An 85,060-nucleotide genomic window follows, 5' to 3' on the forward strand; every position below is an offset into this window, starting at 1 on the left:
GAAAATCACCACGCACACCGCGAATAGAACTCCGCCGATCAAACACCCGTAATAAAGCTCAAGCAACTCAGATTCCTCCTTAACCACTTCATCATTCGCGGCTTGAACACCCAAACAACTAACTATACGAACCAAGTTTAGAAAAGTTTCACAAAAAAGCATCCGGCCGCAATCAATCGGCAGGATGCTAGTAGATGAGTTTATTTTTTTCCTGTTTCAAAGGATGGTGTCAAAAACGCCTGGCCCAGTTCGATTTGCTCTTGTTTGGTCAATTTCCCACTTCGTGCTTTGCGGTCAAGCCATTCAAGACGCTTTTTCAACGAGCGTTCAGTCATCGAATCAGCACCTCCTGCACCTATTGTGTGCAACTTCGGCGAGACTAGGCGTGACGCTTTTTGGCTGGCCGACCATCGACTAAAGAGAAGCCACTCCATCCATACTTACGTCAGGGGGGTGTTCTCTTATGTCTATCGCACACATCATGATCAAAAAAGCATCGCCAGACGAATACCGCAGTGTCTCCACTTCGCTCAACGCCCTATTTGGCGTCGAGCGCGCCTTGGCCGACCCCGGCAACCACATCATCACCGTGGAGTTCGAAGACCATCTGGTCAACGTCAACCAACTGCGCAAAACGGTGCAGGCATCCGGCATTCAAGTGCTGTCCGACTGGAAAGAGCCCTTCTGATTTCCAAAACCCCGTGGCGATCGATCGCCACGGGGTTTTTGTTTCACTGCTAGAAGTTTTTCTTCCCAAAATACTCGGTCCAGCGCTCCGACACCTTTTGATCGATGTCCGGGCGGGTGACCACTTCATCGGGATAACCTGGCTTCATGCGCGCATCGATCACCAGCGGCAGTTTGTAGCCGATGTGATGGCGATGCAGTTCAGACTCGGCATAGATGTCATGAGCCGGATCGAAACGTGTAAACGTCGTCCATAGGAACGACGACTGCGACTTGGCCACCGATGCATCGTCCACCAAAAAGACCACCGGCCACTCGCGCAGCTTGTCGGCAGCCAAGTCCACCAGACGTGGTGCCAACTCCGGATCTTCCTCAAAAGACGCCCCCTCGACGACGAGACAGCCTTTGCAATATGCCTCAATCCTTCGAATCCCTGGCAGATCAGACCCTTGATACGTGTCAGGCAAGGAACGAATCGGATCGCCTCCCCCGAGCATGATCGCCTTCGAACCGTGGTTCAGGCGACGCCCCGTGTAGTCCAACGTATCCATCGACGTATTGCCCATCACATAGAGATCCTGCGCCGGATCAAATCGCTCCAGCACCTGTTCAAACAGCGCCGTAAAGTTCTCCAGTTGAACCGGCTTGTCGGTCAAGATCAAGAACTTGGTCAAGGTCAGCTGGCCTTCGCCCAAGATACGGAACGCATTGACCAGTGACTCGCGCTTGTAGCTTTCGCGCACGACCGCCGCAGCCAGCGCATGGAAACCTGTCTCCGCATAGGTCCACAGATCGCGCACACCAGGCATCGCCAGCGGAAAGGCAGGCGACAGCAGACGCTGTAAAAATTCACCTAAATAATAGTCTTCCTGAACCGGCTTGCCGACGACGGTCGCCGGATAGATCGCATCTTTGCGGTGATAGACGCGGTCAACATTGAGCACCGGGAACTCATGCTCCAGAGAATAGTACCCGTAATGGTCACCAAACGGACCTTCCACGCGACGCTCATGCGGCGGCACATGGCCGACAATCGCAAATTCCGCTTCGGCGATCAGTGGATATTTTCCGCCGTGCGGATCTTTTGCAACGGGTAGTTTTTCTCCCATGATCAGCGAGGTCAGCAACAGCTCTGGCAACATTTCCGGCACGGGTGCGATCGCAGAGGCGATCAAAGCGGGCGGTCCGCCGAGGAATACGGTGACAGGGAAATTTTGGTTCAACTTCTCCGCCTCATGATAGTGGAAGCCGCCGCCTTTATGAATCTGCCAATGCATCCCAGTGGTTTGATCATCATAGATCTGCACGCGGTACATCCCCAAGTTGTGATCGTTCTTCGACGGATGCTCGGTGTACACGAGCGGCAACGTCACAAAGGGACCTCCATCCTCATGCCAAGACGTCAGCACCGGCAGTTCCGATAGCTTAGCAGGTGAATCGACCCGATCTAAGATCGGGGCTTGTCCGGCACTGACCGTCTTCGTGCCGGTCTTCGCCACGTCGAGCAGAAGATTGCGCTCCCCCCAGATCTTGCCGAGCGTCGGCGGTACCAATTTATGAGTCAAACTGACGATATCTTTCATCAACTGCTCCGGTCGCGGGCCAAACGCCAAATCGACGCGGCGCGACGTCCCGAACATGTTGGAGAATACCGGGTAGCTACTGCCTTTTACATTGGTGAACAGCAGGGCCGGTCCCCCGTCTTGAATGACGCGGCGATGAATCTCCGCCAGTTCCAGATAGGGATCGACCTCGGCCGTAATTTCAACGATGTCACGCTCTTGGCGCAATGTATGGATAAAACTTCGTAAGTTTCGATGCAAAACAAATCTCTCCTTCCATCCCCTATTGTACCATAACGCCCAAATTTCCAAGAACTATTCCTTTCAACCCACATCAAATAGATTACGAAGGGATATTTATTGAAATTCATTATAAAATATCATTTTATTTGTCATTTTTTCAATTATTCGTTCGATTCGCGAAGGAGTTTTCTGTTTTTTGTTGAACTACGTTCTACTAGAGGTAAATTTTCCACATAAAAAAAGGGGGATTACAATGAAGAAAAAGGCAATCGGCATCGGCCTTTCGTCCGTGTTGGTCACAGGTTCATTGTTTGCTACCGTCCCGGTACAAGCTGCTGCCGTACCGGTACAGGTTGATGCAAACGTTGCGACTGAGCATCAAAACACGCCGGCAGACCTGAACATCATCAACACCGACCGCTACATCGATTATTTGGTGAAGCGCGGCATCATCAACAAAAATCTCAGCCAAGATGCAAAAGAAGCGGCGATGAAAGATTACATCAACGGCAAAGGCAAGAAGCCGAACGTATCGATCGCCCAAAGCAATTCCTACAAAGATCGTGCTCAAGCGGTCAACAAGGCTGCAAAAGGCAACAAAAAAGGAAAGAAAGTCGAACCGGCCAAAGCCCAACCGTGGACAGGCGAAGTTCGCGAAGACAAGCTGCTCGTTCTGCTTGTTGAGTTCGCTGACTACGAACACAACAACATCACCTCAGGTGAAACCGATATGTACTACTCGGATTACACCACCGAACATTATCAAAAAATGATGTTCTCCCCGAACGGCTATACCGGTCCGAACGGTGAAAATTTTGTTTCGATGGCTCAATACTATCAGCAACAATCCGGCGGCTCCTATACGGTTGACGGCGATGTGATCGGCTGGCTGAAACTGCCGCACACTGCAAGCTACTATGGTGGCAACGTTGGCGGCACCGGTGGCAACGACAAAAATCCGCGACAATTGGTCCGCGACGCGCTGGCAGCAGCTGCTGCAGCTGGCATCAATCTGTCAGATTATGACCAAGAGGACATCTATGACCTCAACGGCGACGGCAACTACCGTGAGCCGGACGGCATCGTTGACCATCTCGCGATCATCCATGCCGGCGTAGGTGAAGAAGCTGGCGGGGGTAGCCTCGGAGGCGATGCGATCTGGTCTCACCGTTGGGATCTGTCCTCTCCGTACGCAGTGCCGGGCAGCTCGACTACCGTTCCGTACTGGGGCGGTCAAATGACCGGCTTCGACTACATCATCATGCCGGAAGACGGCGCAACTGGCGTCTTTGCGCATGAGTACGGTCATGACCTCGGTCTACCGGATGAATATGACACGCAATACTCTGGCAATGGTGAACCGATTGAATACTGGTCGCTCATGTCGGCAGGTTCTTGGGCAGGTAAGATCGGCGGCACCGAGCCGACCGGCTTCTCCCCGTTTGCGAAGGAATACTTCCAAGAGTCGATCGGTGGCAACTGGCTGCATGGCCAAACCATCTCGCTCTCCGACATCCCGAAAAAGGGCCTGACCTTCACGCTTGACCAAGCGACTACGAAAGGCAAAAACGAAGATGTTGTCCGCATCGACCTGCCGGAAAACGAAGTGGTCGTCAACAAACCTGCTTCCGGCACCTACTCGTACTGGGGCGGCAAAAGCGATCAACACGACAACGTGATGACGCGCTCCGTCGATCTGACCGGCGCTACGTCCGCAACGCTCGACTTCGACACTTGGTACAACATCGAAGAAACGTGGGACTACGCGTTTGCTCAAGTTTCCACCGACAACGGTGCTACCTGGACCTCGCTGTCCACCCCGCATACTTCGTCGGAGCTGGCGAATGGCGCATACCCGACGATCGAAGAGAACCTGCCGGGCTACACCGGAAACTCCGGCGGCTGGATCCATGAAACGATCGACCTGTCTGCTTATGCAGGCCAAGAGATTCTGTTGCAATTCCGCTCCATCACCGACTGGGGTGCTAGCCTCGAAGGATTCTTTGTCGATAACGTAACCGTGTCCAAAGACGGGGCAGTCCTGTTTACTGACGGCGCAGAAGGAACTCCGACCTTCACCTTGGACGGCTTTAGCAAGAATACGGGCATTTCCTTCACCAACCACTACTATCTGGTAGAATGGCGTACTCATGATGGCGTGGACAAAGGTCTGTCCCACATCAAGCGCGGCAACTCGATCATGTCTTACGATCCGGGCATGCTGATCTGGTACGTGAACGAAGCGTATGACAACAACTGGGTTGGCCTCCACCCGGGTTATGGCTTCCTTGGCGTGGTTGACGCCCACCAAAACGTTGTTCGCTGGAACGACGGTGAAGTGGCAGCGAGCCGTTTCCAACTGAAGGATGCCACCTTCTCGCGTGAAAAAGGAACCGACCTCAACATCTCCTACGCAAGCGGCGACTCCATCCGCAGCAAAGCACAATCTGCTGAGAAGAGCTTCGATGACAAAAAATCGTTCTGGACGGCTACGAGCCCGGATTCCGGTCTCAAGCTGAAAAAATACGGTCTGAAGATCGAAGTGGTTGCAGAAGCGAAAGACCGCTCCGCAGCAACCATCAAAATCTCCAAGTAATATCCAAAAGCGCACCCTCTAAAAAAGGGTGCGCTTTTCCTGTGTACAGCTATCGATCTTAAGAAGAATACTTTACCGCATACTTGCGCAGATCGCCTTTGACCGGAGAGTTCGGGTTCGCGCCTTGGTGAGCACGGTTGAACGCTTCGCTCTGTGTCCAAGCGTTGAAAGCGTCCTCCGATTCCCATTTGGTGTAGACGATCAATTCGTCGCCTTCGCTCGGGATCAGAAATTGATATTCGAGGCAGCCCGGCACGTCTTTCATGCGTGCTCCTGCACCAGCAAAGCGTTCTTCAAGGTGCGAGCGGTAATCGGCTGGAACGCTCAAACGGTTCATTGCGATAAACATGTACAACACCCTTTCCTGCGATATGTAGTCTCACCCCTTCATCGTATCACAAGCAGGTACCTCTTGCAGGGCAGGAATTTGCATTGTATCTAGACAATATTTTGAACAAAGGGAGATGATCACATGAAAATCGCCATCCTCGTGTTTGACCGCTTCACCGACCTTGATGTCTTTTTACCTTGGGATTTGCTCAGCCGCGTGTCGCGTTTCCATTTGCTCCCGAATTGGGAGGTCAAACTGGTTGGGACCGCCTCACACCACACTTCCGAAAACGGCCTGACCATCCCGATGTCTGCCAGTCTCTCCTTCCTCAAAACGGCAGACGCCGTCCTGTTCGCCAGCGGTCCCGGCGTGCAGACCTTGCTGACCGACCCAAGTGTACTGACCCAACTGCACAGTCTGCTCGATCCAAAGCGCCAACTGATCGGCTCGATCTGCTCTGGTTCGCTGTTGCTCGCCAAACTCGGTCTCTTGGACGGACTGACCGCGACCACCTATCCGACACGGATGAAGCAACTGGCCGCGATGGGGGTCGAAGTGCTCGATGCACCGCTTGTGATCCACGACCGCATCGCCACCGCCGCCGGGTGCTTGGCCGCCATCGACCTCACCCGCTGGTTGATCCAAACGCTTGCCTCACAGGAAATCGCAACCAAAGTGCTGGCGTCAGTCCGCCCCAACGGGATCTAAACTGATGTCCTGCACATCTGATTCTGCTCTTGCATAGGGTATGTCATGTTGGGCGATCGTCCGCAAGACTTTACGAACGGGAGGGGACCGAACAAGATGTGTGGGATTACCGGATGGATCGACTGGAAAGTCGATCTCACAGAACAGAGTTCGATTCTCAAACAAATGGCAGATTTGCAACATCGCCGCGGCCCAGACGCAGAAGGCATCTGGCTGTCTCCCCACGCTGGGTTAGCCCATCGCCGCTTGGCTGTCGTCGATCCTGAAGGCGGCGTCCAACCGATGACGCGCACATTTGGCGATGCCAGCTATACGATGATCTACAACGGTGAGCTGTACAACACCGAAGACATCCGCAAAGAACTTCTCGCCCGCGGCCACCGTTTCCAAGGCCATTCGGACACCGAGGTGCTACTCCTCTCCTTCATCGAGTGGGGCCCAGCTTGTGTGGAAAAGCTCAACGGGATCTTTGCCTTTGCGATCTGGAGCGACAACGAGCAAAGCTTATTTATCGCCCGCGACCGCCTTGGCGTCAAACCTTTGTTCTTTGCGGAGCGTAGCGGCGGCCTACTCTTCGCTTCCGAGCTGAAGTCCCTGCTCACCCATCCTCTGATCGAACCAGAAGTAGACAGCGAAGGAATCGCTGAAATTTTTGCCATCGGCCCGGCACGCACGCCCGGTCATGGTGTGTTCAAAAATGTGCACGAACTAAAGCCTGGCCACTACCTGCGCTTCGACCGCACGGGAATGGCGATCGCACCTTATTGGAAGTTGGAAAGCAAGCCGCATCTGGACGACTTTAAGACCACGGTGGAAACGGTGCACGAACTGCTTCAAGACGCCGTGTGGCGCCAACTGGTATCTGATGTACCGTTGGTCACGCTACTGTCCGGCGGACTCGATTCCAGCATGATCACGGCGTTTGCCGCCAAGAAATACAAAGAAGATGGCAAAAAGCTGCACACATTTTCCATCGACTATGTGGATAACGACAAGCATTTCCAAGCGAGTGATTTTCAGCCCAACCCAGACGGTCCGTGGATCAAACGCGTCTCAGAATATATCGAATCGGAGCACCACTCCATCGTCATCGACACGCCGCAACTGGTCACCGCTTTACAAGAAGCGGTCCTCTTCCGCGATCTGCCGGGAATGGCCGACATCGACGCCTCGCTCTATCTGTTCTCCAAAGAAATCAAGAAAGATGCGACCGTCGCCCTATCCGGCGAATGCGCCGACGAGATTTTTGGCGGATATCCGTGGTTCTACCGCCAAGAGATGGTCAACGCCGCTACCTTCCCTTGGTCGCGCAACGTCGAAGGCCGTGCTTCGTGGTTAAACGAAGAGTACGCTTCCCAGATCAACATTCAGAGCTACATCGATCAGCGCTACCAACAGGCTTTGGCCGAAGTGCCGAAGCTGAGCGAGGATTCGCCAAGCGAAGCGCGGGCGCGCGAGATGTCCTATCTCAACCTGTTCCGCTGGATGCCTACCCTGCTCGACCGCAAAGACCGCATGACGATGGGCGCTTCCCTCGAAGTGCGCGTCCCGTTTTGTGACCACCGCATCGTCGAGTACATGTGGAATGTGCCTTGGGCGATGAAATTTCATGCTGAGCGCGAAAAGGGACTGCTCCGCTGTGCGCTGGAAGGCGTGCTACCTGAAGATGTGCTCTACCGCAAAAAAAGTCCCTATCCGAAAACGCACAATCCAGCCTATCTCAACGCGGTGCGCAGTTGGTTGTTGGAAATTCTCGAAGACAAGGCGAGCCCGCTGTTGCAAGTGGTCAACAAAGATGTCTTGCTCGAAGTGGCCGCCCGCGCGGACGATCCCAACTTTGTCCGCCCCTTCTTCGGTCAACTCATGGCAGGCCCGCAACTGTTTGCCTACCTCGCCCAAATTGACATCTGGATGCGCCACTACAAGGTTCGTCTGGTTTAGATAGCAAAAGCCCTTGGCCGATCGGCCAAGGGCTTCGATTTATTGTAACGTTAGGCGCGCGGTGCGAACAGCAAGATCGCCACGTCAGCGAGACCTGCCAACACGAACAGAACCAGGCAAATCGCACCGTACGACCTCTTTTCACTAGTGACGATCGCTGGAGGTCACCCGTGCCAGACCCGCCTGCAAATAACGCTCCACATCTTCCACCGCATGATGTACCATCAACCCTTTTCGCACACGCTCCAAATAGTTGGATACAGGTAAAGTCAACGTCTCTTCTTCGATCGGCAGCAGCACATAGGCCTCAATCAATTCGCCGCCCGCCTGCACCTGCATTTTGTGCAGCGCATACTCAGCATCCACTTCTGCAAACAAGGCGAGTTGGCTCTCCTCAATCTCATAGATCACACCGAGCGCCTCATCCCCTTGACTCTGGACCAGCGTCGTCGCACCTCCGTCATAGTCTGGGTTATACGTAAACGTACAGGCATGGTCGGGCAAAACCGCTTTCTGATACGATTTGTACCCGCCCATCTCCTGTTGCATGCGCTCCGGATCGGTACTGACACCATAGGCAAAAAAGTAGGCCATCCCCTGTTTCCTCCAATCTTTTCCTGTGCTGGTTCCATCCTATCACAATTCAAGATACAATAGACAAAAGCCCAGAAGCAAGGGAGGAATGGCAGTGAGAATCGGACGGCTCCTGTTGCTGACAATCGCAGCGATTCTGCTCAGTGGCTGCATCGAAAAAGCCACACCGGACATGGTGCAACCGCTGATCGAACAGAACCTTCCCCAAGGGGTTGGTCTACAGTACGTCAAACTGACTGACAAAAATCTCGAACTCTCCCTCAGCCCAGGCGCACAACAATTGACAGCAGAAAACGAAGGGCGTTTTGTCAAATCTGTCCACGATGCTCTGCTCCGCACCTTTGGCAATGACCAGATCATCAGTGTCACTTATCGCGTTGAGAACAAAACGGCACGCACCATCAACGGTCTGTCTTGCAAACAGGAAACGGGGTGTTGGAACCGCTTCCTCAACCAACCTCTTGGCGAACCACAGATGATCGACCGCAACGGTAAACTGACAACGTTCGATGAGCTGATCGATCGCTCCGACACGATCGTCATCACCAACTACGAAGGCGAAACATATCGCGTCGCTGAAGTGCTCAAAGGGAACGCTTCCCTCGTCAAGAAAATCATTGCGATCCCTGATGACAGCTTCCGTGATTTTGCTGGTCCTGGCCGTTACCTGCTCTTCCTCAACGAGATTGCGCTCGATGCCAAGCCCCAACAAACAAGCTATGCCATCACCGGGGTCTGGTCGGGCAAATTCAAATTGGAAGGCCGTCCCAAAGGATATGGCGATGATCCAGTTCGCAAGCTCGCTGAAGAAATGACCGATCAGCAATTGATCAATACCATCAAAAAAAAGACCTGAACTGACTGAACATATCCCTGTCAAGTAGACAGCGGGTAAAAAGCCACCCTATGAATTAGGCACAGACCTGAGTTCGGTATTCTACTGGGCTCAGGTCATTTAATTTCCGTTGTATTCTTTGCTGGTTGTAAAATCGAATGTAGCTAGCCACAGCGTTCATCACCTCTGCCTTGGTGCGAAACTTGTTGAGATACATGAGTTCCGACTTCAGATGACCAAAGAAGTTCTCTACGCAGGCATTATCCAAGCAGTTTCCTTTTCTGGACATACTCTGCGCTATGTTGTATGTTTGAAGCAACTTGTTATATTGGTGAGATGTGTACTGGAACCCCTGATCACTGTGAAGAAGGGTGTCGGTCACATCTCTTTTTTTATTGGCGAGCTTGACGGTATCAAGAACCAGTTTAAGATCGTTCCGCTCTCCGATGCGGTAGGCGACAATTTCGTTGTTAAACATGTCGTAGATGACCGACAGAAATAGCCTCTGTCCATTGAAAAGCAGGTAGGTGATATCTGTCGCCCATTTTTCATTTGGCCGCGAGGCCTTAAAGTTTCGGTTCAATGAGTTTGGTGCTGTATAATTCTCTGATTTCTTGCCAAACCAGCGTTTCTTCTTCCTTGCAACGCACTGGATACCTAGTTCTTTCATAAGCCGGTACACACGTTTGTGATTGATCTTGAGATTGTGTTTTCGACGTAGCCAAGCACGAACACGATAGTAACCGTAGGTTCCTCGGACTGCTTTATGACATTGCAAAATAAGTTTTTTGAGCTGCCGCTCCTCCTTTTGTTTGGATGTAATCATTTGTCGACGTTGAACCCATTTGTAATACCCACTCCGTGATACTCCTGCGGTTTCACACAACAGTGACGTTGAATAGCTACCAGTAAGATCTTGGATGACTTGGTAGCACTGACGAATCTTCGCTTTACCTCTCACCTCCTTTGCAAAAGCAACAGCTTTTTTAAAAAGTCGTTCTCCGCTCTCAACTTTTGCACTTCTTGTTCGAGCGTAAGCTTTTTCGTTCTCGGACGACCAGTGAACGGTGTTCTCGTCTTTCCTCTGCGCTCCTCTAAGCCCTCCGCCCCAAGCGTTTTGTAGTTTTTGACCCACTTCCTTACCATGCTGTGGTCGGGGATCTGCAGCTCACTTGCGACCGATTTATAACCCATTCCTTTTTCCAAATACATCTTTACCGCAATGAACTTGAATTCTCGTGAATACGTTTTTCGTTTCCGCGCTGTCTTTTCCAAAAGAAAATCCCCCTTGTGTAGTAACAGTAAGGGGGCTTGCTTCCTACTGTCTACACAAAAGGGATTATCTCAGACCACGTTCAGGTCTTTATCTATTTCCGTTCAAGTTCTCGCTCGAGCCCAAGGCTTACAGCGCAATGTATCGCGCCACCATCAAGAAGTGCAGTGTCGCGCCTGCCGAGACCCACAGATGGAAGATCTCATGAAAACCAAATTTGCCTGGCATCCAGTCGAACCACTTGGTCGCATAAATCACCGCCCCGACCGTGTACGCCACGCCGCCTGCAAACATCAGCCACATCGCCCCCGACGGAAGCGTCTCGATCAATTTGACAAACGGCACCACCGCGATCCAACCCAACCCGACATAGAGTAGCGTTGAGAGATAGCGCGGTGCATGGATCAACCACAATTTCACGACCATCCCAGCGATCGCCAGCGCCCAGACGACTGCGAGCATCGTGATCCGCCACGCCCCGTCCAGACCATACGCCAACACCGGTGTATACGTGCCTGCGATCAGCAAGTAGATGGCCATGTGGTCAAACTTCTTCAGCGCCAAGATCTTCTCCGGCGTCGAACGAACTGCATGATAGACTGCACTCGCCAAAAACAGCACGATCAAGCTCAACCCGTAGATGACCATCACCGACACTTTTGCCGCGCTTTCCCGCGACCACACGATCAACAGTACCATCCCGACAATGGCCGCCAAACACGTCACCAAATGCGTCCACGTATTGACTGGCTCTCGAAACCGCAAAAACCACATACCGGCACTCGCTCCTCTATCGACTTTATTTTGTACCTATTTTACTACAAAAACTGACCGACTAGTATAAGAATAAATAAAAAAAAGAACCCGCGCCGGGTTCTTTCATTTCTTATATATGACTCCGAAAAGTAAGCCTGTAAGCCGAGTTCTGTACTCCTGGTGCTGCAAACGGGAGTCACCCTCGCACTGTGGAGTGGCAATCATCTATCTAGGCGTACTGTTGCCAGCACGCTCAAGCAACCAACCCGAGTCCGCGCCGGGCCGACGCATGTGGACTCCTATCCGGTCTTGCTTCGGGTGGGGTTTACCTAGCCAGCATGTCTCCATGCTGCTGGTGCGCTCTTACCGCACCGTTGCATCCTTACCCGCACCCCCATTGGGGGCCGCTGGCGGTTTCTTTCTGTGGCACTATCCTTAGGATCGCTCCCACCGGCCGTTAGCCGGCACCCTCGCCCTATGAAGCTCGGACTTTCCTCCCGTGCGGTCTTTCGACACTGCACCGGCGACTGCCCAGCTTACTTTTCGGTTTTATAAGCAGTTTGAAAAATCGAAACGAGTAGAGATACCCTCCCGACAGAGATCTATTTTACAACACAACCCGATTCTTTTCAAGTACCAGATCATGGGTACAACGTGAATTTTCGTCCGCGCGGCATGCTGCTCTTTTTGATCCGTTTCGACTGGCAAAATCGGCATTCATACAGCACCTGTTTCTGCTCTTTGTCCTCCGACAATTCTGTATACATCACCTTTTGCATGATCCGTCCGCAATCGGGGCATTTTGTGATCGTCAGCAACAAATGTAGGAGATAATAGGCGTATGAAAATGCCAGGATAACAGCAATGAGTGCAATTGCGCTCATGATCAGATGAGCCATGCTCGTTCACCCCCATACTCCACTGTATGGGTTTGTCTCAGAAAAAAGACGTTTTGATCCTACAAAAAAGTGAACGGTTCGGTGTTCGTTTCGGACACCAATACTTCCGCATCGTACCCGTATTCACGCAGTTTTGCTTCTAAAAAGGCGGCGACGCTCGGCAGGCAGACCTTTTCCGTATTATGTCCTGGATCGACCATGCACAACCCATCGGCCAACGCATCCTGGGCATAATGATAGCGAATGTCCCCGGTCACAAATACATCGGCGCCTTTCTTGATCGCCTCCGGGTAAAACTCCTCACCGGAGCCGCCAAGCACCGCGACTCGGCGCACCGGGCGGTCATGCGGACCGACAACTCGCGCGTGCTCAACTCCAAACTGCTGTTTGACAAACTGGGCAAACTGGCCGAGCGTCATCTCTTGCACCAGATCGCCGACACGTCCAATCCCCAGTTCCTGCCCCATGATCTCCAGCGGGTAGATGTCATAGGCGACCTCTTCATAGGGGTGAGCTTGCAACAAAGCCTGTACCACTTTGTCCTGATTGAGGTCGCTTACGATCGTCTCGATGCGCACTTCCTCCACCTTTTCCAACACGCCCTGCTCGCCGATAAACGGAGACGTGCCTTCCTGCGGGACAAAAGTGCCGTGCCCAGGCGTTGAAAATGTGCAGTGGCTGTAATTGCCGATCCAGCCTGCCCCAGCATCCCCCAGCGCTTTGCGAACCTGCTCATGGTGAGACTCCGGCACGAAGACGACCAGTTTTTTCAAACGCGTGTTATGTACGCGGCTCAACACCTCGACTCGTTCCAAGTGCAGACGGCTCGCCAAAATGTCATTGATGCCGCCTTCTGCGATGTCGAGGTTCGTATGCGCCACATAGACGCTGATATTGTGAGTGAGCAGCTTTTGCAGTTTGCGACCATACGGGGTATCGGTTCGCAAGGTCTGCACCGCTTTGAATATCATCGCATGGTGTGCGATGATCAGATCGACACCTTTCGCGATCGCTTCATCGATCACGCCTTCATCGTTGCTGTCGAGCGACAGCATCACTTTTTTCACCGCGCGCTTCGGGTCGCCAACCTGTAGCCCGACCTTGTCCCACGACTCCGCCAACGTCAGCGGTGCCATCTCTTCGAGAACTGCCGTGATCTCGCGAACGGTAGCCGTCTTATGTGCTGACATACGTTCGTACCTCCTCCAGTTGCTCACGCCGCTTTTGCAGCGCATCGCGTCTCTCTTGCCCGCTTTCGCCTTTGGCCTTCTCCACCCCTTTTAACGCCAACGCGACCTTGCCCAGCTCATACTCGACCCGTTCCAAGATCAACGGATGTTTGCGCTGTAAAAGCAGGGGGCCAAACTCTAATTGCAACGGGTTATCGAGCACCATTTCACCACGCTCCGCAACGACAAATTCGTACAGCTTGTCGTCCTCGACCAGCATGTCTTCATCTACGATTTTCCATCCGTGTTGCAAAAGCCAGCGCCGCAACGAGTCGCCATCGCCCTGTGGAGACAGGATCAATCGAGAAACACCTGCCAACTTCTCGACCCCGGCAGCTAAAATGTCGCGGATCGTCCCTCCGCCCATGCCAGACACGGTGATCACGTCCACTTCGCCAGGCTTCAGCACCGCTAGCCCGTCTCCACGGCGCACCGAAATGCGATCGGCCAAGCCGTTCGACCGCACGTTGCGTTCCGCGCCAAGATAGGGTCCTTCATTCAATTCACCAGCCACAGCTTGCACCGCCTGTCCGCGCTGCACGAGATAGATCGGCAAATAGGCATGATCGCTCCCGATGTCTGCCGTCCGTACTCCACTGGGCACAAATGTTGCAATCCGTGCCAAACGTTCCGATATGTTGATCAAATGACATCACCTGTTATATTGAAATGTAATGGAATAAACCTAAAAAGTCGTCCCACCTATTATATCCATCCCTTTCCTGCTGGTGCAACCACAGACGCAGTTCGATCATGAAAAGGCCCCGGATCGGGAGCACCGACCACCTGCACATCTGGTACCAACGGATGCGCGAAAAAAACAACGCATGCACGCGAAAAAAATACCCCCGCCCAAAATGGGCGAGGGTATTTTGCAAGGTTGTTGGTCTTGCTGCGTTCAAGCTATCCGTTCAAATGGATATTTGATTGCTGTGTAACAGTATAGCGGATTTAGCTAAAATTAGCAACCGATGTGACGAGCGATGACGATGCGTTGGATCTCAGAAGTACCTTCCCCGATTTCCATCAGCTTCGCGTCGCGGAACATGCGCTCCACCGGATATTCTTTCATGTAGCCGTAGCCACCATGAATTTGAACCGCTTGGTCACAAGCTTTCATACAGATCTCAGAAGCGAACAGTTTAGCCATCGCCGCTTCTTTGCCGAACGGACGCCCTTGGTCTTTCAGCCAAGCGGCTTTATGCACCGCGTTGCGCGCCAGTTCAATGTGCATCGCCATATCGGCCAGCTTGAATTGGATCGCTTGAAACTTGGAGATCGATTGACCAAACTGTTTGCGCTCTTTTGCGTACTGCAACGCTGCTTCATAGGCAGCTTGTGCAATCCCGACCGACAACGCACCGATCGAGATGCGGCCGCCGTCAAGCGTTTTCATAAATTGAATGAAGCCATCGTTGACAGTGCCCAGCACGTTTTCTTTTGGAACGCGCACGTTATCGAGGATGATCTCTGCCGTGTTCGATCCTTTCAGACCGAGTTTTTCATATGGCGTGGAGGTCGAGAATCCCGGAGTATCGGTCGGCACGATGATCGCGGTGATGCCTTTCGAACCGCGGGAACGGTCGGTCAATGCCGTGACGACGCAGACTTTCGCGAAGGAAACGTTTGTGATAAAGCATTTGGAACCGTTTACCACCCATTCATCGCCTTCGAGGACTGCGGTGGTTTGCGTGCCCGATGCGTCCGAGCCTGCGTTCGGTTCGGTCAATCCGAATGCACCGAGGATTTTCCCTTCTGCGAGCGGAACGAGCCATTTTTGTTTTTGCTCTTCTGTCCCAAATGCGGCAAACGGGTTGCAACCGAGCGATACTGCTGCCGCGTAAGACAGACCGTGCGAACCGCAAGCACGACCGACTTCCTCGACGGCCAGCGCGTAGGCGATGGTGTCAGCCCCTGCACCGCCGTATTCCTCGGAGATCGGCAGTCCCAAGAAGCCGAGCTCGCCCATTTTCATAAAAGTGTCATACGGGAATTCTCCCGTCTTGTCTACATGTTCCGCTTTCGGCTTGATTTCTGCTTCTGCAAAATCACGCACGGTGTTGCGAATCATAATCTGATCTTGCGTTAAGTCAAAGTTCAAGATGATACCCTCCTCTATAGAAACGCAAAAATGAGTGCACATTCATTCATCTGAACTCATTATACACAACCGCTGGTCAGAACGGCAATACTTTTCAAGCTATTGTGACACTTGGCCAACCCACTTTTTGATACCGGGATGAAAGACGATAAACAGCGTGATCAGCACGGCAAGCTTCAAAAACACGATGATCTGATTGAAAAAATCCATCGACAACCCAAACACTAACATCCGCAGATCCGGCCCAAACAATGCGAGCACCCCACAGAAGAGGAAGACAGGTGCCACATACACGCGGAACCGCCCGAGCACAAAGGCGAGGAACATCGCCAAAAACGCCGGAATCATGTAGTAGAAGTGCTGTACACCGTATGGACTTGTGTCGACTTGCGCGACGATTTCTAAGAAATTGGCGTACAACAGGAGCAATCCTAATGCACCAATCCCCGCGACCAACCGCGAACGGAAGGCCGCACCCGCCAGTACCCACAACAGAAAGACGACGGTCATGATGCCGATCACCGCTGTGCGATCATCGAGCAATTGCGAAGTTGAGAGGTAATAAAATCCAACCACTGCCACCATCACAACGGCCACAAACAGCCATGCCGTGCGGGCAAGCGGGCTTTTGCTGCGTTGGCGGAACGCCATGATAAACGGAAAAATGGTGCCGAGCAGCAGGACGGCAATTTGCATTGGCTCTGGAAACAAGGTAAAATTAAGGGCAAAGATCAAGAACAACAGCACGCCAACGATTACCAGCAGTACTTTTCCAAGGACACCACTGTTCAAACTGGTTTTCCAGTTGGACGACTCCTGTTTGTTGTTCACCTGTTTGCTTTTCACCTGTTGGTCGTGTGAAAAGGAGTCACCTTCTGCGTATAGGTTCAGCAAAAAGTCGCAATATTCGGTCGGGATAAGTCTGCTCTCTTTCCACTTCTTAATCTCTTGAATCATCAGTTTTTTCTGGTCCTGATTCATAGCTTATGCCTCCTTGATAGATCGCATAAAAAAGCGATAAATCACATAAAAAAGCACTCACCTGAAAAAAGTGAGTGCTGCGAAGGTTCGAAGGTTGCTAGTTCTACTCAAGGAAGTCCTTGAGACGCTTGGAGCGGCTCGGGTGGCGCAGTTTGCGCAGCGCTTTCGCCTCGATCTGACGAATCCGCTCACGTGTGACGCCAAAGACTTTCCCGACTTCTTCGAGCGTGCGGGTACGGCCATCATCGAGACCGAAGCGCAGGCGGAGCACGTTTTCTTCACGTTCTGTCAGCGTATCGAGCACATCTTCCAACTGCTCTTTGAGCAATTCATAAGCAGCTGCGTCGGCCGGAGCCAGTGCGTCTTGGTCTTCGATAAAGTCACCGAGATGGGAATCGTCCTCTTCACCGATCGGCGTTTCGAGCGAGACCGGCTCTTGCGCGATTTTCAAAATCTCGCGGACTTTGTCCGGGCTCATGTCCATTTCTGCAGCGATCTCTTCCGCGGAAGGTTCGCGCCCCAATTCTTGCAGAAGCTGGCGGGAAATGCGGATCAACTTGTTGATCGTTTCCACCATATGAACAGGAATCCGAATCGTCCTGGCTTGGTCTGCGATCGCACGCGTGATCGCCTGGCGAATCCACCAAGTTGCGTACGTGGAGAACTTGAAACCTTTTTGATGATCAAATTTCTCAACAGCTTTGATCAGACCCATGTTCCCCTCTTGAATCAAATCAAGGAACAGCATCCCTCGGCCAACATAACGCTTAGCGATGGATACAACCAATCGCAAGTTCGCTTCTGCCAGACGGCGCTTCGCCTCTTCATCCCCTTTTTCGATGCGCAGCGCGAGACTGATCTCCTCTTCTGCCGAAAGCAACGGCACGCGACCGATCTCTTTGAGATACATGCGTACCGGATCATTGATCTTGATCCCCGGCGGTACGCTCAGATCTTCAAGGTCAAACTCTTCTTCATCATCGAGATTCTTCGGGCCGTTTTCATCGTCGTCATCGTCATCGTCATCATCATCTGCGAACGACGATTCATCGTCTGTTTCGTTGATCACCTCAACCCCCTGCTCCGAGAGGTGGTCAAAGAATTCATCGATTTGATCCGAATCCTGATCGAACGGAGAAAGTTTGTCCATGATCTCACTGTAGGTGATCACGCCACGCTTCTTCCCTACTTCGGTAAGCATTTGTTTTACTTCTTCAAGAGACATCTGTTGAGTATCTGTGTCTTTCACCTTTTTCACCATCCCGACCCCTCCTTCCCTAAGGAGTAGTTAACAAACGTTTATATATCGGCTTGCGCATTATCCAGAGATTGAATGATTGACTTCACACGATTCATTTCGTCATATGCCGCCTGCATTCCTTCTGTGTCGCCTCGATTTCCATAATCGATCATCTGCCGTTCATAACGTTTCATTTCCAATTGCAAATGATACACCTTGATGCATTGGATATATTCGTGTACCAGTGCATCGACACGATCGGAGCGCCGATCTAAATGGTCCGCTTCCATCATGAGTGCAGTGGACAGCTTTAACAACTCGCGATCCTCTAAGCCGCTGATGAACAGCGACGGGTTCGCTTGGGTGTGTTCTGCATAGTAGGCGTAAAGATGGGCGGCAAGCGCCCCGTGCTCATCCACAGAAAATTCATCAGCCAACGCGTATTGAACTTGTCTTGCTACCCCTTCATCGATTAACATATAAGTAAGGAGTTTCCGCTCTGCGTTGATATGAGCCGGCAACAATTTTCCTGTGCCTGCAAAGCTCACTTCACCCGCATTATTTCTATTAGTATTCCACTTCCTGTCAGGTTTATCCCCCGCAGGAGGGCTTTTCTTCGCGAGCAGAAGTTCCTTCTCCAACGCCTCTTTCGGGTAGCCGAACTCTTCACTCAGTTCACGAAGTAACGTTTCCAGTTCAATAGGTGAGTTGACCTGAACGAGCAGTTTGTGAATCACTTCTTTGATGTAATCTTCCTTGCCTGTTTGTGTGCCAAGGTTGAACTCTTTTCGAAGCGAATGCATGCGAAACGCCGTCATCGAGCTTGAGTTGTCGAGCACGACACGGACGAACGCATCTTTACCATACTTCCTCAGAAAATCATCCGGGTCCAATCCATCAGGGATGGTGGCGACCCTTGCTTTGACTGCTGCACCAGATTCTTTGATGACTTCGGACGATCGAAGGGCTGCTTTCTGACCGGCAGCGTCACCGTCGTACATCATGACGATCTCTTCCACATTGCGTTGCAACAAGCGAACTTGGTCGTTGGTCAAGGCGGTTCCCAAGGCGGCGACCGTATTTGGCATGCCGTGCTGGAATGCCATGATCACATCCATGTAGCCTTCTAACAGGATGACCCGTCCTTCTTGGCGCATCACGGGTCTGGCCCGATGCAAATTGTAGAGATGGCGTCCTTTTGAAAACAACGGCGTCTCCGGAGAGTTGAGGTACTTGGGCTCCCCTTTTTCGAGAATCCGTCCGCCAAATCCAATCACCTGTCCCTGCCCGTCATGGATCGGAAACATCACACGATAGCGGAACTTGTCGTAGTATCTGCCTTTATATTTCTCGCTTTGCGACAATAAACCTGCTTCGACGAGCAAATCTTCGGCAAATCCACGCTTCTTAAGGAACTTAACGAGCACATCCCAATCGTTCGGTGCATAGCCAAGCTGGAACGTCTCGATGATCGTCTTGGTGATCCCGCGCGATTCGAGATACTGAAGCCCCGGCAGCCCTGCATCTGTGTTCATCAGGATGTGGTGATAGTATTTTGCCGCCAAATCATGGGCGCGAAACATCTCCTTGCGCCGCTTGTACTCAGGCGAATCGATGTCTTCCAACTCTTCGACAGGAAGCGCGATGTTAGCCCGCTTGGCCAGTTGCTCCACCGCTTCGAAAAACGTGATCCCTTCCTTATCCATCAGGAAAGAGAAGAGGTTGCCGCTCGCTCCGCAGCCAAAACAATGGTAAAGCTGTTTGTCTTGCGAGACGGAAAAAGACGGCGATTTCTCATTGTGGAAAGGACAGCAACCCATATACCCGCGGCCGCTCTTCTTCAGAGGCACAAATTCACCGACCACATCGACAATGTCGAAGTGCTGACGTACTCGTTCGATGATTTCCTCAGGCAGACGCTTTTTCATACGACATCACCCTCGTCTGTCATTGAGTACGTAAAATATTCGCCAACATTCAACAATCTCCTTCTGTTCGTCTCCTACAAAATCGAGCGCACAGAATCGTGTACCAAGGCAAAGTTATTCTACGAGGTGTTGTGATTTCCTTCTGAAAAAACCTCAATCAGACATGTTTCGACAAAAAATCTTCCTACCTAAGAACGATTTGTCATAAGCCTCCAAAGTACGTCCCTAGTATAGACTCGCTTCTACAAAAATATTCCGCTTTGAACAGCATCTTGGGTGATTTGTCAAGAGAAAAAACGATATTTCTTAAATATGTACGCCTCTTTCGCAAAAAAATCCTTCCAACTTACCCCTCCTCAATACTTTGACACAAAAAATTCACAACATCGAGAAAAACCCCTGAACGAATCGCAGGGGTTTATCCTTGTTTTTCAGCGTTCAACCAGGCGCGAAAAACGGCGACTTCTGGCAGAAGTTCAGGCTCGGTCAATGGCAATGCGCCTGCATAGACACACCCCGACTCCCCGTCAAGAGTCAGCAGTTCGCCCTCCGCGAAGGTGTGGTGACCAATCTGGATCGTTCGCCGTTTTAGGTCGATCGAGATCGCCGCACACCCGACGATGCAAGGTACGCCAAGTGGTCTGGCCGTGACTGCCGCGTGCGAGGTCGAGCCGCCAAAGGCGGTGAGGATACCACTCGCTACTGTCATCGCCTCATAATCGTTCGGGTCGGTCTCGCGCCGGACGAGCAATACCGAATGTCCGGCCCGGCTCTTGGTAAGCGCAGTTTCGCTGTCGAGCGCGATGGCGCCGACCACAGCGCCATGCACGACCGGAATGCCACTCGCCAGCGGAACTGCCACTGCTGTGCGGTCAAGACGAAGATGCAGCAGTTGCTGGAATGCATCGCTCTCGACGCGCTGTAGAGCGATCCGTCTGTCCACCAGACCTGCGCGCACCAGATCGACGGCGATTTTCACAGCCGCTTCGGTCGTGCGTTTGCCATCCCGCGTTTGCAGGAGGAAAAGAATTCCTTGCTGGACAGTAAATTCGATCTCCTGCATATCTTGGTAATGTGCTTCCACGTGAGCTACGGTCGCAACAAGCTCCGCGTACACGTCAGGCATCCGCTCTTCTAACAACTCGATGCCATGCGGAGTAACCATACCCGACACCACATCGTCACCTTGAGCTCCCAGCAGCGTTTCGCCGTATAACGCTGGTGCACCGGTCGATGGATGGCGTGAAAACACCACACCAGATGCCGATCGCGTTCCCAGATTGCCAAACACCATCTCCTGCACATTCGCCGCCGTAAACAATTGATCGGAGATGCCGTGTATGCGTCGATACACCACAGCTCTGCGGTTGTTCCACGAGGCGAACACCGCCGCCACAGCGCGAAGCAACTGCTCTTTCGGATCGTTTGGGATCACATCGGTGGCAATGGTCCGATACATCTGTTGAAAGCGGCGGTAACAGTCTGCTGCAAATTCAGCGTCACTCGTCCGTTCAGCCAATCCTTGCACGACCGCATCATTCAGCCCGAGGTTGAGAATCGTGTCCATCATGCCGGGCATCGATTCGGGGCTGCCGGAGCGAATCGCGAGCAGAAGCGGGTTGGACGGGTCGCCAAACCGTTTGCCCGTCCGACATTCCAACTCGCCAAGCGCGGCGAAGAGATGCTCTTCAATGTCCGACGTCAGTACCTCCCCTGCCTCATAAAAAGCACGGCACGCTTCTGTCGTCAACGTGAAACCGTCTGGCACGCGGCAGCCCAGTCGCATCAGATCTGCCAAGCGAGCCCCTTTGTTGCCGAGCAGACAGGCTTGATCGATGCTGCCTTCTGCAAAGCTTACGATCACGATCTGCGGCTCCCCCGCTTAATCTGATCCAAGATGATGCTCGCCGTCTCCTCGACCGCTTTGTTCGAAACATCGATCATCGGGCAGCCGATCTTTTTCATGATCCGCTCCGCATACTCCAGTTCCAACTTGATCCGTTCAAACGCGGCGTAGTTCGCCTCTTCTCGCAATCCCAGCGCCTTCAAACGCTCCGTGCGGATCAGATTGAGCTCGCCCACCGAGATCGTCAAGCCGATCACTTTATGCGGCGACACCTCAAACAATTCCTCTGGCGGTTCTACCTCCGGCACCAGCGGCACGTTCGCCGCTTTCAGCCGCTTGTGGGCCAAGAACATCGACAGCGGTGTTTTCGATGTACGCGAAACACCGATCAAAATCACATCGGCGCGCAACAGACCGCGCGGGTCCTTGCCATCATCGTACTTGACAGCAAACTCGATCGCTTCCACACGGCGGAAATACTCATCGTCCAGCTGATGCAACAAGCCTGGGCGATTCTTCGGCTCCGCTTGAAAGTTTGACTGAAAGGCGGACACCATCGGCCCCATGATATCGACAGCCGTCACACCATGCTCCTGCGCCTCTCGCACCAGTCCTTCTTTTAATTCCGGAATGACCAGCGTATAGGCGATCAATGCCCCAATCTCCTTGGCCGCCTGCACCGTCTCCCGAATCGGTTCCATATCATCCACGTAGGAAATCCGTCTGATCTCAGCACGGCTCCCGTTAAATTGGCTAGCGGCGGCACGCACCACAAATTCGGCCGTCTCGCCAACAGAGTCAGAGATTACATACACGATCGGCGTCATGCGCATTCCTCCTATACTTCATTGATCTCACCAAGCTCGACAAAGATCTTGGCGATTGTTGTTTTCGTAAACCGGCCGACCACTTCCAATTGCTTGCCCGCATCATCGATCGGCCGCACGACCGGGATTGAGTCGATCGCATAGTCGATCAAGCGCTTTGCCGCTTCATACACGCTGTCCTCTGGTGCCAGCGTCACGATGTTCGGCATCCGCGTCATCGTCAGCGACACTGGCACTTTATGCGTGTCCTGATTGCCGATCGCCACCTTCAGCAAATCCTTGCGTGAGATGACACCCGACAAGATGCCTTGCTCTTTCACCACAAAAATACTGCCCACATCTTCCATAAACATCATAACGATCGCATCGTAGACGGACGCGTCTTCGTTGATTACGACTGGAACAGATTTGTACTGCTTCACTTGTAGTTTGCGGAGCTGTTCTCCAAAAATCTGGCCGGATTTTTTTCCGGCGTAAAAATACCCGACACGCGGTCTAGCTTCTAAGAAACCGGCCATCGTCAAAATCGCCAGATCTGGACGCAGTGTCGCTCTGGTCAGTCCCAGTTTATCTGCGATCTGCTCACCTGTGATCGGCCCTTCTTCGCGCACGATCTCAAGGATTTGTCCTTGGCGTTTGGTCAGATCGATGGTGTCCACCACCTTTTTATCGCTCGAATGAAATGTGACATACAATATCGTGATAATCGTACTATATAGTACATCTTATTATTGTAACATCGGTGTGACAAGTGCTCAAACATCGTCTTTTCCATTATTGCCACATCTCATCTGACCACGGCGAACAAAGGAACAATTTTCATCCCGTGAAACCGCACAATGCCCATTATATTAGCAACTTTGTTAGCAAAGTTGTTTGCGATGACAGCATATGCAAAATGCATGATTGGTGCAAGCGAAATTGTGTACACAAAACGGCCACTGCTCCTTTCGGAGTTGCGGCCGTTTTGCTTTCGTTTCCTAATAAATACCCTATGTAGCAGGTCTGTCATTGTTACCTTCGAAAGAATTAGGGAGTTCAAAATGTGTATAGAGGGTTCACTTTCTGCCAAGGGGGTTCAAGGTTAGATATGCGAATGTACTATTTTGGGTTTTATCTGCACGTAATCCAATATCTTTGTACCATAAGTTCCTCGTCTGGGTCATAGATCTCGTTTTCCAGAATACCGCCGTTTTTGCAAATGGTTTTTGCGGAGGCGATATTCCTCTTGTCGCATACGGCAAGGATTTTATCGATTCCGAGTTCTCTGGCTTTTTCGAGAGCCGCCGCAAATATTGCCGTTGCATATCCTTTCCGGCGCTGGGACGTGCGGACAGCATAACCGATGTGACCACCGAATTGCAAAAGATAGGCGTTCAGTTCATGCTTGATACTCAAAACGCCGATTAGCCTGTTTTCGTCAAAGCACAAATAGTAAGTTTCTTTGACCATGTGTTCAGGCAGATCTTTGCCAGTCAACCTGTTCTGCATCATCGCAAGCCACGACTCGTAATCTTCAAACGCACCAAATCCAATAATATGGTCCTCGTCGTTTTTTATTTCGTCATAAAAATGTATAACGGCTTCTTTGTGTTCTGCTGACGGGAAAACTAAATTCACATTCGTCGCCTCCTTGTACTTTGGTAATAGGGCTCATATCCTCGGTAATGTTTGCACAAAAAGTTTAAATTCGGCCCGACCTGCGCATACCAAAAACAAGATCTGGTTGGCAAAGGGGGCCATTTTCATATGTCTTGGTTGATCTATGGGCTGCTGTCAGCGCTGTTCGCTTCCTTTGTGGCGATCTTGGGGAAGGTGGGGATCAAAGGCATCGACTCCAATGTGGCAACGGCTGTGCGCGCCGTGGTGATGGCTGGTGCGACCTTGCTGTTCATCACCTGCAACGGCACGATCGGGCAGGTGCGGGACATCACTTGGAAGCCAATGATGTTTATCGTGCTCTCCGGGCTCGCTGGCGCCGCCTCTTGGATGTTTTACTTTGGTGCCTTGCAACAGGCGGCCGCTTCCAAAGTGGCACCAATCGACCGCCTGAGCATCGTGTTCACGCTGATTCTCGCCGCCATTTTCTTGAAAGAGAAAGTGACGCTCGGTATCGCGGCAGGCTGTGTCCTTATTGTGGTCGGTTCCATCCTGATCGTCAAGGCGTAGTGTAAGTAGACACACCTTCCTTTCTGCTTCAAGGTCGGCTACAATATTTCTATGATACTGAGCTGATCAGGCACATGAGGAGGAAATGCGCAGTGCATCAAATCTTATTTTATATCGGAGACTACCCGATTCGGGCCTACGGTACGATCGTCGCAATCTCCATCTTGCTTGCGATCGGCATGGCCAGCTATATGGCCAAACAGGAGCGCAAGTATGAAGATCATGTCTCGGGGATGGCGATCTGGGCCATCATCGGATCGCTGATCGGTGCGCGGCTGTGGCAAGTGTTCTTTTTCGAATGGGACATGTATTCACAGAATCTCGGTGAAATTTTTGCGATCTGGAACGGCGGCATGTCGATCCAAGGTGGTCTGGTCGGCGGCTTTATCGGCGGGGGCTTGTACACGTGGCGCAACAAGATCCTCTTCTGGGAATTTGCTGACATTGTCGCACCTGGCATTATTTTGGGACAAGCGATCGGCCGAATCGCCTGTTTCATGAACGGCGATGCGTTCGGCTCGCCGACGGGCAGTGACTTTGGCCTCGTCTATCCGGAAGGCACGTTCGCCTATGCCACCTACGGCTCACAGCCGCTCTGGCCCGCTGAGGTATGGGAAGGCCAATGGGATCTGATCGTGTTAGCGCTGTTGTTCTTGATCAAAATGCGCGGAGTTCCGACCGGTTACCTGTTCTTGTTGTACAACATCCTGTACTCGGTTGGCCGTTTTGCGCTAGAATTCCTGCGCGGTGACTCCGATCGGTTTGCCGGACTGACCGCAGCGCAATGGACAAGCTTGTCAGTCGTAGTGATTGCGCTGTTGTTCATGGTGTATCTGCGCTTCCGCCCAGCCAAAACGAGTGAACCAAGGCCGGTTCAATCCGAACCGACCGCAACCTCATAAAAAGAAAAGTGGCATCCCTTGGGGATGTCACTTTTTCGTTCAATTAGGTATCCGCTTCTTCCACAGAGTCCGAATCCTCCGCAACAGTTTCGGTCCCTTTCACTTGCTGGAGGAGTCCTCGCATCGTGTCGGTCATCTGCTCTGGCTTCAGGTGGGACATCATCGTCTCGATCATCTCTCGTTTCGAATCCGCGTCCAATTTTAAGCCCAAACGCTTGCGCTCCAAGTAGGGCCACCCCCTCTCCTTTCTACTAGCAATATGCGCACGCCCGACTTGCTGACAGGTACAGGGACACAGAACCCAGCAAAAAAGGCAGGTGCCGCCAACTTGCTGCGGTACCTGCCTGTTCCTGCGCTTTGACGATGCTTGTTCTATCTCCCCCGTTTAGGATGGGGCGACAGCGTAATTGTTTTCCTTCGTCTCATGATGCACATTCACAATGCTGGGACAATGTCCCGTATCTGCCTCTGCGACTTGTTTCATCCGCTTGTCGATGACGATCTCATAGCGTGCTGCCACCGCCGCTGCCGTCCCAACCACAGCCAGATACGGGAAGATCAACGCTCCGACAGCACCAACTGCCGCCGGAATCGTCAACACCGTCTTTCCTCCACGGATCACGCGAATCATCGACGCTTGTCCCGTTTTCACGATGTCTTGGATCTTTTCGACCAGATCCTTCCCCATCACTTGAATTCGCTCTTCCAACTGCCCGGCCACGCCGGTGTCGGCCGTTCGATTTTCCAAGTCGATGCAGGCCTGTACCACATTGCCACCGCTTTGTTGCAACACGTCATACGCCTCGCGGTAGGAAATCTGAAACCGTTTGCGCAAAATATCCACTTTTTCCAGCATTGGGTCTGCCATCGTCCTCACTCCTCCACAAACCAGCTTCGATTAAAGATCGTACTTATGGAGTTGTTCTAAAAACGTACGCGATTTGAAGGTCACACCACTATATTCATCGATGTACTGTTTCATCACTTTGCCCAATTGCAGTCGTACATCATTGCCGACCTTGATGTCACCAAGCCGCCTGACATCCATGCCTTGAAACGTCTGCAACAGCTTGAGAGTCACTGGCTTGATCCAGATCGCCCGCTCATCGCTATGATGGCAATCCCCGCACAGAGGGCCGCCATGGATGATGCTGAAGCGCACCGCCTGCATAAGCGGCTTGTAACAGTGTGCACAATGATGCAGTTCAGGCCGAATTCCGGCTAGATCGAGCATTTTCATCTCGCACAGCCGGACGAGAATCTCTGGGTCTTTGCCATCCTCCAGATGGGTCAGCATCGTCAGCACGAGCAGAAAGACGCCTTGCGAAGGTTCTCGCTCCTCGACAAAACGGTCTGCAAGTTCGACTACATAGGACGCATAGGCAGCTTTAAACAAATCCTCGCGAATCGCCCGAAACGACTCATGGAGTTCAGCTTGAATGATCGTGCCCATCCCACGTCCTTCACCGATTGCCACCATGTACATCCCATAGGCGAAGGGCTGAGAGATAGAGTTTAATTGGCTTTGTGGCTTTTTGGCCCCACGCGCCATCGCTCCAAATTTCCCATGCGTATCGGACAGCAAGGTCAGTATTTTGTTACTCTCCCCATAATCGACTGTGCGCAACACAATCGCTTCCACTTTTTTCATAGGACAGCCTCTTTCATCCCGTCAAACAAAAGCTACTCCGTGCGTGCCTCCAACTCATGTTCGAAGTTCTGCTCTGCCACATCACAACCGCAGTCCTGGTTCAAGTTCTGACATGCTTTATAGAGAAGATAGGCATCAATCTCACCTGTACTCTCGAAATATCGCCACGAAAGATCTCTCATGCAGCTCATCCTTTCTTCCAAGAGTGAGGGTGCTGCCAAACATCGTAACCCTATAGTTCGCAATCGACCTTTACCCTATACTATGGAAATGCTGCCAGAGATGATTGGATGAATGACCGCTTATTCCTCGGTAAATCCGAAGTTGCGCAACATATGTTCCCGGTTGCGCCAGTCCGCCTTCACCTTGACCCACAGCTCCAAGTAGACTTTTGAACCGAGCAATTTTTCAATGTCCTGCCGAGCCATCGACCCGACTTTTTTCAGCACGGAGCCTTGCTTGCCGATGATAATCGCTTTTTGCGAATCGCGTTCTGTGTAGATCGCTGCATGGATGTACAACATGTTCCGATCTTCCTTCAACTGCATCTGTTCCACTTCCACCGCGACCGAGTGCGGCACTTCTTCGCGCGTCAGGTGCAACACCTTTTCGCGGATCAACTCCGCGACAATAAAGCGCTCCGGATGGTCGGTCACTTGATCGGGCGGGTAGTAAAACGGTCCTTCAGGCAGCAGGTTCAAGAGCAGATCGCGCAGCCGTTCCACATTGTCCCCTGCGACGGCCGAAATCGGGATGATCTCAGCAAACGGGAACTCATCTTTGTAGCTGGTGATGATCTCCAGCAATTTTTCTTTCTCGATCAGGTCGATCTTGTTGATCACCAAGTAGATCGGCGTGTCTTTGACATTTTTCAAAATTTCGATGATGTACTCGTCCCCGGCCCCTTTGGGCATCGTCGCGTCAACGAGGAACAGGACGGCCTCCACTTCGCGCAGCGTTTGCACGGCCACTTTGACCATGTGTTCACCCAAGCGATGCTTCGGTTTATGTATACCAGGAGTGTCCATGAAGATGATCTGGTTGCCTTCATGCGTGACAACCCCGTGAATTCGGTTGCGCGTTGTCTGCGGCTTATCGGCGGTGATCGCCACTTTTTGACCCACCATGTAGTTCATCAACGTCGATTTCCCTACATTAGGGCGCCCGACGATCGCAACAAATCCAGAGCGTGTCTTTTGCTTGGTCTCTTGTTTACTCACTCCACAAAGTCCTCCTTTTGAAAAGCAAATGGCAGCAATTCGCCTACCGTCGTCTCACGCACCGAATCGTTCAGATTCGACAGGATGACCGGCGTATCGGCTGCACAGAATTCGGCCATCACTTGACGGCACGACCCGCACGGTGATACTGGACCGTCCGTATCGGCCACCACGGCAATCTTTTGAATCTTCGACTTACCTTCTGACACGGCTTTAAAAATGGCCGTGCGCTCTGCACAGCAGCACAACGGAAACGCCGCATTTTCGATGTTGCAGCCGGTCACCACTTCCCCGTCGGCCAGCAAAAGCGCCGCGCCGACCGGAAACTTCGAGTACGGCACATACGCCCGTTCCCGCGCTCCTTTTGCCAATTTCACCAGTTCCAAATGCTCCATATAGCTCACCCCTGCTTTTTAAATCGTGTGTACGCCCGCCAAGAGATCAACAACAACACCAGCATGCCAAGCGGTATGAACGCCACGTAGATTGCCATCTCCCCCGTGTCATTCAAGTCACGAAGTTTTGGCGGGAACAATTTATCAAAGAAGACAAAAAAGCCGACTATCACCGCGTGTACTGCCGTAAGCAGGACGGCTGCTGCCGCCACATCTTTGGCAATTTTGGCGAGCGGATGATAGTCGCTGGTCGTAAGATCGACGACCGCTTCGATCGCCGTGTTAAACAACTCGGCGGCCACGACCGCGATGATGGAGAAAAAGACCAGCACGATCTCAAGCTTGCTCAAGTCGAGTACCAAGCTTAAAATCATGGCCAAAAGCGCAACGACAAAATGGATACGCATGTTGCGCTGGGTCGTCAAGGCATGTGTCATGCCTTCAATCGCATAGGAAAAGCTTCTGATCAGCTTGTTGCTCGAAAACATCCCGGGCTTCACCCCCGCGTGATTCCCGCTGCGAGCATGATCGCATCTTGGCGGGAGAACATCTCCTTTTCCTCGTCTTCTGTACCATGATCATAACCGATCAGGTGCAAAAAGCCGTGCACGGCCAGAAACGCCAGTTCCCGCTCGACGCTGTGCCCGTACTCCTCCGCTTGACGTTTCGCAGTCGGCACGGAGATGATGATGTCGCCCAACATATCGTCCTCTTCCAACTGCTCTGCATCTTCCGGGTCGAAGAAGATCTCCGGCTCTCCAACGCCCTCGTCCATCATCGCAAACGATAACACATCGGTCGGCACATCCTTGCCGCGATAGGTGCGGTTCAGTTCCTGAATGCGCTCATCGTCCACAAGTGAGATCACCACTTCACCTGTGGAAATATTTTCATGGCGCGCCGCATGTTCCAGCGCGTTGTTCAAGAGATCGGACAGAGCAAATTCGAACGATTCTCCATACTCATCAAGGATTTCTACCGTGATCTGAACAGGTTCCATTGCAGTGACTCCTTTATCATGCGACATGTAAGGACAGGCTGAATGAGATTAGTTTGTCTTTGGCAGTTCCGGATATTCAATCCGCGCATGATAGATGCCGTTTAACGTGCGTAAAAAGGCATCGGAAATCTTGTCGAGATCTTTCAGCGTCAGATCGCATTCGTCCAGTTGCCCGTCATTCAAACGGTCTTTGAAAATCTTGTGAATCACCGATTCGATGCGGTTGGGCGTCGGACGGTTCATCGAGCGCACCGCCGCTTCGACAGCGTCACAGAGCATGACGATCGCCGCTTCTTTAAACTGCGGCTTCGGCCCGTCATAGCGGAAATCATCGACGTTGATCGTCCCGCTCTTGTCCTGCTCCAGCGCTTTGTTGTAGAAGAACCAGAGGATCGTCGTGCCGTGGTGCTGTTCGCAGATGTCGCGAATCGGCTTGGGCAGACGGTGCTCCTCCTGCATTTCCAAACCATCGCGCACATGGGAGGTGATGATCAGATGCGACAGGCTCGGTGCTACCTTGTCGTGCGGATTGTCTTTGGATAGCTGATTCTCGATGAAGAACAGCGGCCGCTTCATCTTGCCCACATCATGGTAGTACGCCCCGACCCGGCAAAGCAGCGGGTCAGCCCCGACCACTTCGGCTGCCGCTTCGGCGAGGTTGCCGACGATCAGCGAGTGGTGATAGGTGCCAGGCGCTTCCATCAGCAGTTTTTTCAACAGCGGATGGTTCGGGTTGGACAACTCCAGCAACGAAATCGGCGTGAGGATTCCAAATGAGCTTTCCAAAAACGGCAACACACCGATCGTGACAACGGCGGTGAACAGGCCGGAGATGATCCCGAAGAGCAGCGATTGCAAATATTGGCTGACCTCGGTGCCAGAAGAGCCCAACGCCTGCATGACTGAGATCGTCACCAGATTGATCCCGGCGATGATAAAGCCTGCGCGCATGATCACCATGCGATGCTTGACGCGGGAGACGGCAAATGTGCCGACGAGCCCTGCGATGAACGACACCACCACAAACTGAAACTTCGAATCAAAAGCCGCTCCGGTGAACAGTGCAAACATAAAGGCGAGCATGATGCCAAGCTGGGCATCGAAGAGGATCGTCACCAACATCGTGCCCATCGCCACAGGCGTCAGATAGCCGATGGTGGTAAATCCGAGCGATTCGCCGAGCGACAACACTTTCATCCCCGCCGCCGTCAGCACGATGATGATCGCCAAGCAGAGCAAGAGCAAGTTGTTCTTGCCCACCTTAGACCCCGTCATCTCCAGATAGAAAGCGAGCACCAGCGTCCAGAGCACGATAAATCCGGCAAACCCGAAATACATCAGGTAGTTCGGTTCCTCGTCGGTCAGCTTGAGGTCTTTCAGCTTGGAGTAGATGTCTTCGTCGATCCGCTCGCCTTCCTTCGCGATGATCTCACCCATGTAGATCATCGTCGGTGAGACGTTTTGCATCGCTTCCTGACGCTTTTTAAGCGTCTCATCCTTGTCGTAGATCATGTTCGGACGAATCACCGTCTTGACCAGTTCCTTGACGATCATCCGCTTCTCACGGTCGAGTTCCGAATAGCCGAGTTGGGCATCGAGCTTTTGATCGATCACCGGCATCGTCTCTTCGTAGATCTCTTCGGAGTAAATATTGTCAGCGATGCGTGCCGCTTCTTTGTTCACGCTTTGCAAACTGTCAGCAGGTAGAGCGAGAAAACTTTTGAGCTGCTCGTCTTTGACCATCGCCTGCAGGTTGGCTTTGCGAATCTGCTCCAACTTGTCCGCCTCGGTATAAGCGGGATCGATTTGCACCCGCTTGACCGTTTCGAAAAATTTGTCCAGATTCTCAATCGCCCGTAGCTCCACCGCAGTGTTGCGGTTATACTGACGGGTGATCTTGCTGGCCGCCTCTTCGCGCGCACGTTCGGTCGCCCGCTTGTCAACAGCATCGGTCGCTGCTTTGATCTGCTTTTCTGCGATCGAACCGACATGATAGTCATACCGTTCCGGCAGCATGTTCCCGATAAAAAGAAAATAAAGGAGCACCGTAAGAACGACATAGATCGTCACCCGCAAGGAGCGGCTTTTTTTGGTTTCTGGACTTAGTGTGATCTGTCGAATATTCTTCAGCAGATTGCTCCTCATCATGGCTTCTTCTCCTTACCTTTTCCTTGCCGGGTCAATCGCTCAACTTTGCTCGACGTCGTACGCTTGAATGATCTTTTGCACCAAATGGTGGCGCACAACGTCTTGCTCAGTCAGGAAGATGAACGATATGTCCTCGACTTTTTTCAAAATGCGAACTGCTTCGTTCAAACCGGATAATTTCCCCCGCGGCAGGTCGATTTGGGTCACGTCCCCTGTGACGACCATTTTCGACCCAAAACCAAGCCGCGTCAAGAACATTTTCATTTGTTCCGGCGTGGTGTTCTGCGCTTCATCCATAATCACAAACGAATCTTCAAGCGTTCGTCCGCGCATATAGGCGAGCGGCGCGACTTCGATGATCCCCCGCTCCATATACCTCGCCGTGTTCTCCGGACCCAGCACATCATAGAGCGCATCGTAGAGCGGGCGCAAGTACGGATCGACCTTCTCCTGCAAATCACCGGGCAAAAAGCCGAGGTTCTCACCCGCCTCCACCGCCGGGCGGGTCAGCACCAGCTTTTTCACTTCGCCTTTTTTCAAAGCGGTGACCGCCATGACCACGGCGAGATACGTTTTCCCTGTCCCTGCCGGACCGATGCCAAAGACGATGTCGCGCTTTTTGATCGAGCGGATGTAATCGCGCTGACCGAGCGTTTTGATGCGGATCGATTTGCCCTTGTAGGTGACGGCGATCTCTTCGCTGTACAGTTCCAAAAGCTGTTCGGCCGACGCGGTTCGTGCCAGCTTGATCGCATAGGCGACGTCGCGCTCTTTGATCGCTTGCCCTTTGCGAATCAGCTTGAGCAACACGGAGAACAGGCTTTCCAGTACTTCGATCTCTTCTTGTTCGCCATTCATCGTGATCTCAATGCCGCGCACATGAATCTTGGTTGCAAATTCACTTTCGATTTGCTTGAGATGGGCGTCATGAGGGCCGAACAGCTGTGTCGCCTCATGATTGTCTTGCAAAGCCAGCTTTTTGGTGACAAGTTGGTTGTCCAATCCTCAGTTCCACTCCTTTGGTCCGAGCTTCTATTTCTCCGGCGTAGGTGCCGATGCATATCCTTGCGGTTTTCCGATATTCTCTAAGACTTCACTGAACACTTCTACCTCTAAATTACCATCTTTTATAGTACTCCGCAAAACTTTTTGTGTTGTGAATGTGCCATCTTCACCAATTTTACCCTGAAGATCTATTCTTGCCAGTCGGAGTGCTTCTTTTTCAGCCTGCTCCTGAGTCAAGGTCACCTTTTCTTCATTGACTTCGCGATAGGTGGTGTGCCTGTACTGAATCGGGAAGACAAAGTCACCGATTTTCAGCACCTTGTCCTGCTCGATCTCCTCCGTCTTCTCATAAGGGATTTTTCCATAGCCCCAGATTTGTACCGGATGGCCAAAGAAGGTCAGGAAATGCTTCTCCACCGCTTCGCCCGTATAAGCTTGACGCGTCGTATTCAGCGGTACGGTGAGCTTGGACGTATACCAGACGGCCGCCTTGACTATCCCTGCGGCATGCACGTTCGTCTTGCCATCGATCAACGCTCCGGAGATCAGCACCTGCCCCGGTTTTACGAACGTCTCACGTTTGACGGCCGCCACGCCGCGGTGCGCTTGGATCTGTTTGATCACCCCTTGTTTGGTGGCGACGATGTTTTGTGGCTGGTTGGACGGTTCTTGGACACCTGGCACTCTCTCGACGACTTGGATGGTGATCTTGGTGCCTTGAATTTGAATCCCATTCCAGACGAGCTCCGGTACTTTGTCCAACAATCGATTCTGCAAAATGTCCGTATCGGGCAGTTTGCCGATCAGAATGCCACGGCGAATCCCGATTTCGGACGCCGCCTGTAAAATGCGCTCCTCCTGCACTTCCTTCAGGTCGCCCACCACTTGGACCTCCCAGACAAATGAGGTCAGCGCATAGAGCCCGACAAGAAAAGTGAGGGCGCCTGCGACGAAAAACTTTCGCCGCCACGCCCGCCACGCCAAAAATGGCATTCCCAGTTTGCGTTCAAAATGAATGCGCGTGCGTGTTTTGCTCAACAAACTGCGCAGTTCCTTGACATCTTCTCGGTGCATGCGCAGCCGATAGACGTTTTCACCAACCTGTTTGATCTCCCAAAACAGGATGCCCTGTGCTGTTGCTCTGTTCAAAAGCTCCGGGATGCGTTCGCCCCGCAAGGTTACGACAACATAGCCCCGCCAAAAGTCAAGCAACCACCTTCCGATCATGAGCAGTTCCTCCTGTAACGGCTTATTCTTTGTATTGGATGCCAGAGATGTTTCCTTCGATCACGACTTCGGCTGGAAAGATCGCTTTGATCGTCAGTTCCTTGCCATGCACCTGCAGTTCGCCTTGCGTAAGTGCTAATCGTAGCAAGTCATCTCGAAACTCTTTGACACCGCGATAATTCTCCACATACAGTTGCAGTCCACCGATGAGGGTGATGCGGGGCAGATCGAGGAGCGAGTCTTTTGGCACGTCTAACATTTCGGCGGCCAGTTTTTTTACCCGTTGACGCCACGTGGTGCGCACAGCGCTCACCCTCCTTTGCTATGTACATATGCCGGAAAGCTCCTTCCTAGTACGAAGACAAACAAAAAGAGAGACTCCCCTTTCCCATGAAAAGGGTGTCTCTCCTTTTGTATGCTGCGCGCTCTGTGCGTAGACCGCTCTAGCGCGTTTTGCGACCGGGACGCCACGGCTGCTTGGAACGCGGTTCTCCGAGCAACTCGCTGATGATGAGTGCGTTGTGTAGACTTTTTTTGCTCAACAGCACCGATTTCCCGCCGCTTGATACCGCTCCTGTTTCCGGTTGCTGCTGGCCCGCCAACACAGACGGTGCGCCTGCACCACTCGACCCGCTACTCAGTCGCGGCAAATCTGCCGCAAGCTCTTGTGGCGCTCGCTCGGCCTGATCGATCTGGTCGTGCTTCTCGTCATGCTTCTCGTCATGCTTCTCGTCATGCTTCTCGTCAACGATCGCGTCCATGATTGCACCGACGATTAGCCCTCCGACCCCGTTCGTGCTACGTGCATTGGTTAACGCCTCGATCTGCTGCACGAGGGGCGGTTTCGTTTTTGGCTCCGCTTTCGAATACTTGCGATACACATTCCAGATGATGCCAATTATGATCAATAGGAACCCGAAATTACCGAAGTCCATCTCGCATCACCTACTTTTTGGTGAGGTCTCCGTCCGCGGAGCCGTCTTCCTTGAGCGTAGAGAAAGAACTGCGCATCTCCGTGTCGGCCATCAAATTTTGCAAGTTCAGATAATCGACTGCGCCAAGTTTGCCTGTGCGCAGCGCTTCTGCCATCGCGCGCGGAACTTCCGATTCCGCTTCGACAACTTTGGCGCGCATCTCTTCTACGAATGCTTTCATCTCCTGCTCGCGGGCCACAGCCATCGCTCGGCGCTCCTCCGCTTTCGCTTGTGCGATTCGTTTGTCAGCTTCGGCCTGATCGGTTTGCAGTTCCGCCCCGATGTTCTTGCCGACATCGACGTCTGCGATGTCGATGGAGAGGATTTCAAAAGCGGTTCCCGCATCAAGACCTTTTGACAACACGGTCTGTGAGATCGCATCCGGATTCTCTAACACTTGCTTGTGCGCTTCCGCCGAACCGATGGTGGTGACGATCCCTTCCCCGACACGCGCCAGAATCGTCTCTTCCCCAGCGCCCCCGACCAGGCGATCAATGTTAGCGCGCACCGTGACGCGAGCGCGCACCTTTACTTCGATCCCGTCTTTCGCAACGGCTGCGACGATCGGTGTTTCGATGACGCGCGGGTTGACCGACATCTGTACCGCTTCCAGCACGTCGCGGCCTGCGAGGTCGATCGCCGCTGCCCGTTCAAATGCCAGATTGATGTCGGCCCGCTCCGCTGCGATCAGCGCGTTGACGACGCGGTCAACATTACCGCCCGCCAACAAATGACTCTCTAACTGATTGGTGGTCGGGTTCAGACCCGCTTTGTGCGCTTTGATCAACGGATTGACGATCCACGACGGGCTGACCCGGCGCAGACGCATTCCGATCAGGGTGAAGATCGGCACGCGCACCCCAGACGCCCAAGCTGAGATATACAGCATGACCGGCACGAACGTAAAGATCACAGCCAGCAAGATCACGCCAAGCGCGATCAGCACTAACAGACCGATAAGCGTTGCATCCATCAAAAATCTCCTCCTACTCTTCTTCCTTCATCGGTATTACCTGATTTGCCACATTCGATGCCAATCGGCGCACGACGATCCGCGTCCCCTCGATTAAGACGATCTGCACGTCCGTATCGACTGGTATCCACTCTCCTTCACTGACCACGTCAAAGCGTTGTCCCTGAAAGACGGCGGTGCCAGACGGTCGCAGCGGTGTGACGGTGCGGCCCGCTTGGTACATCATGTGGCGGAAACTGCGGTTTGGCACGTAGCCGCTCGCTTTTTCCTGCCGCTCTGTGTGGATAATCCGCTTCCACATGCCGAGATGCCCGAAATATTTAAAGAGCACCCCGCCCAACACAATCGATAAAATGATGGCAAAAAGCATGGCTTTCAGACCATATGCGGTATCATACGCCGCCAGCACAACCCCTGCACCAAGTGCGATCACACCAAGCGCGCCGACGATACCAAACCCCGTTACAAAAATCTCCGCGATCATCAGCACGAGCCCAGCCAGAAACAGGATGACCGACTCCCACCCGGCAAATCCGGCCGCCATATGGCCCCAGAAATACAAAGCCAAACTTCCAGCACCGATCAAACCGGGGAGCACCTTGCCCGGCACGATGAGTTCCCAAGTCAGCCCCATCAATCCGATCAGCAACAACAGCGGAATCACCAGCGGCTGCGTGACAAACCTCCCGATCTTCTCCGATACCGATGGCTTGTACACGCGCAGCTCAGCCGATTCAAAGCCATAGTGGGCGAGCGCCGACGTTAAATCTGGAAAAATACCATCGGCCAATCGATAGGTCAACGCCTGCTCCGCCGAAAGGGACACCAATTCGCCTTGTTGTTTCAGCCCTTCGATCTCCAGATTGCGGTCAACCATGCCGGCGACGATCTTCGTATCGCGTCCGGTGTGCTCAGCAGCAGCGACCATCTCCGCCCGCCAGAAGGCGACCACTTTCGGGTCGGGCAGTTCGCCATCGCTCTGCCGCACTTCGGCGGCGCCGATCGTCGCACCGGGCGCCATCGCGAGGTGTGGCGCATTTAACGCGATGTAGGAGCCAGCGGAGATCGCCTTGCTCTGCACATAAGCGATCACCGGGACTTGCGAGGTGCGGATCAACTCGCCAATCTCCATCGCCGCATCCACGCGGCCTCCCAGCGTGTCGATGTCGAGCACGATCGCCTGCGCCCGCTCTTCTGCGGCCAGCGCAAAGGCTCGGCGCAACGAGGTCGTCAAGCCCGTTTCAATCTCATTTACTACCGGTATCACAAATACACTGCCGTCCGTGGCGGCCTGTACCTGTGGGCCGCTCAGTCCAGCAAAGGGCGCCACAAGCAATAGACAGATGATGAAACCAAGGAAAAGTCGCTTCATCTTGGCGCCTCCTTTCCTTTGTCAGAAATCCCATCTATATGTACGGATCAACGATCCAAAAGTTGCATACACCTTGAAAACACAAAAAGCCATATGTCGAAATCGACACATGGCTCCTTTGTACGAATCATTATTGGAGTTCTGCTTGCACCACTTGGTTCACGAGCTTGCCATCGGCACGCCCCTTCACCTTGGGCATCAGCGCGGACATCAGTTTCCCCATGTCCTTCTTTCCAGCAGCGCCGGTCTCCGCGATGACTTCCTTGACGATAGCACGGACCTCATCTTCGGACAATTGCGCCGGAAGATAATCCATCAGGACTACAATCTCCTGCTTAACATCATCAATCAAATCCTGGCGGCCTGCAGATTCAAATGCTTGGAGGGAATCACGACGTTGTTTGAGTTCGCGATTCAATACGGCAATCACTTCATCGTCTGAAAGCGTTATTTTACTATCGATCTCAGCGTTCTTGATCGCCGTCCGAACCATGCGAATAACCGACAAGCGGACTTTGTCTTTATCCTTCATCGCTTGTTTCATATCATTGCTTAAACGTTCGGTTAGACTCATGGTAAAACTGCCTCCTTAGTATTTCTTCTTCTTGCGAGCAGCCTCGGATTTTTTCTTACGGGCGACGCTGGGTTTTTCGTAATGTTTGCGCTTCTTGACTTCCGCGAGGATACCATCCTTAGCGGTAGCACGCTTAAATCTACGAAGTGCGCTATCCAAAGATTCATTCTTGCGAACCTTGACTTCTGACACCTTGATTTCCCTCCCTCCGCCAAGCAACTACATATACCGAATGCATCATTCGGTAGACCAGAGAGCAGACAATAGTCCGTCAAAAGACATTATAGTATAGTGGCAAAAACAATGTCAACTGACGTGCAGGCTCAATGCCCAACAATTATAGTGCATACACCTATAAAAGTAAACATTTCCCCGTTATACTACATCATATTTAACATTTTGCACCCGCGTAAAAGCGCGGTTTGCAAGGCTATTTGCGGCTTCGCACCTCAAAAACAGCGAATTTGAGATAATTATTTTCATCCATCCCATGAATTTTCGGATGGTCACGTCCTGCCGTGCGGAATTCTACCAGGCGAAGAATTTTTTTCGCATCGATCGCCGCCTCAGCGATCGTTTCCAAAAAGAGGTCGGGATGCATATGGTACGAGCACGACGCGGTGATCAAAAAGCCTCGCTCTTTAACCAGCTTCATGCCGCGCAGGTTGATCTCCTTATAGCCGCGCATCGCGCCTTCGATCGCATGCTTCGATTTGGCAAAGGCTGGCGGGTCCAAAATGACCGTGTCCCATTTTCGACCTTCCCGCTCCCACTCGCGCAACTGTTCAAACGCATCGGCCACGACAAATTCAAAATCGGCATCATCTTCCATCCCATTGATCTCCACATTGCGAATCGCCGTGTCGATCGCATGCTCAGAGATGTCCAGACAGGTGATCTGTTTGGCACCGAACGCAGCAGCATGCACAGTAAACGAGCCGGTGTGCGAGAAGCACTCCAACACGGACGCACCCGGTTGGCCGTCCACGCCCGTTTTGACATAGTCTTTGATCGCCGCTCGATTTTCCTGCTGGTCAAAAAAGTAGCCAGTCTTTTGTCCGCCCACCACATCGACGATCATCTTCAGGCCGTTTTCCTGAATCACGATCGTCTCATCAAGTTCCCCGTGCAACAGTCCGGTCGTCTGCTCCAAGCCCTCCAATTCGCGCACACCGACATCGCTGCGCTCATAGATCGCCTTGGGCTGGACAACTTCCAGCAGGGCGCTGATGATCTCTTGTTTGCGAACTTCCATGCCGAGCGCCAAGATCTGCACGACGAGCGTGTCGCCAAATTTATCGACGACTAAGCCCGGCAGAAAATCGGCTTCTCCATAGACCAAGCGGCAACCGCCCGTGTCATGCAACATGCGCTTGCGGTAGTCCCACGCCTCTTGAATGCGGCGGACAAAGTACGCTTGATCAATCTTTTCTTCCTGATTGTAGGTCATCACGCGCACTTGAATCATCGAGCGCGGATTGAAATACCCTTTGGCTAAAAACATGCCGTTTGCGGCATGTACGGTGACGATGTCACCTGGGTTCGGATCGCCTTCGATGCGGGCGATCTCCCCTTTGAACACCCAAGGATGCCCGGCTTCCAAGCGCTTTTTGCGCTTTTTGTTCAGATAAACGCTAGCCATGGTGACAGTTCTCCTTTTAAATCATACAAGTCTGTGGACGAGTCTGCATAAGCATGTGGTAGAGAGTCTGTGTCTTGGAGGTAAATCACATGATATGGAAATCGCTCTTGCTCTTGTTGCTCGGCTTGTCCGGTTTTTTAGCTGGAATGTGGATCATGCGCACCGGTATGGAGCGCATGGCGATCGATCGCCTGCCACAGATCATCAGCCGCTTTGTGAAAACCCCGACGCGAGGTCTCGTCACCGGGACGGTGCTGACCGCGCTGATCCACTCCAGCGCAGGGGTCAGCATCATCTCGATCGGGCTGGTCTCAGCTGGCGTGATGACATTTGCCGACTCGTTGGGCGTGATTCTCGGCACCAACATCGGCACGACATTCACCACGCAGATGCTCTCCTTCAATTTGGACGCGTTGATCATTCCCTCTGTGATCGTCGGTGCGGTGTTATCGCTAGTCTTGCGAGGGAAATACAAGTACATCGGACTAGCAGTGCTCGGGTTTGCCGCGATCTTTCTGGCGCTGGAACTGATCGAACGGGCTTTGGAGCCGCTCAGTCATACCGCTTGGTTTAAAGACATCTTGGCCGAGTCTTCCCACCACCCGCTGCTCGGCGTGCTGGCCGGATGTGTGCTGACGGCGATCATCACCTCTTCGACAGCGACGACGATGTTGACTATCGTTTTGGCTGGACAAGGGTTGATCGGTCTGGAAGGCGCGATTGCGATCATCCTGGGCAACAACATCGGAACCTGTGTCACCTCGGTGATCGCCGCGTTCGGTCAGCCGCTCAACGCCAAGCGCGTGGCACTTGCTCACGTCATCTTAAACGTGTTTGGGGTGTTGGTGTTCCTGCCCTTTCTCTCCGGCTTGGCCGAGCTCTGTCGGATGCTGGCCGACAATATTTCCGTACAAGTGGCCACTTCGCACCTTTTGTTCAACGTGATCTCTTCGCTCGCCGTCTGGCCGTTCACCAAATGGTACGCCGACTTGGTCATCTGGCTGATGCCAGATCGAACCTCACCCACATGATGATTAGTAGCTCGATGTGGACGAGCGGCCTTCCGCGATGGAAACACCTGCCGAACAGCCAATGCGGTTGGCACCTGCCTGCATCACGTTGACCGCATCTTCGAGCGAGCGCACGCCGCCAGAAGCTTTGACCCCGATGCTCGGGCCGACCGCCGCACGCATCAGGCGCACGTCTTCCGGAGTCGCGCCGCCAGTGGAAAACCCGGTCGATGTTTTGACAAAATCGGCTCCAGCTGCGACAGACAGCAGAGAAGCGATCGCTTTCTCATGGTCGGTGAGCAGTGCCGTTTCGATGATCACTTTGGTCAGCGCACGGTCGCCGACCGCCTCAACAACCGCTTTGATGTCTTCGTAGACCGCTTGCAGTTCGCCCGCCTTGAGCAAGCCGACCGGGATGACCGTGTCAACTTCATGCGCGCCTTTTTCAACGGCATCATGCGCTTCGAAAGCTTTGGTCTCCTTGGTGCTAGCTCCAAGCGGAAAACCGATGACCGTGCAGACTTTCACCTGACTGCCTGCGAGATTTTTCGCAGCGCGCGAAACGTAGACAGGATTGACACAGACAGAAAAGAAATTGTGCGTTTTCGCTTCCGCACAGAGCGTGTCGATCGCCTCGGGCGATGCGTCCGCCTTGAGCAGAGTATGGTCGATGATCGCAGTCGCCTCTGCTTCCGGTACTGGGGTGTACGATCCTTCTTCAATATGTACAGAACCAATTGCAGCTTCTACCGCCGCTCTTGCCTGGCTGATGATCTCGTTCATTGTTTTTCCTCCTCTGGCAAACCTAGCCGTAATTATACTTCACATTTTCCCTCACTTCCACTCCGATTCCTAGAAGTTCGGTTGGTACGGGCTGTCAGACGATTGGCTCTGCTTCGTTTGATTCGATTAGTTTCTGACAAGGAGTGCAAAAAAATGTTCATCTCTTGGTCGATGTTCGAAAATTTTCAGCGAGCGGACCTCGTCCTCTTCGGTCAGAAATGTCGATACGCCACCGATTGCTTTGCCCATTACTGGCCCAAACACAAACACCCCCCAACTTGTGTTGAGGGGTGTTCGCTTCATCACCAGATCGCTTAGATCATCTCAAGCTCGATCGCTCCTGCAAATGGTGCAGTCGGAAGTTCTGGTTCCTCTTTTTCGGTGAAGGTCAGACGCTCGACAAATGTGCCTTGCGAAAGCTCCGGCCCCGCCACATCAAGGCGGATGGCGCAGACTTCACCGAGTAATTCATCATCGCCGTCAAACTGGACTTTGATGTAATTGTCCGTGTATCCGATCAGCTTGCCCGTCTCATCGCGCTCCTCCGGAATCACTTCCAGCGTCTGCCCGATGAACTTCGCAGAATATTGCACTTGCAGCGAGTTCGCGAGCTGAATCAGCCGGGTCACCCGCGCTTCTTTCTCCCGCTCCGGCACCTGGTCTTTATACTTTGCAGCCGGAGTAAAGTTGCGCTGCGAGTAAGGGAACACATGCAGATCGGCAAAATGCTGATCTTTGATGAAATGATAGGTGTTCTCAAAATCTTCGACCGCCTCGCCCGGGAAACCGACGATCACGTCAGAGGTGATCGCAAGCTCAGGAAGCGCACGGCGCACCGCTTGCAAACGCTCTGCAAACTGCTCGACCGTATACTTGCGGTTCATGCGATCCAGCACGCGATTCGAGCCGGATTGCAGCGGAATGTGGAGGTGGCGCACCACTTTTTTCGAAGCGGACAGCACCTTGATCATCTTGTCATCCAACTCCGACGCTTCGATCGACGAAATCCGGATGCGACGCAACTCGGGCACCTCGCGCTCCAGATCGACGAGCAGATCTGCCAAGTTATAGTTGTCCAGATCGTCCCCATATCCGCCAGTGTGAATTCCGGTCAGCACGATCTCGTAGTAACCCGCTTCGACCAGTTTCTTCGCTTGACGGATCACATTTTGCGGATCGCGTGAACGAATGAAGCCACGGGAATACGGGATAATACAGAAGGTGCAGAAATTGTTACAACCTTCCTGAATCTTTAGAGACGCCCGTGTGCGGTCATTGAAAGAAGGCACATCGAGCTCTTCAAAGTGGCGTTGTTTGCGAACGGAAGCCACCACTTTAAACGGGTTCTTCTCCGACTGCGCCTGCTCCACATAGTCGATGATCTGCTCGCGACCCTGTGTTCCGATGACCAAGTCCACACCTGGGATTTCCAAAATTTCGTCCGGTGCCACCTGTGCATAACAGCCCGTGACGACCACCGTCGCTTCCGGATTCTTGCGGATGGCGCGACGAATCATCTGACGTGATTTCTTATCCCCCGTGTGCGTGACCGTACAGGTATTGATCACATAGACATCGGCCATGTCGTCAAACTCTACCTGTGCATATCCCTTCTCGCGAAACAGATGCCAGATCGCTTCTGTATCGTACGAGTTTACTTTACAGCCAAGTGTATGAAAAGCTACTGTGCTCATGGCTTACCCTCCCATCTCGCCAACTTGATAGCAGATGCAGGCCGCGGTCACCAGGCCGGCCGTCTCGGTACGCAAGATTCGCGGCCCGAGGGTCACGGGAATTGCTCCCGCAGCCAGTGCCGTTTCAATTTCCGCTTCGGAAATGCCGCCTTCCGGACCGATCACGACACAGATGTGCCCCACATCCGGATGCTCCTGTAACACCTCGCGCAAACCGCGCGCCTTTTCTCCTTCATACGGAACGAGCACAAGGTCAAATCCATCCAAGTTCCCCACAAGCTGTTTCAAGGTCATCCCGATCCCCACAGAGGGAATCAGCGTACGGTGTGCCTGCTCTGCCGCTTCTTTGGCGATCTTCTGCCAGCGCTCACGGCGCTTTTGTTCTTTTTTCTGGTCGTACTGCACGATGCAGCGCGCCATCTCCAAGGGCACGAAGCGGGAGATGCCCACCTCGGTCCCTTTTTGGACAATCAAGTCCATTTTATCACCTTTTGGCAAGCCTTGCGCCAAGGTAATTTTTACGCGGGGTTCGGCCGTGTCTGCCAATTGCTCCATAATCCGGCCCACCACCTGCTCGCCGCCAAGTTCGGTCAATTCGACGAGGTAGGCGTGTCCAACCCCATCGCAGACGATCACTTGCTCGCCCGCTTCCATGCGCAACACGCGAACGATATGCTTCACATCATCGCCTGTGATCGTCACCGCTCCGTTTTGAATCGCTTCTGGCTCCACAAAGTAGCGCTGCACGAATCGTCAGCTCCTCTCTCGTTTGGCCACGAGTGCAACCCAGTCTTCTTCGGTGATGGTATCTATGATTTCAAAGCCGTGCTCCTTCAATGCGGCACTCACCAATTCTGCTTTTTCCTTGATGATACCAGAGGTGATCAGCGTGGCATTTTCTTTCATCACATCGGCCGCGCTCGGGATCAACAGCAAGATGATCTCCGCCAAAATGTTCGCAACCACCACATCGTATTTTTCCTCGACCCCTTGTAGCAGGTCGTTGGCGCGAACGGTCACTTTGTTCGCTTCGCCGTTCAGCTCGATGTTCTCGCCAGCCACCTGCACCGCCACCGGGTCAAGGTCGAGTGCCAGCACGTGCTCAGCCCCGAGCTTGGCACAGGCGATCGAAAGAATACCTGTACCCGCACCGACATCGACCACCGTATCGCCAGGCCGTACCACTCGCTCCAGCGTCCGCATGCACAGCGCTGTCGTCGGGTGCGTGCCCGTGCCAAACGCCATCCCAGGGTCGAGTTCGATGATGATCTCATCGTCGCGCTCAGGCGTATATTGCTCCCAGGTCGGCTTGATCGTCAAACGCTCGGTCACGCGTACCGGGTGGTAGTATTTTTTCCACTCGTCAGCCCATTCTTCCTCATCGGCGATGCGGCAGGTGACGAGAGCAGGGGACGGATCGAGCCCTAGTTCGGACAACCCTTTGACTTCTGCCAAAATCGCATCAAGCATCGTATCTTCCCATGTCTCGACGGAGATATACGCCTTCACGCGCACGCCCGATTCCGGAAAATCGGCCGGGTTCAGACCGTAGATTTCACCATAGCGATCTTCCCACGTGCGGGTCAAGTCGCTGCTGTCCTCGATGACGACGCCGGTCGCGCCGTATTTTTCAAGGATCGCCGAGACAGCTTCGATCACCTCAGACGTGGTGGAGACTTGCACTTCTGCCCACTTCATAAAACGTTCCTCCTCAAGTCAAAATCCACAGGTGATAGGATGCCCCAAAATCCGGAGCATCCTCCTCTCCTGTGGATGAGAATCAGTCGCCTAAAAAGGCAGATTTCAACCGTTCAAACAGCGAGCGTTCCTGCTCATGCGTTTCTTCACCCATCGACGAAGCCAGTTCGCGCAGCAATTCTTTTTGCTTGTCGTTCAGGTTAGTCGGGGTGACGACTACGACGTGCACGTGTTGGTCGCCGCGAATGTTGTTGCGGTTCAAGTGCGGAATCCCTTGGCTGCGCAGACGGAACACTTTGCCCGATTGCGTACCCGCCGGGATTTTCAACTTCACTTTGCCGTCGATCGTCGGCACTTCGATCTCATCGCCAAGTGCCGCCTGCACAAACGTCAGCGGGACTTGGCAGTGCACATCTTCACCGTCGCGCTCAAAGAAATCATGCTCTTTGACCACGAAGACGATGAACAGATCGCCCTGCGGACCGCCTTTGCTGCCCATCTCACCCGCACCTGGAATGCGGATGCGATTGCCCGTATTGACGCCCGACGGGATGTTGATCTTGATCGTGCGACGCTTGCGTACTTTTCCTTCGCCGTGGCAAGTGCCGCAACGTTGTTCGATCTTTTTCCCCGACCCGCTGCACGTGCGGCATGTCGTGCGGTTGACCATCCGACCAAGCGGCGTGGAGACCACCTGCTCCTGTTGCCCTGTGCCGCGGCAAGTGCCGCAGGTCGCAACTTTGGTGCCCGGTTTCGCACCGGAACCTTCACAGGTATCGCACTCTTCCCAACGCGGAATCTCAACTTCTTTATCCGCACCAAATGCAGCCTCTTTAAAGTCGATCTGCATCTGGTACTGGAGGTCTTGACCGCGCTGCGGACCGCCGCGTTGACGACCGCCGCCGCCGAAGAACATGTCGAAAATATCACCGAAGCCATTGCCGCCAAAGCCATCACCGCCACCAAAGCTGTTCGGGTCTTGATGCCCGAACTGGTCGTAACGTGAACGCTTGCTGCTGTCTGACAGCACTTCGTAAGCTTCAGTCACTTCTTTAAACTTGTCGGCCGCAGACGGATCGTCCTTGTTGACGTCCGGGTGATACTGGCGAGCCGCTTTGCGGTATGCTTTTTTGATTTCTTCTGGTGCGGCATCCTTGCCGACGCCAAGCACCTCATAAAAATCTCGTTTACTCACGAGCACTCACTCATTTCTTATCTTCGTCAACGACTTCGTAGTCTGCATCCACTACGTTGTCATCCTGTTTCGCGTCGCCTTGGTCGCCACCTTGTGCTTGCTGCGCTTGTGCCGCTTGCTCGTACAGTTTGACCGACAGCTGTTGAACGACTTGGCTCAACTCTTCGGAAGTTGCTTTGATCGCTTCGATGTCGGAACCTTCGAGCGCCGCTTTCACTTTGTCTTTCGCAGCGTTCGCGTTGTCGATGTCCGCTTGATCCACTTTGCCTTCAAGATCCTTGAGGGTCTTTTCGGTTTGGTAGACGAGGGAGTCCGCATTGTTGCGCACATCTACCTCTTCGCGGCGCTTCTTGTCTTCTTCTGCGTTTGCTTCCGCCTCTTTGACCATGCGCTCGACTTCATCATCGGACAGGCCGGTGTTCGAAGTGATCGTGATCTTTTGGCTCTTGCCAGTGCCGAGGTCTTTTGCGGAGACGTTGACGATCCCGTTTGCGTCGATGTCGAAGGTCACTTCGATTTGCGGAATACCGCGCGGTGCCGGCGGGATGTCGCCCAAGATGAAACGGCCGAGCGTTTTGTTGTCGCGGGCAAACTCGCGCTCACCTTGCAACACATGGATTTCAACCGAGGTCTGGCTGTCTGCAGCCGTCGAGTATACTTGCGACTTGGAAGTCGGGATTGTCGTGTTGCGCTCGATCATGCGAGTTGCGATACCGCCTTGCGTTTCGATACCGAGGGAGAGCGGAGTGACGTCGAGCAACACGACGTCTTTCACTTCACCAGTCAGAACGCCGCCTTGAATCGCAGCGCCGATCGCGACCACTTCGTCCGGGTTGACGCCTTTGGAAGGGTCTTTGCCGATAAACTTTTTCACCGCTTCCACCACGGCCGGAATCCGAGTCGAACCACCGACGAGTACCACTTTGTCGATTTGCGAAGCGGACAGGCCGGAGTCTTTCAGCGCTTGGCGGGCCGGAACCATCGTCGCTTCAACGAGATCGGCTGTCAATTCGTCAAATTTCGCACGGGTCAGGTTGACTTCCAAGTGCTTCGGACCGGATGCATCTGCGGTGATGAACGGCAGGGAAATCGTGGTTTGTGCCACGCCAGACAGGTCTTTCTTCGCTTTTTCCGCTGCGTCTTTCAGACGTTGCTGTGCCATTTTGTCTTTCGAGAGATCGATGCCATTTTCCTTCTTGAAGCCATCGACCAGGAAGTCGATGATCTTTTGGTCAAAGTCATCGCCACCCAAGCTGTTGTTACCGGAAGTTGCTTTTACTTCGAAGACGCCGTCGCCCAGTTCGAGGATGGACACGTCGAACGTACCACCACCCAGGTCGTAGATCAGGATCGTTTGGTCTTCTTCTTTATCCAAACCATATGCAAGTGCAGCTGCGGTCGGTTCGTTGACAATGCGCAACACATCAAGACCTGCGATGCGGCCAGCATCTTTGGTCGCTTGGCGCTGTGCGTCGTTGAAGTATGCCGGAACGGTGACGACCGCTTGGGTTACCGTTTCACCGAGATATGCTTCTGCATCAGCCTTCAGCTTTTGCAGGATCATCGCCGAGATTTCTTGCGGGGTGTACTCTTTGCCTTCCACCACTTCTTTGTGGTTGGTACCCATGTGACGCTTTACAGACATGACGGTATCCGGGTTGGTCACCGCTTGACGTTTTGCCACATCACCGACCATGCGCTCGCCGTTTTTCATCGACAGTACGGACGGGGTGGTGCGGTTGCCTTCAGCGTTCGGGATGACGACGGGCTCGCCGCCCTCCATCACGGATACGCAAGAGTTGGTTGTACCAAGGTCAATACCGATTACTTTACTCATTGTTCAGAAGACCTCCTGTGGGTTGGGTTCGTTTTTGTATAGGAAAAGAAAGTGATACGCGAAGTTACGGTGTTGCCGATTACTGGCTGACTTGCACCATCGACGGGCGCACGACTTTGTCTTTTACTTTATAGCCTTTGCGCAATTCCTGTACGACGGTGTTTGCGGGATGATCGGCAGATTCGACCTGCATGATGCCATCGTGCAGGTTCGGGTCGAACGGTTGGCCGACCGCTTCGATCGCCGCTAGACCTTCTTTCTCCAAGGCGACCATCAATTGACGATAGACCATCTCGACGCCGGTGAGCACCGTTTGCGCGTCGCTCTCTCCGGTCGATTTGAGCGCCATCTCGAAGGTGTCCAGCACGGGGAGCAGCTCCTCGATCAGCTTCACGTTGGCATAGGCAGCAAACTCATCTTTTTCCTGACGGCTTCTGCGGCGGAAATTATCAAAATCTGCTTGCGAACGCAGGTAGCGGGTTTTGTTATCCTCCGCTTCTGCCGACAGCCTCGCCACTTCGGCCAACAGCTCTTCGCGGCTCCGCTGATCGGTCACTGTTTCATTTGCTTCGGCAGAAGTTTCAGTTTCTACCTCTTCTTCCTGCAGGTTCTGGTTCTCTTGCTCCATATCCATCCTCCTTCACGTGGTAAACACGGCACTTACTCTTCGTAAGTCCTTTCCTCCTTCATGCGGATGATCGTGTGAATCCGCATGATTGCGACGGTCACTTCTCCTGCCGCTCTTAGGGCGTGGAGTTTGACCGGCGTCGGATCGAAAACACCTTGCGCGATCATATCGACCACCGTGCCTTCATCGCAGTCGATCGCCAAAGTATCCGAGTCCTGCTCGATTTGTGCCACGCTCGCTTCTTCTACTTTTTCGAGCGGATTGAAACCAGCGTTGAGCACGATTTGCGTCATCGGGCGGCGCAGTGCTTTGGCCACCGCTTCCACGCCAAACCCGGTCATGCCGCGCACCGTCTCGCGCCGCTTTTCCACTTCGCGAGACGCCCACAACTCCAAGGCGCCTCCGCCGGGAACGATACCGCCACGCACCGCCGCTTGCACAGAAGCGGCCGCATCTTTGGCGATCCGCAATCGTTCGCCAACCACTTCTTCGGTCGAAGCGCCGATCAAAATGGTCGCCATCGGCTTGCCAGAGCCACCCACGATGCGGATGTTCTCCATGCGTTCATCTTCATAGATCAGTTCTGCAAAGCCCAAAAACTTATGTAGTTCCTCTGTCCCCTTGGACAGTCCGGTACGTTTGATCGGACGCGCACCCGTATGTTCTGCGATCTTGCGCAAATCTTTCTGCATCACGCGTTGTACGATTAGCACGCCCGCTTCGCCCAGCACCTCTTCGGCGACGGGAGAAACGCCACGGTCGGTAAATACGGCGCTGACGCCAGCGCTTACCAGTCGTACCAAGTTAGCGCGGAACTCTTCTTTATATTGGCGATAGAGCAGGAACCCGGCCTCCGTGCCGAGCGCTTCACTGTCGAGCTCCTCCGCCTCCAACTCATCATCGACGATCAGCACCCTGGCCGCTTCCACCCGCTTGGGCATCTGCGGTGACATGCGCTGCTTGTCGATCACAGCACCTTGAAATACTTGTGACTGCGCCCCTACCACTGCCATCACGGTGTCAGATAGGCGAAAATCTTCGCTGTTCAGCTTTTCATCCCCGATCAGACGTGCCGATTCGGTGACCAGCCTCGCAATATCTTGATGCTCACGACCTGCGACCATCGCGACCTGATAGAGTGCATCCCGGCCTTGTTCTTCCAAACTGCGCGCGCGGCTCTGCATCCGCTCCAAAGCGAATTGCACGCCAACTTGGATGCCTTCGATCACTCGCGTCACCGGAACGCCGCGCTCAACTTGGGCGACGCCCTCTTGCAGCAATGCCGCAGCTAACAAGGTCGCCGTCGTCGTGCCGTCGCCGATCTCTTCTTGCTGGGCCGAAGCCACGTTGATCAGCATCTTGGCGGCGGGGTGGACGACTTCCATCCGATTTAAGATGGTCACACCATCGTTGGTGATGATCACATTGCCTTGTGTATCGACGAGCATCGTATCAAGTCCTTTAGGACCGATCGTGCCTTCCACAGCCGATGCAATGGCCCGAACAGCCGTCGTGTTCGAATAGAGTGCGGATAAACGCTCGTCTTGTTCGCTTGCTTTCGGACTGCCAGAGGTCTGACTCATCGGGACAACTCCTTATTTAAAAGAAGGGAAAGCAACGTGCCTTCCCTATTGATTTACAATCAGAACTAGCAAAAACTGCACGTTTCAAGTATGGTCACGCGCGCTCTATTTATACAGATGGGTGAGCAAGACAGATAGGTTGTTCGCCAACCCCTGCATCACCGCAATCGTGCGCGCATAATCCATTCGCGTCGGGCCCACGACGCCGATCGTACCGACCGGTTTGCCTTCAATCGTGTAAGTGGCGGTGATCAGCGAACAGTTGTGAAATGTCTCATGATCATTTTCCGCACCGATGCGAATCTGTATCCCCGGCTTATGATGAGCCAGATCGATGAGGCGGATCAAGTCATCCGTCTGTTCGAACATGTCGAGCAACGGTTTTAACTTTTCCACCGTGCGAAACTCCGGTTGGTTCAAAATCTTCGTGGTGCCGCCCAGATACACTTTTGACTGTTCAGGATCTTGAACTTCTGTCATCTGATCGAACAGCAACATCGCCGATTCAAACTGTTGCGAGTAACGCTGCAATTCGTTTGCGATCTCCGAATGCAGTCGAGCCTTCAACTCTGGCACCGGAACGCCAACGAGCTTGCGATTGAGCAATTCGATGAAACGGGTGATCGACTCGACTTCGACGCCATCTGGGATCGTGACCATGCGGTTTTCCACATGTCCGTTGTCCATGACGATGATCGCCACCGCTTTGCGATCCAGCAAAGGCACCAGTTGGATCTGTCGAAGCTTGGTGGTCATCACCTTCGGACCGAGCACGATCGCCGTATAATTGGTCAAAGATGACAAAATGGTTGCCGACTGTTGCACGACCTGTTCCATCTGATCGATCTTCTGCAAAATTTCCACGCGCAGATCGTGTGGGTCATAGTCGGGCGCTTCAGATGGTCGGAGCAGATGATCGACATAGAACCGATACCCTTTTTGCGAAGGGATGCGTCCAGCAGACGTATGCGGCTGCTCCAAGTACCCCATTTCCTCCAAGTCTGCCATTTCATTGCGAATTGTAGCAGGAGAAATCGACACATCTGGCCGTTTGGAGATCGTACGGGAGCCAACCGGTTCAGCCGTAAGAATGTAATCATCTACGAGAATTTGTAAAATGATTTTCTGACGATCTGTCAACATGATGGCCAGTCTCCTTTTTGTTAGCACTCAGAGTGACCGAGTGCTAATTTCTATTATGAATGTAGCAAAAACGCGCTTCCGTTGTCAACGGAGACGATGTAATTTTTTGCTGGATCATGTACAGTATAGAGAAACTATGTGGAAGGAGGAGGTGATTGGATGCGGTTCAAGAGAACGCTTTCCTTTTTCGAAGCGCTCAGTATCGCCCTATTCGGAGGCCTGCTGTTTACGCTGCTTCAGGTTCCGCTGCCGTGGATGCTCGGCCCGCTGACGCTGGTGATGATCTGGCAATTGACCACCAAACGCCAGCTGTACTGGCCCAATTTTTTCCGCGATCTCTCTTCGCTTGTGCTCGGCTACTTGCTCGGTGCATCGATCACACAAGAGACGGGACTGCAAATCCTCCATCATCTGCCTTCTATGTTCGTCGTGACCGCCTTGACCGTCTTCTTCTCCTGCACGATCGGCTACTGGGTGGCAAAAGGGGCAGGCATCGGCGTTTATAGCGGCGTCTTTGGCAACGTGCCGGGTGGACTGACCCAGATGGTGCTCGTCTCTGAAGAACTGGATGAGGTAGACGCGACGGTCGTCACCTTCATGCAGATGATCCGCTTGCTCGGCGTTGTGTTCATCGTACCGTTCCTCGCTGTGCATGGGCTGTCTGCAGACCTCGATTCGCCGCTCAACGCCATGATCAGCCAAGATGCACCACTCTTTCTGCCGATTCCGTGGTGGTCCATCTGGCCGCTCTTTTTACTGGTGGCACTGCTCGGCGCGTGGGGAGGTCGGAAGATCGGCCTGCCAGCTGCCGTCCTCACCGGACCTTTGCTCGCCACCGCGCTGCTCGTGCTGCTCGGTTTGCCTGCGCCGCAGTTGCCAAGCGACACAATCCTGATCGCCCAACTGCTGATCGGCGTACATATCGGCTTGCAGATGAAAATCGAAAACCTTGGCAACATCAAAAAGCTCACCCTTTTCACGGTGCTCTCCTCTGTCGTGCTCGTCCTCTTCTCCCTGCTGCTCGGCGCGGTGCTCTCCTCGATCACCGGCATGGGGCTGACGACAGCGTTTCTCGCCACCGCCCCCGGCGGAATTGCCGAGATGGGCATCACCGCGGCGATGGTGCATGCCGACCTCTCTATGGTCACCGCCTATCAACTGTTTCGCATCTTCTTCATCATGTTCGCCGTGCCGCCGTTGCTCAAATGGTGGATCGGCAGAAAAAGCAGACAGGCCGTCTAAACGAAATGTCTGCTTTTTGCTCTGCTAACGATGCTGGACGGTGCACACCTGCCGATAGTTGCAGTACCTACAGCTTCGCGCTTCCAAAGCGGGACGGAAATCACCGATCGGACGCGGTTGGTTGCCCTGCGGATCGACCAGCATCAGGTCCATCTCGGCTGCGCTGTCCACAATCTTTTGCTCAATCGCCTCTACCCCTCGCCCATCTACCGTGTCTTTTTGACACTTCTCCGCCAGCAAATATTCGGTGCGAATCTCGATTTTCTCAAGCGGTACGCCCTGCACCTCATGCAGATAATAGGCATAGAGTTGCAACTGTTCCTCGATGCGTTCATCTTCCAGCCCCGTCTTCCAGTCGATGATCACATACTGCCCGTCTTCATGGCGGTACAATGCATCCAATTTCACATATACCTTATTCCCCTGTACAAAAAACGTGTTCAATCGCTCCGATTCGACCAAGCGGTACTCAGGATTTCGAATCACCTCGTGCAGGCTTGTGCACTGCAAAAAGTGGTCCAGACAGACATCCATCCGCTTTTTGATCTCCCCGACCGCATGTTTTGGGAGTTCGCGTTCTTTTGCGTAGTACATTTCGGCAAACATCTTCCGCCGCTTCGGTGCTTCCCACCACTGCTCGGGGTCGAGCGATTCTTTAAACGCCTGATTGAGCAAATTGCGAATGCGATGGTACAACTCCTCGCGCATGTAGCCGATGCTCTTTTGCTCCCAATGGTTGATGTACATCTCCGCCACACTGTGCAGCGTTTCGCCAAAGTACAGGTAGAGATTGAGCAGGTTTTTCAAGCGATAGACGGTCTGCGCCTCCTGCGGGGCATCGTTTCGCCACCCGTTGTGCGCGCCATAGTAGTGATAATAATATTTGCGTGGACATTCTTGAAAAATTTGATCTCGGGAATGTGACCACGACTTTTCCGGATAGTTGCCAAACGCCATGTTCTTCCCCTCTCCCATACAAAAGAGCACCTGCCAGAATGGTCAAGTGCTCTTCACTTTATCGCTATTCCAAAAACGCCGCATACACCTCATTGGCCAAAAAGACCCCTTGATGCGTCAAGCGCACCCCGGTCTCATCGACCGCCAACAGCCCCAATTTTTCAAATCGGGTGATGGTGTCCCCGAACACATCGAGCATTTCGACACCATGCTGCTTGGCAAAACGCGCAAACGACACGCCTTCCATCAAACGCAGTCCGAGGATCATCGTATCCTCTTGCTGCATTCTGACTTCGATCACTTCCTGCTCGACAACAGGGCGTTGACCTTGAACTGTGGTTTCAATGTACTCTGGCACATTTTTTTGGTTGATATAGCGCACACCGTCCACATAGCCGTGCGCCCCAGAGCCGACCGCCATATACGGTTCATTGCGCCAATAGACCTGATTGTGGCGCGAACGGTGTCCTGGCTTGGCGAAGTTGGAGATCTCATACATCTCATACCCAGCCCGCTGGAACCCGTCGATCACCATCTGGTACATCTGCGTCTCTTCTTCCTCGGGCGGCAGGATCAATTGCCCGCGGTTATGCCACGTGTAGAAGGGCGTGCCCTCCTCCACCTTTAGCGAATAGGACGACACATGCTCTGGCCCCAGTTCGATCAACGCTCGCAGCGTGCGCTCGAGCGCTTCGAGCGTCTGGCCGGGCAGTCCGAACATCAGATCGAGGTTGATCGATTCAAACCCGGCCTTTCGTGCTAACTCCCACGACTGATAAACCGCATCGCGATCGTGCAACCGTCCGAGTTTGACGAGCAGATCGTTTTCAAAACTCTGCACGCCAAAGCTCAAACGGTTCGCACCATGCTCCTTCAGCACATGCAATTTTTCCAAATCGACCGTGCCCGGATTGGCTTCCACCGAAATTTCCACCCCGTCGCTCATCCGAAAGTGGCGATGAAGCATCTTCATCATCCGCTCCGTCTGCCGCGAGTCGAACATCGTCGGTGTCCCACCGCCGAAAAACACCGTCTTCAGCGGGTCGTGCGCATACTCAGCCGCCACCGCTTCCAACTCGCGATCGAGCCCGTCCAGATAGCGTTCCATCACATCGGACGTGGAGACGTAGGAATTAAAATCGCAGTAGTAACATTTCGACGCACAAAACGGAATGTGTACATACAGAGAAGAAACGCGCATCCCATCTACTCCTTACACAAACATCCGCAGAGATTGCACCGGCGACTCGATCTGGAAGCCAAGTCGCGGCTGATTGATGTTGTTGCCGACTTTCAGCAGGTGAGCACGCTCTTGGTAATAGGCGATCACGCGGTCCAACTCTTCCTGATTGACCGCTTGCACCCGATCGAGGATCGCATGTCCGATCACTTCCGGCGGCGCAGTCATCGCCTCGCGCAAGGTGCGCTCACCGTTCTCGTCAACCTGCACCGTCTCTTCCCACGGCATGCGGTGCGCCTGATCGAGATAGCCGATCATCTCCGGGCACAGGCCAGCCTGCTGCGTAAAGCCGATCGCAAACGAGAACAACGTGATATTCGGGTTGTGCGCGATCCGCGGTGAGATCATGTCCACTTCATTTGTCCAAGACGCCACCACAAGCCCCTTGGCGTCCGTTTCCAACGCCTGCGGATTGGCGAGCTGCACGCCGAGCATTTCTGACAGCGCGAACGCGATCGGCGCGGCAGTCATGCTGGTCGGGACGATATAATCAAACTTCGTAAAACCGGGCACTTCCTGCACCATCCGACGGAACGTTTCCAGCACGATCGCCACATTCAAGAATCCGTAGTTGATAAACACGTAACGTCCGTTCAATTCGCTCTGCTTTTCCAAATCCTCATCGGACAGGCGCAACAGCGGTGTGCCGTACTGCACAAAATGCCAATCGCGCACATTGTTTTCCTGCGGCGGGAACGCTTCGTACCGCTCCAGCATCCCTTTGAGAATGTTCAAGGTGACCGGCTCCTGAGCCGCCTTTTGATACTCCTCCTCGATAAAAGGCACGACCGATTTTGTCGTCGCCACATCGCCCAGCATCATGCTGATATAGCCCACATAAAACGCCGTGTTCGGCGACGGTGCCAACTCGTGAGCATGTTTGAAGTGCTCAAGCGCCTCGGCCAGATGGAACTCCTTCATCAAGCAATAGCCGAGTTCAAAGATCGCATTGGCAGCCATCGGCACCAATTCGATCACGCGGGACAGCGGGTTGAGCGCCGGGCCAAACTGCTGATCTCCCATCATCGCATGCGCCGCTTTATAAAACGCTTCCGGATCGCCCGGATTCATCACGCAGTTTTCAAACACTTCGGCCGCCTGATCCAGTTCCAGCATCCGCAAAACGAACGCATAGCGCTGGTAGATCCGAATATCGAACAGATCGGAGCGCATCGCCGAATTCAACACATCCTGCGCTTTGCCATACTGTTCGTCCGCCATCAAATCTTCTATGTAACGCAACATCTCATCAATCTGCTGCTTGCCCAGATCAAGCTTCTCTTGTTCAGACATGGTAGTATCCCCTTTTCCTCACCGATCGGTCAACTGCTATTGTACCATGAAAAAAAGACGCCCCGCAAAGGACGTCTTCGATTTGCTGATAAAAGCCTACTCGCTGCAAAAGCCTAATCGATCTTGAGAACCGCCATGAACGCCTCTTGGGGCACCTCAACGGAGCCGACCTGTTTCATGCGCTTCTTCCCTTCTTTTTGCTTCTCCAAGAGCTTGCGTTTACGCGAGATGTCGCCGCCATAACACTTGGCGAGAACGTTCTTGCGAATCGCTTTGATCGTTTCACGGGCAATCACCTTTTGCCCGATCGCAGCTTGGATCGGCACTTCGAACATCTGACGCGGAATCAGCTCTTTCAGCTTCTCGCACAGCGAGCGACCGCGGCCATACGCTTTATCCCTATGCACGATGATCGACAGCGCGTCGATCGATTCGCCGTTCAACAGTACGTCCATCTTCACCAGTTGGGATTCACGGTAGCCGATCAGTTCATAGTCGAACGAAGCGTAGCCTTTGGTGCTCGACTTCAAGCGGTCGAAGAAGTCATAGACGATCTCGGTCAGCGGAATCTCATACACCAGCGTCACGCGCGTTTGATCGAGATAGGTCATGTCGATAAAGTGCCCGCGCTTCTCTTGGCAGAGTTCCATGACCGTCCCGACAAAGTCTTTCGGCACGATGATCGATGCTTTTACATACGGCTCTTCGATGCGCTCGATGCGACCGACCTCGGGCATCTTCGACGGGTTGTCGATGTCGATCTTCTCCCCATTTGTCGTGTACACATGGTAGACAACGGACGGCGCGGTGGTGATCAGGGTCAAGTCAAACTCGCGCTCCAAGCGCTCTTGAATGACTTCCATGTGCAACAAGCCCAGGAAGCCGCAACGGAAACCGAAGCCAAGCGCTGTCGAGGTTTCCGGCTCATATTTGAGCGCCGCGTCGTTCAATTCCATCTTCTCCAGCGCGTCGCGCAAGTCGTTATAATCGGCCGTATCGACCGGATATAGACCGCAGAACACCATCGGGTTGATCCCGCGATAGCCGGGCAGCGCTTCCTTGGCCGGTTCTTCGACCAGCGTTACCGTATCACCGACGCGCGTGTCGCGCACGTTTTTGATCGAGGCGTGGAAATATCCGACATCGCCGACCATCAGCCGATCCACTGGAGTTGCTTTTGGAGACAGCATCCCGCACTCCACCACTTCGTACTCCGCTCCGGTCGCCATCATCCGCACTTTCATGCCTGCTTTCAGCGAGCCGTTCATGATGCGGATCTGTACGATTACCCCTTTGTACGGGTCAAAATGCGAGTCAAAGATCAACGCTTGCAACGGTTCGTCCGGATCGCCTTGCGGAGCTGGCACTTTGGACACAATCTGCTCCAAAATTTCGCCGATGCCGATGCCCGATTTTGCAGAGGCGAGCACCGCATCGGAAGCGTCCAGCCCGATCACATCTTCGATCTCCTGTTTGACGCGGTCAGGCTCTGCAGAAGGCAGGTCGATCTTGTTGACGACCGGCACGATTTCCAAGTCGTTATCCAACGCTAAGTAGACGTTGGCCAGCGTCTGTGCTTCAATCCCCTGTGCGGCATCGACAACGAGCAGCGCGCCTTCACAAGCGGCCAATGAACGCGACACCTCATAGGTGAAATCGACATGGCCCGGCGTATCGATCAGATGCAGGATGTACTCTTCCCCATTCTGAGCCTTATAGTTCAAGCGGACCGATTGCAACTTGATCGTAATGCCTCGCTCCCGTTCGATGTCCATGTTATCGAGCAATTGGTCTTGCTTCTCACGCGACGTGATCGCTCCGGTATATTCCAAAATACGGTCAGCCAGCGTTGACTTCCCGTGGTCGATATGTGCAATAATCGAGAAATTGCGGATTTTCTCCTGGCGTTTCTTCGCGTCCATCAAGTGCACTCCTTCATTCGTCAAGCATACTGCCCATTATTATACTTTATAATGTCCATGAGTTCCACTCTGTTTACTTATGGTTATCTATTGGCGGATAAGGGCGGTGCAATTACCTGTGTAGCAGTCGGGTACTTGCATCGCATTCGTTACATTGACTTGACATAATAGGCGTCCAATGTTTATCTCCAGGACTCTCCAATTTCAATATTCCTCCATACTCAGGAAGCATTCCATCCAAATGGATCATCGAACCGTAAGTAACGAATTCCTCTGTCTTCCACAGGTTTCCCGTCCTTCCAATAAAGTTGCCAAGTTTCTTGGAAAGCTGACGGTTGACGCCGCATTTCAGATTCTTCACAAACAACCAATCCATACAAGTTCAAAAGCACACTGGCATGTGTGAGCGCCTTTATTTCATGATGATTTAGTTTTGGCTCGATCGATACTCTACTTAGGACGATTGCAATTCCGCACGGTACATAATCTGTGGTTTCCGGATTCCAGAGTGCGTCTTCAAATTCTTCTCTGATTCTCGTGAATTCAAGGGTTAGTAGTTTTCTATCTTGATCTGCAAGAGTCAACGTATGTTTCAGTATTGCTAAATCCACGTTGTCTGATTCGGTAAACTCGATACAATTTACCAAAAAGCAAATATTGGAAAAATCATATGCATATTCATTCACCAAAAACTCACAAGATGCTTCTAACCTCTTTTGTAAAAGTTGCTGTTGTTCCATTTCCCATTGCGTAAAGCGAGAATGTATCATATCTGAACACCTCGTGTTTATTATTTATTTGTATGGAACTACAGATATATTGCCTTTTGTATCCTGTAGAAGACCTCGATTGTCCCTTGCTGCATTGAAATTAGAAGTATACCCACCTGTGCTCATCAAGTATTTCATATTTTGTGATCTGACTGGATATGTCTGAATATCAAATTGCCCTTTGTATCGATTATACTCAATTTCACGGTTTTTCAAGTATTGAGGTGTGAAATGGGCGTGGAAAACCTTCTGATCATTCTTCGATGAAATAATAAAAATTGAATATCCCGCTAAATCGAGCGTCTCATTCCGATAATTCGGGTCCTCTGTTAAAAAACCAGAAAGACCAGCAATGTTATTCCCCAGATGTCTGTTTACTGTAGAGTTCAATGTTGAATTTATATCAATTACATACATAGTATTGCCCGGAAACACACTAGAGCTAAATGCTCGATAGTTGTTTTCATTTGAATAATTTTTGATTCGGTTATGAAGTTCTTGAACAACTTCTTTTGCAATGTGTTTTGCGGCTGAATCTTTAACATGAGTTGCGCCAATGTACTCAGGGAAGGTTGAAGAGTATTCTGTGGTTGAAGTCAATGTGTATTGAGATGTAGATGCAGAGTGTTTATCGTTTACTGCTCCTTGGAAAAGGCTTTGCGCACTAGAGCCAACGTACCAACCTAAAGCTACAGCAAAAATCGAATTAATAACAGTAGAAGTAAATGCAGAAGCTGCAACAGGAGCTAATAGTAACGGCAAGACATCTGGTTCAATTACCCCTTCTGGATTAACACCAGTTCCTGATTCAACAATCGGAACAATCTCAGTTTCCTGCACCGCACTTGGCACATTATTAGCAGAGGCATGAATCGGTTGTGTGGCCAACAGGAAAACCATTAAAAACGAGAGTGCAATCGACCAAAAAGTTTTAAATTTTTTCGTCATTTTCAATCCTCTTCTTTCTGTTTTTTGAATAAAGTTAACTAATTATATTTTTTATTTTACCCAAATGCAACATCATCGTGGTACCCCAAATATGTATTTACGCAGAGAACAATTTCCCTCATAGCACATCATTGATTTCTAATCATGAATCATATTACCTCTCAGATAATTTAGAATGCCCAATAATTCCACACTGTCACTTCACATAAAAAAGACCTCGTCTCCGAGGTCTCACGCACACTTTTCCACTTCCCCCACAGCTAAAAATATGAAACCCAGTTCTCAACATTGATCTTCAAGTTTGCCAATCTACTGCAACACCCATTCCTGAAGTTTCCCGAGCGCCGATTTCGCCCTCGCTTGCATCCAAGTACCGATGTTCATCGACACTTCGTCCACCGTGTCGGCGACCGCACTTTTGCGCCCTTCCAGCGAATGGCTCAATTCATCGGACCACGGCAGCTTCGTACCGGATACATGTTTGCCCAAGATCTTCAGATCGACCTCCCCGTCGGTCGTGCTTTGAACGGCCAGCGCTTTCGGATCATCCGTACCGACGAGCGAGTTGACGCCCTTTTCGGCCGTCGCGATGCCAAACAGCACCATCAGAGCGAGCAACACCAAGAGCACCCCGTACAACGCCGTTTGTTCGATCGCATTTTTCAACACGCGCACCACGCCTCCCTTGGTACATCAGTATCCCCAGCCCAAACATTCGGCTATACCTTACTTTTCCGTCGGTACTCCCTGCACTTTCGCGTTAGACTCCGCATCTTGCAACTCTTTGAGATACGCCGCTGTCACTTTGGCGATCGCCTTCGACGTGCGCTCCACTTCGGCGAGCGTATTGAACGGTCCGCCGATTTCGATCAGCACCATGTTCGGGTTGAGATCTTGGTTGTAGCGCGTATCAAAATTGGCATTGTACGGGCGCGACCAGACTCCGCGCGACAGCCCTGGATACATTTTTTTCATATACCCGTCCAACTTGGTGGCCACTTCCGCATTCTTCGGATAGGAAGGGTTACCACCGCCAATAATCCAGTAAACGGCTGCGTAATCTTCTCCGTTCACCTTGCGCGTCGTCACATCACGCTCGCCCGAATCGCGGTGAATGTCATAAATCAGTTTGAGCTCTTTCTGCTCTTGCAACACTTTCTCCACCGTCGGGCGTGAAAAATCGTACGCTTCCGGGTACGGAAACTGCCAATAGTCAGTTGTGGTCTGCATGCCTGGAGTCCCACCGTTCTCAAGCTCAGCCAACAGCCATTTGCCCGCTTGCTCAATATTTTTTTTGTCATCGTACGCTTGATCGGCCAGCGTCTTCCCGATGTCTGGCAAGAACGACTCCCGATTGTGCGTGTGGTACACATACACCTGCGGCTTGTCACTTTTCACCGGGTCCACTTTTTCGCGCGGCTTCGGGTTTAAGTTCGGTGGCAGTTCGCCAAATTCATGATCGGTCGGCGGCGTATCATACTCGGGATCGGGCGTCAAAAGTTTAAAGTCGGCCACGGCCATCCCCGGAATCTGATACCCGAGCAGTGTCAATGGATTGGACGTGTCAAGATCGGTAAACACGTACAGCAACATGCTGGCGATCCCCTTTGGATACGGGCTCGCTTCTGCCGCCTTCGCCGCCGGAGCGCTTGCCGCATACATCGGAAGCTCCTGTGACAACATCGTCCCCAATGAATGACCGGATATGCTGTGTAGAATCCGCCCGGCGATGCTCTTTTGCCCGCCTCCGGTGATCAACTGTACCGACAAGATTCCGGTGATCACCGCAAAGGCTGCGACGGCCAGCATCATCGTCACAATCGTAGTACGGGCCTTATGCCCCGAAAAATTTAACGTATAGTAGCGAAAGCGTCGCTTGCGCTCCTCATTGTGTTTCACACCCGACCGACCTCCTCTGCGTCGTTCTCATACCTCAACTCTATGAACCCGATTTGCTAGATATGACAACCTTGCTCGACCGGAAAAATAAAAAAAGCCCCACTCGACGATCCGAGCAAGGGCTTTGAAGCGGAATTGACCGCCTCGCCTACCTATCATTCAACGAAACCTCACTTATACATGGACCACAATGCTCCCATAATAAGCTTCAGCCTCCGCACCGACAAAAACATCCAATCTCCAGACACCCTTTTGCGGCAATTTTACGAGCGAAGGCGCGTGAGCAACCGCTCCGTTCAGTTCGCCACCAAGCGGGCCTGCAAACACATCCACTTTCTCACCCGTCTCCTTCTGCACGCCAATCACCTTAAAAGAACCCCGTACCACCTCAGGCTCTTCCCAGAAGTGCCACATCAGTTTTTGCCCTTCCGCTGTGAACGTCGCATCGATAAAAGCGACCTTCCCTTCGATTCCACGCATTCTATAGTCACCCACCATAAACGTGGGACTTTCCATCCAAGCATCGTTGTCAGTCACCGTGGCCTGTGGCTCCTTGAGGCCCAATTCCTCATCGAAGCATCCGCTCAGCACCACAGCAAAAGCGAGTGCCACTACCATTTTTCTCATTTCTTACACCTCCTGCTCTATGTGACGCATCGCAGCAGAAGGCGGTTACACCTAATGGGTAAACAAACTCGCATCCTCCATCGTGATCGCATCATGCAATGCAACATTCAGCCCGTTGGCGAGCACGTTGGCGATGTCCTCAACGAACGTATCGACTTCCTTTGGCGTGACCATCAGATTCTGCCCCAGCGGATGGAGGAGTTCGAAGATCAACTGCTTCTTCTCCGCCTCATCAAATCCGGTCAGCAGCTTGGTCATCCCATTGCCCGGCACATCGCGCTCCAAACGCTCCACCAACAGATCCATCGCATCTGACGTGATCGTCACCGCATCAACCACCGTCGGTACCCCTACGGCGACCACCGGCACCCCGAGCGACTTTTTATTCAAGCCCTTCCGCTTGTTCCCCACCCCGGCCCCTGGTGAGATCCCCACATCGGCTACCTGAATCGTCGTGTTCACCCGTTCGAGGGAGCGCGCAGCCAATGCGTCCACCGCAATCACCAGATCGGGCTTCACCTTCTTCACAATGCCATGCACAATCTCGCTCGTCTCAATCCCTGTAATCCCCAAAACCCCCGGCGCGACCGCCGCTACAGACCGATACCCGCCGTCCTCCACCAATTCTGGCAACTGATCGAACAAATGCCTCGTCACAAACAAATTATCGCAAACCAAAGGTCCTAACGAATCGGGGGTCACCTTCCGATTCCCCAGACCGATCACCAAAACGGTGGCCTCCTCTGGCAGTTGCACAAACATCTTCAACTCCTCAGCAAACAGCTCCGCCACCCGCTTTTGCAAATCAGGGTCCTTGTAGCGCAGACCTGGCACTTCAAAGGTCAAGTAATTGCCGACCATCTTGCCCATGATGTTCGACCCGACCTCATTTTCAATCGTCAGTCGAGTCACCGTAATGCCCTCCAGCTCTTGCGAAGAGGTCTTGACCCCCGGAATGTTCCCACCATGCTGGGCTGAAAAAATCTGATGCGCCTCTAGTGCCAAGTCGGTACTTACGCTGTACGAATTCCAATCGATCTCCGTCTGCTCATCCTTCTGCTCCCGCTTCCCAAACCGAAACTCCTTCGCCATAAATGTCACCCCGATCTTTTCAAATTCGAGTCAACAGCCTTTCTGCTTAGCGTTACAATTCTTCAGCAAAAATATGCGAACGGCCACATAGGTTGCATTCTAGCAGTCCTCATGATAAAATATCACTTGTCCTTTTTGTGGATATTGCACTCGATATGGAGGTGAAATAGATGCCGAACATTAAGTCCGCTGTAAAGCGTGTAAAGACCACCAGCAACCGCACTCTGCGTAACGCTGCTGCGAAGTCTGCTCTCCGTACTTCCATCAAGAAGTTCGAAGCAGCTCTGGCTTCCAACGATACGAACACCGCTTCTTTCTTGAAGCAAGCTCTGCGTTCCTTGGACAAGGCTGTAACTAAAGGTCTGGTTCACAAGAACACTGCTGCTCGTAAGAAGTCCCGCCTGACCAAGAAGTTCAACAAAGCGAACATCGCGTAATGGCGTACCGATAGTGAGGCTTTATCGCTTTGGCGCCAAAGCAGTGAGGCTTCTACTTGAATCAAGAAAACGACCCTTTCATGAGGAAGGGTCGTTTTTTTATTGGTTCGAACGGTTGCGCTCCTGCTGCTCGTTCAACATCTGCATCTGTGCGAGGGCGATCATCTTCTTCACCATCTGCCCGCCGATCGGGCCGCCCACCTTGCCCGCTTCGCGCGCGGTGAGCTCTCCATTATCCCCATCCGTCTGCAAGGCAATCCCTTGACGCTGTGCCGACTCATATTTCGCCTGCTCCGGCGTCATCGTCTGCATCACATCCGCCTTTAGCTGATCCAAGGCATTACGGGCTTCTGGCACCAACAACCGCCTGCGTTTGCGACGTGCCATCAGGCGTCACCTCCACCCGTAGTATCCCCGTTCGCCAAGCTTTAACTCACCTTTTGCGGCATGGAGAGCAAAAACATTTCCAATGCGGTCCGATCATTCAATTGACCTGTCTTGATCTTGTAATCGATCTCTGCCAAGTCTTTCAACAGCTGCTCCAGCACTTTCACCGAAAATCGATTGCCTTGCTCCTTGGCCACTTTCGCCGCATATGGATGCGCTCCGACCTGCTGCGCGATCTGCTGAAGTGAATAGCCGCGCCCGCTTTGCACTTTGACCTGATACATCAGCCGCACTTGACGCGTGATCATAAACAGCAGTTTGATCGGCTCCTCTTTGTTCTTCAACAGATCGTACATCATCCGCATCGCCTTCTCGATCCGCACGCGCACCACTTCATCGATGAACACAAAAATATTTTGTTCCATCGTCCGCGTCGCCACCGCATCTACAGACGCCTCATCGATCGTCCCGCCCGCTCCTGCATACAGCGCGAGTTTTTCAATCTCACTGCGCAACAGCCGCAGATTCGTCCCCACCGACAGGATCAAACGCCCCACACCGTCCGATGTGATCTGCACGCCCTGACGGCGCACCTCCGCTCCGATCCAGTCCCGGCACTCCTGCTCTTTCAACGCTGTAAACTGCACCACACTGGCGCTCTTCTGCGCCGCCTTCGTCAGCTTCTTTCTCTCATCCAGCTTTTCTGTAGGCACCGTCAAAATCAGCGTCGTATAGGGCGCTGGATTGTCCAAATAGCGCTGTAGCACATCCGGATCATGATCCACCCGCGGCGACTTGCCCGACGTAAAAGCTACACAATTCTGGACATGAACCACCTTGTGCTCCGACATAAACGGAATCGTCTCCGCTTCCTGCACAGCGAGCTGAATCGGCGTCTCATCATAATGAATCCTCGTAAAAGAGAAGTCATCCGCCCCGCCTGGCAGTGCCTGTTGCTGAATCTTATCCACCAGATCATCGATCAAAAGCGTCTCGGTCCCGTAGAGCAGATAGACCCCGCGCACGACACCCTTTTGAAGTTCATTCAGCACATCTCGTAAACTGAGCGCGGACATCCCACTCCTCCTCTCACATCTTCCACTAGAAGCATTGTAAGAGAAGAGGACAACGCCCGTCAAACCACGCACCTGCTAGCCAGCAGGCACTGACAACCCCAATTCCTTGAGCATCGCCTGCTTCAGCCCGACCAATTCCTGCTCATCCTGCGCCTCAAAATAGATCCGCACCAACGGCTCCGTCCCCGATGGTCGCACCAGTACCCACGCCCCCGATAGAAAAGTCAGTTTCACGCCATCGATCACGATTTTCTCCTTTACAACCCAAGCCCCCACTTGCGGATGGCTCCATTGCTTCATCACCGCGAGCACAGCCGCCTTCTGTTCCTCCGTCAAATGAACGTCTACGCGCTCATTCACCATCGCCCCATGCTTGGCCACAAGCTCTGCCAGCAATTGCTTAGGCGGGCGACCAGAGCCCGCCACAAGCTGTAGCATCAAGAGTCCGACCAGCAACCCGTCTTTTTCCGGCAAATGCTCGGCGACCGACAGCCCACCGCTCTCTTCACCGCCGATGGCAGCCCCGTTCAAGATTTCCTGCCCGATATATTTAAACCCGACCGGTGTCTCCACCACCGCCACCCCATGTGCAGTTGCGATTCGATCGATCAGATGAGTGGTCGCAACCGTTCGCGCCACCTTTTTGACCCCTGTTTGGCGCGTCAACAGCGCATCGGTCAACAAAGCCAGCACCTCATTGGGCGTCACATACTCCCCACTCGGGTCGATCACTCCGAAGCGATCAGCATCTCCGTCCAGCGCCAGTCCCAGATCAGCCCCTTTATCCTTGGTCAGACGGGCCAGCTCTTGCAACCGTTGCGCCGACGGTTCGGGCAGTTCACCGCCAAACAGCGGATCGGGCGAGTTGCGCAGACAGGCTACTACCTCCACGCCCAACTCCTGCAAAATTTGCTCCAAATACCCAATTCCCGCCCCGTGCATCAGGTCGAGCACCACTTTCAACCCGGCCCCACGGATCATCGCGCCATCCACAACCTGTTTTAACATCTCTCCATACCGAACACGCGGAGAGAGGAGCGACACAGTACCTGCCCGCAACGCCCGTGCGTAAGGCATGACATGCACCTCGAGGCTACCGTTTTCGATCTCCCGCACATAGCGTGTGATCTCGTCGGTGATCTCCGGTGTAGCTGGCCCCGCATACTCCGGAATAAACTTGATCCCGTTATACTCGGGCGGATTGTGACTGGCCGTCACCATCATCGCGCCAGCCAGCCCTTGTGACACGATCATCGCCGCCACCGCAGGCGTCGGAGCAGGAGCGTCACACAACAAGACGGAGATGCCATTTCCAGCCAATACCTCTGCCACCCGCTCCGCAAACAGATGGCCTAAAAATCGCTGATCAAACCCGATGATCATCGGCTTCCCGTTTAACCCTCGATCCTTGATATAACAAGCGACCGCCTGTGTGACAATCGCTACATTGGCAAACGTAAATTCCTTGGCGATGACACCGCGCCACCCGTCCGTGCCAAACGTGATCACAGACATCTGCTCGCCTCCCTCACAGTTCTTTCCTTCCTACTGTCACATGTATAGTGACCCAGATTCGAGCGCATGCGTAAAAAATTACGACAGATGAGCAAACTACAAGAACAGGAAAAAAAGACCCGCTTCCAAAGGAAGAGAGCCTGCAAACAGCCTTTCAAACCGCACGGCTCAACGAACCGCTTGCTTCTTTCGTTTGACATGACCGCTTTTACAACATCATGCACAGATCACCGAAGCGAATGAGGTACTTCACTTTTCCAAGCCTGTCAAAGCAAACCGATCTGCAAACTGTTTACTCCTTTCGTTTGAGCTGGCCGCGCTTTTGCTTTACCATGCGCAGACCACCGAGGCGAAAGAGGTACTTCAGCTTCGATGCCTCCTTCAGCAAGGATGCTGACACGCCGACCGCGTTTACGCCTTGCACACGACCGACGCCAAATTCAGGCCCGATCGATGCCAGCGTCCCCCGATTGACAAAGTGGAACGGCTCCAGCGGACGATTGTGCAAACGATTGATCAGGTTGCGCGCCGCCCATTCCCCCATCTGCGCGGCGGCCTGACCTGTTGGTGGAAGCGGGGCACCGTCCGCCCCGGTAAAAGAAGCGGAGTCCCCGACCACAAACACGTTCGCAAAATCGACCGACTGCAAATACGCATCGACCAGCGCCCGCCCCCGCGAGTCGGTGGTCAGACAGGCTTTTTCAAGCAGTGGATTGGCTCGCACACCTCCTGTCCAAATGATCGTTTTCGCTTCGAGCACATCGCCTGTATGCAGTTCGACCCGCTCGTGTCTGACCTTCGTAATCGCCACTCCGGTCAACAGCTTTACACCCTTTTGGCGCAGAGCAGACTCGGCAGCGGCGCGCAGTTCCACGGGCAGCATCGGCAAGATCGTCGGGGCCGCTTCAAGATTCACCACTTCCACCTTCGCAAACGGCACCCCATATTTTCCGGCCAGCTCTGGCAACCAATCGGCCAGCTCGCCGCACAGCTCAACGCCTGTTAGACCTGCACCGCCGACGATGATGCGCAGGTTGCGCTCATCTTGATCCTGATGGTACGTTGCAAATGCCTGCTCAATCTGACGGTTGATCTGCCGCGCCGTCTGTAGCGAACGCAGCAGCAACGCGTGCTCCTGCATGCCGGGAATCCCAAAAAACTCCGGGGCATTGCCCAAGGCGATCACCAAATAGTCATAGTCGATCGGACCGCTTTGGGTGAGCACTCTGTTTTCGTAAGGGCGCAACTCGATTACCAGATCCTTGCGCACGTGCGAAGTATCACGACGCAAAACATCATGTAGATCTACATAATAGGGCTCAAACGCATGGCGCCCACCCGCAGGTTCATGCAGGAGTGTGGTAAAATAATGATAGTCGTGCTTATTGACCAGCGTAAACGGCTGGCCGGCCTGCTCAAGTTCGATGGCCGTCATCATCCCGCCGTACCCGGCACCTAAGACAAGTATCCTGGTCATTTCCATCTACTCCAATCCGTTTGAAACGCCGACGTCTACTTTTTGTTCACTTACAAAAGTAACAGCGATCAACTTTGTGAAAACTTTCACCTATTATCAAGATACACAATGTTGTCACCAAATGTTCCTTTTTTCACAACCAAAATGGGGGAAACGTTATGAAAATCCGCTTAGGCTTTGTCGCAATGTCTGTCCATCTCAAAAACACCTCACCGTCGCAAACGATGACAGTGACCAACTTCCAAAAATTTATCGACCGTGAAGCTGGCCTTCGCAAACTGACTCGCATTGGAGCGTCCAACCTCCAAAACTCACTGCGCGTGCTGCGCCATGCTCATGCACACGGTCTCCACGTCTATCGCTTCACTTCCAAACTGATCCCTCTGCTCGGCCACGAATTGACAGCCGACTGGGACTTCTTTGGCAAAATGCTGCCCGAATTCGAAGAAGTCGGCACCTATATCAAACAAAAGCAGATGCGGGTCAGCTTCCACCCGGATCATTTCACCTTGATCAATTCCAAGTCGGAAGAGGTGATCGAAAAATCCATCCTCGATCTGGAGCGACACGTGCACATCTTCGAACTGATGGGCCTGGACGAACGAGCCAAACTCGTCATGCACGTCGGAGGTAGCTACAAGGATAAAGCGGAGTCGCTCGCCCGATTTGCCGCCAATTGGCCGCGTCTTCCCGAACGTGTCCAAAAGCGGGTCACACTCGAGAACGATGACAAATCATACACGGCTGCCGAGACGCTCTCCCTCTGTGAGCAGCTCAACATCCCGATGGTGTTGGACATCCACCACCATCGTTGCAATCCCGGACATGAAGAGCTCCGCGACCTCTTGCCACGCATCTTCCGCCTCTGGGACGACACAGGTCTCGTGCCCAAAATTCACGTCTCCTCACCAAAAGATGAGGCCAAACCTCTGCACCATGCTGACTACATCGCACCAGAGGATCTGCTCCCTTTCCTCAAACTCGTCCACGAGGTCTGTCCCACCGACCTCGACATCATGGTCGAAGCCAAACAAAAAGATGACGCTGCCATGCGCCTCGCCGACGACCTGTCCCAGATCCCCGGCATGACCCGCATCGACGGCGGCACCTTTACGTATCAGCCCTAATACGAACAACAAAACAGCCGACGCTTTGATGAGCGTCGGCTGCATTTATTTGTGACTAGCTTGCTGTCCTGTCGATTCCAAACCAGAACAGGGAAACATCCGATTTACAACACGATCAAGCCCTGATTTCCCATTTCGGGACATGATCGACAATGGCTATTCATCTCCACCACCGTGTGAAAACAAGTCCGACACGAATTGGTCTCCAACTGGACGGTCACATGATGAATCCCAAACTTCTCTAGCATCACCTGTTGTGCTTCACGAATCACTTGTTCCCCTTCGGCGATCGTGACCACGTCCACTGCCAGATGCACACTCATGAAATGTTGGGTCGGCGTCAAACTCCAAATGTGCAAATCGGTCACCGCCGACACATTTTTAAGCGCCCGCAGTTCCCTCTCCACCTCTTCAGGTTCCACATGCTCAGGCACAAACTCCAGCAAAATGCGAGCCCCTTCCCAAGCCATCTTCGCAGCACCAGCTATGATCACCACACCGACCAACCCGCCAAGCACCGCATCGACCCAAAACCAACCTGTGAAATACATTACCGCAGCACCGACCAAAATCGCCACCGATGCCAGTGCATCTCCCAAAAAATGCAACCAAGCTGACTTCGCATTCATATTATCTCGCTCTTGCCCGAGCAGCCAAGTCAATACCGTATAGATGACCAACCCGACAAACGTCACTCCAAACACCCAAGCACCTTGTACGGCCACCGGATTGAAAAAAGCCTGTACCGCTTCATAGACGATATAAACGCCTACGCCTAGCAATAGCAGATTGGCCGTAAACGCCGTCACGATCTCCGCTCGATACATCCCAAACGACTGTTTGCGCGTGGCAGGCTTCATCGACTGTTTCAAACCCCACCAAGACAGTGCCAACGTAACCAGATCACCGGCCAGATGCCAACCGTCCGAAATCAACGCGAGTGATCCGGTCATATAGCCGCTGACAATTTTTATCAAGAAAACCACGAAGGTCAAGATCATCCCATAGCGAATCAGTTTTGCCGATTTTGCAGATACATGCATTCGAATTCAACCTCCTCATCTCTCACCATTTCTCAAGAACATATTAGCATGATAATTCGAGAAATACCACAAAAACAAAAGATAATACCCATTTTTTCAACTGAAAATGACTCTCATCGTCATTTTCGACCTCTAATTGAATTTGATAATCTTTATCACTTCAAAAACCAACAAGAGCCCTCGAACAAATTCGAGGACTCCTGTTGGAAGATGGATAAGATTAGTCGCAGCGAACAGACGTTGTTTGCACCGGATAGCAGATCGGAACCAGCAAGAAGAACAGAACAAAGATGATCAAAAATACAACAGCCCAGCGAGTGTAAGCACCAAAAGCACCGTACATTCAACAACACTCCTTTAAATTTTGTCTCCCTTGTACACTCCTAGTTAATGCGCGTCCTCGCCAAATCGTAAAGGCTCTTGTCCTGTCCACAGCAAAATGGGCAGCGCAGATGATCTTGACATCGGGCCAGCAATGTGTTTTTATGGAATTAGATATTTAGACACTTTTCTAAATATCGAAAGGAGAGATGCGAATGACCTTAAACCACGCCTTTAAAGCATTGTCCGACCCGACCCGCCGCCAGATTCTCGATCTGTTGAAAAATCGTGACATGACGGCTGGCGAGATCGCCGACCAGTTCCAGATGACCAAGCCAAGCATCTCGCACCATCTCAATCTGCTCAAACAGGCCGATCTGGTGTGGGATGAACGCCAAGGGCAGCATATCTACTATTCCTTAAATACCACCGTGTTTCAGGACGTGCTCAAATGGGTACTTCAATTCTCTTCTGGAAAGGAATGATCCCCTGATGAAAAAACACATTCTCCCGCTTTTATTTATCGTGATCTCCATCGCCGCCAGCATCTGGGTCTACCCGCAGTTGCCCGATCAAGTTCCGACCCACTGGGGTCCGTCTGGAGAAGTCGATGACTACTCCTCCAAAAGCTCGGCCGTCTGGTTCAGCCCGATCCTGATGATCCTCATCTATGCCTTGCTGGTCTTCATGCCGAGAATCGACCCGAAGCGTGCTAATTACCAGCGCTTCTCCTCCACCTTGACACTCGTCAACACTTTGCTGATGTTGATCTTCCTCGGTATCCAAGGGGCGGTCATCTCGCAATGGCTCGGTTACGACTTCAACATGTCTTTGTTTGCACCGCTTTTAGTCGGTGTGCTGTTTCTCGTACTGGGCAACTACATGCCGCGCTTCCAACAAAACTATGCATTTGGGGTCAGAACTCCGTGGACGCTGGCCAACGAAGAAGTCTGGCGCAAAACGCACCACTTTGCCGGCCGCGCCTTTGTCATCTGCGGTGTCCTGCTTTTGCTCAGCCTGCTTCTCCCCAGCTCCTGGCATTTTCCCGCCCTGCTGATCCTCGTCCTTGGCAGTACGCTTTTGATCATCGCCAGCTCCTACTACTTCTATAAAAACCAAGGCGATGTACATTAATGTACATCGCCTTGCCCTCTTCAGAGCTGCTGAATGCGCTCTTGTCGCCTATATTCGTGCGCTGACTGCAAAGTGACCACCGTCGAGGCCACGATCTCAGGTGCACTTCTACTTACTCTTTTTGTTGTATCCGCGTTCTCCAAATGGCTGAAGTTCCTCCAGCCACATTTCCAACATCTCATCGAGTTCTTGCAGATACTCTTGCTGGGTAGCTTCGTCTCGCGGCTTGATCTGCGCGACCACCTCGAAGACAAAGTTCTCCTGCCCGAGTTGATTATAATCCTGTTGCAACTCGCGATTGTAGTGACCGCCCATTCGCAATTGGAACATCACTGAGTTCTCTTTGCCGGTCAAGTTAGGCGAATTCCCCACAAAAATTTTCCCTGAGACCACATTGCGTATCTGATAGATCCCCATCGGCTTCGGTGTACTTAAATATTCCTGTTTCAATTTCGCTCGGCGTTCGCGAGACATCTGCTCCGCCTTCCTTTCTTTTTGTGATTTCCCATCGATCGAACTCATGATCGCCAAAAAAACCTTGGCCTGCTTTTCCTTCTCCCGCAGCATAAAACGGTGATTCCGTATCGTAGAGGTGCTCCCACCATCCATCGCATCCACAATCTCGTTGTCCGTATACCCATAGTAGATGTAATGCAACAACTTTCGCTGCAGATCGGTCAGCCCTGTCATCTTTTTGCCTTGGCCGAGCAAGAATTCGAACACCGACCCATGCTCCCGCTCCACATGCACCGCGGCAAACTTCGCAGCATCGTACCATTTTCCATCGGACGGATAGACGACACCCGTTTCAAACGTCTCGCCGCACATCAAGCAGACATACTCCCCGTCCTCAGCGCGATGCAGATACCCCTGCTTCATTTCTTCCACAGATGCATCCCAAAACAACTCCGAGAAACCATTCACTAGACATTTCTCCATTTCGTTTGCTGTTTATCAAACATTATCTGAATACGTTTGTTTTGTCAAGAAAAAAGAGACATATGCATCTGCATATGTCTCTTGTGCTTATTCATCAAAATGTCCAGATCGCTCGACCTTCGTTTTCAAGTAGCGCTCATTAAATTCGGAGACATCGCCCCAGAGCGGCCTGCGTTCGGAGACATTCAACCCTGCGTTGAGAAGCGCCTCCAACTTGCGTGGATTGTTCGTCATCAACGTGACAGGTTGTTGACGCAATGCTTTGAGCACGATGATCGCATCCTCGTAGTTGCGCGTATCATCTTTAAAGCCGAGTGCAAAATTGGCATCAACCGTGTCATATCCGTTTTCCTGCAAGATGTACGCCATCGCTTTGCTGAACAGGCCGATCCCGCGCCCTTCATGATTGGCGAGATAGAACAGCGCCCCGCAGCCGTGGTTCACAATTTCTTTCATCGATTGCGTCAACTGATAGCCGCAATCGCAGCGTTTGCTCCCAAAGATGTCACCCGTGTGGCAAATGCTGTGGAAACGGATCAGCGCGTCCTCCGCCGTGTCAAAATCGCCATATACCAGCACGCTCGACTGCTGAAGTTCAGCAAGCTCGGCATCCGATAATTTTTCAATCATCCGTTCTGTATCACAAGCCAGTTCGCCGCAGTTTAACCAACAGTACCACTGAAAGACCACCGTCTCGCCGTCCAAATTGACCGGCAAGCGAATCGGTCCCACCAAGTAGATCATTTCGTCGCTCGACTCTAGGACTTGGATTTTATCTTGAAGAAGGGTAAGCACTTTTGGATCGATCATCTGGAGAACTCCTTTTTGTTTCTAGTTTTTCATCACTGCGATTTCCTATGCTAATACTTCCTATTTGTAACTCGGTTACTTTTATGTAGTATGTTATCTGTTTTTAGGCTGTTGTCAATATGGAATGACAATTGTGGTTCTGAACTCCGTGAGTTGGGAGAGTGAAGAGGGCATATGCGTGTGCATATGCCCTAAGCATGACGCTTCTAGCGTTTTTGTATGCAACAGATTCGTTTTCAGCAAGATCTGGCTAATATACCTTAGTTGGGGTTCGAAGTGCATATATGCACATAGTCCGACTCCACCGCAAACTGGGCTAACACCTTACATTTTTGCGTTTGAAACCAAGCAGTCCGCGATCTACATCCTTTTGAATTTTTTCGGAAGCGAGCGCGAGACTACTTTTTTTCTTGCCCCGCTTGACTTCGACTTGGCCTACTGCCATTGCGGTTTCAACTGCCTTATCGTGGAGCGGTGCATATGAAATTCCGACTGTGTGGATGAAATTATTCATCGCCGACTTCGTTCGATCAGGAGAATCGTGAATCGTTTTTTCCACCTGCTGAAGCATACTGGCCATCTTACTGGCGCTAAATTCACCATCCGGGCGATTCCCCAATAGCCAGCAGTAACAGCTCCAGCCCGCGGACATTCTAAGTTCTTCACCGCTTGCGATCCATTTATCGGCAACAACTTGCGCAAAATCGGTTTCTGCCAAAGTTACTGCAACCACAAAATCGGACAGCATATAAAAATACGCCGCATCGATCCAACGCTCAAAATCCGCCTCCGTCATTGCCATTGGGTCCGCAATGATGCCAGCAAAATACATGGCATCGTAGTTCCCAGTGGCGTAAAGATGTTCGGCCAAAGGTTGATTTTTCTTGATTTTCTTTGCGAGCGGCTTCATTTCGCCTGTCGCCACGCCAAAAAGCGGCTCGTGTGCACCATTGCTTAGATAAGTCTTTTTGATTCGTTCCTTGCCGAGCGCTTCCAGTTCCTGCATCACAATTTCGAAATCCATCGTTCTGCACATCCTTCCTTTGTAAATCATACCCAATGCAAGTCTATTTCAACAACTCGGATCTACGAGACAAATCCGAGTGCCATATTCGCGTCGACCGTATCATACCCGTTTCCGCCCGACCCTCTTAGTAGCCAAAATACACATTTATCCCCAAAGTGCCGTTAGTATAAAACATCTCTCGTAATTATGCGAATAGATATTCGAATACCCTGAAATAAAAGAAGGAATGTACATGTGTACACTCCCTCCACCCTTGATCATACAGGATTTCTTATCATTATTGTACTATTTCTATAAGTGCCAGCTAAGTCCCCAGCCTAACACTTGCTAAACCCACACGCCTCGCATTCATTGCAGCCGCCTTGCCGCACCAGCGTATGCTGGTGGCACTGCGGGCAGTAGTCTTTGCCTACGTTGTAGTCACGCAGAGACTTGCGGTTTTCTTCGTGTCCATCGTGATGACCACAGGCGACCTCTTGGTCGTTCAGCAGTTCATCGAGATGACGCAGCGGGAATGTTTCCGAGTGTTCGATCAAGGACTTGGCAATCGCATCAGGTACTGAGGTGATGCGGCGCTCACCGAAGCCGACCGAACTGGAACCACCGATACCGGAGAACGTTTTGACCAGTTCTCCCTCTTTGTTCGGATTTTGCGAATCTAACAAGTAGAGGCTGATCGCACGGCCAAGCGCCACGTTGGAAGCGTACACATCGGAACCCGCTTTGCCGATGTTGACAAATACTTCACGCGCCAAGCCGTCTTCCGGGTCGTCGTTGATCGTGATGTACGCAGAGCCGAGCGGCGTGTCCTTCTTGTACGTCGCTCCGTACAGCACATCTGGGCGTGCTTTGCGCTTGTAGGACTGATTGGTCAGCAGGTGAATTTCTTCCGGTGTCAGCGCCTGCTGCTCTGCTTCGCCCTGAACCTGCTCTTCTGTCTGCTCCTCTTTCAAAGACAGCACCTGCTCGGAACGGGAACCGTCACGGTAGATAGTGACGCCTTTGCAGCCGAGTTCGTAGGCGAGATCGTACAGTTTCTTCGTATCTTCCACCGAGTAGGAATTCGGCGCATTGCACGTTTTAGAAATCGAAGAGTCGATCCACTTTTGCAGGGCTGCCTGAACACGAACATGATCAACCGGAGAAAGATCCATCGCGGTGACGAAATACTCCGGCAGCTCGGTTACCTCTGGATGTGCTTGATAGAAATCATCGACGATTTTCGCATTTTCCTCAAACATGCCAAGGCGAGAGTTGCGGTAGTAGGACCACGCATAATAAGGTTCACATCCAGTCGAACAGCCGACCATCGTCCCGGTCGTGCCGGTCGGAGCGATCGTCATCGTCGTGACGTTGCGAACGCCATATTTGCGAATCGCATCGGTCACATGCGGCTTCTCTTTGGCCAGTTGTTGCATGTAGCCAGACTGCAAGTACAGGTCAGCATCGAACATCGGGAACGGTCCGTTCTCTTTGGCCAGTTCGACCGACTCCAGATAGGTCCATTCGGCGATCATGCCGAGCAACACATCGATAAATCGGGTCGATTCATCCGAACCATACGTAATTCCGCTAAAGATCAACAGGTCGTGCAGCCCCATGATGCCCAGTCCGACACGGCGCTCGGCCATCTGGTTCTCACGGTTTTCTTCAAACGGGTAGTAGGTCGCATCGATGACAGCATCTTGGAAGCGTAGCCCAGTGCGAATCGCCGTCTCCAACGCTTCCCATTTGATGTGATGAAGCAAAAATTCCGCCTGCTGCTCATCAAAATGTTTCTTCAGCTCATCGCGAATCTGAGCTTCAAGAAGCGGATTGTCAAAAGAGATCTTCTCCTCGGTACCGCGGAAACCCACGGCAAAACGAGAGAGCACCACTGCACCCAAGTTGCAGATGCCGTACGCCGGAAGCCCTTGCTCGCCGCACGGATTGGTGGCGATGATCGGGTTGAAGTAGTTGGAGTTGGACATCTTGTTGTAACGGCCAAGGAAGACAACGCCCGGCTCTGCCGATTTCCATGCCGATACCATCATTTCATCCCACAACTCTTCCGCTTTCATCGCTTCGCTCACGCACAGCTCGCGACCGTACTGTTCCCACTTATGGAAGTCGCCATCGAAATCGAACATTTCCTCAATGTGCGGATAGCCAACATTCCACGCAGCCCCACTAGCTTTGGCTTCCATAAACTCTTCCGAAATCCCAACCGACAAATTGGCTCCGGTGATCACGCCGTCCTGCTGCTTGCAGGCGATGAATTTGCGAATGTCGCCATGACGGTCGTTGAGGATCAGCATCAGCGCGCCGCGACGGGAACCGCCTTGCAGAGTCAATTGGCAACCGACGCTCATGATCTCACCCACGTTGACCGGGCCGAAGCCTTGAGCGAAGACATAGTTGCCTTTATCAAACAGGTTGCCCCACGAGTAAGCCCCGGAGGAGCGGCCATTCACGCCACGCACATAGCTGTAGCGCGGACGCAGGGAGGACAGGATCACCGAGACACGCTTGCCGCGCTCCATCGCCTCCCACATGTCGCCAAGCGTCGTTGCGATCGTACCGCGGCGATCGCCCGGCAATAGCGTCATGCCGATCACATCTTGCACCACCACAACTCCACTTTCCAGAATCTTCTCATAAAGGGATTCAGCCTGAACCGTTTCCCCTTCTTTCACCGGATAGCCGTTCTCGCGCCATTCGGTGAGATTGCCGTTCCAGATCTCATCATATTGCTCGACGCTCGTATCGGGAAACAGGAATGTCCATTCGGCATCCTCTTCGACGGCGCGCAAAAATTCGCGGGAGACACGGACGACTTTGGTTGCATTCTGATAGGGTTCATTCAAAAAATCGAGCAGGTCGGCATGCCAGACGTCGAGCACCAACTGCAAATCGGTTTTGCGCACGTCGCGCACCACAGTCAGCGACCCTTGTGGCGGCACTTGCGAGAGGTTCATGCCCACACCGCCAGAGCGCGCTTGGATCTCCAAGGTCTGGCCGAACGAGTTGGCATAATCACGCGGAGTCGGGCCGACGTTCGGGATGACAAAACAGTTGTACGAGGTGGTCTGCACACCCGTCCCAAGCGACGCGTTGATCCGTCCGCCCGGCACATACTTCCAACCGGATTGCAAGTTGTAGAAGCGCTCTTCCCACGTTTTCGGATCGTTGGTCACTTCCGCAGCCCCGCGGGCGATACGAGCCCACATTTGACGCGGCGATGTTTCCTGTAAAACATCGACCTGATCGATCGGGAGTTCCAATTGGAACCCATCGCGAAGCTCGACTTTGACCTCTTTTTGTGCAGAATCGACTTCAATGACACGCGCCAACTCATGAAATGCGCGCTTCTTGTCGATCACGGCTACAACCAACGAACCAACTGCGAGCGTTTCTTTCTTGGTGTCTTTGAGCAGGTAGCGGTCCGACACGATCCGCTCCCCAGTCGGTGCCAAATAATCCTCGTTCTCAAACGGAAGTATGCTGCCTTGAATCTCTGCTGTCATCGCCGATCCTCCTTGTCATGCTTCAACAGACCCAACACTTCTTGTGCAAAGGTCTCCACATCTTTAAACTGCCGATAGACACTGGCAAATCGCACATAGGCGACGCCGTCTACTGTGCGAAGCTTGTCCATCGCTTTTTCACCGATCGCATCGACCGGAACCTCTTTTTCATATTCCCGGCGTACTTCGCGTTCCACGCTATCTACAAGCGCCTCAATCTCTTCGACCGGGATCGGTCGTTTCTCGCATGCACGAATGATGCCCCGCAAGAGCTTTTCACGCGAGAATTCCTCCCGCCTCCCGTCTTTTTTCACGACCAAAAGCGGTGCCATTTCCACTTTCTCATAAGTCGTGAAACGGCGCTGACACGCAACATTGTCGCATTCACGACGTCGCCTAACCGCTTCGTCTGCCGAGCGGGATTCGATCACTCTTGTACTGTCATGGAAACAGTAAGGACATCTCATAACATGCGACAACTCCTCTCATTGCTTCCGTATGAAACACCATATATAGTGTTTCTCTAGCAAACAAGTGTGATTATACCCACTAGATTTTGAGATGGTCAAGTTATCCAAAGACGGCGAAATAACGCCTCTGAGCGTGTAAATATGGAGGATTCTTGCCAGAAGCGTCGAGGTTCCTGTTCTTCGACCCTAACGGTTCATAGTGAACTTTGACGAAGCGGAGGCCGCGCCAAGTCTCAGTTTCGACAAATGAGAAATGTTTTTCGACAAACGAAATCAGGAAGAAAGACCTAGATGCTAGAAAAACGCTTTTCTTAAAGCAAAAATCCCAGCCAATTAAAGAAAGGTCATGCTTTCGATTACACCCTTGCATAACTGTATTCGCAATAACCTGAAGCGTGATGATGATTTCTACAGATTTCAAGACAGATCGCCCACAAGCGCATTCTTCAAACGTCCCATTTTTGAAGGTGCCTTTTGTTTCTCATCGTTTGGCTCGGTCAACTTCAGACGCAGGTCCGCTTTACAGCCAGCACAGATTTATGAATCGCTTAGTTAGTACAGATTTTTCAATTTAGTCAGTCTACTCTGTTTCTACCGCAGGGTATAGGGATAAATTGGAAGGTTCAAGCGAGGTGAAAGGGATGAGGCAGTATGTTCAGATCGGCTTACTATTGGCCATTTGGATCGTGTGGCTGCTCTACCGATTTGCTACGTTTCAGAAAATGAAAGTGCTGCTCGCCTACAAGGGTACAAAATGCGGATGCTCCGCATGATACGACTGTAAAAATCATAAAAAACCGTCCCTGAGCAGGAACGGTTTTTGCTTTGCATGCGGTTACTCTGCCGCCTTCATCAAATCGGTCAATGAATCGACGATCAATGTCGGCTGTCCAACTGCAGCTGCGAGATGTTCTTTTTTTGAAAAACCGGATAAGACGAGCGCCGTGCGCACACCAGCATTGACACCCGCGAGGATATCCGTTTCTAAATTGTCGCCCACGACGACCGCACGTTCTTTCGAAACACCGAGCAGTTCGATTGCGTAGTCGATCATTCGCGCTTCCGGCTTGCCCATGACGATCGGCTCGGTGCCCGAAGCCGTTTTCACCGCCACCAAAATCGACCCAGCGCCTGGCAACAGACCGATTTCGGTCGGCAGGGCTTTATCCACGTTGGTCGCGAGGAAGGTGGCGCCTGCTTGGATGCAAAGCGAAGCGGTTTTTAACTTGTCGTACGTAAACTGGCGATCGATTCCCTGCACCACATAGTCGGGATTTTCATCACTCAGCACGCAGCCGACAGCGGTAAGCGCATCCTGCAAGCCCTCTTCGCCGATCACATATGCCTTTTGACCAGCGCCTCCATGATCTTTGATATATTGTGCGGCCACCATGCTGGTCGTGAAAACGTGCTCCGGCTCCGCTGGGATGCCGAAGGAACGCAAATGCTCGGCGACCTGTTCTGGACGACGCGAGGAATTGTTGGTGACGTATAAGTATTTGCGCCCGGTCTGCTCCAGCCAGCAAATAAATGCGGGCGCATCTGGGATCACTTCTGTGCCCCGATACAGCGTCCCGTCCAAATCGATCAGAAACGCCTCTGTCTCTTTCAACCAAGACGTATCGCTCACGAAAAATCGACCTCCGGCTCATTTACTGCGGCCCGATGATTGATTGCGCGACCCGCGATGAACAGGTAGTCGGACAGGCGGTTGAGATAGCGCTGGATCTCCGGGTTGACCTGCTCTTCCTTGCTAAGCGACACCGCGATGCGCTCCGCCCGACGAGTGATCGTACGCGCCGTTTGCAGGGCTGCTGCGGCCGTGTGACCGCCCGGCAGGATGAACTTGGTCAAAGGCGGCACCTCTGCGTCAAACGAGTCGATAAACGTCTCCAGACGGGCCGTTTTGTCGCTGCCGACATGGTAGCCTTTTTCCGCAATTTTCTCCACTGGGGTCGCCAAATCGCGGCCAAGGTCGAACAATTCGCGCTGGATGATCAACAGCTGTTCGATCAGGTCATCCGTTTCGAAAGCGGTGCCGCGCAGGTAGGACACGCCAAGGCCGATCATCGAGTTGGCTTCGTCGATCGTCCCGTACGTCTCCACGCGAATCGAATCCTTCGGAATGCGATGTCCGTAGATGAGACTGGTTTCCCCTTTATCGCCGGAGCGAGTATAAATTTTCATCAACTAACACTCTCCTTCCGTCTTCCTTTATCATATACGAAGTTGGAGCCTTTTCGATATAATGGAAAGCAGAAATCGGGATCTTTAAAAGGGGGCTGTTCTTCATGAAAGTAACTCAGCATGTGCACCAACTGCCTGTGACGACGCCAACTTTGTATCCGGCGACCACCACAAATGTCTACGTGGTGACCAACGGGAATTCGGCCGTGTTGATCGACGCAGGCTACGAGCATGAGGTTGCGCATCAAGCGGTCATTGAATATTTGGCAAACATCGGCTCGCCAAACGTGGAAGCGATCTTGCTCACCCATTACCACCGCGACCACTCGCCGGGGACCAAATTTTTCACCGCGCATTTTGACTGCCCCGTCTATGCGCATCCGGCCGAGGTGGCTTTTATTGAACGAGAGATTGCGCCCGTCCGGATCGAACATACCTTGCTCGACGGTGATGTCGTGTCGGTTGGCGGAATGGAACTGCATGTGTTGCATGCACCAGGGCATACGCACGGCTGTCTGAATTTTTGGCTACCCGAGGATAAGGTGCTCTTTACGGCCGACAACATCGTGGGAGAAGGTACTACGTGGATCGGCCCTCCCGATGGCGATCTGCGGGCCTATCTGCATACACTGCAACGATTGAAAAAGTACCCGGCAAGTTGGATTGCACCAGGGCACGGCCAGATGATCGGCAATGTACAGGAAAAGATCGACTTTTTCATCGGCCGCCGTTTGGAGCGAGAAGCACAGATTTTCGAATTGGTGAGTGAACGGGCGCTGACCGTCGATGAGCTAGTGCAAGCGGTCTATCGGGACACGGTGCACCCCAGTGTGATCTGGGTGGCAGAGCGGACGATTCAAGGCCATCTGCTCAAGCTGGTCGGGGACGGACGGGTGTCAAAAACGGAGGGCGCTCGCTACCTCGAGAAGAAATAGCAAAAGGAACCGTTCCCTTATGAGCGGGCATGGTTCCTCCGTCGTTGTTCGATGTTGTTCGATTAGGCCAGTTCCTCCAACGTCGGCTTGCCAACGCCCTCCGTGGAAGACCAGAGGCTCTGCGCCTCTTGAAACCGATCGAGCGTCCGCAACGCCTGCACCGTCGGCGGCACCATCTGGTAGTCGCCCGAACTCCATTTTTCCAAAGCGGTTGCAGCGTCCGTCCATCCTGCAGCTACAATTTCGCCCGTATGAGGAATCGGCTCCATTCCATCTGGCAGCACCATCAGGAAGAAGCGCGTCTCAAACCGCCGCTTCGACACGCGGCGCGGGGTGATGCGATGACCAAAATAACGCAGCAAATCGGTGGCCAACTGTAGGTTGCTTCCGGCAATCACCTCATAAAAGGAGACTTCGCCTTGCAACAACTTCTCGCGTTGCTCCTGAAGCTCCTCTGGGTTCACCAGCCGCCCGCTGGGGTCGCGCGCCAGCAGGATGCCTGCCTCCTCAAATGACTCTCGCAAGGCGGTCATCCAGTAGGCGAGTGGCAACTTGTCCGGATTTTGCTCAGATGCGATGGGAGCGGCATGTGCGGCTAAGCGCGGGTCTTGATCGCTCTCATCCATAGTTCCACCTGGAAACACATAATGTCCCGGCAAAAAACGCATCGTATCCGGTCGCTTGGTCAAGTACGTCTCCAAGCCGCCCTCCTTTTTATCACGTACAAAAATCGTCGTTGCTGCTTGTACAATCATCTCTTGTTCTTGCACGGATTTCTCACGCTCCTTCGATCTCCTCTCATTCTATTACATGGTCCACGATAAGCAAAGTTAAGGAGGACTGCTCCATTGAAGCATCTGCGTGACTATTTGAGCCATTCGAGCATTTTGATCATGGGTCTTATCTTTCTTTATTGTTTGGCATTTGTTGCGCTAAAAGGTGGTTTGGCGGCAGGCTCGGTCTGGTTGCTCCTTGTGCTAGGCGCCGGCATCTTTTTTGTCAGCGAGTATACGACACACCGCTTTTTGTTCCATCGAAAGCCGCCAAAGAACCCCACACTTTTGAAAATGATGCGGAAGCTGCACTATGATCATCACGAGGTGCCCAACGAATTGGATCTGCTGTTTTTGCCCGTTTGGTATAGCATTCCGAATTATTCGTTACTCGGGTTGTTCACCTATTGGCTGACCGGAGATCTGCTGACCGCACATGCTGTGGTGAGCGGGGCGATTGGCGCATTGTTGTACTATGAGTGGGTGCATTTTGTCGCACACCGCCCGATCAAGCCGTTAACAGCATGGGGACGGTGGATGAAGAAAGTACATCTCTGGCATCATTACAAGAACGAGAACTATTGGTTTGGGGTGAGCAATCCTTCGATCGATTATCTGCTCGGTACCTTCCAAAACGAAAAGGGCGTCGAACTAAGCCCGACCGCTCGCAAGTTGCAAGGGTAGTAGGAAAGGAGAACGCAAAAAAGGCAGTAAAAAATCCCTAGCGGCAGATTGGCACGTAACCTGTCAATCTGCCACCAGGGATTTTTCTATTAATGACCTACAGTTGTCGAAACGTGACTGACGTTTTGAGCGAAGATCGCGATGAGGCCGATTGAAACGCCGACGACCAGCAACGGCGCGAGCAGTACGTCCATCAGACCCACTTGCTTCGCGTTGTTGTCTGTCACCGGGTTCGGGTTCCCGATGTTTGCCATGTGAAGCCACCCCCTTGTATCTATAGAAGATTTTATCGGATGGCCATGAAAAGGACAAGGTGTATCCTCATTATTTTCTTGCAACCGCTCATCTAATCGAGGCGCAATTGGATCGGCAATGAACCCGCATCTTCTCGCCCGACCACTTGAAAACCGTTGTTCATCCAGAATTTGTACGCCTCTTTGTTTTTGACCTGAACATGTCCGTTGATTTCTCGCACGCCTTGTTTTCTTGCTTCGGTGACAAAATGCTCAAGTACCTTCTTCCCCAACCCTTTCGCCTGTTTGACAGGCTCGAGGACGAGCGAGCCCCAGTAGATGCTATCCGCACCCGTCTTGTCATAACAGTAGTAGCCAATCGGTTTGCCAGCTTGTTCGACGATCACGACGTGATCGGTTTGGTTGACAAGGTGTAGGACGATCTGTTCGGTCAATGGGGATTTGGTCGATTCTTCGAACACTTTTTTGAGTGTGAGCAATGTGATGCGCGAGATGAAACTGTTGTCATGATCTTCGCGAGGGCGAAAGTGAAGCGTGTGGGCAGAGCGGGGTGCTGATTTTTTGGATCTTGCTACGGGTTGCGGTTGGGAGGCCACTCTTCCTGATGCTTTTTTTGCAGATTTCCTCGTCATATTTTTGCTTTCGCGTTTTTTCATCTGCATCCCTCCACTCTATCCTATGCCCGCTCACCCTCGTGCCGCTTGTGCGAATCGCAGAGGGGAAGTGCCTGTTTTGCAGGCAGTGGACGATGAGGGTGACGTAATGGGGACAAATTCTCTCATATCTAGCCAACCGCTCCAAGATCGTTTTGACCCCCATCTTCAGCAGTCATTGTTTTCTGTAGTTTACACAAAATTGATGACATACCCCCGATTTATCCTAGCAGCCTCTTTGTATCATGTAAGAGCCGACTCTGCTACTTCTATTACTTCTTCTTGAGTGAAAGCACCAATAGTTGTTTCTATCGTATGGTAGAAAACACAAGACACTCCCTAGTGACATCTCAATGCCAACATTGAGGGCCAAGATGAACATCAGATTTTTTGGGACCGACAGTTTGATTAGTTTACTTACCCTCTACCATTGATTCCTTGAGAATCTCGTATACCTTATCAAGTTCTTTCACGAGCTCCCCTTCGGATTTATTCTCTTTGTTTTCTTTAACCTGATGGATGATGTCTCGAGCACGTTTCATTTTGGCTATGCCAAGCTCCATCAAAAAATACTCCCCATTCTGATCAATTGTTCAAAACAAAAAAAGACCTGATCGCGATGATCAGGTCTTTTCATATCTTCTCTGGTGGAATCGAGAGGAATCGAACCTCCGACCCCCACCGTGTCAAGGTGGTGCTCTCCCTCTGAGCTACGATTCCATAAGGGATTGTTCCCTGAAAACTGGATGCGAAAATAATTGTGAGTGTTGGACATACTTAGGATAAGCCCTCGACCGATTAGTACTGGTCAGCTACACGCCTCGCGGCGCTTCCACCTCCAGCCTATCAACCTTGTCTTCTACAAGGGGTCTTACCACGTTGACCGTGTGGGAAGTCTTATCTTGAGGTGGGCTT

87 protein-coding genes, 1 tRNA gene, 1 rRNA gene, 1 other RNA gene and 1 pseudogene (2 of these 91 cut by a window edge) are annotated in these 85,060 nt (G+C 52.5%); 15 read left to right on the plus strand and 76 right to left on the minus strand.

The window, feature by feature from the left end; translation table 11 throughout:
- A protein-coding gene (locus tag CIG75_RS14560) for an NfeD family membrane protein (protein ID WP_094237291.1) crosses the window boundary here: on the minus strand, positions 1-66 show its 5' portion. Its footprint begins 435 nt before the window's first position; 66 of the gene's 501 nt are visible here — the first part of the coding sequence; the start codon lies at positions 64-66; the stop codon falls past the left edge of the window.
- Positions 67-200: 134 nt separating this feature from the next.
- A complete protein-coding gene (locus CIG75_RS21475) occupies positions 201-335 on the minus strand; it encodes a hypothetical protein (protein WP_265415039.1) in 135 nt (44 codons plus the stop codon).
- A gap of 128 nt (positions 336-463) precedes the next feature.
- Here CIG75_RS21475 and CIG75_RS14565 point away from each other — a divergent pair, with 128 nt between their 5' ends.
- Positions 464-688, plus strand: coding sequence for a hypothetical protein (locus tag CIG75_RS14565; protein ID WP_094237292.1), 225 nt, complete (start codon positions 464-466; stop codon positions 686-688).
- A gap of 49 nt (positions 689-737) precedes the next feature.
- On the opposite strand, the gene CIG75_RS14570 is transcribed toward CIG75_RS14565, so the two are convergent.
- Positions 738-2,510 carry a UbiD family decarboxylase gene (locus CIG75_RS14570; RefSeq protein ID WP_094237293.1) on the minus strand — a complete coding sequence of 591 codons (1,773 nt, stop codon included), beginning with the start codon at positions 2,508-2,510 and terminating at the stop codon, positions 738-740.
- A gap of 235 nt (positions 2,511-2,745) precedes the next feature.
- On the opposite strand from CIG75_RS14570, the gene CIG75_RS14575 reads away from it, so the two are divergent.
- Positions 2,746-5,088, plus strand: coding sequence for an immune inhibitor A domain-containing protein (locus tag CIG75_RS14575; protein WP_094237294.1), 2,343 nt, complete (start codon positions 2,746-2,748; stop codon positions 5,086-5,088).
- Positions 5,089-5,146: 58 nt separating this feature from the next.
- On the opposite strand, the gene CIG75_RS14580 is transcribed toward CIG75_RS14575, so the two are convergent.
- Complete coding sequence (locus CIG75_RS14580) at positions 5,147-5,437, minus strand: antibiotic biosynthesis monooxygenase family protein (protein ID WP_094237295.1); 291 nt, start codon at positions 5,435-5,437, stop codon at positions 5,147-5,149.
- 123 nt (positions 5,438-5,560) lie between these two features.
- Between CIG75_RS14580 and CIG75_RS14585 the strand changes: the two genes are divergently transcribed.
- Both CIG75_RS14585 and asnB read left to right on the plus strand, forming a co-directional pair.
- Complete coding sequence (locus CIG75_RS14585; protein ID WP_094237296.1) at positions 5,561-6,127, plus strand: DJ-1/PfpI family protein; 567 nt, start codon at positions 5,561-5,563, stop codon at positions 6,125-6,127.
- Between the two features lie 96 nt (positions 6,128-6,223).
- Positions 6,224-8,068, plus strand: coding sequence for an asparagine synthase (glutamine-hydrolyzing) (asnB, locus tag CIG75_RS14590; protein ID WP_094237297.1), 1,845 nt, complete (start codon positions 6,224-6,226; stop codon positions 8,066-8,068).
- 144 nt (positions 8,069-8,212) lie between these two features.
- On the opposite strand, the gene CIG75_RS14595 is transcribed toward asnB, so the two are convergent.
- A complete protein-coding gene (locus tag CIG75_RS14595) occupies positions 8,213-8,662 on the minus strand; it encodes a gamma-glutamylcyclotransferase family protein (protein WP_094237298.1) in 450 nt (149 codons plus the stop codon).
- Between the two features lie 94 nt (positions 8,663-8,756).
- On the opposite strand from CIG75_RS14595, the gene CIG75_RS14600 reads away from it, so the two are divergent.
- Positions 8,757-9,518: a hypothetical protein gene (locus CIG75_RS14600; protein ID WP_094237299.1), complete on the plus strand. Its 762-nt coding sequence runs from the start codon at positions 8,757-8,759 to the stop codon at positions 9,516-9,518.
- A 55-nt stretch (positions 9,519-9,573) separates the two neighbouring features.
- Here CIG75_RS14600 and CIG75_RS14605 read toward each other — a convergent pair.
- The 15 genes and pseudogenes from CIG75_RS14605 to CIG75_RS14675 all read right to left on the minus strand — a co-directional run.
- A pseudogene (locus CIG75_RS14605) lies at positions 9,574-10,500 on the minus strand (IS3 family transposase); the annotation flags it as partial.
- Entirely contained in the window at positions 10,455-10,709 is a 255-nt protein-coding gene (locus tag CIG75_RS21290; RefSeq protein WP_265415075.1) for a helix-turn-helix domain-containing protein, read from the minus strand. The gene CIG75_RS21290 and the pseudogene CIG75_RS14605, both read right to left, overlap by 46 nt.
- Before the next feature lie 190 nt (positions 10,710-10,899).
- A complete protein-coding gene (trhA, locus tag CIG75_RS14615) occupies positions 10,900-11,544 on the minus strand; it encodes a PAQR family membrane homeostasis protein TrhA (protein ID WP_094237300.1) in 645 nt (214 codons plus the stop codon).
- 124 nt (positions 11,545-11,668) lie between these two features.
- Positions 11,669-12,069, minus strand: an RNA gene (gene rnpB, locus CIG75_RS14620) — RNase P RNA component class A.
- Positions 12,070-12,167: 98 nt separating this feature from the next.
- Positions 12,168-12,425 carry a hypothetical protein gene (locus tag CIG75_RS14625; protein ID WP_094237301.1) on the minus strand — a complete coding sequence of 86 codons (258 nt, stop codon included), beginning with the start codon at positions 12,423-12,425 and terminating at the stop codon, positions 12,168-12,170.
- Positions 12,426-12,484: 59 nt separating this feature from the next.
- Complete coding sequence (locus CIG75_RS14630) at positions 12,485-13,615, minus strand: Nif3-like dinuclear metal center hexameric protein (protein ID WP_094237302.1); 1,131 nt, start codon at positions 13,613-13,615, stop codon at positions 12,485-12,487.
- Complete coding sequence (locus CIG75_RS14635; protein ID WP_094237303.1) at positions 13,602-14,300, minus strand: tRNA (adenine(22)-N(1))-methyltransferase; 699 nt, start codon at positions 14,298-14,300, stop codon at positions 13,602-13,604. The genes CIG75_RS14630 and CIG75_RS14635 overlap by 14 nt, the downstream gene beginning before the upstream one ends.
- A gap of 315 nt (positions 14,301-14,615) precedes the next feature.
- Positions 14,616-15,755: an acyl-CoA dehydrogenase gene (locus CIG75_RS14640; RefSeq protein ID WP_094237304.1), complete on the minus strand. Its 1,140-nt coding sequence runs from the start codon at positions 15,753-15,755 to the stop codon at positions 14,616-14,618.
- A gap of 99 nt (positions 15,756-15,854) precedes the next feature.
- The gene (locus CIG75_RS14645; RefSeq protein WP_094237305.1) at positions 15,855-16,736 is read right to left on the minus strand and encodes a hypothetical protein; all 882 of its coding nucleotides are present in this window, start codon (positions 16,734-16,736) and stop codon (positions 15,855-15,857) included.
- 103 nt (positions 16,737-16,839) lie between these two features.
- Positions 16,840-17,997, minus strand: a complete 1,158-nt coding sequence (gene rpoD, locus CIG75_RS14650) for an RNA polymerase sigma factor RpoD (RefSeq protein ID WP_094237306.1) — start codon at positions 17,995-17,997, stop codon at positions 16,840-16,842.
- 38 nt (positions 17,998-18,035) lie between these two features.
- Positions 18,036-19,904 carry a DNA primase gene (gene dnaG / locus CIG75_RS14655; protein WP_094237307.1) on the minus strand — a complete coding sequence of 623 codons (1,869 nt, stop codon included), beginning with the start codon at positions 19,902-19,904 and terminating at the stop codon, positions 18,036-18,038.
- A 418-nt stretch (positions 19,905-20,322) separates the two neighbouring features.
- Positions 20,323-21,768, minus strand: coding sequence for a pyruvate, phosphate dikinase (locus CIG75_RS14660; protein WP_157729572.1), 1,446 nt, complete (start codon positions 21,766-21,768; stop codon positions 20,323-20,325).
- The gene (locus CIG75_RS14665; RefSeq protein ID WP_094237309.1) at positions 21,765-22,577 is read right to left on the minus strand and encodes a pyruvate, water dikinase regulatory protein; all 813 of its coding nucleotides are present in this window, start codon (positions 22,575-22,577) and stop codon (positions 21,765-21,767) included. Before CIG75_RS14665 ends, CIG75_RS14660 begins: the two co-directional genes overlap by 4 nt.
- A gap of 11 nt (positions 22,578-22,588) precedes the next feature.
- Positions 22,589-23,239, minus strand: coding sequence for a transcriptional regulator CcpN (locus CIG75_RS14670; protein ID WP_407701264.1), 651 nt, complete (start codon positions 23,237-23,239; stop codon positions 22,589-22,591).
- A 451-nt stretch (positions 23,240-23,690) separates the two neighbouring features.
- On the minus strand, positions 23,691-24,197 hold the full coding sequence (locus CIG75_RS14675) for a GNAT family N-acetyltransferase (protein WP_094237310.1): 507 nt from the start codon (positions 24,195-24,197) through the stop codon (positions 23,691-23,693).
- 129 nt (positions 24,198-24,326) lie between these two features.
- On the opposite strand from CIG75_RS14675, the gene CIG75_RS14680 reads away from it, so the two are divergent.
- Complete coding sequence (locus CIG75_RS14680; protein WP_094237311.1) at positions 24,327-24,746, plus strand: EamA family transporter; 420 nt, start codon at positions 24,327-24,329, stop codon at positions 24,744-24,746.
- A 92-nt stretch (positions 24,747-24,838) separates the two neighbouring features.
- The gene (gene lgt, locus CIG75_RS14685) at positions 24,839-25,648 is read left to right on the plus strand and encodes a prolipoprotein diacylglyceryl transferase (protein ID WP_094237312.1); all 810 of its coding nucleotides are present in this window, start codon (positions 24,839-24,841) and stop codon (positions 25,646-25,648) included.
- 43 nt (positions 25,649-25,691) lie between these two features.
- Here the strand turns inward: lgt and CIG75_RS14690 are convergent, their stop codons facing one another.
- The 18 genes from CIG75_RS14690 to CIG75_RS14775 all read right to left on the minus strand — a co-directional run bounded on the left by CIG75_RS14690 (position 25,692) and on the right by CIG75_RS14775 (position 39,829).
- A complete protein-coding gene (locus CIG75_RS14690) occupies positions 25,692-25,874 on the minus strand; it encodes a hypothetical protein (RefSeq protein ID WP_094237313.1) in 183 nt (60 codons plus the stop codon).
- Positions 25,875-26,033: 159 nt separating this feature from the next.
- A complete protein-coding gene (locus CIG75_RS14695; RefSeq protein ID WP_094237314.1) occupies positions 26,034-26,516 on the minus strand; it encodes a DUF4342 domain-containing protein in 483 nt (160 codons plus the stop codon).
- 30 nt (positions 26,517-26,546) lie between these two features.
- Positions 26,547-27,299 carry a DNA repair protein RecO gene (recO, locus tag CIG75_RS14700; protein ID WP_094237315.1) on the minus strand — a complete coding sequence of 251 codons (753 nt, stop codon included), beginning with the start codon at positions 27,297-27,299 and terminating at the stop codon, positions 26,547-26,549.
- A 32-nt stretch (positions 27,300-27,331) separates the two neighbouring features.
- The gene (locus CIG75_RS14705) at positions 27,332-27,490 is read right to left on the minus strand and encodes a YqzL family protein (protein ID WP_094237316.1); all 159 of its coding nucleotides are present in this window, start codon (positions 27,488-27,490) and stop codon (positions 27,332-27,334) included.
- A gap of 111 nt (positions 27,491-27,601) precedes the next feature.
- Positions 27,602-28,519: a GTPase Era gene (gene era / locus CIG75_RS14710; protein ID WP_094237317.1), complete on the minus strand. Its 918-nt coding sequence runs from the start codon at positions 28,517-28,519 to the stop codon at positions 27,602-27,604.
- Positions 28,516-28,914 (minus strand): cytidine deaminase, encoded by a 399-nt coding sequence (locus CIG75_RS14715; RefSeq protein ID WP_094237318.1) that lies wholly within the window; start codon positions 28,912-28,914, stop codon positions 28,516-28,518. The genes era and CIG75_RS14715 overlap by 4 nt, the downstream gene beginning before the upstream one ends.
- 5 nt (positions 28,915-28,919) lie before the next feature.
- On the minus strand, positions 28,920-29,402 hold the full coding sequence (locus CIG75_RS14720; protein WP_094237319.1) for a diacylglycerol kinase: 483 nt from the start codon (positions 29,400-29,402) through the stop codon (positions 28,920-28,922).
- 8 nt (positions 29,403-29,410) lie between these two features.
- The gene (gene ybeY / locus CIG75_RS14725; RefSeq protein ID WP_094237320.1) at positions 29,411-29,914 is read right to left on the minus strand and encodes an rRNA maturation RNase YbeY; all 504 of its coding nucleotides are present in this window, start codon (positions 29,912-29,914) and stop codon (positions 29,411-29,413) included.
- Positions 29,915-29,962: 48 nt separating this feature from the next.
- Positions 29,963-32,062, minus strand: coding sequence for an HD family phosphohydrolase (locus CIG75_RS14730; RefSeq protein WP_227874239.1), 2,100 nt, complete (start codon positions 32,060-32,062; stop codon positions 29,963-29,965).
- A 39-nt stretch (positions 32,063-32,101) separates the two neighbouring features.
- Positions 32,102-33,064, minus strand: a complete 963-nt coding sequence (locus CIG75_RS14735) for a PhoH family protein (RefSeq protein ID WP_094237321.1) — start codon at positions 33,062-33,064, stop codon at positions 32,102-32,104.
- Between the two features lie 30 nt (positions 33,065-33,094).
- Entirely contained in the window at positions 33,095-34,294 is a 1,200-nt protein-coding gene (yqfD, locus tag CIG75_RS14740; protein ID WP_094237322.1) for a sporulation protein YqfD, read from the minus strand.
- Between the two features lie 22 nt (positions 34,295-34,316).
- Complete coding sequence (yqfC, locus tag CIG75_RS14745) at positions 34,317-34,598, minus strand: sporulation protein YqfC (RefSeq protein ID WP_227874240.1); 282 nt, start codon at positions 34,596-34,598, stop codon at positions 34,317-34,319.
- 139 nt (positions 34,599-34,737) lie between these two features.
- On the minus strand, positions 34,738-35,229 hold the full coding sequence (locus CIG75_RS14750; protein WP_094237323.1) for a hypothetical protein: 492 nt from the start codon (positions 35,227-35,229) through the stop codon (positions 34,738-34,740).
- 10 nt (positions 35,230-35,239) lie between these two features.
- A complete protein-coding gene (floA, locus tag CIG75_RS14755; RefSeq protein WP_172844464.1) occupies positions 35,240-36,241 on the minus strand; it encodes a flotillin-like protein FloA in 1,002 nt (333 codons plus the stop codon).
- Positions 36,242-36,254: 13 nt separating this feature from the next.
- Positions 36,255-37,613 carry an NfeD family protein gene (locus CIG75_RS14760; RefSeq protein WP_094237325.1) on the minus strand — a complete coding sequence of 453 codons (1,359 nt, stop codon included), beginning with the start codon at positions 37,611-37,613 and terminating at the stop codon, positions 36,255-36,257.
- A 130-nt stretch (positions 37,614-37,743) separates the two neighbouring features.
- The gene (locus CIG75_RS14765; protein WP_094237326.1) at positions 37,744-38,187 is read right to left on the minus strand and encodes a GatB/YqeY domain-containing protein; all 444 of its coding nucleotides are present in this window, start codon (positions 38,185-38,187) and stop codon (positions 37,744-37,746) included.
- A 15-nt stretch (positions 38,188-38,202) separates the two neighbouring features.
- Positions 38,203-38,379: a 30S ribosomal protein S21 gene (gene rpsU / locus CIG75_RS14770; RefSeq protein WP_038086206.1), complete on the minus strand. Its 177-nt coding sequence runs from the start codon at positions 38,377-38,379 to the stop codon at positions 38,203-38,205.
- 238 nt (positions 38,380-38,617) lie between these two features.
- The gene (locus CIG75_RS14775; protein ID WP_094237327.1) at positions 38,618-39,829 is read right to left on the minus strand and encodes a class I SAM-dependent rRNA methyltransferase; all 1,212 of its coding nucleotides are present in this window, start codon (positions 39,827-39,829) and stop codon (positions 38,618-38,620) included.
- An 89-nt stretch (positions 39,830-39,918) separates the two neighbouring features.
- Here CIG75_RS14775 and CIG75_RS14780 point away from each other — a divergent pair, with 89 nt between their 5' ends.
- Complete coding sequence (locus CIG75_RS14780; protein ID WP_094237328.1) at positions 39,919-40,860, plus strand: Na/Pi cotransporter family protein; 942 nt, start codon at positions 39,919-39,921, stop codon at positions 40,858-40,860.
- Between the two features lie 3 nt (positions 40,861-40,863).
- Here CIG75_RS14780 and deoC read toward each other — a convergent pair whose 3' ends face one another.
- The 9 genes from deoC to hrcA form a co-directional block, all read right to left on the minus strand.
- The gene (gene deoC / locus CIG75_RS14785) at positions 40,864-41,622 is read right to left on the minus strand and encodes a deoxyribose-phosphate aldolase (protein ID WP_094237329.1); all 759 of its coding nucleotides are present in this window, start codon (positions 41,620-41,622) and stop codon (positions 40,864-40,866) included.
- Positions 41,623-41,936: 314 nt separating this feature from the next.
- Positions 41,937-43,316 (minus strand): tRNA (N(6)-L-threonylcarbamoyladenosine(37)-C(2))-methylthiotransferase MtaB, encoded by a 1,380-nt coding sequence (gene mtaB / locus CIG75_RS14790; RefSeq protein ID WP_094237330.1) that lies wholly within the window; start codon positions 43,314-43,316, stop codon positions 41,937-41,939.
- A 3-nt stretch (positions 43,317-43,319) separates the two neighbouring features.
- Positions 43,320-44,063: a 16S rRNA (uracil(1498)-N(3))-methyltransferase gene (locus tag CIG75_RS14795; protein WP_094237331.1), complete on the minus strand. Its 744-nt coding sequence runs from the start codon at positions 44,061-44,063 to the stop codon at positions 43,320-43,322.
- A gap of 6 nt (positions 44,064-44,069) precedes the next feature.
- Positions 44,070-45,014, minus strand: a complete 945-nt coding sequence (gene prmA, locus CIG75_RS14800; protein ID WP_094237332.1) for a 50S ribosomal protein L11 methyltransferase — start codon at positions 45,012-45,014, stop codon at positions 44,070-44,072.
- Between the two features lie 82 nt (positions 45,015-45,096).
- On the minus strand, positions 45,097-46,209 hold the full coding sequence (gene dnaJ / locus CIG75_RS14805; RefSeq protein WP_094237333.1) for a molecular chaperone DnaJ: 1,113 nt from the start codon (positions 46,207-46,209) through the stop codon (positions 45,097-45,099).
- Between the two features lie 10 nt (positions 46,210-46,219).
- Entirely contained in the window at positions 46,220-48,046 is a 1,827-nt protein-coding gene (gene dnaK / locus CIG75_RS14810; protein ID WP_094237334.1) for a molecular chaperone DnaK, read from the minus strand.
- 79 nt (positions 48,047-48,125) lie between these two features.
- On the minus strand, positions 48,126-48,674 hold the full coding sequence (gene grpE / locus CIG75_RS14815) for a nucleotide exchange factor GrpE (RefSeq protein WP_227874241.1): 549 nt from the start codon (positions 48,672-48,674) through the stop codon (positions 48,126-48,128).
- A gap of 32 nt (positions 48,675-48,706) precedes the next feature.
- Positions 48,707-50,257 (minus strand): TCP-1/cpn60 chaperonin family protein, encoded by a 1,551-nt coding sequence (locus CIG75_RS14820; protein ID WP_094237336.1) that lies wholly within the window; start codon positions 50,255-50,257, stop codon positions 48,707-48,709.
- Between the two features lie 105 nt (positions 50,258-50,362).
- Positions 50,363-51,400, minus strand: a complete 1,038-nt coding sequence (gene hrcA, locus CIG75_RS14825; RefSeq protein WP_094237337.1) for a heat-inducible transcriptional repressor HrcA — start codon at positions 51,398-51,400, stop codon at positions 50,363-50,365.
- 159 nt (positions 51,401-51,559) lie between these two features.
- Between hrcA and CIG75_RS14830 the strand changes: the two genes are divergently transcribed.
- Positions 51,560-52,642 carry an AbrB family transcriptional regulator gene (locus CIG75_RS14830; RefSeq protein ID WP_094237338.1) on the plus strand — a complete coding sequence of 361 codons (1,083 nt, stop codon included), beginning with the start codon at positions 51,560-51,562 and terminating at the stop codon, positions 52,640-52,642.
- Positions 52,643-52,666: 24 nt separating this feature from the next.
- Here CIG75_RS14830 and CIG75_RS14835 read toward each other — a convergent pair whose 3' ends face one another.
- The 10 genes from CIG75_RS14835 to gpr all read right to left on the minus strand — a co-directional run bounded on the left by CIG75_RS14835 (position 52,667) and on the right by gpr (position 63,390).
- Positions 52,667-53,617 carry a RecB family exonuclease gene (locus CIG75_RS14835; protein WP_094237339.1) on the minus strand — a complete coding sequence of 317 codons (951 nt, stop codon included), beginning with the start codon at positions 53,615-53,617 and terminating at the stop codon, positions 52,667-52,669.
- A gap of 46 nt (positions 53,618-53,663) precedes the next feature.
- Complete coding sequence (gene hemW, locus CIG75_RS14840) at positions 53,664-54,800, minus strand: radical SAM family heme chaperone HemW (RefSeq protein ID WP_094237340.1); 1,137 nt, start codon at positions 54,798-54,800, stop codon at positions 53,664-53,666.
- A 12-nt stretch (positions 54,801-54,812) separates the two neighbouring features.
- Complete coding sequence (locus CIG75_RS14845) at positions 54,813-56,132, minus strand: tetratricopeptide repeat protein (RefSeq protein ID WP_094237341.1); 1,320 nt, start codon at positions 56,130-56,132, stop codon at positions 54,813-54,815.
- Between the two features lie 113 nt (positions 56,133-56,245).
- Positions 56,246-58,054, minus strand: coding sequence for a translation elongation factor 4 (gene lepA, locus CIG75_RS14850; RefSeq protein ID WP_172844465.1), 1,809 nt, complete (start codon positions 58,052-58,054; stop codon positions 56,246-56,248).
- Between the two features lie 221 nt (positions 58,055-58,275).
- Positions 58,276-58,824 (minus strand): hypothetical protein, encoded by a 549-nt coding sequence (locus tag CIG75_RS14855; RefSeq protein WP_094237343.1) that lies wholly within the window; start codon positions 58,822-58,824, stop codon positions 58,276-58,278.
- Positions 58,825-58,848: 24 nt separating this feature from the next.
- On the minus strand, positions 58,849-59,772 hold the full coding sequence (locus tag CIG75_RS14860) for a hypothetical protein (RefSeq protein WP_094237344.1): 924 nt from the start codon (positions 59,770-59,772) through the stop codon (positions 58,849-58,851).
- Between the two features lie 309 nt (positions 59,773-60,081).
- Positions 60,082-60,441 carry a DUF3679 domain-containing protein gene (locus CIG75_RS14865; protein ID WP_094237345.1) on the minus strand — a complete coding sequence of 120 codons (360 nt, stop codon included), beginning with the start codon at positions 60,439-60,441 and terminating at the stop codon, positions 60,082-60,084.
- Between the two features lie 57 nt (positions 60,442-60,498).
- Positions 60,499-61,671, minus strand: coding sequence for a stage II sporulation protein P (spoIIP, locus tag CIG75_RS14870; protein ID WP_094237346.1), 1,173 nt, complete (start codon positions 61,669-61,671; stop codon positions 60,499-60,501).
- A gap of 174 nt (positions 61,672-61,845) precedes the next feature.
- Positions 61,846-62,298, minus strand: a complete 453-nt coding sequence (locus tag CIG75_RS14875; RefSeq protein ID WP_094237347.1) for a DUF4871 domain-containing protein — start codon at positions 62,296-62,298, stop codon at positions 61,846-61,848.
- 51 nt (positions 62,299-62,349) lie between these two features.
- Positions 62,350-63,390 carry a GPR endopeptidase gene (gene gpr, locus CIG75_RS14880; RefSeq protein ID WP_094237348.1) on the minus strand — a complete coding sequence of 347 codons (1,041 nt, stop codon included), beginning with the start codon at positions 63,388-63,390 and terminating at the stop codon, positions 62,350-62,352.
- Between the two features lie 170 nt (positions 63,391-63,560).
- Between gpr and rpsT the strand changes: the two genes are divergently transcribed.
- Positions 63,561-63,827 (plus strand): 30S ribosomal protein S20, encoded by a 267-nt coding sequence (gene rpsT, locus CIG75_RS14885; RefSeq protein ID WP_094237349.1) that lies wholly within the window; start codon positions 63,561-63,563, stop codon positions 63,825-63,827.
- A 99-nt stretch (positions 63,828-63,926) separates the two neighbouring features.
- Here rpsT and CIG75_RS14890 read toward each other — a convergent pair whose 3' ends face one another.
- The 4 genes from CIG75_RS14890 to CIG75_RS14905 all read right to left on the minus strand — a co-directional run bounded on the left by CIG75_RS14890 (position 63,927) and on the right by CIG75_RS14905 (position 68,282).
- On the minus strand, positions 63,927-64,214 hold the full coding sequence (locus tag CIG75_RS14890) for an alpha/beta-type small acid-soluble spore protein (RefSeq protein ID WP_094237350.1): 288 nt from the start codon (positions 64,212-64,214) through the stop codon (positions 63,927-63,929).
- Positions 64,215-64,255: 41 nt separating this feature from the next.
- Positions 64,256-65,290 (minus strand): DNA polymerase III subunit delta, encoded by a 1,035-nt coding sequence (holA, locus tag CIG75_RS14895; protein ID WP_094237351.1) that lies wholly within the window; start codon positions 65,288-65,290, stop codon positions 64,256-64,258.
- Positions 65,291-65,365: 75 nt separating this feature from the next.
- The gene (locus tag CIG75_RS14900; protein WP_094237352.1) at positions 65,366-66,805 is read right to left on the minus strand and encodes a phosphohexomutase domain-containing protein; all 1,440 of its coding nucleotides are present in this window, start codon (positions 66,803-66,805) and stop codon (positions 65,366-65,368) included.
- A gap of 292 nt (positions 66,806-67,097) precedes the next feature.
- Positions 67,098-68,282 carry an NAD(P)/FAD-dependent oxidoreductase gene (locus CIG75_RS14905; RefSeq protein ID WP_157729574.1) on the minus strand — a complete coding sequence of 395 codons (1,185 nt, stop codon included), beginning with the start codon at positions 68,280-68,282 and terminating at the stop codon, positions 67,098-67,100.
- Positions 68,283-68,440: 158 nt separating this feature from the next.
- Between CIG75_RS14905 and uvsE the strand changes: the two genes are divergently transcribed.
- Positions 68,441-69,409 carry a UV DNA damage repair endonuclease UvsE gene (gene uvsE / locus CIG75_RS14910; RefSeq protein ID WP_094237354.1) on the plus strand — a complete coding sequence of 323 codons (969 nt, stop codon included), beginning with the start codon at positions 68,441-68,443 and terminating at the stop codon, positions 69,407-69,409.
- A 104-nt stretch (positions 69,410-69,513) separates the two neighbouring features.
- On the opposite strand, the gene CIG75_RS14915 is transcribed toward uvsE, so the two are convergent.
- Positions 69,514-70,452: a cation diffusion facilitator family transporter gene (locus CIG75_RS14915; RefSeq protein WP_094237355.1), complete on the minus strand. Its 939-nt coding sequence runs from the start codon at positions 70,450-70,452 to the stop codon at positions 69,514-69,516.
- A gap of 220 nt (positions 70,453-70,672) precedes the next feature.
- Positions 70,673-70,795: a hypothetical protein gene (locus CIG75_RS21480; protein WP_265415040.1), complete on the minus strand. Its 123-nt coding sequence runs from the start codon at positions 70,793-70,795 to the stop codon at positions 70,673-70,675.
- A gap of 193 nt (positions 70,796-70,988) precedes the next feature.
- On the opposite strand from CIG75_RS21480, the gene CIG75_RS14920 reads away from it, so the two are divergent.
- Positions 70,989-71,258, plus strand: coding sequence for an autorepressor SdpR family transcription factor (locus tag CIG75_RS14920; protein WP_094237356.1), 270 nt, complete (start codon positions 70,989-70,991; stop codon positions 71,256-71,258).
- Positions 71,259-71,265: 7 nt separating this feature from the next.
- Positions 71,266-71,907 carry an SdpI family protein gene (locus CIG75_RS14925; RefSeq protein WP_094237357.1) on the plus strand — a complete coding sequence of 214 codons (642 nt, stop codon included), beginning with the start codon at positions 71,266-71,268 and terminating at the stop codon, positions 71,905-71,907.
- Positions 71,908-72,015: 108 nt separating this feature from the next.
- Here the strand turns inward: CIG75_RS14925 and CIG75_RS14930 are convergent, their stop codons facing one another.
- The 7 genes from CIG75_RS14930 to CIG75_RS14960 all read right to left on the minus strand — a co-directional run bounded on the left by CIG75_RS14930 (position 72,016) and on the right by CIG75_RS14960 (position 80,846).
- Complete coding sequence (locus CIG75_RS14930) at positions 72,016-72,831, minus strand: GIY-YIG nuclease family protein (RefSeq protein WP_094237358.1); 816 nt, start codon at positions 72,829-72,831, stop codon at positions 72,016-72,018.
- 102 nt (positions 72,832-72,933) lie between these two features.
- A complete protein-coding gene (locus CIG75_RS14935) occupies positions 72,934-73,656 on the minus strand; it encodes a GTP cyclohydrolase II (protein WP_094237359.1) in 723 nt (240 codons plus the stop codon).
- Between the two features lie 316 nt (positions 73,657-73,972).
- Entirely contained in the window at positions 73,973-74,680 is a 708-nt protein-coding gene (locus tag CIG75_RS14940; RefSeq protein WP_094237360.1) for a DNA alkylation repair protein, read from the minus strand.
- Between the two features lie 320 nt (positions 74,681-75,000).
- Positions 75,001-78,189 (minus strand): adenosylcobalamin-dependent ribonucleoside-diphosphate reductase, encoded by a 3,189-nt coding sequence (locus CIG75_RS14945; RefSeq protein WP_094237361.1) that lies wholly within the window; start codon positions 78,187-78,189, stop codon positions 75,001-75,003.
- The gene (gene nrdR, locus CIG75_RS14950; protein WP_094237362.1) at positions 78,186-78,656 is read right to left on the minus strand and encodes a transcriptional regulator NrdR; all 471 of its coding nucleotides are present in this window, start codon (positions 78,654-78,656) and stop codon (positions 78,186-78,188) included. Before nrdR ends, CIG75_RS14945 begins: the two co-directional genes overlap by 4 nt.
- Before the next feature lie 838 nt (positions 78,657-79,494).
- Positions 79,495-80,289, minus strand: coding sequence for a TIGR01457 family HAD-type hydrolase (locus CIG75_RS14955; RefSeq protein WP_227874242.1), 795 nt, complete (start codon positions 80,287-80,289; stop codon positions 79,495-79,497).
- On the minus strand, positions 80,286-80,846 hold the full coding sequence (locus tag CIG75_RS14960; RefSeq protein WP_094237363.1) for a cob(I)yrinic acid a,c-diamide adenosyltransferase: 561 nt from the start codon (positions 80,844-80,846) through the stop codon (positions 80,286-80,288). Before CIG75_RS14960 ends, CIG75_RS14955 begins: the two co-directional genes overlap by 4 nt.
- Positions 80,847-80,950: 104 nt before the next feature.
- Between CIG75_RS14960 and CIG75_RS14965 the strand changes: the two genes are divergently transcribed.
- Entirely contained in the window at positions 80,951-81,781 is an 831-nt protein-coding gene (locus CIG75_RS14965) for an MBL fold metallo-hydrolase (protein ID WP_094237364.1), read from the plus strand.
- A gap of 62 nt (positions 81,782-81,843) precedes the next feature.
- Here CIG75_RS14965 and CIG75_RS14970 read toward each other — a convergent pair whose 3' ends face one another.
- Entirely contained in the window at positions 81,844-82,551 is a 708-nt protein-coding gene (locus tag CIG75_RS14970; protein WP_094237365.1) for an NUDIX hydrolase, read from the minus strand.
- A gap of 123 nt (positions 82,552-82,674) precedes the next feature.
- Here CIG75_RS14970 and CIG75_RS14975 point away from each other — a divergent pair, with 123 nt between their 5' ends.
- Positions 82,675-83,238 (plus strand): sterol desaturase family protein, encoded by a 564-nt coding sequence (locus CIG75_RS14975; RefSeq protein ID WP_094238453.1) that lies wholly within the window; start codon positions 82,675-82,677, stop codon positions 83,236-83,238.
- 89 nt (positions 83,239-83,327) lie between these two features.
- On the opposite strand, the gene CIG75_RS20795 is transcribed toward CIG75_RS14975, so the two are convergent.
- From CIG75_RS20795 to CIG75_RS14990, 5 genes are all read right to left on the minus strand, one after another.
- On the minus strand, positions 83,328-83,492 hold the full coding sequence (locus tag CIG75_RS20795; protein ID WP_157729575.1) for a hypothetical protein: 165 nt from the start codon (positions 83,490-83,492) through the stop codon (positions 83,328-83,330).
- A gap of 92 nt (positions 83,493-83,584) precedes the next feature.
- Positions 83,585-84,148 carry a GNAT family N-acetyltransferase gene (locus tag CIG75_RS14980; RefSeq protein WP_157729576.1) on the minus strand — a complete coding sequence of 188 codons (564 nt, stop codon included), beginning with the start codon at positions 84,146-84,148 and terminating at the stop codon, positions 83,585-83,587.
- A gap of 410 nt (positions 84,149-84,558) precedes the next feature.
- A complete protein-coding gene (locus CIG75_RS20800) occupies positions 84,559-84,708 on the minus strand; it encodes a hypothetical protein (RefSeq protein WP_157729577.1) in 150 nt (49 codons plus the stop codon).
- An 82-nt stretch (positions 84,709-84,790) separates the two neighbouring features.
- Positions 84,791-84,865: transfer RNA gene (locus tag CIG75_RS14985), tRNA-Val, on the minus strand.
- A 58-nt stretch (positions 84,866-84,923) separates the two neighbouring features.
- Positions 84,924-85,060, minus strand: a 23S ribosomal RNA gene (locus tag CIG75_RS14990) (it continues 2,793 nt past the right edge of the window).

The organism is Tumebacillus algifaecis (genome assembly GCF_002243515.1).
Taxonomy (GTDB): domain Bacteria; phylum Bacillota; class Bacilli; order Tumebacillales; family Tumebacillaceae; genus Tumebacillus_A; species Tumebacillus_A algifaecis.

Excerpts from the sequence above, each read along its gene's own strand:
- CIG75_RS14925 (WP_094237357.1), top strand. The coding sequence starts at position 71,266 with ATGAAAAAACACATTCTCCCGCTTTTATTTATCGTGATCTCCATCGCC.
- prmA (WP_094237332.1), bottom strand. The coding sequence starts at position 45,014 with ATGAAGTGGGCAGAAGTGCAAGTCTCCACCACGTCTGAGGTGATCGAA.
- CIG75_RS14980 (WP_157729576.1), bottom strand. The coding sequence starts at position 84,148 with ATGAAAAAACGCGAAAGCAAAAATATGACGAGGAAATCTGCAAAAAAA.
- CIG75_RS14905 (WP_157729574.1), bottom strand. The coding sequence starts at position 68,282 with ATGACCAGGATACTTGTCTTAGGTGCCGGGTACGGCGGGATGATGACG.
- CIG75_RS14750 (WP_094237323.1), bottom strand. The coding sequence starts at position 35,229 with ATGGACTTCGGTAATTTCGGGTTCCTATTGATCATAATTGGCATCATC.
- CIG75_RS14830 (WP_094237338.1), top strand. The coding sequence starts at position 51,560 with ATGCGGTTCAAGAGAACGCTTTCCTTTTTCGAAGCGCTCAGTATCGCC.
- CIG75_RS14595 (WP_094237298.1), bottom strand. The coding sequence starts at position 8,662 with ATGGCCTACTTTTTTGCCTATGGTGTCAGTACCGATCCGGAGCGCATG.
- CIG75_RS14585 (WP_094237296.1), top strand. The coding sequence starts at position 5,561 with ATGAAAATCGCCATCCTCGTGTTTGACCGCTTCACCGACCTTGATGTC.
- CIG75_RS14855 (WP_094237343.1), bottom strand. The coding sequence starts at position 58,824 with ATGATACATTCTCGCTTTACGCAATGGGAAATGGAACAACAGCAACTT.
- CIG75_RS14705 (WP_094237316.1), bottom strand. The coding sequence starts at position 27,490 with ATGAGCTGCATGAGAGATCTTTCGTGGCGATATTTCGAGAGTACAGGT.
- CIG75_RS14780 (WP_094237328.1), top strand. The coding sequence starts at position 39,919 with ATGATATGGAAATCGCTCTTGCTCTTGTTGCTCGGCTTGTCCGGTTTT.
- CIG75_RS20795 (WP_157729575.1), bottom strand. The coding sequence starts at position 83,492 with ATGGCAAACATCGGGAACCCGAACCCGGTGACAGACAACAACGCGAAG.
- nrdR (WP_094237362.1), bottom strand. The coding sequence starts at position 78,656 with ATGAGATGTCCTTACTGTTTCCATGACAGTACAAGAGTGATCGAATCC.
- rpsT (WP_094237349.1), top strand. The coding sequence starts at position 63,561 with ATGCCGAACATTAAGTCCGCTGTAAAGCGTGTAAAGACCACCAGCAAC.
- CIG75_RS14915 (WP_094237355.1), bottom strand. The coding sequence starts at position 70,452 with ATGCATGTATCTGCAAAATCGGCAAAACTGATTCGCTATGGGATGATC.
- CIG75_RS14820 (WP_094237336.1), bottom strand. The coding sequence starts at position 50,257 with ATGAGTCAGACCTCTGGCAGTCCGAAAGCAAGCGAACAAGACGAGCGT.
- rpoD (WP_094237306.1), bottom strand. The coding sequence starts at position 17,997 with ATGGTGAAAAAGGTGAAAGACACAGATACTCAACAGATGTCTCTTGAA.
- CIG75_RS14760 (WP_094237325.1), bottom strand. The coding sequence starts at position 37,613 with ATGAAGCGACTTTTCCTTGGTTTCATCATCTGTCTATTGCTTGTGGCG.
- CIG75_RS14775 (WP_094237327.1), bottom strand. The coding sequence starts at position 39,829 with ATGGCTAGCGTTTATCTGAACAAAAAGCGCAAAAAGCGCTTGGAAGCC.
- CIG75_RS14875 (WP_094237347.1), bottom strand. The coding sequence starts at position 62,298 with ATGAGAAAAATGGTAGTGGCACTCGCTTTTGCTGTGGTGCTGAGCGGA.
- CIG75_RS14630 (WP_094237302.1), bottom strand. The coding sequence starts at position 13,615 with ATGTCAGCACATAAGACGGCTACCGTTCGCGAGATCACGGCAGTTCTC.
- ybeY (WP_094237320.1), bottom strand. The coding sequence starts at position 29,914 with ATGGAACCTGTTCAGATCACGGTAGAAATCCTTGATGAGTATGGAGAA.
- CIG75_RS14835 (WP_094237339.1), bottom strand. The coding sequence starts at position 53,617 with ATGGGAGAGGGGAAGAACATGGCGTTTGGCAACTATCCGGAAAAGTCG.
- CIG75_RS14715 (WP_094237318.1), bottom strand. The coding sequence starts at position 28,914 with ATGGAGCATTTGGAACTGGTGAAATTGGCAAAAGGAGCGCGGGAACGG.
- CIG75_RS14940 (WP_094237360.1), bottom strand. The coding sequence starts at position 74,680 with ATGGATTTCGAAATTGTGATGCAGGAACTGGAAGCGCTCGGCAAGGAA.
- CIG75_RS21475 (WP_265415039.1), bottom strand. The coding sequence starts at position 335 with ATGACTGAACGCTCGTTGAAAAAGCGTCTTGAATGGCTTGACCGCAAA.
- dnaG (WP_094237307.1), bottom strand. The coding sequence starts at position 19,904 with ATGAAAAAGCGTCTGCCTGAGGAAATCATCGAACGAGTACGTCAGCAC.
- trhA (WP_094237300.1), bottom strand. The coding sequence starts at position 11,544 with ATGTGGTTTTTGCGGTTTCGAGAGCCAGTCAATACGTGGACGCATTTG.
- CIG75_RS14935 (WP_094237359.1), bottom strand. The coding sequence starts at position 73,656 with ATGATCGATCCAAAAGTGCTTACCCTTCTTCAAGATAAAATCCAAGTC.
- CIG75_RS20800 (WP_157729577.1), bottom strand. The coding sequence starts at position 84,708 with ATGGAGCTTGGCATAGCCAAAATGAAACGTGCTCGAGACATCATCCAT.
- gpr (WP_094237348.1), bottom strand. The coding sequence starts at position 63,390 with ATGGCGAAGGAGTTTCGGTTTGGGAAGCGGGAGCAGAAGGATGAGCAG.
- CIG75_RS14575 (WP_094237294.1), top strand. The coding sequence starts at position 2,746 with ATGAAGAAAAAGGCAATCGGCATCGGCCTTTCGTCCGTGTTGGTCACA.
- floA (WP_172844464.1), bottom strand. The coding sequence starts at position 36,241 with ATGGATGCAACGCTTATCGGTCTGTTAGTGCTGATCGCGCTTGGCGTG.
- CIG75_RS14945 (WP_094237361.1), bottom strand. The coding sequence starts at position 78,189 with ATGACAGCAGAGATTCAAGGCAGCATACTTCCGTTTGAGAACGAGGAT.
- CIG75_RS14565 (WP_094237292.1), top strand. The coding sequence starts at position 464 with ATGTCTATCGCACACATCATGATCAAAAAAGCATCGCCAGACGAATAC.
- CIG75_RS14960 (WP_094237363.1), bottom strand. The coding sequence starts at position 80,846 with ATGAAAATTTATACTCGCTCCGGCGATAAAGGGGAAACCAGTCTCATC.
- yqfD (WP_094237322.1), bottom strand. The coding sequence starts at position 34,294 with ATGATCGGAAGGTGGTTGCTTGACTTTTGGCGGGGCTATGTTGTCGTA.
- CIG75_RS14580 (WP_094237295.1), bottom strand. The coding sequence starts at position 5,437 with ATGTTTATCGCAATGAACCGTTTGAGCGTTCCAGCCGATTACCGCTCG.
- CIG75_RS14920 (WP_094237356.1), top strand. The coding sequence starts at position 70,989 with ATGACCTTAAACCACGCCTTTAAAGCATTGTCCGACCCGACCCGCCGC.
- CIG75_RS14730 (WP_227874239.1), bottom strand. The coding sequence starts at position 32,062 with ATGATGAGGAGCAATCTGCTGAAGAATATTCGACAGATCACACTAAGT.
- CIG75_RS14975 (WP_094238453.1), top strand. The coding sequence starts at position 82,675 with ATGGGTCTTATCTTTCTTTATTGTTTGGCATTTGTTGCGCTAAAAGGT.
- CIG75_RS14965 (WP_094237364.1), top strand. The coding sequence starts at position 80,951 with ATGAAAGTAACTCAGCATGTGCACCAACTGCCTGTGACGACGCCAACT.
- holA (WP_094237351.1), bottom strand. The coding sequence starts at position 65,290 with ATGTCCGCGCTCAGTTTACGAGATGTGCTGAATGAACTTCAAAAGGGT.
- dnaK (WP_094237334.1), bottom strand. The coding sequence starts at position 48,046 with ATGAGTAAAGTAATCGGTATTGACCTTGGTACAACCAACTCTTGCGTA.
- grpE (WP_227874241.1), bottom strand. The coding sequence starts at position 48,674 with ATGGAGCAAGAGAACCAGAACCTGCAGGAAGAAGAGGTAGAAACTGAA.
- mtaB (WP_094237330.1), bottom strand. The coding sequence starts at position 43,316 with ATGAGCACAGTAGCTTTTCATACACTTGGCTGTAAAGTAAACTCGTAC.
- CIG75_RS14860 (WP_094237344.1), bottom strand. The coding sequence starts at position 59,772 with ATGACGAAAAAATTTAAAACTTTTTGGTCGATTGCACTCTCGTTTTTA.
- CIG75_RS14845 (WP_094237341.1), bottom strand. The coding sequence starts at position 56,132 with ATGTCTGAACAAGAGAAGCTTGATCTGGGCAAGCAGCAGATTGATGAG.
- uvsE (WP_094237354.1), top strand. The coding sequence starts at position 68,441 with ATGAAAATCCGCTTAGGCTTTGTCGCAATGTCTGTCCATCTCAAAAAC.
- CIG75_RS14665 (WP_094237309.1), bottom strand. The coding sequence starts at position 22,577 with ATGACGCCGATCGTGTATGTAATCTCTGACTCTGTTGGCGAGACGGCC.
- deoC (WP_094237329.1), bottom strand. The coding sequence starts at position 41,622 with ATGAACGAGATCATCAGCCAGGCAAGAGCGGCGGTAGAAGCTGCAATT.
- CIG75_RS14900 (WP_094237352.1), bottom strand. The coding sequence starts at position 66,805 with ATGTCTGTGATCACGTTTGGCACGGACGGGTGGCGCGGTGTCATCGCC.
- hemW (WP_094237340.1), bottom strand. The coding sequence starts at position 54,800 with ATGCGCGTTTCTTCTCTGTATGTACACATTCCGTTTTGTGCGTCGAAA.
- CIG75_RS21480 (WP_265415040.1), bottom strand. The coding sequence starts at position 70,795 with ATGTACGGTGCTTTTGGTGCTTACACTCGCTGGGCTGTTGTATTTTTG.
- CIG75_RS14645 (WP_094237305.1), bottom strand. The coding sequence starts at position 16,736 with ATGAATCAGGACCAGAAAAAACTGATGATTCAAGAGATTAAGAAGTGG.
- CIG75_RS14695 (WP_094237314.1), bottom strand. The coding sequence starts at position 26,516 with ATGGCAGACCCAATGCTGGAAAAAGTGGATATTTTGCGCAAACGGTTT.
- CIG75_RS21290 (WP_265415075.1), bottom strand. The coding sequence starts at position 10,709 with ATGTATTTGGAAAAAGGAATGGGTTATAAATCGGTCGCAAGTGAGCTG.
- CIG75_RS14765 (WP_094237326.1), bottom strand. The coding sequence starts at position 38,187 with ATGAGTCTAACCGAACGTTTAAGCAATGATATGAAACAAGCGATGAAG.
- CIG75_RS14720 (WP_094237319.1), bottom strand. The coding sequence starts at position 29,402 with ATGTTTTCGAGCAACAAGCTGATCAGAAGCTTTTCCTATGCGATTGAA.
- CIG75_RS14625 (WP_094237301.1), bottom strand. The coding sequence starts at position 12,425 with ATGGCTCATCTGATCATGAGCGCAATTGCACTCATTGCTGTTATCCTG.
- CIG75_RS14680 (WP_094237311.1), top strand. The coding sequence starts at position 24,327 with ATGTCTTGGTTGATCTATGGGCTGCTGTCAGCGCTGTTCGCTTCCTTT.
- recO (WP_094237315.1), bottom strand. The coding sequence starts at position 27,299 with ATGAAAAAAGTGGAAGCGATTGTGTTGCGCACAGTCGATTATGGGGAG.
- hrcA (WP_094237337.1), bottom strand. The coding sequence starts at position 51,400 with ATGTTGACAGATCGTCAGAAAATCATTTTACAAATTCTCGTAGATGAT.
- CIG75_RS14890 (WP_094237350.1), bottom strand. The coding sequence starts at position 64,214 with ATGGCACGTCGCAAACGCAGGCGGTTGTTGGTGCCAGAAGCCCGTAAT.
- asnB (WP_094237297.1), top strand. The coding sequence starts at position 6,224 with ATGTGTGGGATTACCGGATGGATCGACTGGAAAGTCGATCTCACAGAA.
- lepA (WP_172844465.1), bottom strand. The coding sequence starts at position 58,054 with ATGGACGCGAAGAAACGCCAGGAGAAAATCCGCAATTTCTCGATTATT.